The sequence below is a fragment of the Variovorax boronicumulans genome, assembly GCF_009811375.1.
GTDB lineage: Bacteria > Pseudomonadota > Gammaproteobacteria > Burkholderiales > Burkholderiaceae_C > Variovorax > Variovorax boronicumulans.
Map to the genome: position 1 here is coordinate 282806 of NZ_BKDH01000003.1, position 112216 is coordinate 395021.

Genomic DNA, 112216 nt, shown 5'->3' on the forward strand with positions numbered 1-112216 from the left:
GGCCGCCACCGCCGCCGCGGCCAAGCCGATCATGGAAGCGCTGCTCGAGGCGCGCGGGCTGCGCCGCGTGGTGCTGCTGCTGTCGCTGTTCGAACTGCTGGTGGCCAGCGACGACCGCCAGCGGCTGGCCAGCCCCGCGTTCACGCCCGACCCCAAGGCCTTCATGTCGCACGCGATCAACAACGTGCTGGCCCACATCGCCGCCAACCTGGGCGACGAGCTGCGCGAGCCGATGCTGGCCGAGTTGGTGGGCCAGAGCCCGAGCGCGTTCTCCCGCTCGTTCCGCAAGCACACCGGCCAGTCGTTCGTGCGCTACGTGAACCGGCTGCGCATCGGCCGCGCCTGCGAACTGCTCGCCAACAGCGACAAGCCCGTGCTCGACGTCTGCATGGACGTGGGCTTCAACAACGTGTCGAACTTCAACCGGCAGTTCCTGCTGCACAAGCGCATGCCGCCGACCAAGTTCCGCCATTTCCATCGCATGCAGCTCGCTGCATCGCGCGCCGCCAACAGCCCGCCGTAGCGCGCCCCCCCGTGTTCCCCGCGTCGTTCCTGGCGCGGCGCACTCCGCGCCGCGCAGGGCGCCCCTTTGCCCGCGTTTTTTGCAGACCGTCACACAACCAACCTCAAGGAGACAACCCAATGAAGAGCCTTCTCAAAACCACCGCCCTCGTCGCCGCCCTGGCCTGCGGCACCACCGCCGCACTGGCCCAGGCGCCCAAGCAGCCGCTGCGCATCGGCATGACCTTCCAGGAATTGAACAACCCCTACTTCGTGACGATGAAGCAGGCCCTGGAAGAAGCCGCCGCCAGCATCGGCGCCACCGTGGTCACCACCGATGCGCGCCATGACGTGGCCAAGCAGATCGGCGACGTGGAAGACATGATCCAGAAGAAGATCGACATCCTGCTGCTGAACCCGACCGACTCGGCCGGCGTGCAGTCGGCGGTGCGCTCGGCCAAGAAGGCCGGCGTGATCGTGGTGGCGGTCGACGCCAACGCGCAAGGCCCGGTCGATTCGTTCGTGGGCTCCAAGAACCTCGACGCCGGCCGCCTGGCCTGCGAGTACCTGGCGAAGAACATCGGCGAGAAGGGCGACGTGGCCATCCTCGACGGCATCCCGGTCGTGCCGATCCTGGAGCGCGTGAAGGGCTGCCGCGAAGCGCTGGCCAAGTACCCCGGCATCAAGGTCGTGAGCACGCAGAACGGCAAGCAGGAGCGCGCCACCGCGCTCACCGTGACCGAGAACATCCTGCAGGCGAACAAGAACCTCAAGGGCGTGTTCAGCGTGAACGACGGCGGCTCGATGGGCGCGCTCGCGGCCATCGAAGCCAGCGGCAAGGACGTGAAGCTCACCAGCGTGGACGGCGCACCCGAGGCCATCAAGGCGATGCAGAAGGCGGGCTCGAAGTTCATCGCCACCACCGCGCAGTACCCGCGCGACCAGATCCGCCTGGCCATCGGCATCGCGCTGGCCAAGAAGTGGGGCGCCAACGTGCCCGCGGCCGTGCCGGTCGATGTGAAGCTCATCGACGCCGAAGGCGCCAAGACCTTCAGCTGGTAAGCCACCGCAGGCACCGCCCGTGACGCTCACGTACGAACCACCCCGGGAGATGCTGCGGCTCGAGGGCGTGTCCAAGCGCTTCCCGGGCGTGAAGGCCCTGTCGAACATCGACCTCTCGGTGCGCCAGGGCGAGGTGCACGCGCTGCTCGGCGAGAACGGTGCGGGCAAGTCGACGCTGATGAAGATCCTCGGCGGCATCCACCAGGCCGACGAGGGCCGCATCGTCATCGACGGCACCGAGTGCCACTTCGCCGGCTACGGCGACGCCATCGCGGCGGGCATCGGCATCATCTTCCAGGAGTTCAGCCTGGTGCCGTACCTGAACGCGGTGGAGAACATCTTCCTGGGCCGCTACCTCACGAACCGGTTCGGCCTCATGGACCAGGCGGCGATGCAGCGCGAAGCCCGCGCGGTGTTCGACGAACTGGGCGTGCAGATCGACCTCGGCGTGCCGATCTGCCAGCTCTCGGTGGCGCAGCAGCAGTTCGTCGAGATCGGCAAGGCGCTGTCGCTGAAGGCGCGGCTGCTGGTGCTCGATGAACCCACCGCCACGCTCACGCCCAACGAGGCCGAGCACCTGTTCAAGGTGATGCGCGCACTGCGCGCCAAGGGCGTGGCGATGATCTTCATCTCGCACCATCTCGATGAAATCTTCGAGGTGTGCGACCGCATCAGCGTGCTGCGCGACGGCGCCAACGCCGGGCATGTCGACGTGGCCGCCACGACCGTCGACGCGCTGGTCGAGATGATGGTGGGCCGGCGCATCGAACAGAGCTTTCCGCCCAAGCCGCAGCCCGCACCGAACGGCCGCAAGGTGCTCGAGGTGCCCGAGATCCAGCTCGTGAAGGAAGGCCCGGTCAACCGCTTCGACCTGCACGCGGGCGAGATCCTCGGCTTCGCGGGGCTGGTGGGCTCGGGGCGCACCGAGCTCGCGCTGGGCATGATGGGCGCCGACCGCACGCACCGCAAGACGGTGCTGCGCAACGGCCAGCCCGTGCGCCTGGACGACCCGACGCAGGCGCTCGCGCACGGCATCGGCCTGCTGCCCGAAAGCCGCAAGGTCGAAGGGCTGATCACCGACTTCACGATCCGCTTCAACATCTCGCTGAACAACCTCGGGCGGCACCGCCGCGCGGGCGTGGTCGACACAGCGTCTGAAAAGCGCGCGGCCGGCGAACTCTCGCGCCGCGTGGGCGTGAAGGCGCCGGGCATCGACACCCGCGTGGCCACGCTGTCGGGCGGCAACCAGCAGAAGGTGGTGATCGCGCGCTGGCTCGGCCACGACTGCGACGTGCTGATCTTCGACGAGCCCACGCGCGGCATCGACGTGGGCGCCAAGGCCGAGATCTACCAGCTGATGCGCGAACTCACGCGCCAGGGCAAGTCGATCCTGATGATCTCCAGCGAGCTGCCCGAGATCGTCGGCCTGTGCGACCGCGTCGCGGTGTTCTCGGGCGGCGCCATCGTGGCGACGCTCACGGGCGACGCGATCAACGCGGGCGAAATCATGCGCCACGCGACGTCGTCCTCTCCCTCCCTTCCCTCTTCCTCCGGGAGCCCCCCATGACTGCCACCGCCACCCATCCCACGCCGCCGGCACCCGCGGGCGGGTTCTTCACGCAGCTGCGCCGCTCCACGGCCTTCCTGCCGCTGGTCGGCCTGGTCGCGATCTCGGTCTTCATGATCGTGGCGACCGACAACTTCCTTTCGGTGAGCAACCTGCAGAACATCGCGCTGCAGTCGTCCATCAACGCGATCATCGCGGTGGGCATGACGGCCGCGATCCTCACGGGCGGCATCGACCTCTCGGTGGGCGCGGTGGTGGCGCTGTCGGGCACGCTGGCCTCGGGGCTGATGGTGCACTTCGGCCTGCCGCCCGTGCTCGCCGTGCCGCTCGGGCTCGGCGTGGGCGCGGTGATCGGCCTGTTCAACGGCTACTGCGTGGCCTACCTGCGCATGCCGCCGATCATCGTGACGCTGGCCACCATGGGTATCGCGCGCGGCATCGCCCTGATCTACACCGGCGGCTACCCGATCGACGGGCTGCCCGAGTCGTTCGCCTTCCTGGGCAGCGGCACGCTCGCGGGCCTGAAGGTGCCGATCCTCATCATGCTGGCCACCTACCTCGTGGCCTACGTGCTGCTCAACATGGCGCCCTTCGGCCGCTACGTGTACGCCATCGGCGGCAACGAGGAAGCCACGCGGCTGTCGGGCGTGCGCGTGTCGCGCTACAAGCTGCTGGTGTATGTGCTCAGCGGCCTCACCGCCTCCATCGCGGGCATCGTGCAGGCCGCGCGCGTCACCAGCGGCCAGCCCGGCGTGGGCGTGGGCTTCGAGCTCGACGCCATCGCGGCGGTGGTGATGGGCGGCACGTCCATCGCGGGCGGCCGCGGCGCGATCGTGGGCACGCTGGTCGGCGCGCTGCTGCTGGCGGTGCTCAACAACGGTCTCAACATGATCGGCGTGTCGCCGTACCTGCAACTGATCATCAAGGGCGGCATCGTGCTGCTCGCCATCTTCATCAGCCGCGAAGCCCGCCGCTGACCTCTTCTCCTCCGCTTCTTCGCACCCCTCCTGATCTCAAGGAATCCATGTCGTATCAAAAGCTCCAACCCGGCGCCACGGGCGCCATCGGCGAACTCGCCGCCATGCAGGCCGTCGTGTGCCACGGCCCGAAGGACTACCGGCTCGAGACCGTCGCGATGCCCGTCATCGGCCCGAACGAACTGCTCATTTCCATCGCGGCCTGCGGCATCTGCGCCTCCGACTGCAAGTGCCACTCAGGCGCGAAGATGTTCTGGGGCGGCGACGGCCAGCCCTCGTGGGTCAAGGCGCCGGTCATCCCCGGCCACGAGTTCTTCGGCTACGTCGAGGCGCTGGGCGAGGGCGCGGCGGAGCACTTCGGCGTGGAGAAAGGCGACCGCGTGATCGCCGAGCAGATCGTGCCCTGCGGCAAGTGCCGTTTCTGCACCTCGGGCAAATACTGGATGTGCGAGGTCCACAACATCTTCGGCTTCCAGCGCATCGTGGCCGACGGCGGCATGGCCGACTACATGCGCCTGCCGCCGACCTCGCGCGTGCACAAGATCCCCGACGGCATCTCACTGGAAGACGCGGCCATCATCGAGCCGCTGGCCTGTGCGATCCACACCGTGAACCGCGGCGAGCTCCAGCTCGACGACGTGGTGGTGATCGCCGGCGCCGGCCCGCTGGGACTGATGATGACGCAGGTGGCAGCACTCAAGACGCCCAAGAAGCTGATCGTGATCGACCTCGTGCCCGAGCGCCTGGCACTCGCGAAGCAGTACGGCGCCGACGTCGTCATCAACCCGAAGACCGAAAACGCCGATGCCATCGTCAAGGGCCTCACCGAAGGCTACGGCTGCGACGTGTACATCGAGACCACCGGCGCGCCCATCGGCGTGACGCAGGGCCTGGACATGATCCGCAAGCTCGGCCGCTTCGTCGAGTTCAGCGTGTTCGGTTCGGAGACGAGCGCCGACTGGTCGATCATCGGCGACCGCAAGGAACTCGACGTGCGCGGCGCGCACCTGGGCCCGTACTGCTACCCGGTCGCCATCGACCTGCTGGCGCGCGGGCTTGTCACCTCGAAGGGCATCGTGACGCACGACTTCCCGCTGACCGAATGGGAGCACGCCTTCGCGCTGGCCAACTCGCTCGACTCGATCAAGGTGCTGCTCAAGCCTGCACCGCAGGCGTCGGGCAGCGCGGCATGACGTACGTGATCGGCGTCGACATCGGCACGCAAAGCACCAAGTGCCTGTTGGTCGGCATCGACGGCAAGGTCCACGCGCAAGCCAGCGTGGCCTACCAGCCCGAGACGCCGAAGCCGCTGTGGGCGCAGCAGGACTGCGAGGTCTGGTTCGACGCCGTGTGCGAGAGCGTGCGCGCCTGCGTGGCGCAAGGCGGCGTCGCCGCGACAGACATCGCCGCGATGTGCGTGAGCAGCCTCTACGGCGGCGCGGGCATCCCGGTCGACGAGGCCATGCGTCCGCTGCACCCTTGCCTCATCTGGATGGACCGCCGCGCCACCGCCGAGGTCGACGCGGTGAACGCGACGGTCGACGTGGCGCGGCTGCAGGCCATCACGGGCAACGGCGTCGACAGCTACTACGGCTTCACCAAGATGCTGTGGCTGCGCGAGCACCGCCCCGAGGTGTGGGCAAAGACGCACCACTTCCTGCCGCCCAACAGCTACATCAACTGGCGGCTGACGGGCCAGCTCGCGGTCGACCACAGCTCGGCCGGCAACATCGGCGGCGTGTACGACGCGGCGCGGCGGCGCTGGTCGGCGCAGGCGCTCGACATGCTCGGCATTCCGGCGCGCATGATGCCGCCGCGGCTCGTCGAATCGAGCGAGGTGGTGGGCCACCTGAGCGCCGAGTGCGCCACGCAGCTGGGCCTGCGCGAAGGCATACCGCTGATGGCCGGCGGCGTCGATGCGGCGGTGGCCACCTTCTGCGCGGGCGTCACCGGCAGCGGCGACCACGTCGCGATGATCGGCACCAGCATGTGCTGGGGCTTCGTGAGCCCGACCGTGGACGCGCGCCACCAGCTCATCACCATGCCGCACGTGTACCGCGGCGCGGACCGCAGCTACGTGTTCGGCGGCGCGATCACGGCCGGCGCGGCCGTCACCTGGTTTCGCGAAGCCTTCTGCCAGGCCGAGGTGGCCGAGGCCGCGCGCACCGGTGAAGACGCGCACGCCCTCATCGAACGCCGCGCGGTCGAGGTGCCGCCCGGCGCCGACGGCCTGGTCTTCCTGCCTTACCTGATGGGCGAGCGCAGCCCGATCTGGGACGCGCAAGCCAAGGGCGCCTTCCTCGGCCTCTCGCTCGCGCACAGCCGCGCCCACCTGTACCGCGCCGTGCTCGAAGGCGTGAGCTTCGCGCTGCAGCACAACATCGAGGCCGGCCGGCGCAGCGGGCAGCCGCTGGACGACCGCCTGATCGTGGTCGGCGGCGCCGCGCATTCCGACCTGTGGATGCAGATCGTGGCGGACGTCACGGGCTACCGCGTGTTCACGATCGAGGAAGAGGTCGAGGCCGCCCTCGGCGCGGCGATGCTCGCGGCGCTCGGTGCCGGGCTGGTCGATGCAGCTACCGCCGAACGCGGCTGGGTCACGCTGGTGGAACGCGCGCGGCCCGAGCCTGCGGCGCAAGCGGTCTACCGGGAGCGCTTCGAGATCTACACCTCGCTGTACCCGGCGTTGCGTGATGCGATGCATCGGTTGGGATGACGCACGCACTGTCCAGGGCGACGCTCCCGCCGACGCGGTACCTTGCTCCGCGAATGTCCCCCGGGCTTCGCCCTCCTCCTTGATTTCGCTGCGCAAGGCACCGCATCGACGTGAGCGTGGGCAGTGCGGTCGTTGATCGGCTGCACACCAGCGCCGCTTCCCGTGCACAGGACACTGGGTGCTTCCCGCAGCGAAATCAAGGAGGAGGCCGCAGGCCGGGGGACATTCGCGGAGGGAAGTACCCGGTGGCCTGTGCACTCGCCCTGAACCACCACCTTTGATGAGCAGAACACCATGACACCCACCTTCGACTTCTCAGGCAAGCGCGCCCTCGTGACCGGCGCCAGCAGCGGCATCGGCCGCGCAGTGGCCGCACAGCTCGCCCAATCAGGCGCACAGGTCACCGCCGTGGGCCGCAACGCCGACGCGCTGGAGGCATTGCAGGCCGAGTCCGGTTGCCAGCCCTTGGCCCTGGACGTGGCCGACGTCCCCGCGCTGGAAAAGGCACTCGCCCCGCTGCCCGCGTTCGACCTCGTGGTGAACTGCGCCGGCACCACGCGCATCGAGCGCGCCATCGACCTGCAGGCCGGGAGCTTCGACGCCGTGATGGCCGTCAACGCACGCGCCGCCGCGCTCGTGGCCGCGCGCTGCGGCCGGGCCATGATCGCGGCCGGCGTGCGCGGCAGCATCGTCAACGTGTCGAGCCAGGCCTCGCTGGTCGCGCTCGACGCGCACCTTTGCTACAGCGCCTCGAAGGCGGCGATGGACGCCGTCACGCGTGCGCTGTGCCTCGAATTCGGGCCGCACGGCATCCGCGTGAACAGCGTGAACCCGACCGTCACGCTCACGCCCATGGCCGAGCAGGCGTGGTCCGATCTGGCCAAGAGCGCGGCAGCGCTCCAGAACATTCCGTTGGGACGTTTCGCGCAGGTCGAGGAAGTGGTCGCGCCGATCCTGTTCCTGCTGTCCGACGGTGCGGCGATGGTCAGCGGCGTGGCGCTGCCGGTCGACGGTGGCTACACGATCGTCTAGACCGTCGCGCCTCAGGCGAAGCGGGTGCCGCCCTGCGGCGCGTCGAGCAGTGCATCGAGGTTGCGCGAGATCTTCTGCTCGATCTGGTCGCTGAAGCTGCTGAACAGGAAACCCAGTGTCGCCTCGAGCCGGAAGGTGTCGGCCGTGACCTCCACCGTGCCGTCGATGCCCGCGCGGCTGAACTGGGCCCGGTCGCAGTCGGTGCCCTCGGTGTAGGTGCATTCCAGACCGTAGTCCTGCTCGACCTGATGCACCCATTGGCGCGCGACTTCGCGAGCGCCGGCAATGCCCAGCGTGTGGTTGCGTTCGATTTGGATGTCAGGCACCGTCGTCTCCGTTGTTGTCGTGTGTGCGGCCGTGGCGCGCATGGGTGTGCAGGATACCCGTGGCGGCCTGCAGGGCGCTGCGGCGCTCCTCCGTCGTGGACAGCGCGGCGATGCGCCGCACCGCAGTGTAAAAGCGCGGCCAGTCGCGGCCCTCGCGTTCGAACAGCGCTTCGAAGCCCGGCACCAAGTCGTCGTAGGCGCCCTGCGCACCGAAGGCCGCGTTGTTGGCGCGCGCCACCCAGCCGTCATAGGCGTTCTGGCGCGGACCGGTCCACGCCGCCTTCAGCGCGGTGTAGCGCTCGCGGAAGTCGGCCATGGCGGCCTGCTTCTGCGCTTCGACCTTCGCCCAGTCCTTCGCCTTGGCTTCGGGCGACTCGTACACCTGCGTGAGCGCGCGGCGCGTGTTGAGCGCCAGCGCGCGGAAGTCCTGCCGCTGTGCATTGAACTGCGCGTACTCGGCACGCGCCGCCTCACCGGCTTCGCGCTGCAGCCACATCGCGCCGCCGATGCGCTCGACAGCCGTGGCGTACGACTCGTTGAACACCGTGTCGCCCGGCACATAGAGCACCTGGTGCGCCAGCTCGTGGAACACGATGCGCGCCAGCTCGCCCTCGGGGTAGCCGATGAAGGTGGACAGCAGCGGATCGCCGCCGGCCCAGTTCATCCAGCCCAGCGTGGAGTAGGCCGGCACGGGGTACACGGCCACTTCGAGGCCATTCGTCTTCTGCGCCTCGGCCTCGGTTTTCGCGGCGGCCTCGTCGTAGTAGCCGCGGTAGCCCACGCAGCCCGCGACCGGGAAGCACCAGCTCTTGAGCGTGAGCGAGTACGGCGGCGCGGCCACCACGTTCCACACGGCGGCGGGGCGGTGCAGGTCGGCATACGAGGTGTAGCTGGCGTTGTCGGGCAGGCCGAGTTCGCTCGATGCGAAACGGCGGATGCGCTGGGCAAGCTCAAGCTTGGCCTTGAGCGGCGCGCCCACGGCCGGGTCGGCCAGCCACTCGGGCACGGGCTTGGCCGCGCGCAGGATGTCGAGGTGGCCGTTGGCCGATTGCCAGTAGTAGCCGAGGTCGGCGCAGCCCGTCAGGAAAAGCGCGCCGGCCAATGCCAGCGCGGGCGCGCGCAGCCGTCGCATCACGCCTTTTCGACCTGCACCAGGCAGTCGTAGAAGGTCGGGCCCCGACCGATGTCGGTCAGGCGCTGGCTGGTCAGTTCGTTGACGTTGGTGCCGTCCATGCCGAGCTTGCGCCACCAGATGCCCATGCCGTGCACCACGCCCTGGCGCGCGCGGCGCGACACCTCGGCGCGGCAGCGGTGCTCGCCGCGCTGGTTGAACACGCGCACCGTCGCGCCGTCCTCGATGCCGCGCGCGGCGGCATCGTCGGCGTGGATCTCGAGCAGCGGCTCGACCTCGATGGCGCGCAGGCTGGTCACGTTGACGAAAGTCGAGTTGAGGAAGTTGCGCGCCGGCGGCGAGATCATGGCCAGCGGGAATTCGGTCGAGCTGCCGGCTGGCTCCCAGTTGGGCACGTGGTCGGGCAGGCCGTCCATGCCCATGGCCTGCAGGCGCTCGCTGAAGAACTCGCAGCGGCCCGACGGCGTGGGGAACCTGCCTTCGGCGAACGGCGCCTCGGCCAGCTTCAGGCTGGTGAAGCCTTGCGCGCGCAGCTGCTCGAAGTCGATCGCCTTCTCGGCGAAGGCGGTGCGGCACAGCGACTCGTCGCTCTCCGAAAAGCAGGGCTCGTCGAAACCCAGGCGGCGTGCCAGTTCGCGGAACACCCAGGCATTGCTGCGGGCCTCGCCGCGCGGCGCCACGGCCGGGCGGTTCAGCAGCACGTCGGTGTGGCCGTAGCTGCAGTGGATGTCCCAGTGCTCAAGCTGCGTGGTGGCGGGCAGCAGGTAGTCGGCGTAGTCGGCGGTGTCGGTGCGGAACTGCTCGAGCACCACGGTGAAGAGGTCCTCGCGCGCGAAGCCCGCCACCACCTTGGCCGACTCGGGCGCCACCGCGACCGGGTTGCTGTTGTAGACCACGAGGGCCTTCACGGGCTTGGTGGTGTCGAGCAGCGCATCGCCGATGGTGCTCATGTTGATCGTGCGCGGCTTGCGCCCGGCCAGCAGGTCGGGGCGCTGCAGTGCGGCGCGGTCGACCGGGTAGTGGCCCGAGCTGCTGAGCAGCAGGCCGCCCGCGCGGTCGCGCCAGGCGCCGACCAGCGACGGCAGGCAGGCGATGGCGCGCGCCGCGTTGCCGCCGCCGCGCACGCGCTGCATGCCGTAGTTCAGGCGGATCGCGGCCGGCTTGGTCGTGCCGTAGGCCTGGGCCAGCGCGACGATCTGTGCCTCGGGAATGCCGCAGACCTCGGCCGCGCGCGACGGCGGCCATTGCAGCGCGCGCTCGCGCAGCTGCTCCCAGCCCAGCGTGTGGTTGGCGATGTAGTCGTGGTCGAGCCAGTCGTGCACGATGAGTTCGTGCATGAGCGCCAGCGCCAGCGCGGCGTCGGTGCCGGGCAGCAGCGCGATGTGCTCGTCGCACTTGTCGGCGGTTTCGGTCTTGCGCGGGTCGATGCACACCAGCCGCGCGCCGGCGCGCTTGGCGGCCTGGGCGTGGCGCCAGAAGTGCAGGTTGCTGGCGATGGAGTTGCTGCCCCAGATAAGGATGAGCTTGGCCTCGGCGAAGAACTCGATGCGCATGCCGACCTTGGCGCCCAGCGTGTAGACCATGGCCTCGCCGCCCGCCATCGAGCAGATGGTGCGGTCCAGCAGCGAGGCGCCCAGCTTGTGGAAGAAGCGCCGGTCCATCGATTCGCCCTGCACGAGGCCCATGGTGCCCGCATAGCTGTAGGGGAGAATTGCTTCCGGTTCAGTCTGCAATCCCCGAAGATGCGCGGCGATGTCGTCCAATGCCGTCTCCCACGAGACGGGCTCGAAGTGGCCGCTGCCCTTGGGACCGACGCGTTTCAGGGGCTGCACGAGCCGCTCGGCATGGTCATTGCGTTCGATGTACCGCGACACCTTGGTGCACAGCACGCCGCCGGTGTGCGAGTGGGCGGGGTTGCCTTGCAGCTTCACCGCCACGCCGTCCTTGACGGTGGTGACGAGCGCACAGGTGTCGGGGCAATCGTGCGGGCAGGCGCCCAGCACCGTGGAAGGTGCGGAGGCGTCGGGCGTGTCGAGGAGGGAATCCGTTGCGTGGGCCATCGGACAAGTCTAATTTGAGTATCAACACACAGGGCAGAGGGAGGATTTCACCATGACGATGCAATTGAATCGCAGGCATTTTTCGATCGCCACGGCGGCCGCCGCCACGCTGGGCGGCTTCGGCATCGCCCGGGCGCAGGGCGACACGCCGCTGGTGCTGGGCCAGTCGGCGCCGTTCACCGGGCCGGCCGCGCAGCTGGGCATCCAGTTCCACCAGGGCGCCAAGCTGTTCCTGGACCAGTACAACGCCCAGCCGGGCCAGCGCGACGTGGTCATCAAGAACCTGGACGACGGCTACGAGCCCGACCGCTGCGCGGCCAACACGCAGAAGCTGATCGGCGAGGACGTGTTCGCGCTGTTTGGCTACATCGGCACACCGACCAGCCTGGCCGCGCTGCCGCTGGCGGTGAAGGACAAGGTGCCGTTCATCGCGCCGTTCACGGGCGCGATGTCGCTGCGCGAGCCTTTTCACCGCAACGTGTTCCATCTGCGCGCTTCGTACAACGACGAGACGGCATTGATGGTGAAACAGCTCACCCACCTGGGCATGAAGAAGATCGCGGTCTTCTACCAGAACGACGCCTACGGCAAGGCCGGCCTGGACGGCGTGACGCTGGCGCTGGCCCAGCAGGAACTCAAGCCGGTGGCGCTGGCCACGGTGGAGCGCAACTCGGCCGACGTGGCCGCGGCGGTGAAGACGATCATGGCGAGCCAGCCGGCGGCGGTGGTCCAGGTCGGTGCCTACAAGGCCTGCGCGGCGTTCATCCGAGAGATGCGCAAGGCGGGCTACGGCGGCGTGTTCTTCAACCTCTCGTTCGTGGGCACGCAGGCGCTGGCGGACGAGCTGGGCAAGGAAGCCGCAGGCGTGATGGTCACGCAGGTGGTGCCCTCGCCCTACAACCAGGCCAACGCGCTGGCCCGCGAGTTCACCGAAGCGGTGCGCAAGGCGGGCGGCGGCGCGAGCGCCAATTTCTCGAGCATGGAAGGCTACCTGGCCGCCAAGGTGCTGACCGAGGGCCTGCGCCGCGCGCCGGGCGGCAAGGGCACGCGCGACGGGCTGATCGCGGGGCTGGAAAGCATCGAGCGGCAGCAGTTCGGCGGCTTCGAGGTGTCGTTCTCTTCGAAGAGCCATGTGGCTTCGAAGTTTGTCGAGCTGTCGATGCTGACTGCGGACGGGCGGGTGCGGACGTAGTTTTTTCGCGCTCTGGTTCGGGGCGCGTGCCCAGGCCACCGGGTACTTCCCTCCGCGAATGTCCTCCGGCCTGCGGCCTCCCCCTTGATTTCGCTGCGGGAAGCACCCAGTGTCCTGCGCACTGGACGCGCTGCTGGTGCTCGCCGATCAACGGCCGCACTGCCCAACGCTCACTTCGATGGGGTGCCTTGCGCAGCGAAATCAAGGAGGAGGGGCGAAGCCCCAGGGGACATTCGCGGAGCAAGGCTCCCCGTCGGCGTGAGCACGCCAGAGCGCTCGCCCAGGCCGTTCCGGCTCAGCTGCTGAGCCCGTCCACCGCCTGGAACATCGCCTGCCGCGCCTGGCTCACGATCTGGCCGCGCCAGGCGTCGCTGTCCGTGTAGAACGCCTCCACCATGCGCGCGCGGATGCCATCGGCCAGGTCGACCGGTGCGTCCGGGTGCTTGTGCAGCCAGTGGTCGGCGCGCAGGGCGCCGGTCACTTCGAGCATCGGCAGCGTGCCGTATTCGAGCGCGATGCCGGTGTACTCGGCCTGTGGGCACTCTTCGTACACGGCGTCCCACATCAGGCCGCGCAGCAGCGCCGAGGTCGAGGAGCCGTCGTAGATCGAGGTGACGGGCGCCGCCGGCGTGCCCCACCACGCGTTGGCGCGGGCGTAGGCGACCTTGTCGTCGCGGCAGGCAAAGATGCGCTCGCCCAGGCCGTTGGGGCCGAGGCCCGTGTGCAGGTCGATCCAGGCCAGGCGCTTCGCGCTGCCTGCATGGCGACGCAGCACGCTGCGGATCGTCTTGTTGCTCCAGGTCGGCGCCTTGCCGCCGAAGAACAGGCCGTCGTCGAACTGGTACTGGCCGCTGGTGACAGCCGCCTGGTAGGCCGTGGCGCCGTGCTTCTCGATCCACTTCTCGATCGCGGCCTGGTTGTCCGGCGTCGGCGGCCAGGTGTCGGGCAGCAGCAGCGGATGCAGCTTCGCGTAGGGCTCGTTCACCGGCACGGGCTTCGAGAAGTCGAGGAAGTTGCGGTTCAGGTCGACGTTCTCGTGCGTCACGCGGCGGCCGTACGAAAAGCCGTGCGGGTTCAGCGCATGCACGTACAGCACCGCCACGCCCTGCGCCTTGGCCTTCTCGCGCCATTCGGCGTCGTGCAGCGCGAACACCTGCACGCCGCTGCCGCAGTGGCCCTCGACGCCGTGACAGGCGCTGGTGACGACAAGCAGCCGCTCGGCGTTGGCGTCGCCGTCGAGCGCCACGTCCATCGACAGCTCTTCGCCGTCGCGGCCCTTGAGCGGGTGCGCGTGCGGCTCGACCGTGAGGCCGGCGCTGACGCAGCCCTGCAGGAACTTCTGGCGCGCCTGGGCGTAGCGCGGCGAAAAGGCTTCGCCGATGCCGATCATGCCGCTGCGCCGCCAGGCTGGAGGAACTGCTCGGCGATCTGCACCCAGCAGGTCGCGCCCAGCGGGATGAGGTCGTCGTTGAAGTCGTAGCTGGCGTTGTGCAGCGTGCACGGGCCTTCGCCGTGGTGCACGTCGCGGTGCGCGCCGTCGCCGTTGCCGATGAAGGCGTAGGCGCCGGGCTTGGCCTGCAGCATGAAGGCGAAATCTTCCGAGGTCATGGCGGCCTCCTGCTTGAGCACGTTCTCGGGGCCGACGATGCCGCCCATCACGCGGCGCGCGAAGTCGGCCTCGGCCTCGGTGTTGATGGTGGGCGGGTAATAGCGCTCGAAGCGGAACTCGCAGGTGGCGTCGTGCGCGGCGCAGATGTGCTCGCTGATCTGCTTCATCTTGGCCTCGATCATGTCGAGCACCTCGAGCGAGAAGGTGCGCACGGTGCCCGACAGCTCGCAGTTGTCGGGGATCACGTTGTTGGTCTCGCCGGCGTGGATGGTGGTGACCGAGATCACCGCCGAGTCGGTCGGCTTCATCTTGCGCGTGAGGATGGTCTGGAAGGCCTGCACGATCTCGCAGGCAATCGGCACCGGGTCGATGCCGGTCTGCGGCAGCGCGGCGTGGCCGCCCTTGCCGACCACGTTCACATGGAACTTGTTGCCCGAGGCCATGACCGGGCCGGGGCTCACGGCGAACTGGCCGGCCTTCATGCCGGGCCAGTTGTGCATGCCGAACACGGCGTCCATGGGGAACTGCTCGAACAGCCCTTCCTTGATCATCTCGCGCGCGCCGCCGCCGCCTTCTTCGGCCGGCTGGAAGATCAGGTAGACGGTGCCGTCGAAGTTGCGGTGCTTGGCCAGGTGCTGGGCCGCCGCGAGCAGCATCGCCGTGTGGCCGTCGTGGCCGCAGGCGTGCATCTTGCCGTGGTGCTGGCTGGCGTGGGCGAAGGTGTTGAGCTCGGTGACGGGCAGCGCGTCCATGTCGGCGCGCAGGCCGACGGCGCGGGTGCTGGTGCCGTTCTTGACGATGCCGACCACGCCGGTGGTGCCCAGGCCGCGGTGGATGGGAATGCCCCATTCGGTGAGCTTGCCTGCCACCACGTCGGCGGTGCGGACTTCTTCGAAACAGAGTTCAGGGTGGGCATGAAGGTCACGCCGGACGGCCGCGATGCCGGCCGCCTGCGTGACGAGCGAGTCGATGAGTTTCATAGGACACAGTCTAGGCTTTGCGATCAGCGCCGCAAAGACCGTGCCGGGCAAACCCTCAGCGGCCGATGCTCTTCAGGTACTCGGCGCGCGCGGCCAGCGCGGTGTCGGTGAAGTCGGTGAACACGCCATCGACGCCGAGCTTGTAATAGACCGCGTATTCGTTCTTGCCGTCCTTGTTGTAGTCGGACGCGAGCCGGCGCGACTCGTTACGGAACGTGAAGGGGTGCACGAACAGGCCCGCCTTGTGGGCGTCGGCGATCAGCGTGGTGGGGGCCGTCGAGGTGGCGTCGGCGTCGTTGATCTTGCCGTCCTTGTTGACGTCCACCACCTTGCCGTCGGCGCCCACGGTGCCCTTGACGCTCACGATGTAGCGCTTCCAGGGGCCGATGCCGTCGGCGTAGGTCTTGATCTCGGCCAGCCCGGCGGGCGTGACCATGACGTCGAAGTTGCGCTTGTCGCCGGCCTTGGTCCACTCGTAGGGGCGGTCGACCGGCACGGCGTAGGTCATGGCGCCGGTCTTCATGTCGATGCCGTCGCCGTCGATCAGCTGGATGAGCCGGGTGTTCAGGCCCTTGCTCTTCATGTACTTGAGGCTGCCGGGCTCGAAGGACTGCACGTAGATGGGCGCGGTCTTGCTGTTCCAGCCGGCGGCGTTGATGGCGGCGATGACCTTGTCTTCCATGGGCATGCCCAGATCGCGGAAGTAGGTCGGGTTCTTGGTTTCCGGGTAGATCGCGATGGTGCGGCCGGTTTCCTTCGACTTGGCCTTGGCGAAATCGATGATCTCCTGGAAGGTCACGACCTTGAACTTGCCGTTGAATTCCTGCGGGCGCTCGGCGTCGGTCGAGATGCCGCCCAGGGTCTTGATCTCGGCCAGCGTGAAGTCGTTGCTGAACCAGCCGGTCTGGGTCTCGCCGTCGACCTGGATGGTCTTCTTGCGCGAGGCGAAGCGCGCGTGCTTGGCCACGTCGGTGCTGATGGCCAGGTTGGGGTCGTGGCGGGCGATGAGCACGCCGTCCTTGGTGGAGACCAGGTCCATCTCGATGACGTCGGCGCCCAGCTCGATGGCGCGGGCGTACGACTCCAGCGTCTGTTCCGGCAGGTAGCCCGAGGCGCCGCGGTGGGCGATGACCAGCGGCGGGTTGCCATCCAGCGTGAGCAGCTTGTTCGCCGCCGGGCCGGTGGTGCCACAGGCGGCCAGGCTCAGGGCGGCCGCGGCGGTCAGGGTGATCTGCAGGGACATGCGCATGTTGTCTTCTCCATCCAAACAAAGAAAAAAGAGGAGGCAGGCTACCCGCTGCGCGTGACAACGCCGATACCCATCTGCGCGGGCGTTCAACTTCCCGGACAATCTGTTGCATGCAGCACACGCTTTCTCCCCAGAGCCTCTTGATGGCGCAAACCTTGGTTCGCATGAACACGGTGAGCGCAAACAGCAACCTCGAGCTGATCGACTTCGCCCAGGCGCACCTCGCCGCCCTCGGCGTGAAGAGCCGCATCACCTACAACGCCGAGCGCACCAAGGCGAACCTGTTCGCCACGCTGGGCGAGGGCAAGCCGGCCGGCGTGATCCTCTCGGGCCACACCGACACGGTGCCCTGGGACGGCCAAGCCTGGAGCGTGGACCCGCTGTCGGCCGTGGTGCAGAACGAGCGCCTGTACGGGCGCGGCTCGGCCGACATGAAGAGCTACATCGCGATCGCGCTGGCCAATGCCCAGCGCTTCCTCGAGGGCGACGCGCCCTTCGCCGTGCACTTCGCCTTCACGTATGAAGAAGAGATCGGCTGCTTCGGCGTGCGCGAACTCATCGCCGACATGCGCGACGCCGGCATCAAGCCGCTGGCCTGCATCGTGGGCGAGCCCACCAGCATGGTGCCGGCCATCGCCCACAAGGGCGTGTACCGCTACAAGTGCTGCGTGCGCGGCAAGGAGGCGCATTCGTCGCTCACGCCGAAGTCGGTCAACGCCATCGAGATGGCCGCGCGCGTGATCGGCAAGGTGCGCGACATGGCCGAGGACTTCGAGCGCAGCGAGCCGCGCTACGACGGCTTCGACGTGCCCTTCAGCACCGCCAGCGTGGGCCAGTTCCACGGCGGCATCGCCGACAACGTGGTGCCGCGCGACGCCGAGTTCCGCTACGAATTCCGCGACCTGCCCACGGCCGACGCCAAGCGCATGCAGTCCGACGTGCTGGCGTACGCCGCGAGCATCGAGCCCGCCATGAAGAAAGTGGCGCCCGACGCGGGCTTCAAGTTCGAGACCATCTGCGAGATCCCGAGCTTCCTGGGCGCCGCTGGCGATCCGGTCACGCTGCTCGCGCAGCGCCTGGCCAGCGAAGACCGCACCACGCTGGTGGCCTTCGGCACCGAAGCGGGCCTGTTCAAGAACGCCGGCATCCCCACCGTGGTGTGCGGCCCCGGCAGCATCGAGCAGGCGCACCAGCCCGACGAGTTCGTGAGTCTTGAGCAGCTCGCGCGCTGCGAGCTGTTCATGGAGCGCCTCGCGACCTCGCACACCATTGGCTGAAGACCACGGCAGCGGCGCACTGCAACGCATGAAACGCGTCGCGCTCGGCCTGCTGTGCGCGGCGGCGGCGCTGTATGCGCTGGCCAGCGCGCTGCACGGCCAGCACCCGGCCTGGGGCTACGTGGCGGCCTTCGCCGAGGCCGCGATGGTCGGCGCCATTGCCGACTGGTTCGCGGTGGTGGCGCTGTTTCGCCACCCGCTGGGCCTGCCGATCCCGCACACGGCGATCATCCCGAGCAACAAGGACCGCATCGGCGCCAAGCTCGCGGGCTTCATCTGCGACAACTTCCTGAGCACCGCCCAGGTGCTGGCCAAGCTGCGCCAGTTCGATGCGGCGGGGCGCATCGCCGAGTGGCTGGCCCGGCCCGCCAGCGGCGAGCGGCTCGGCGAATGGGGCGTGGCCGCCACGCGCTACGGCCTGGCCGCCTTCGACGACGAACGGGTGCGCGACTTCATGGGCCGCGCCGCGGCGGCCGGGCTGGCGAAGATCGACCTCTCTCGCCTCACCGGCCAGGCGCTCGATGCGCTCACGGCCGGCGGGCGCCACCAGGCGCTGCTCGACGACGTGCTGCAGCAGGTGGCCGAGCTGCTCGACGGCGACGAGGTGCAGGCGCACATCACCGAGGCCATCGCGCGCGAGATCAAGACGCTGCGCTATGTCGGCCTGGACCAGGTGGCGGCCAAGCTCGCCACGCGCAAGATCGTGGCCGCCATCGCGCGCACGCTGGCCGAACTGGCGGCCGAGCCCGAGCACCCGATGCGCCGGCGCTTCGACCATTTCGTGGACGACTTCGTGGTGCGCCTGAAGCTCGATCCCGAGTTCCAGCAGCGCGGCGAGCAGATCCGCGCCGAACTCATCGCGCACCCCGCGCTGGGCGACTACCTGCACGGCCTGTGGGGCGAACTGCTGGGCTGGCTGCACGACGACCTCGGGCGCCCCGACTCGACCATCCGCCAGCGCATCGCCACCATGGCCGGCGCGCTGGGCCAGCGGCTGCAGAACGACGCGGCGATCCGCGCCTGGATCAACGAGCAGCTCGAAGCCGCCGCGCCGGCGGCCATCGAGCGCTACCGCGAGGACATCCGCCGCTACATCGAGGAGCGCGTGGGCGAGTGGAACGCGCACGAGATGACCGACGAGCTCGAGCGCCACATCGGGCGCGACCTGCAGTTCATCCGCATCAACGGCACGCTGGTGGGCGGGCTGGTGGGGCTGCTGATCCACACGGCGACGCAGCTGCTGCGCGGCTGAACAATCACCGGGCGCTGCGGGTTATCCGCAGCGGACGAAAGTCCACGTCTTGTCCCGCGAGCGACTGCGCGGCCTCCTCCGGCTCCTAGACTGCGGGCGCACTGCCGCATCCACCAAGCCAACCCAGAGGAGATCGCCATGCCCCGTCGCACGATCCGCGCTGCCGCGCTGACCGCCGCCCTCGCCCTGCTCGCCGCCTGCAGCTCGCTGTCGCCGCCACCCAAGCGCCCCGCCGCGTGGGCCGCGCCCGAAGTGCTCGTGGCCCCGTCGGCCTTCGCGGGCGTGCACGGCCTGGCCATCGATGCGAAGGGCCGGCTGCTGGCGGGCTCCGTGCTCGGCAACACGCTGTGGGAGGTCGACCGCCAGACCGGCGCCGCCAAGGTGCTGATCGATGCGCCCGAGGGCCAGGCCGACGACATCGCGGTCGGCCCGAAGGGCGAACTGGCCTGGACCAACTACCTCATGGGCATGCTGCGCTACCGCGAGAGCGACAGCGCGCCGCTGCGCGTGCTCGCCAAGGACCTGCCCGGCCTGAACTCGCTCGACTTCGATCGCAAGAACGGCAAGCTCTACGCCTCGCAGGTGTTCCTGGGCGACGCGCTGTGGGAAATCGACCGCGACGGCAAGCAGCCGCCCCGGCTCATCAAGAAGGACATGGGCGGCTTCAACGGCTTCGAGGTCGGGCCCGACGGGCTGCTCTACGGCCCGCTGTGGTTCAAGGGCCAGGTCGTGAAGATCGACCCGGCGAACGGCAATCTGACCGTGATCGCCGACGGCTTCAAGATCCCCGCCGCCGCCAACCTCGACGGCAAGGGCAACCTCTGGGTGGTCGACGCGCGCAGCGGCGAGCTGGTGAAGGTCGATCTTGCGAGCGGCAAGAAGACCGTGGCCAAGCAGCTGCGCCCCTCGCTCGACAACCTCGCCATCGCGCCCGACGGGACGATCTACGTCTCGAACATGGCCAACAACGAGGTGCAGGCCTTCAACCCCGCCACCGGCGAGCTGCGCACGCTCACCAGCGGCAAGGTGGCAGTGCCCGCGGGCCTGAAGATCGACGGCAACGACCTGTGGGTGGCCGACGTCTTCGGCTTCCGGCAGGTCGACGTGCGCACCGGCGAGGTGCGCGACGTGTTCCGCATGCAGCGCGACCCCGAGCTCGACTACCCCTTCGCAGTCGGCCTGTCGCCCAAGCTGTTCGCGCTGACCTCGTGGTTCACGGGCTCGGTGCAGCTGGTCGACCGCCAGACGCTGAAGACGGTCGAGACGATCCACGGCCTGAAGGCGCCGTTCGACGCGCTGCCCATGCCCGACGGCAGCGTGATCTACGCCGAACTCGCCACCGGCAGCATCACGCGCGCCAGCGGGCCGAAGTTTGCAGAGAAGTCAGTGCTGGCTAGCGGCCTGAACGGCCCGGTGCAACTGGTGGTCGGCCAGGACGGCGCGCTCTACGTGACCGAGGCGGCCGGCAAGCTGCTGCGCATTCCGCTGGACGCCAGCGCGCCGCTGCGCACCGTGGCCGACGGGCTGGCGCTGCCCGAGGGCCTGGCCCAGACGCCGTGGGGCAGCTTCATCGTGGCCGAGAGCGCAGCACGCCGGCTGGTCGAGATCGACCCGGCCACCGGCACCCGCCGCACCGTCGCCGAGAACCTGCCCATCGGCCTGGCCGCCGGGCCCGGCCTGCCCCCGCCGTACGTGGTGACGGGCGTGGCCGTGGGCCGCGACGGCACGGTCTACGTGGCGGCCGACAGGAACAATTCGATCTATCGAATTCGTCCTGTTATTCAGGGTAACAATTAGTACAAGTTTCTGTTTACTTTTATAAACACATATTACAAACTGGTCGGGACGCGTCGCAGCGTTCCGATCGCATAGGGCAGTCGGGGTCTGCGAAGCGCTCTTTCCGAAGGGACATCGCATGACTCCACTCGTCGTAGGCCAAGTGCTATCGCCCGAATACTCCCTGGGGCTGGTCGCGCTTTCGTTCGTCATTTCCTTCTTCGGCTCGCTGGTGGCCCTGATCTGTGCCGGGCGCATGGTCGGTGCCGACGGCAAACCCAACCTGGCCATCGTGGCCTGCGCCGCGGTGGCGCTGGGGGGCATCGGCATCTGGTCGATGCATTTCATCGGCATGCTGGCCTACCGGCTGCCCTTCGGCATCGCCTACAACATGCCGCTGACCATCGTGTCGCTGGTGGCGGCCATCCTGATCTCGGGCATTGCGCTGTACCTGGCGGGCGGGCGCGCCAAGTTCAGCCGCTCGGGCTGGCTGGCGGGCAGCCTGCTGGCGGGCCTGGGCGTGTGCGTGATGCACTACATGGGCATGTTCGCGATGAACATGCGGGCCACGATGAGCTTCGACTTCAGCATGGTCGCGCTGTCGGTGGTCATCGCCATCACGGCCGCCGCCGCGGCGCTGTGGCTGGCCTTCAACCTGCGCAAGCTGAGCCACCAAGTGGCCGCCGCCGCCGTGATGGGCGTGGCGGTGTGCACCATGCACTACGTGGGCATGAGCGCGGCCAGCATGATCTGCACGGCGGCCGCCCCGGTCGACGCGCTCTCGCTGGGCGGCAGCTACATGGGCCTCACGGTGTTCGGCACGGCCGGCGCGGTGCTGATCTTCATCTACTGGGTGGTCACGGGCAGCAGCCTCGACGCCGCGCCCGCTGCACAACGGCGCGTGCGCCCCAGCTAGTTGGCGCAAGCGGGCCGGGGGCCCGCCTCCTAAAGTCTGTGCGAAACGACACGCGCGCACCGCACAGACCCCCATGCCCTTCCTCGAATCCCGGCTGCACACCGCCGGAGACGCCTACCAGGCCAACCGCGCCAGCATGCTCTCGCTGCTGGAGCAGGTCCGGTCCCACGAAGCCCGCGCCGTGGCCGCCTCCAGCGCCTCGGCCGAGCGCTTCGCCAAGCGCGGCCAGCTGCTGCCGCGCGAACGCCTCGCGCTGCTGCTGGACACCGGCGCGCCCTTCCTGCCGCTGGCCACGCTGGCGGGCCTGGGCCAGGACAATTCCGACCTTTCGAAAAGCGTGCCCGGCGGCGGCCTGATCGCCGGCATCGGGCGCGTGGCGGGCGTGCGCTGCATGATCAGCGCCTCCGACTCCGGCATCGACGCCGGCGCGCTGCAGCCCATGGGCCTGGACAAGCAGCTGCGCCTGCACGAGATCGCGCTGGAGAACAAGCTGCCCTTCATCCAGCTGGTGGAAAGCGCGGGCGCCAACCTCATGCAGTACCGCGTGCAGGACTTCGTGCGCGGCGGCAACATCTTCCGCAACCTCGCGCGGCTCTCGGCCGCGGGGCTGCCGGTGGTGACCGTGACGCACGGTTCGTCGACCGCGGGCGGCGCCTACCAGACGGGCCTGTCGGACTACATCGTGATGGTGCGCGACCGCACGCGGGCCTTCCTGGCCGGGCCGCCGCTGCTGAAGGCCGCCACCGGCGAGATCGCCACCGAGGAAGAACTGGGCGGCGCCGTCATGCACACCCACATCTCGGGCCTGGGCGACTACCTGGCCGAGGACGACCGCGACGCGCTGCGCATCGCGCGCGCCATCCTCGGCGGCATCGACTGGGCGCGCGACGAGGCGCCGCGCACCTTCGCACCGCCGCGCCACGACGCCGAGGAGCTGATGGGCCTGATGCCCGCCGACGGCCGCCGGCCGGTGGACATGCGCGAGGTCATCGCGCGCATCGCCGACGGCTCCGAGTTCCTGGCCTTCAGCGAGCACTACGGCAGCGCCACGGTCTGCGGCCACATCCGGCTCGAAGGCCACGCGGTGGGCATCATCACCAACAACGGCCCCATCGATTCCGACGGCGCCACCAAGGCCACGCACTTCATCCAGGCCTGCTGCCAGTCGCGCACGCCCATCGTCTACCTGCAGAACATCACGGGCTACATGGTGGGCCGCGCGCACGAGGAGGCCGGCATCATCAAGCACGGCGCCAAGATGATCCAGGCCGTGACCAGCGCCAACGTGCCGCAGATCACGCTGCACTGCGGCGCCTCGTACGGCGCGGGCAACTACGGCATGTGCGGGCGCGGCTTTGCGCCGCGCTTCTGCTTCAGCTGGCCCAACGCGCGCACCGCCGTGATGGGCGGCGAGCAGGCCGCGCAGACCATGGCCATCGTGATGGAGGCAGGCATGGCCCGCAAGGGCGCTGTCGACCGCGACAAGATCGACGCGATGCAGCGCCAGATCGTCGAGCGCTTCGAGCGCCAGATGAGCGTCTTCACCACCAGCGCGCTGCTGCTGGACGACGGCGTGATCGACCCGCGCGACACGCGCGCCGTGCTGGCCGAGGCGCTGTCGATCTGCCGCGACGCCGAGGCGCGCGCCCCGCAACCCATGCAGTTTTCGGTGGCACGGCCATGAGTTCTTTCGAAAAGATCCTGATCGCCAACCGCGGCGAGATCGCCGTGCGCGTGATGCGCACCGCGCGCGCCATGGGCTACCGCACGGTCGCCGTGTACTCCCGCGCCGATGCAGACGCCGAGCACGTGCGCCAGGCCGACGAGGCCGTGTGCATCGGCGAGCCGCTGCCCGCGCAGAGCTACCTGAACATCGACGCGATCGTTGCCGCGGCCCGCGCCAGCGGCGCCGACGCGGTGCATCCGGGCTACGGTTTCCTCGCCGAGAACGCGGCCTTCGCGCAGGCCTGCCGCGACGCAGGGCTGGTCTTCATCGGTCCGTCGCCCGAGGCCATCGTCGCGATGGGCGACAAGGCCGGCGCCAAGCGGCTCATGCAGGCGGCCGGCGTGCCCTGCATTCCCGGCTACCAGGGCGACGATCAAAGCACCGCCACGCTGGCCGCCGAGGCCGAGCGCATCGGCTGGCCCGTGATGATCAAGGCCACGGCCGGCGGCGGCGGGCGCGGCATGCGGCTCGTGGCCTCGGCCGGCGCCTTCGCCGAGCAATTGCAGAGCGCGCAGTCCGAGGCGCTGCATGCCTTCGGCGACGCCACCGTGATCCTGGAGCGCGCCATCGTCGCGCCGCGCCACATCGAGATCCAGGTGTTTGCCGACCGCCACGGCCATGCGATCCACCTCGGCGAGCGCGACTGCTCGGTACAGCGGCGCCACCAGAAGGTGATCGAGGAAGCGCCCTCGCCGGCCGTCGATGCCGCGCTGCGCGCGCGCATGGGCGCCACCGCCGTGGCCGCCGCCAAGGCCATCGCCTACGAAGGCGCGGGCACGCTCGAGTTTCTGCTCGACGCGCAGGGCCAGTACTGGTTCATGGAAATGAACACGCGGCTGCAGGTGGAGCACCCCGTGACCGAAGCGGTGACGGGGCTAGACCTCGTCGAGCTGCAGCTGCGCGTGGCGGCCGGCGAGCCGCTGCCGCTGACGCAGGACGACGTGCGCATCACCGGCCATGCGATCGAGGTGCGCCTGTGCGCCGAAGACCCGCAGCAGGGATTCCTCCCGCAGAGCGGCACGCTCACGGCGTGGCGCCCATCGCCCGCGCTGCGCACCGAACACGCATTGCGCGACGGCGCCGAGGTGCCGCCCTTCTACGACTCGATGATCGCCAAGCTCATTGCGTCGGGCCGCACGCGCGACGAGGCCCGCCAGCGGCTGCTGGCCGGCCTGCGCGACACGGTGGCGCTCGGCCTGCCGACCAACCAGGCGCTGCTGCAGCGCGCGCTCGCGCACCCCGTGTTCGCAGGCGGCGGGGCGACCACCGCCTTCATCGGCGACCACCTCGACGCGCTGCTCGCCGCCGACACCGCGAGCGACACGCGCGCCGCCCTGCTCGCGGCCCTGCTGCTGCAGACCGGCGCACGCGGCTGGCCCTCGCCGCTGGCACACACGCTGCCCAACGCCCTGCGCTTTGCGCTCGACGGCACCGTGCACACGGCGCGCGTGACGCCGCGCGGCGCGGCGCACTTCGAGGTCGTGCTGGACGACGCCGCACCGGCCACGCTCGCGCTGCTGGCGTTGCCGGACGACGGCCCGGTGCGCTTCGCCTGCAACGGCGTGGCCGCGCAGGCGCAGGTCGTGCGGTGCGCCGAACGCGTCGACTTCCACTTCGACGGCCGTGCCCACCGCCTCGACGACCTCACGCACGTGGCCGTTCCGCGCGCCGACGCGGGCGGCGGCGACGGCCTGCTGCGCGCGTCGATGAACGGCCGCGTGGTCGCGCTGCTGGCCGCCGAGGGCGACACCGTCGCCGCCGGCCAGCCACTGGTCACGCTCGAAGCCATGAAGATGGAACACGTGCACTGCGCACCGCGCGCGGGCCGCGTCGCGGCGCTGCATGTGGCCGTGGGCACGCAGGTGGCCGCGCGCCACATCGTGGCCGAGATCGCCGAGGCCTGAAGGCCCCTCCCCCTTTTTCGAGAACCTGTCGAATGAACGCACCCCACTACCGCTCCGTCTTCGCGCCCGGCCTGTTCGCCGAGCAATGCATCGTCGTCACCGGCGGCGGCTCCGGCATCGGCCGCTGCACCGCGCATGAACTGGCCTCGCTCGGCGCCCACGTCGTGCTGGTGGGCCGCAAGCCCGAGAAGCTCGACGCGGTGCGCGCCGAGATCGAAGCGGCCGGCGGCAACGCCAGCACGCAGGCCTTCGACATCCGCCAGGAAGACGCCGTGCGCGAGGCCGTGAAGGCCATCGTCGCGGCACACGGGCGCATCGACGGGCTGGTCAACAACGCGGGCGGCCAGTACATCACGCCGCTGGCGGCCATCTCGGCCAAGGGCTGGGAGGCGGTGATCCACACCAACCTCACGGGCGGCTTCCTGGTGGCGCGCGAGTGCTACCTGCAGAGCATGCAGGCGAACGGCGGCGCCATCGTCAACATCGTGGCCGACATCTGGGGGTCGATGCCGAACATGGGCCACAGCGGCGCCGCGCGCGCCGGCATGGTGAGCTTCACCGAGACCGCTGCCGCCGAATGGGCCGTGAGCGGCGTGCGCGTGAACGCCGTGGCGCCGGGCTACATCGCCTCCAGCGGCATGGACCACTACCCGCCCGAGGCCGGCGACATGCTGCGCGCCATGCGCAAGACCGTGCCCGCGGGCCGCTTCGGCAACGAGGCCGAGACCTCCGCCGCCATCGCCTTCCTGCTGGGCCCGGCCGCCGCCTTCATCAGCGGCACCGTGCTGCGCGTGGACGGCGCGCGCCCGCAGGCGCGCATGGGCTGGCCGATGGAACTGCCCGACGCGCAGGCGCAGCAGCGCCCCGCGGTGCGGCCCTACGACGGCTTTCACCTCGCGCAGACACCGCGCGTGTTCCAGGACAAGTAACGAGCGAACGAACGAACGGAGACCAGTGATGCAGTACACCCATGAACACCTCGAGATGCAGAACACCCTGCGCCGGTTCATCGACGAGGAGATCAACCCCCACGTCGACGAATGGGAAGAGGCCGAGATCTTTCCCGCGCACGAGGTCTTCAAGAAGCTCGGCAACCTCGGCCTGCTGGGCCTGAACAAGCCCGAGGCCTTCGGCGGCGCCGGGCTCGACTATTCGTTCGCGATGGCCTTCGCCGAGGGCCTGGGCCACATCAGCTGCGGCGGCGTGCCGATGGCCATCGGCGTGCAGACCGACATGTGCACGCCCGCACTCGCGCGCTTCGGCAGCGACGAGCTGCGCCGCGAGTTCCTGGTGCCCGCTATCGCGGGCGACACGGTCGGCTGCATCGGCGTGAGCGAGCCCGGCGCGGGCAGCGACGTGGCGGGCCTGAAGACCTATGCGAAGAAGGACGGCGACGACTACCTCATCACCGGCCAGAAGATGTGGATCACCAACAGCCTGCAGGCCGACTGGATGTGCATGCTGGTGAACACCAGCGAGGGCCCGGTGCACCGCAACAAGTCGCTCGTGATGGTGCCGATGAACCTGCCGGGCATCGAGAAGGCCAAGAAGATCCGCAAGATCGGCATGGACTCGAGCGACACCGGCCTCATCTACTTCGACAACGTGCGCGTGCCGCAGCGCTACCGCATTGGCGAGGAGGGCCAGGGCTTCGTCTACCAGATGCAGCAGTTCCAGGAAGAGCGCCTGTGGTGCGCGGCCAGCTCGCTCGCACCGATGGACGACTGCATCACGCAGACCATCGAATGGGCGCAGCAGCGCCAGATGTTCGGCGCCACGCTGGCCGACCAGCAGTGGGTGCAGTTCAAGCTGGCCGAGCTCAAGACCGAGGTGGAGGCGCTGCGCGCCCTCACCTACCGCGCCTGCGACCTGCACGTGAAGGGCGAGGACGTGCTCGAGCTCGCGTCGATGGCCAAGCTCAAGACCGGCCGCCTCACGCGCCAGGTGGCCGACACCTGCCTGCAGTTCTGGGGCGGCATGGGCTTCACGCTGGAGAACCGCGTCTCGCGCCTGTACCGCGACGGCCGCCTGGGCTCGATCGGCGGCGGCGCCGACGAGGTGATGCTCGGCATCCTCGCCAAGACCATGGGCATCGCCAAGCGCCCGCCGCGCGGCTGAGCGACATGGACGCGGAACTGCAGGCCGACCGTGCGGCGCTCGCCGACACGGTGCGCCGCTTCGCCCAGACCGAGATCGCACCGAACGTGCAGGCCTGGGACGAAGCCGGCGAATTCCCGCGCGCGCTGTACACCCGCGCGGCCGAACTGGGCCTGCTGGGCCTGGGCTATCCGGAAGCACTCGGCGGCACGCCCGCCTCGTATGCGCTGAAGCTGCCGGCGTGGGTCGCGCTCGCGCGCCACGGCCAGAGCGGCGGCGTGCTCGCGAGCCTGTTCTCGCACAACATCGGCCTGCCGCCCGTGGTGCTGCACGCGAGCGACGCGGTACAGCGAGAGGTCGTGCCGGGCGTGCTGCGCGGCGAGCAGATCGCCGCGCTTGCGATCACCGAACCCGGCGGCGGCTCCGACGTGGCCGCGGTGCGCACGACGGCCAAGCGCGACGGCGATCACTACGTGCTGAACGGCGAGAAGACCTTCATCACCTCGGGCATGCGCGCCGACTGGATCACCGTGGCCGTGCGCACCGGCGAAGGCCGCGGCGCGGGCGGGCTCTCGATGCTGCTCGTGCCGGGCGACGCGCCCGGCCTTTCGCGCACGCGGCTCGCGAAGATGGGCTGGTTGTGCTCCGACACCGCGACGCTGCACTTCGACAACGTGCGCGTGCCCGCGCGCTACCTGCTCGGCGACGAGGGCGCGGGTTTTCGCATGGTCATGGGCAACTTCAACGGCGAGCGCGTCGGGCTCGCGGCCGGCGCGCTGGGCTTCGCGCAGGCCTGCCTCGACGAGGCGCTGGCCTGGTCGCGCGAGCGCAAGACCTTCGGCGCCGCGCTCATCGAACACCAGGCCGTGCGCCACAAGCTGGTCGACATGCAGATGCGCATCGCCTCGACCGAGGCCTGGCTCGAGGCCGTGTCCGCCGAGGGCGACGCGCACGAGACGGCGGGCCGCATCAACGCGCCCGAGTGGGTGGCGCAGGTCTGCCTGCTCAAGAACCACGCCACGCAGACCATGCAGTTCTGCGCCGACCAGGCGGTGCAGATCCTCGGCGGCATGGGCTTCATGCGCGGCACCGTGAGCGAGCGCGTCTACCGCGAGGTCAAGGTGATGATGATCGGCGGCGGGGCCGAGGAGATCATGAAGGAGCTGGCGGCGCGCCAACTCGGGTGGGTGTAGCGGCGGCGCCAACCTTTCTTCCGGCCCGGCCGGAACGCCGCTGCGCAGCGGGTGTCCAACCGTTCAGCACCTTTGCTGAGTCGCGGGAGATCACCATGCTCTCTTTCACTTATGGCATCGGCGCCGTCGCTCTGGTCCTGCTGGCGGCGCTGCTCTTTTCGGCGATATGGATCTTCCGGGAGTACGAGCGCGGCATCGTGTTCACCCTGGGGCGCTTCTCGAAGGTGGCGGGGCCCGGACTGGTGTTCGTGATCCCGGCCATCCAGCAGGTGGTGCGCGTCGACCTGCGCACCGTGGTGCTCGAAGTGCCGACGCAGGATGTGATCTCGCGCGACAACGTGTCGGTGAAGGTCAGCGCGGTCGTCTACTTCCGCATCGTCGATGCGGCCAAGGCCATCATCGAGGTCAAGGACTTCTTCAACGCGACCAGCCAGCTGGCCCAGACCACGCTGCGCTCGGTGCTCGGCAAGCACCAGCTGGACGACATGCTGGCCGAGCGCGAGAAGCTCAACCTGGATGTGCGCGAGTCGCTGGACGTGCAGACGGCGTCATGGGGCATCAAGGTGTCGAACGTCGAGATCAAGCAGATCGACCTCACCGAATCCATGATCCGCGCCATCGCACGGCAGGCCGAGGCGGAACGCGAACGCCGCGCCAAGGTGATCCATGCCGAGGGCGAACTGCAGGCATCCGAGAAGCTGTTCCAGGCCGCGCGCGTGCTGGCGCAGGAGCCGCAGGCCATCCAGTTGCGCTACCTGGAAACGCTCACGGTGATCGGCGCAGACAAGAACACGACCATCGTGTTTCCGCTGCCGGTGGACCTGATGGCGAGCTTTCTCGGCAAGCAGCACGCATAGCCTGCAACGGCGGTGGTCCCGGCGCCGGTTCGAATCGCTGCGCGGGCAGATCAGGTCGATGGCGCCGCGGATGGATCGGCACCGGCCTGCGCGAGCCCGACGCAGAAATCGCGCACCAACCGCAGCGCAGGGGCCTCGGTGCGGCCTTCGAGTGTGACGAAGGCGAACTGCGCACTGAGCCCCGCCGCGGGCGCCACCGTCAACTCGGCCAGTTCGCCGCTGTCCTGCAGCGCGCGGGTGGCCGCGAGCACGCCCAGGAAGATCGCGTCGGTGTTGCGCACGGCATCGATCAGCGCGCCGATGTCTTCCGACGACACATGCAGCCAGCGCTGCGGGCTCGCGTCGCTGCCGTAACGCTCGACCAGGATGCGCGCCACGTCGTCGCTGACCATCGTCGAGACCACCGGGTAGCGCACGAGGTCGTCGAAGCCCACCGGCGTGCCGCGGCCCTTCGCGAGCAGCGGATGGCCGCGTCGGCAGACGAAGCCGGAGCGCAGCGTGGGCAGCACGTCGATGTGCAGGTCTTCCCGCGGTGACACCGCGCGGTAGGTGAGCACCAGCGCATCGAGCGTGCGCGCGCGCAGTGCCGCCAGTTGCAGGTCGGGCCCGCCGCCGTGCAGCTGCAGGCCCACGCGCGGATGGTGGCGCAGCATGTGGATCAGCAACGGCGACGAGAACAGGGCGCCCGGTGCGGCACCGAGCCCCAGCCGCACCGAGCCGGCCTGCCCGTCGGCCAGCAGCGCGGCGGCGCGCTTGAGTTCATGCGTCTCCATCGAGATGCGCTTGGCGCGCGCCAGCACCATGGCGCCGAACGGCGTGAGTTCGTTGCGCTTGCCGATGCGGTCGACGAGCTGCATGCCGAGCTCCTGCTCGAGCATCTGGATGCTGCGGCTGAGCGCCGGCTGCGTCAGGTGCACCTTCTCGGACGCGCGGCTGAAGGAGCCGGTTTCGGCGAGCGCGAGCAGGTGGTCGAGTTGCTGGAGGTTCATGGCGGGCCGCTCTTTGTCATACGCATGAGGCGCACTCATGGTAATGACAAAAACAATGCATTGGACAGATATTCATGCGATTCCTAGCATCCATCGCGTACTACTTTGGACCAAGGAATTTCCCCATGAAGCGGTTCGGTCAATGGCTTTGCGCGCTGGCTTTTCTAGGCTGCGGCACGGCGGCGATGGCGCAGCCACAAGCGCAGGGGCCCTACCCCTCGAAGGTCGTCACGATGATGGTTCCCTACCCGGCGGGCGCGGCCAGCGACTTCACCGCGCGGGCCCTGAACGACCTGGTCGGCAAGGCGCTCGGCGGGCAGGTGATCGTCGAGAACCTCGGTGGCGCGAGCGGCGCCATCGCCGCGGGCAAGGTGCTGGCGGCGCCGGCCGACGGCCACTTTCTGTTCCAGGGCTCGCCCAACGAGCTGATCCTGTCGGGGCTGGTGAACAAGAGCACGCGCTACAAGCCCGAGGACTTCCAATGGATCGCGCCGGTGGCCACCTCGCCCCTGGTGCTGATGGTCAACAGCCAGCTGCCGGCGCACTCGCTCGATGAGTTCGTGGCGCTGGCGCGCTCGCGCAAGGACGCACCGCTGAGCTACGGCACGCCGGGCGCCGGCACGCTGTATCACCTGCTCGGCGAGCTCTTCACGAAACGCACCGGCGCGCCCGCCACGCACGTGCCCTACAAGGGCGGCGTGCCCCTCCTGCAGGACCTGATCGGCGGGCAGATCGACTTCGCGTTCATGCCTTACCAGGCCTTCTATGCCGACTACGTGAAGCAGGGCCGCCTGCGCGTGATCGGCTCGCTGTCGCCCGGCAAGCGCCTGCCCACGCCGTTCGACACGGTGCAGACCAGCGCGCAGAGCAAGGACATGAAGGACTTCGACTTCAGCATCTGGACCTCGTACGTGGTGCGCAAGGGCACGCCGCGGCCGGTGGCCGAGCGGCTCAACGCCGCGATCGCCGCCGCGCTGAAGAACCCGCAGGCGCGCGCACAGCTGGAGTCACAGGCCAAGACCGTCTTCGAGCCGATGAGCCTGGAGGCCGGAGAGCAGTTCTACGCCGCCGAGATCGCGCGCTACCGCGACCTCGTCAAGGCCATCGGCTACGAGTCGCCCTGAGTTCCCGGTCCACGCAAGAACAAGAGGTGCATTCATGAAGACGAGACACATCAACGGCCTGGCGCTGACGATCGCGCTGTCGCTCTCGGCGTGTGGCGGCGGTGGCGGCAGCACCGGTTTCGGCGGCATCGCGCTGCCGCCGGCCGCGAGCCCCGCACCGGTGGCACCCGCGCCAGCACCGGACGACCTCACGGTCGCGGTTACCACCGAGGGCAAGGTCGCGGGCAGCGCCGGCTCGGACATGGTGTCGTTCCTCGGCATTCCCTACGCGCAGCCGCCGGTGGGCGCCTTGCGCTGGGCACCGCCGCAACCGCCGGCCGCACACGCGGCCACGCTGCAGGCCAGGGCCTTCGGCAATGCGTGCCCGCAAGCCCCCGGCGCGGTGTCGTCACCGATCGCCGAAGACTGCCTCTATCTCAACGTGTGGAAGCCCGCAGGCACGAAGCCCGGCGACAAGCTGCCGGTGATCTTCTACATCCACGGCGGCGCGTTCACGCTGGGTTCGGGCGAGATGGGCCCGAGCCCGCTGGCGAGCCGCGGCGTGGTCGTCGTCAGCCTCAACTACCGGCTCGGCGCGCTCGGCTACCTCGCGAACAAGGCACTGCGCGCGGCCAACAAGGACGGCAGCCTCGGCAACTTCGCGGTGATGGACCAACTGGCCGCGCTCGGCTGGGTGCAGAAGAACATCGCGGCCTTCGGCGGCGATGCGGGCAACGTCACGCTGTGGGGCACCTCGGCAGGCGCGACGCAGAGCTTCTCGCTGCTGCAGTCGCCGAAGGCCAAGGGGCTGTTCCAGCGCGCGGTGATGCAAAGCGGCGGCGCGGCCGAGTACTCGAACCCGAGCATGGACACCTCGCTGGCCGTCGGCGACACCGCCGTGCAGAACCTCGGATGCAGCGGCGCCGCCGACGTGGTCGCCTGCCTGCGCGCGCTGCCGGTGTCGGCGCTGCTCGCCCAGGGCGGGCTCAAGTGGCGGCCCACCGTGGACGCGCAGGTCCTCACGCAGGTGCCCGCACGCGCCTTCGCGACCGGCAACTTCAACCAGGTGCCCGTGATGATCGGCGGCGTGCACGACGAGGGCACGCTGTTCGTCGACACGAAGCTGGGCGCCGCCTACTACCCGCTGTACCTGCGCGGGCTCGCACCGGCCGGCTACGACACCACGGCCATCGAGGCGGCCTACCCGATCGGCAACTACGCCGTGCCGGCGCAAGGCATCGCGCGCGCCATGGGCGACGCGATGTACGCCTGCGGCAACAGCGCGCGGCGCGATGCGCTCGCGGCCTGGGTGCCGGTGTACGGCTGGGAGATGACCGATCCGCAGCTGTCGTTTCCGACGAGCCCCACGGCCTTCTTCTACGGCACGGCGCACGGCATGGACAGCTACTACCTGACCGGCACGGTCGACGCGCTGCCCACGTACCCGTACTTCGACCCGGGCAGCGCCACGCCCGACGCAACCACCACCGCACAGCGCAAGGCGCTGTCGGCGCAGATGGTGGCGTACCTCCTCAACTTCGCGAAGCACGGCGACCCGAACGGCGACGGCCGCAACGTCGCGACGCACTGGCCGCGCTCCATGGGGCCGTCGGGCCGCGCGCTGATGGAGTTCACCTACCCCGCCGTCAAGACATCGAGCAACGCGTTCGAGCACACGCACAAGTGCGACACGCTGTGGGGGCCGGACGTGTTCCCGCCGCTGTACTGACGAACCCACCGCGTTCACTCCTCCCTCCATGAACGAACAACACCTCATCGACCACCTCGACGCCCGCCAGCCGCAGATCGTGGCCTGGCTCAAGGACTTCCTGCGCATCCCGAGCGTGAGCGCCGACCCGGCCTCCGCGCCCGGCATGCACGAGGCGCGGCGCTTCCTCGTCGAGCGGCTGCAGCAGATCGGCCTGACCGGCGTGCGCCTGCTCGACGGCGACGGCGAGCCCGCCGTGTACGGCGAATGGAACGGCGCGCCCGGCCAACCCACGCTGATGGTCTACGGCCACTACGACGTGCAGCCGGCCGATCCCGTCGCGCAATGGCGCACGCCGCCGTTCGAGCCCACGGAGGTGGACGGCAGGCTGTACGGCCGAGGCACCTCCGACGTGAAGGGCTCGACCACCATCGCACTCGAGGTGATCGCCTCGTTCCTCGCGGTGCAGGGCCGGTGCCCGGTGAACATCAAGGTGTTCCTCGAAGGCGAGGAGGAAACGGGCAGCCCCTCGCTGCGAACCCTCGTCGAGCGCCACCGGGCGCTGCTGCAGGCCGATGCGGTGCTGTCAGCCGACGGCGGGCGCGCGAGCGCGCAGGTGCCGACGATCAACACCGGTGCGCGCGGCAACTCGCAGCTCGAGGTGCGGTTGCGCACCGCGCACAAGGACCTGCATTCAGGCCGCTACGGCGGCGGCGTGCGCAACGCGCTGCACGAGATGGCGCGGCTGGTCGCATCGCTGCACCACGCGGATGGCGGCGTGGCGGTCGAAGGCTTCTACGAGGGCGTGCTGCCACTCAGCGCCAGGCAGCGTGCCGATACCGCAGCGTTCCCCTACGACGAAGCCGCGTTCTTTTCTGATGTCGGCGCCAGCGCGCACGGCGAGCCCGAATACACCGCCCGCGAGCGCATCACGCTGCGGCCCGCGCTCGACGTCAACGGCCTGTGGGGCGGCTACACGGGCGGCGGCGGCAAGACCATCGTGCCCTGCGAGGCGCAGGCCAAGCTCACCACGCGCGTGGTCGCGGGGCAGGACCCGCGCGCCGTGATCCACGCGGTGCTGCGCCACCTGCAGCGGCACTGCCCGCCCGGCTGCACGCTCGACGTGGTGGCCCTGAACGACGGCTCGCCCGCCTCCACCCTCGCGCCGGACCACCCGCTGGTGCGCGCAGCCGAAGCGGTGCTCGAACGCGAGAGCGGCCGGCGCCCCGTTCACGTGCGGCTCGGCGCGAGCGTGCCGGTCACGTCGATCTTCAAGGAAATGCTGGGCATCGACACGTTGATGTTCGGCTTCAACCTGCCCGATGAAGACGTGCATGCGCCGAATGAGTTCTTCCGGCTGGCCTCGATCCAGCAAGGGACGCGGGCCTGGACGTTGCTGCTTGCGGAACTGGCGAAGCACCCGCCGGCATCCTTTCATGCCGGCTGACGCCTGACGCGCGTCAGTCCGCGTCTTCCCCACCGCCCGCCTGTGCGGCCAGCGCCGCCGCCGCGCGCAGCTTGTCCTTCTTGCTCGGCCGCGCGCCCTTGATGCCGCCGTTGCCCGAGGTGTCGACCAGCACCGGCGCTGCCTCGGTCGGCTCGAAGCCCGCGATGCGCTCGCGCGGCACGCGCTGGCCCTGGCGCTTCTCGATCAGGCGGAAGTGCGCCTCGGTGGTGGGGCTCACGAAACTGATCGCCAGCCCGCTCGCGCCCGCGCGGCCGGTGCGGCCGATGCGGTGGATGTAGTCGGTGGGCGAACGCGGCAGGTCGTAGTTGATGACCACGGGCAGCTGCGCGATGTCCAGGCCGCGCGCCGCCAGGTCGGTGGCGATCACCACGTCCCAGCGGCTCTGCTTGAACTGCGCCAGGATGTCGCGGCGCGTGCCCTGGGCGATGTCGCCATGGAAGGGCACGGCGTAGATGCCGTTGCGGTACAGCTTCTCGGCCACGGTCTGTGCGGCGTGCTGCGTGGCGACGAACACCAGCACGCGGTCCCAGGTGCCTTCGTTGTCCTTCAGCAGCTGGCGCAGCAGCTGGGTGCGGCGGGCGGCATCGACCTCGATGGCGCGCTGCACGATGTCGGGCCGGGTGCCGGGCTCGCCCTGCACGTCGACCAGGGCCGGGTCGTGCAGCATGTCGTCGGCCAGCGCCTGGATGGCGATCGGGAAGGTGGCCGAAAAGAGCAGGTTCTGGCGCCGCGCCGGCAGCAGCGCCAGGATGCGCTGCAGTTCCTCGGCAAAGCCCAGGTCGAACAGGCGGTCGGCCTCGTCGAGCACGAGCGTCGACACAGCGTCGAGCGCGAGCGCGTTGTGCTCGACCAGGTCGAGCAGCCGGCCGGGCGTGGCGACCACGATGTCGGCGCCGCCGCGCAGCCGCATCATCTGCGGGTTGATCGAGACGCCGCCGACCGCGACGACGATCTTCAGGCGCTCGGGCAGGTGCCGTGCGAAGTCTTCCAGCGTCTCGCCGACCTGGGCCGCGAGTTCGCGCGTGGGCACGAGCACCAGCGCGCGCAGCCGGCGCGACGCCGACGAGGCAGGCTCGGCGGCCAGGCGCTGCAGCAGCGGCAGGGAAAATGCGGCCGTCTTGCCGGAGCCGGTCTGTGCCGAGCCCCGCAGGTCGCGGCCCTGCAAAATGGCAGGGATGGCCGCCGCCTGGATGGCGGTCGGCGCGGCAAAGCCGCTCGCGGCGGCCGCTTGCGCGAGCGCGGGGGTCAGGCCCAGGGTATCGAATGGCATGGAACGGGCACCGGGAAAAAAAGAGAGAGATCGAAAGAAAGACGGATCGAATGGGAACGATGAAGAACAGCCGCACCGGCAGCACGCTGGTGTACTCCACCGAGGCGGGCGGGCGCATGTGCCCCGACTGCGGCGCCCCGATGGCGCAATGCCGCTGCAAGGAACTCGCGAAGGCCCGCACGGCGGCCACGGACGGCATTGTCCGCGTATCGCACGAGACCAAGGGCCGAAAGGGCAAGGGCGTGACCGTGGTCAAGGGCCTGCCGCTCGACGCGGCGGCGCTGGCGGCCGTGGGCAAGCAGCTCAAAGCGGCCTGCGGCACGGGCGGCACGGTGAAGGATGGCACCGTGGAGATCCAGGGCGATCACCGCGAGGTGGTCATCGCCGCCCTCGTGAAGCAGGGCCACACGGTCAAGCGCGCGGGCGGCTGAACAGCGCATGAACCCCGAAGACCTGCAGCGCCTGGTGACGCTCGAAATGCCTTTTGGCAAGCACAAGGGCACGCTGATCGCCGATTTGCCCGGAAATTACCTGACCTGGTTCGCGCGCGAGGGTTTTCCCGCGGGAGAAATTGGCCGGCTGCTCGCTTTGATGCATGAAATAGACCACAACGGCCTGTCCGACCTGCTCAAACCGTTGCGAAACCGCCCGTCGGGTCGGAATGTTTCTCGATAACACAAGATTTCCCCCCTTTTTTAGGAAATCGGGCCGGATAATCCGGCTCACGTGTCTGCGAGCCTCGGCTCCCGTGCACGTAATTTGGTGATCGGTCAGTTTCGCGCCACAGCGCATTAGTTTGTTGTGATTCTGGGACTCCATCGCTTTGTGTTTTTTTGGTTTGAATTAGGAGTCCCTCCATGGGCAAGAAACTTTACGTGGGCAACCTCGCCTACTCCGTGCGTGACAACGACCTGGAACAAGCTTTCGGCGAATTCGGTTCGATCGTCAGCGCCAAGGTCATGATGGAACGTGACACCGGCCGTTCGAAGGGCTTCGGCTTTGTCGAAATGGGCACCGACGCTGAAGCACTCGCTGCAGTCGAAGGCATGAACGGCGCATCGCTGCAGGGCCGCGCCCTGACGGTGAACGAAGCCCGTCCGATGGAAGCACGTCCCCCCCGCACCGGCGGTGGTGGCGGCTACGGCGGTGGTGGCGGCGGCGGCTACGGTGGTGGCGGCGGCGGCGGTTACGGCGGCGGCGGTGGTGGCCGCAGCGGTGGCGGCGGCGGTGGTTACGGCGGCGGCGGCGGTGGCCGCGGCGGCTACTAAGCCCTCCCCCACACACTCATGAGCGCCCCGGCGCTCTGAATGAATAAAAAGCTCCTTCGGGAGCTTTTTTCGTTTCCGGCCCCCACACGATCCCTGCCCCTTCGTGGAACACCGCGGAACCGGCTTTGCCGGGCCGCTGGTGTTGCCCCCGGAGGGGGGTTGGCGTAGCGACACGAAGTGCGCGAAGCCTGGGGGAGAGCCACGCCCACCGGGCCGTTGGCGTTGCCCCCGGAAGGGGGTTGGCGCAGCGACACGAAGTGCGCGAAGCCTGGGGGAGAGCCAAGCCTGGGCTTACCCTGTAAGCATTAGTGCGTACCGCGCTGGTCAGCCCATGGTCAGCCGCTGGCGACGACCCTCGTCCCTTCGAAAACAGAGGGTCGAGACAATGAAAATCAAGAGACAGGCGGACTTCTTCTCAGGAGTCATGTTCGCCGCCGTCGGTGGCGCGTTCGCCATCGGCGCCACCACCTACACCATCGGCGACGGCGCCCGCATGGGGCCGGGGTACTTTCCGCTGATGCTGGGCATCCTGCTGGCGCTGCTGGGCGCGCTGATCATGTTCCAGGCCATGGTGGTCGAGAGCGCCGACGGCGACAAGATCGGCAAATGGGCCTGGAAGCCGCTGGCCTTCGTGCTCGGCGCCAACCTGGCCTTCGGCGTGCTGCTGGGCGGCCTGCCCAGCGTCGGGCTGCCGGCGATGGGCATGATCATCGCGATCTACGCGCTGACGATCATCTCGAGCATGGCCGGCGAGCACTTCAAGCTGCGCGACGTGCTGGTGCTCTCCACCATCCTGGCGGCCGGCAGCTATGTGGCCTTCATCTGGGCGCTCAAGCTCCAGATCCAGGTCTGGCCCACCTTCATTTCGGGTTGAGGAGCACACCGCCATGGAACTGTTCCACAACCTGGCGACCGGCTTCGGCGTCGCCTTCACCTTCACCAACCTGCTGTACTGCCTGGTCGGTTGCATCCTGGGCACGCTGATCGGCGTGCTGCCGGGTATCGGCCCGGTCGCGACGATCGCGATGCTGCTGCCCGCCACGTACGCGCTGCCGCCCGTGTCGGCGCTGATCATGCTGGCCGGCATCTACTACGGCGCCCAGTACGGCGGCTCGACCACGGCCATCCTGGTGAACCTGCCCGGGGAGTCGTCCTCGGTGGTCACCTGTATCGACGGCTACCAGATGGCAAGGCAGGGCCGCGCAGGCCCTGCGCTGGCCGCGGCGGGCCTGGGCTCGTTCTTCGCAGGCTGCGTCGGCACGCTGATCCTGGCCGCCTTCGCGCCGCCGCTGACCGAGCTGGCCTTCAAGTTCGGCCCCGCCGAGTACTTCTCGCTGATGGTGCTGGGCCTGATCGGCGCGGTGGTGCTGGCCTCGGGCTCGCTGCTCAAGGCGGTGGCGATGATCGTGCTGGGCCTGCTGCTGGGCATCGTGGGCACCGACGTGAACTCGGGCGTCGCGCGCTTCAGCTTCGACATTCCCGAGCTCACCGACGGCATCGGCTTCGTGGTGATCGCCATGGGCGTGTTCGGTTACGGCGAAATCATCGGCAACCTCTCGCAGCCCGATGACGAGCGCGAGGTGTTCACGCACAAGGTGAAGGGCCTGTGGCCCACCAAGGACGACTTCAAGCGCATGACGCCGGCCGTGCTGCGCGGCACGGCGCTGGGCTCGGCCCTGGGCATCCTGCCCGGCGGCGGCGCGCTGCTGGCGGCCTTTGCGGCCTATGCGCTGGAGAAGAAGATCAAGATGCGCCCGGGCGAAGTGCCCTTCGGCAAGGGCAACATCCGCGGCGTGGCCTCGCCCGAGTCGGCCAACAACGCCGGCGCGCAGACCTCCTTCATTCCGCTCTTGACGCTGGGCATTCCGCCCAACGCGGTGATGGCGCTGATGGTGGGCGCGATGACGATCCACAACATCCAGCCCGGTCCGCAGGTGATGACCAGCAACCCCGAGCTGTTCTGGGGCCTGATCGCCTCGATGTGGATCGGCAACGCGATGCTGATCATCCTGAACCTGCCGCTGATCGGCATGTGGATCAAGCTGCTGACGGTGCCCTACAAGTTCCTGTTCCCGGCCATCGTGCTGTTCTGCGCGATCGGCGTGTACTCGACCAACAACAACACCTTCGACGTGTGGATGGTGGCGATCTTCGGCTTCATCGGCTACCTGTTCCTGAAGCTGCGCACCGAGCCGGCCCCGCTGCTGCTGGGCTTCATCCTCGGGCCGATGATGGAAGAGAACCTGCGACGCGCGCTGCTGCTGTCGCGCGGTGCGTGGAGCGTGTTCGTCACGCGGCCGCTGTCGGCGGGCCTGCTGATCGCCGCGGCGCTGCTGCTGGCCATCGTGCTGCTGCCGGCGATCAAGGCGAAGCGCGAAGAAGCGTTCGTCGAAGACTGACCTCGGCGCCCCGAGAAAAAGCCCCTGGCCGAACGCCAGGGGCTTTTTCATTTCAGGAACGCGTCGTAAGCCGTCTTCAGGATCAGTGCACTCACCACCACGATGAACACGATCCGCACGAAACCCGCCCCGTGCTTCAGTGCCACGCGCGTACCGACCAGGCTGCCGGCCACGTTGGCCACGGCCATCACCAACCCGTAGTGCCACCAGACGTGGCCCTTGGCGGCCAGCAGGATCAGCGCGGCGGCGTTGGTCAGCGTGTTGATGACCTTGGCCGAGGCCGAGGCGTTGAGGAAGTCGTAGCCCATCCAGCGCACGAACAGGAACACCAGGAAGCTGCCCGTGCCCGGCCCGAAGAAGCCGTCGTAGAAACCGATGGTCAGGCCGATGGTGCTGGCCGCCAGCGTCTCGGCGCGGCCGCTGAAGCGCGGCGCGTGCAGCCGGCCCATGTCCTTGCGCGCCAGCGTGTAGACCAGCACGCCCAGCAGGATGACCGGCAGCGCCCGGCGCAGGAAGTCGCCCGGGAAGACCGTGACGGTCCAGGCGCCGAGCATCGAGCCGCCGAAACCCAGCAGCGCGGCCGGCCACATCGCGCCCCAGCGCATCTGCACCCGCTGGCTGAACTGGGCCGCCGAGGCCGCCGTGCCCCAGATGGACGCGCTCTTGTTGGTGCCCAGCAGCGTGGCGGGCGGCGCGCCCGGAAACACCGCAAAGAGGGCTGGCACCAGGATCAACCCGCCGCCGCCCACGATCGCATCGATAAAACCCGCGAGCAGTGAGGCGCCCGTGACCACCAGCATTTCCATGCGGGCGATTGTCTCACCGGAATCGCTATCGAAACGATAGCTGTGGTGGCCGATACCGGCTGGCCAGGAGGCTTGTTTGGCTTGGAAGAAAGCGCCTGCATTCGCGCTGCGAACAGGCAAAAAAAAAGCGCCGACCAGCGGCGCTTTTCAAATATCAGACAGGCATCTCGTACGGAGCCTTTGAAGAATGTTCTTGTTGATCGATCGGAAGCTTGTCTCCTCGGACCCTCGGCAGTACGAGCAGGGCCCGTCGCGAGTGCGCAGATTGTGCAAGCGCGCACCCGCCCGGTGCATTAGGAATTACCCGCTTCGTGTTACTTCGACCCTCCGGTTGGGAAACCAAAGTGTTTCAGTCAGTTAACAAGATGGCATGACTCGTGCACACAGGCCTCTTGTCCACCACTCCAAGAAGAAACGGTCATGGCCCTGCTGGCACCCCAAGCCTCCCTGAACGCGGCCGACACCGCCTGGATGATGACCTCGACCGCGCTGGTGCTGCTGATGACGCTGCCCGGCATCGCGCTCTTCTATGCCGGCATGGTGCGGCGCAAGAACGTGCTGGCCACCATGGCCGGGGTGGTGGCGATCGCCGCGGTGGTCTCGCTGACCTGGTTCGCGCTCGGCTACTCGCTGGCCTTCACGCCCGGCTGGCCCTGGCTGGGCAAGCTCTCGCGCATCGGCTTCTCGGGCTTCGAGTACCTGAAGGAGGCCGGCCAGGTGGCCGTGAGCCACGTGGCGCCGAACGTGCCGGAGTCGGTCTACGCGATGTTCCAGCTGAGCTTCGCGATCATCACCACCGCGCTGGTGCTCGGCGCCTTTGTCGAGCGCATGCGCTTCTCGGCGCTGCTGTGGTTCGCGCTGCTGTGGAGCCTGCTCGTGTACGCGCCGGTCGCGCACTGGGTGTGGGAGCCGGGCGGCTGGCTCGCGCAGATGGGCGCGCTCGACTTCGCGGGCGGCTCGGTGGTGCACGTCAACGCGGGCATCGCGGGGCTGGTGTGCGCCTATGCGCTCGGGCCGCGCCGGGGCTACGGGCGCGAGGCCTTCGAGCCCTACAGCCTGGCGCTCACCATGACGGGCGCGGGCCTGCTGTGGGTGGGCTGGTTCGGCTTCAATGCCGGCTCGGCGGTGGCGGCCGACGGGCGCGCCGGCCTGGCCATGTTGGTGACGCACATCGCAGCGGCGGCCGGCGCCATGAGCTGGATGATCGGCGAGTGGATCGTGCGCCGCAGCCCGTCGCTCTTGGGCCTGTGCTCCGGCCTCGTGGCCGGGCTGGTGGCGATCACGCCGGCGGCCGGCTTCGTCACGCCGCTGTCGGCGCTGGCCATCGGCGCCATCGCCGGGCTGGCCTGCTACTGGGGCGCCACGGGCCTGAAGCACCTGCTCGGTGCGGACGACTCGCTCGACGTGTTCGGCGTGCACGGCATCGGCGGCATCGTGGGCGCGCTGCTCACGGGCGTGTTCGCCGACCTGCGCATCTCGGGCGCGGCGGGCAATGTGCTGACGCAGGCGATCGCGGTCGCCAGCGTGGCGATCTACAGCGCGGCGGGCACGGCCATCGTGCTGTTCCTGGTGCATGTGCTGGTCGGATTGCGCGTCGACCCCGAGAGTGAACTGGTGGGCCTCGATCTTGCTCAGCATCGTGAACACCTGGGAGCCTGACCACCCGAGGGAGACGCCATGCCATCCATGTCCGAAAGCGAACGCATCGCGCTTGCAGCACGCCTTCACGTGGCACTGCGGCGAAAGCACGGGCGCGTGACCGACACCGAATGGATGGCCACCAACGCCGAGTACGCCGCCGAGATCGTGCGCATGACGCGCCAGCACGCCGCCGAGACGAAGGACGACGAACTCGACCAGCTCGCCACGCGGCTCGAGCAGGCCATGGAACCGCTGGCCCGCGCCGCGCGGCTGGCGGCGCGCCAGCCCGACGGCCTGCCGCCCACACCGCCGCCGCGCTATGTCGGCGGGCTGCGCTGACGATGCCTCAGTTCGCGGCCAGCGCTGCCTTGCGGATCGACGCCAGCGTGCTCGCGGGCGTGATCGCCTCCGGGTCCAGCAGGCAATGCAGGATCGCCGGCTTGCCGCTGGCACGGGCACGCGCCAGTGCGGGGCCGAATTCTTCCGTCGTGGTCACGCGTTCGCCGTGGCCGCCGAACACCTCGGCATAGCCACGGAAGTCGGGGTTCTTCAGCTGCGTGGCGCTGATGCGGCCGGGGTAGTGCTTTTCCTGGTGCATGCGGATCGTGCCGTACATGCCGTTGTCCAGCAGCACCACGAGGATCGGCAGGCCGTACTGCACGGCGGTCGCGAACTCCTGGCCGTGCATCATGAAATCGCCATCGCCCGCGAACACGACCACCTCGCGTTCGGGCCACAGCCGCTTGGCACCGACGCCGGCCGGCAGGCCGTAGCCCATCGAGCCGCTGGTCGGCGCGAGCTGGCTCGCGAACGCGCGAAACGGCCAGAAGCGATGCACCCAGGTCGCGAAGTTGCCCGCGCCGTTGCAGAAGATGGTGTCGGCCGGCAGCACCTCGCGCAGGTGCTGCATGACCTCGCCCATCTGCAGCGGGCCGGGAATGCGGATCGGCACCGGATCGCTCCAGCGCAGAAAGTCTTCGCGCGCGGTCTTCGTCTCGGCCTGCCACACGGGCGGTGACGCCGGACGCAACGCGGACACCGCTTCGGCAAACGCCTGCGGCGTGGCGTGGATGCCCTGCGTCGGGCGATAGAGCTTGCCGAGCTCGTCGGCATCGGCGTGCACATGGACCAGCGCCTGCTTCGGCTGCGGGATCGCGAACAGCTCATAGCCTTGCGACGGCACTTCCGACAGACGCCCGCCCACCAGCAGCACGAGGTCCGCATCGCGGATGCGCGCCAGCATGCGCGGGTTCGCGCCGAGCCCCAGGTCGCCCGCATAGCTGGGGTGCTCGGCGGACATCAGCATCTGGCGGCGGAAGGAGCAGTACACGGGCAGCGCGTAGGCCTCGGCGAACTTCGCGAACTGCTGCGTCGCGGCTTCGGACCAGCGGCTGCCGCCCAGGATGACGACCGGTCGCTGCGCCTGCGACAGGCGCTGCTGCAGCTCGGCGATCTGCGCCGCGCCCGGATGCGTTTCGGTGACGGCATACGGCAGCGCATCGGCCACCACGGCGGCTTCGGTCAACATGTCTTCGGGCAGCGCGATCACCACCGGCCCAGGCCGGCCCGAGGTCGCGACATGGAAGGCGCGCGACACGAGTTCGGGCACGCGCGCCGGATCGTCGATCTGCACGACCCACTTGGCCATCGTGCCGAAGACCGCGCCGTAGTCCAGCTCCTGGAAGGCTTCGCGGCCCATCGCGTCGCGTGCGACCTGGCCGACGAACAGCAGAAGCGGCGTCGAATCCTGGTGCGCGATGTGCACGCCTGCCGCCGCATTGGTGGCGCCGGGGCCGCGCGTGACGAAGCAGATGCCGGGCTGGCCCGTGAGCTTGCCTTGCGCCTCGGCCATCATCGTGGCGCCGCCTTCCTGCCGGCACACCGTCACGTCGATCGATGCGTCGTGCAGCGCGTCGAGCACGGCCAGGAAGCTTTCGCCGGGCACGCAGAAGAGCTGCTTGACGCCGTGGGTGATGAGCTGGTCGACCAGGATCTGGCCGCCGGTGCGGGAGGAAGTCATGAGGGTTCCAGTGGAATGAAGAGGAAAGGTCAGGAAAGCGCGGCGCAGGCGGCGGCGATGCGCGCGCACGCCTCTTCGAGTTGCGCCATCGACGTCGCATACGAGATGCGGAAATACGGCGCGAGCCCGAACACGCTGCCCGGCACCACCGCCACCTCGAAGTCCTGCAGCAGGTAGCGGCAGAAGTCGCTGTCGGTCTGCAGCAGCGCGCCTGCGGCGGTGCGCTTGCCGAGCACGCCCGCGCAGCTCGCGAAGGTGTAGAAGGCGCCTTCGGGCACGCGGCAGTGCAGGCCTGGCGTGCGGTTGAGCGCGGCCACGACGACATCGCGGCGCTGTTGAAAGGATACGCAGCGCTCGGCCACGATGCCCTGCGGGCCGGTGAGCGCCTCGATCGCCGCGGCCTGGCTCACCGACGAGGGGCACGAGGTCGACTGGCTCTGCACCACGGCCATCGCCGCGATCAGCGCGCGCGGTCCCGCGCCGTAGCCGACGCGCCAGCCAGTCATCGCATAGGCCTTCGACACGCCGTTCACCGTCAGCGTGCGTTCGCGCAGCCGCGGCTCCACGGCCACCGGCGTTGCGAACGCGAGGCCGTCGTAGAGGATGTGTTCGTAGATGTCGTCCGCCAGCACCCAGACGTGAGGGTGATCGAGCAGCACGTCGGTGATCGGCTTCAGTTGGGCCGCGCTGTAGGCCGCGCCGCTCGGGTTCGACGGCGAGTTGAGAAACAGCCAGCGCGTGCGCGGCGTGATGACCGCCTGCAGCTGCGTCGCGGTCAGGCGAAAGCCGTTCTCCTCGCCGCACGCCACCGACACCGGCACGCCGCCGCAGATCTGCACGATGTCCGCGTACGAAGTCCAGTACGGCGCGGGCAGGATCACTTCATCGCCCGGGTTCAGGCTCGCCATCAGCGCATTGAAGATCACCTGCTTGGCGCCCGCGCTCACGCTGATCTCGTCGAGCGCGAAGTCCAGCGCGTTGTCGCGCTTGAACTTCAGCTGCACCGCCGCCTTCATCGCCGGGCTGCCGTCGAGCACCGTGTAGCGCGTGTCGCCGCGCGCAATGGCCTGCGAGGCCGCATGCCGGATGTTCTCGGGCGTGTCGAAGTCGGGCTCGCCCGCGCCCAGCACGATCACCGGGCGGCCGGCGCGCTTGAGCGCCTGCGCATGGTCGGTGATGCGCAGGATCTCCGAGACCTGGATGGCGCGCACACGTTGCGCCGGCGAGAACACGGCGGCGTCTGTCACTTGGCGTAGGCTTCCAGCGGCTTGTCGTTGGGTTCGAGCACGAGCTGCTTGAGCGCGGGGCTCATCGGCAGGTTGAGGCTGGTGTTCTTCGGCGGGATCGCGGCCACGAACCACTTGGTGTAGATCTTCTCGAGCTCGCCGCTCTTCATGAGCTTGCGCAGCGAGTCGTCGACCGCCGCCTTGAAGGCCGGGTCGTCCTTGCGGAACAGCAGCGCGATCGGCTCGGAGCCCAGCGCCTCGCCGGTGATGCGGTAGGCCGTGGGGTTCTTCGAGTTCGCGATGATGCCGGCGAGCAGGTTGTCGTCGAGCACGAAGGCATCGGCGCGGCCCGACTCCATGAGCAGGAAGCTCTCCAGGTGGTCCTTGCCGAGCATGGTGTTGTACGAGACGTTCTGCGCGCGCTCGCGCTTGCGCAGCAGCTGCACGGCGGTCGTGCCGGTCGAGGCCGACACGTTGCGGCCCGCGAGCTGGTCGAGCGTGGTGATGCCCGAGTCGACCTTGGTCGCCATGCGCACTTCGCTCACGTACGTGGTGAGCGCGAAGGCCACCTGCTGCTGGCGCGCGGTGTTGTTGGTGGTGGGGCCGCAGCCGATGTCCAGCGTGCCGTTCTGCACGAGCGGGATGGTGTTCTGCGCGGTCACGGCCATGTACTCGAGCTTGGCGTTTGGCGTGATGTCCTTGAGCACGCGCTCGCAGAGCTCGACGTGGTAGCCCACGTACTTCTCGCCCGCGCCCAGCATGTAGGCCATGGGCGGCGAGGCTTCACGCACGCCGAGCACGACCTTGCCGCTCGCCTTGATCTTGTCGAGCGTGCCGCCCGTGGGCGCCTGCTGCGCGGTGGCGGTGGTGCCGAAAGCGAGCGCAAGCAGCGCGGCGGTGGCGAGGGTCTTCAGTTGCATCTTCATCTTCTCTGTCTCCTGGTAGTTCTAGGGGGATATGCGCGACCGCTGCCCTGCCGCTGCAGCGAAGTGCTGCGCGGCGAGAACAACAGGCCGGGGTGGGTCAGTCGCCGATGTCGAAGGTCACGCCTTGAGCCAAGGGCAATGCCGTCGAGTAGTTGATGGTGTTGGTCGCGCGGCGCATGTAGGCCTTCCAGCTGTCCGAGCCCGCTTCGCGCCCGCCGCCGGTTTCCTTCTCGCCACCGAAGGCGCCGCCGATCTCGGCGCCGCTCGGGCCGATGTTGACGTTGGCGATGCCGCAGTCCGAACCCGCGCTGGACATGAAGCGCTCGGCCTCGCGCACATTGAGCGTGAAGATCGACGACGACAGGCCCGCGCCCACCGCGTTGTGCCATTCGATGGCTTCGTCGAGCGAGCTGTAGCGCACCACATAGAGGATGGGCGCGAAGGTCTCGCGCAGCACCGGGCCGGCGTGCGACTTCAGTTCGACCAGCGCGGGGCGCACATAGAACGCGTCCTGCGTGCCGATGCCCTCGACGCGCTGGCCCCCGTGCACCGTGGCGCCGGTCTCGCAGCTTTCGTTCAGGGCCTTCTGCATGCCGTCGAAGGCGGCGCGGTCGATCAGCGGACCGACCAGCGTGCCGGCCTCGCGCGGGTCGCCCACCTGCACGTTGCCGTAGACCTTCACGAGCTTGGGCACCAGCTGGTCGTACACGCTCTCGTGCACGAACAGGCGCCGCAGCGTGGTGCAGCGCTGGCCCGCCGTGCCCATGGCCGCGAAGGCGATGCCGCGCAGCGTGAGGTCCAGGTCGGCCGAGGGCGTGACGATGGCGGCGTTGTTGCCGCCCAGTTCGAGGATGGCGCGGGCGAAGCGCGCCGCCAGCTTCGGGCCGACCTGCCGGCCCATCGCCGTGGAGCCGGTGGCCGAGAGGATCGGCACGCGGGGGTCGTCGACCAGCACTTCGCCGATGTCGCGCGGGCCCAGCAGCAGGCCGAGCAGGCCTTCGGGCGCGTCGCCGAAGCGTTCGATGGCGCGCTGCGCGATGGCGTGCACGGCCAGCGCGGTGAGCGGCGTTTTCTCTGAAGGCTTCCACACCACCGGATCGCCGCACACCAGCGCGAGCGCCGCATTCCACGACCACACGGCCACGGGAAAGTTGAAGGCCGAGATCACGCCGCACACGCCCAGCGGGTGCCAGGTTTCCATCATCCGGTGCTCGGCACGCTCGGTGGCCAGCGTGAGGCCGTAGAGCTGGCGCGAGAGGCCGACCGCGAAGTCGCAGATGTCGATCATTTCCTGCACCTCGCCCGCGCCTTCGGACGGAATCTTGCCGGCCTCCAGCGTGACGAGGCGGCCCAGGTCGCGCTTGGCGGCGCGCAGCTCTTCGCCCAGCAGGCGCACCAGCTCGCCGCGGCGCGGCGCCGGCACCAGGCGCCAGGCCTTGAAGGCCTCGTGCGCGCGGCCGATGGCGCCGGTGGCTTCCACGGCCGTGGTCTGCGGCACCTGCGCGATCACCTCGCCGCTGACCGGCGAGCGCACCGTGAGGTCGCCGCGGGTGTGGGCGGTGCGGGGCACGCCCAGGCGATGCAGCAGTTGGTCGACCTCGGCGGGGAGGGACACGGGGGTCTGGGCTTCTGGCATGGACGCTCCAGGGAGAAGGAAGGACAGAAGAAGAAATGCGACAGCAGGAACGGGCCAATATGTGCGAAACCCGCGCCCTTGCCTAGCGAAAAATTGGAAGGACTTGGTGCGTTTTGCGAATGAACTTCATGGTGACACCTTCCTTCAACGCACGATAAGCGCCTGCCCGCACAATGCGCGCGTGCCCCGAAAACCGCCCGATCCCTCGCCGCCCCCACCCTATTGGCTCTACCTGCTGGAATGCGAAGGCGGCGTGTACTACGCGGGCATCGCGCTCGACGTGGAGCAGCGCTTCTTCCAGCATGTCTTCGGGCTGGGCGCCAAGTTCACGCGCGCGCGTCCGCCCCAGCGCGTGCTGGCGGCGCGCCAGTACCCCGACAAGGGCGCCGCGCTGCGGGCGGAGATCGCGCTCAAGGCGCTGCCCCGCGCGCGCAAGCTGGCGTTCTTCGAGAGCTAGCCCTCCGCCGCAGGCGACCTGCACAGCATCACCGGCAGGCACAGCAGATAGCGCACGGCGCCGGCCAGCCCTGCGCCGTGGGCTGGAGGAGCAGGCGGCACCGCCCGATGCGGAAATCCGGCAGCAGGCGCTCAATGCCGCCGCGGCCTCGCGCCCGCTGCTGGCCGAGGCCTTCGCCAGCTACCGCAAGGCCGGCCCCGATGCGATGTTCGAGGTCGGCGTGGACCTCATGCTCGAAGGCGCGAAGGCGCGCCTGGCGGCTGACACCCAGCGCGGCGCCAAGCCGCGCCGCTGAGCCACCTCAGCGGTTGCGGTTGTCTTCCAGGATCCAGCCCGCCGCCTTCTCCGCCATCATCAACGTCGGGCTGTTGGTGTTGCCGCTCGTGATGGTGGGCATCGCGCCCGCATCGACCACGCGCAGGCCGTGCACGCCGCGCACGCGCAGGCGCGCATCGAGCACCGCCATCGGGTCGCCGTCGGCGCCCATCTTGGTGGTGCCGACCGGGTGGAAGATGGTGGTGGCGATGTCGCCGGCCAACCGCGCGAGGTCTTCGTCGGTCTGGTACTGCACGCCGGGCTTCCACTCCTGCGGCTTGTACTTGGCGAGCGCGGGCTGCTGCGCGATGCGGCGCGTCACGCGCAGCGAATCGGCCGCCACCTTGCGGTCTTCCTCGGTGCTCAGGTAGTTCGGCGCGATGGCGGGCGCGTCTTCGAAACGCGGGCTCTTGATGCGCACCGAGCCCCGGCTCGTCGGGTTCAGGTTGCACACGCTCGCGGTGAAGGCCGGGAAGCTGTGCAGCGGCTCGCCGAAGGCATCGAGCGACAGCGGCTGCACGTGGTACTGGATGTTGGGCCACGCGCGGTCGGGCGAGCTGCGCGTGAAGGCGCCGAGTTGCGACGGCGCCATGCTCATCGGGCCGCTGCGCTTGAGCAGGTATTCGAGGCCGATCTTCGCCTTGCCGACCAGCGACGAGGCCAGCACGTTGAGCGTGGGCGCGCCCTCGATCTTGTAGACCGCGCGGATCTGCAGGTGGTCCTGCAGGTTGGCGCCGACGCCGGGTGCGTCCAGCGCCACGTCGATGCCGTGCTGGCGCAGCAGCTCGGCCGGACCGACGCCCGACAGCTGCAGGATCTGCGGCGAGCCGATGGCGCCCGCGCTCAGGATCACTTCGCACTCGGCGTGCGCCGTGGTCATCTCGGAGCCGTCCCACACCTGCGCCCCGGTGCAGCGCTTGGTGCCGTCGGGCAGCGTCTCGAACAGCAGGCGCGACACCTGCGCGCCGGTCCACAGCTCGAAGTTAGGGCGGCCGTAGCAGGTGGGCCGCAGGAAGGCCTTGGCGGTGTTCCAGCGCCAGCCGTTCTTCTGGTTGACCTGGAAGTAGCCCACGCCTTCGTTGCTGCCGCGGTTGAAGTCGGCGGTGTGCGGCACGCCGGCCTGCACGGCCGCGTCGGCAAACGCATCGAGGATGTCCCAGCGCAGCCGCTGCTTCTCGACGCGCCATTCGCCGCCCGCGCCGTGCATCTCGTCGGCGCCGAGGTAGAAGTCCTCGTGCTTGCGAAAGGCCGGCAGCACGTTCTCCCAGCGCCAGCCTTCGTCGCCCGTGAGCTCAGCCCAGTGCTCGTAGTCGCGCGACTGGCCACGCATGTAGATCATGCCGTTGATGCTCGAGCAGCCGCCCAGCGTCTTGCCGCGCGGATAACGCAGCGTGCGGCCGTTCAGGCCCGCGTCGGGCTCGGTGTTGTAAAGCCAGTCGGTGCGCGGGTTGCCGATGCAGTACAGGTAGCCCACCGGAATGTGGATCCAGTGGTAGTCGTCCTTGCGGCCGGCCTCGATGAGCAGCACGCGCTTGGTCTTGTCGGCGCTCAGGCGGTTGGCGATGAGCGAGCCGGCGGTGCCGGCGCCGATGATGATGTAGTCGAAGGTGGTGTCGCTCATGGCGGCTGGCTTTTTGTCTCTCGTTGTTCTTCGGATGCGAAGCGCCGCGCGTGCGGCGCCCCCTTTTACCTTTACTTCGCTGTCGGCATCACGAACTCTGCGCCCTTGCCGATGCTTTCGGGCCAGCGCTGCATGATCGACTTCTGCTTCGTATAGAAGCGCACGCCCTCTTCGCCATACGCGTGCATGTCGCCGAACAGGCTCTTCTTCCAGCCGCCGAAGCCGTGCCAGGCCATCGGCACCGGGATCGGCACGTTGATGCCGACCATGCCGACCTGGATGCGGCGGCCGAACTCGCGCGCCACGTTGCCGTCGCGCGTGAAGCAGCTCACGCCATTGCCGAACTCGTGCGCGTTGATGAGGTCGACGGCTTCCTTGAAGGTCGCGACGCGCACACAGCCCAGCACGGGGCCGAAGATCTCTTCCTTGTAGATGCGCATCTCGGGCGTGACGTGGTCGAACAGCGTGCCGCCCATCCAGAAGCCGTCGCCGCAGCCTTCGCCAGCCTTGTTGCCGTCGAAGCTGCGGCCGTCGACCAGCAGCTTCGCGCCTTCCTTCTCGCCCTGCGCGATGTAGCCGGTGATGCGCTCGTGCGCGGCGCGCGTGACGATCGGGCCCATCTCGGCCGCGAGGTTTTCGCCATCGAGCACCTTCAGCGTCTTGGTGCGCTCGATGAGCTTGGGCAGCAGCCGGTCGGCCACGTCGCCCACCAGCACCGCGACGCTGATCGCCATGCAGCGCTCGCCGGCCGAGCCGTAGCCGGCGCCGATGAGCGCGTCCACGGCCTGGTCGATGTCGGCGTCGGGCATGACGACCATGTGGTTCTTCGCACCGCCCAGCGCCTGCACGCGCTTGCCGTGGCGTGCGCCGGTTTCGTAGATGTAGTTGGCGATGGGCGTGGAGCCCACGAAGCTCACGGCCTTGACGTCGGGGTGCTCCAGCAGCGCGTCGACCGCGGCCTTGTCGCCCTGCACCACGTTGAACACGCCGTCGGGCAGGCCGGCCTTCTTGAGCAGCTCGGCCATCAGCAGCGACGGGCTCGGGTCGGTCGGGCTGGGCTTGAGCACGAAGGTGTTGCCCGCGGCGATGGCCACCGGGAACATCCACATCGGCACCATCACCGGGAAGTTGAAGGGCGTGATGCCGGCCACGACGCCCAGCGGCTGGCGCAGCGTCCAGTTGTCGATGCCGGTGCTCACCTGGTCGGTGAAGTCGCCCTTGAGCAGCTGCGGAATGCCGCAGGCGAACTCGACGATGTCGATGCCGCGGCTCACCTCGCCCTGTGCGTCGGTGAAGACCTTGCCGTGCTCGGCGGTGATGAGGTGGGCGAGTTCGTCCTTGTGCTGGTTGAGCAGCTCCAGGAACTTGAACATCACGCGCGCCCGGCGAATGGGCGGCGTGTCGGCCCAGGCCGGGAACGCGGCCTGCGCGGCGGCCACGGCGGCCCCCACCTGGGCGGCGTCGGCCAGGCCGACCTTGCCGGTGACGGCGCCGGTGGCGGGGTTGGTCACGTCCTGCGTGCGGCCGGAGGTGTTGGCGGCGGGGGCGCCGGCGATGTGGTGGTCGATATTTCGGGTGCTGATGGACATGTGCGGGTCTCCTGAAGGCAATTTGGCCCAATCCACGAAGAGAAAGCCAATGAATTCGCGTCGATGACGCTATAAACCAGTCTTATATGACTACGTCATCGATGGACCTCCAGATTCTGCGCGCCTTCATCCTGGCGGCGCGCGAGGGCAACGTCTCGCGCGCCGCCGAGAAGCTGCACCTGACGCAGCCCGCGGTGAGCCTGCAGCTCAAGCGTTTCGCGGAAGAAACCGGGCTGGTGCTGTTCACCCGCACGCCGCACGGGCTGGCGCTCACGGCCGACGGCGCGGCCATGCTGCCGCAGGCCGAGCGCGTGCTGGCGGCCGTGGGCGACCTGCAGCAGGCCGCGCGCAAATTGCAGGGCACGGTGCGCGGGGCGCTGCGCATCGGCACCATCCTCGACCCCGAGTTCACGCGGCTGGGCGTGTTCCTGCGCGAGCTGGTCGAGGCCGCGCCGCAGATCGAGACCGAACTGCGCCACGGCATGAGCGGCAGCGTGCTGGCGCAGGTGCTGCGCGGCGAGCTCGACGTGGGCTTTCACCTCGACCCGGGCAATCCGGACGACGCACCCGACGCCGCCGCCCCGGCGCCGCTGGCGGTGCGCACCCTCACCCGCTTCAGCTACCGCGTGGTCGCGCCGGCCGGCTGGGGCCCGCAGGTGCTGGGGCGCGACTGGAAGGCGCTGGCCGCCCTGCCCTGGCTGGCCACGCCGCCCGAGTCGGCGCACCACCGTTTGCTGGAACGCGTGTTCGGCCCGCTCGGCCTGGCACCCCGGCGCGTGGCGCTGGTCGACCAGGAGGCCTCGATGCTCGACCTGCTGAAGTCGGGCGTCGGCCTGAGCCTGGTGCGCGACTCGATCGCCATCCGCGAAAGCCAGGCGCACGGCCTCGTGCTGGCCGACCGCGTGCGGCTGGATTGCGCGCTGCGTTTCGTCTCGCTGGCCGCGCGGCGCGACGAGCCCGTGATCGCCAGCGCCTGGGATGCGCTGGCCCGGGCCTGGAGCTGAAGATTGGCTGAAAAAAACGGCGTCTGGCCCTACGCAAACGAAGGGCCAGACGCACACAAGCCCCGGATGCACGCGGTTACGATGCGCGCTCTCGCTTGGACCTTTGTTTACGTTTTGTCCCGCACCTTTGCCCATGTCGCCCACCCCGTCGCCCGCTGACGCCCCCGCCACCGACGACGCCTTCGCGCCGCCGCGCGCGCAGACGCAGGACGTGGACGGCCGCACCTGGGCCGTGGCCAGCGGTTGCTGGACCACGCTGGCGATGTCGACGCGCCCGGCCTGGGAGGCGCTGGCCAAAGACCTCGCGGCGCTGCCGCCCGCGGACGACCGGGCCTGGGACCTGCGCCCCATCGGCCAGCTCGACCACATCGGCGCCCAGCTGCTGTGGGAGCACTGGCGCCAGGCCTGGCCGGCCACGATCGAGCTGTCGCCGCAGCACCAGGCGGTGCTCGACCAGGTGGCGAAGTTCACGGTGGCCACGCCCGACGAGCCGCCCAAATCGCTGAGCGACCGGCTGCACGCACTGGCCCACCACGGCCCGCGCGCGATGGTCGTGCTGCGCGACTTCGTGGGCCTCATCGGCCAGCTCGCGCTCGACCTGTGCACGCTGGCGCGCGCGCCGCATCGCGCGCCGTGGCGCGACTTCTCGGGCCACCTCTATCAGTTCGGCGCCACGGCGCTGCACATCACGGCGCTGGTCGGCCTGCTGATCGGCGTGGTGCTGGCGTACCTGATCTCCCAGCAGCTGCGCAACTACGGCGCCGAGGCCTTCGTGGTGAACATCCTCGGGCTGTCGCTGATCCGCGAGCTCGGGCCGGTGCTGGCCGCCGTGCTGATCGCGGGCCGCTCGGGCTCGGCGATCACGGCGCAGATCGGCGTGATGCGCGTCACCGAAGAGCTCGACGCGATGCGCGTGATGGGCATCCCGCACGGCTTCCGTCTCGTGATGCCGCGCGTGCTGGCGCTGGCCATCGCGATGCCGCTGATCAGCCTGTGGACCTCGATGGCGGCGCTGGCCGGCGGCATGCTCGCGGCCGATGCGGCGCTGGGCATCTCGCCGTCGTATTTCCTGTCGGCCTTGCCGCGCGCGGTGCCCATCTCCAACCTCTGGCTGGCCCTGGCCAAGTCGGCGGTGTTCGGCGTGCTGATCGCGCTGATCGGCTGCTACTTCGGCATGAAGGTCAAGCCCAACACCGAGAGCCTGGGGCGCGGCACCACGTCGTCGGTCGTGACCTCGATCACCGCCGTGATCCTGGTCGACGCGCTCTTCGCAGTGCTGTTCAAGGGCATAGGATTCCGCGGATGAACGCCGCCATGACGTCCCCGTCGAACACCGTGGTCGACATCCGCAAGCTCTGGACCGTGTTCAAGAGCCCCGATGGCGAACAGGTGGTGCACCGCGACCTCGACCTGCACCTCGACCGCGGCGAGGTGCTGTCGCTGGTCGGCGGCTCGGGCACCGGCAAGACGGTGCTGCTGCGGCAGATCCTCGGGCTGCAGAAACCCACGAAGGGCGCAGTCGAGGTGCTGGGTCGGGCGCCGGGCGAACTCAGCGCGGCCGGCGCGGCCAACGTGGGCATGCTGTTCCAGCACGGGGCGCTGTTCTCGGCCTTCAGCGTGCTGGAGAACATCGCCTTTCCGCTGCGCGAACTCAAGCTGCTGCCCGACGAGCTGATCCGCAACGCCGCGCTCGTGAAGCTGCAGATGGTGGGGCTGGAGCCGCAGCATGCGAACAAGAGCCCGTCGGACCTGTCGGGCGGCATGATCAAGCGCGTGGCGCTGGCGCGCGCGCTCATCATGGACCCGCCGCTGCTGCTGCTCGACGAACCCACGGCCGGCCTCGACCCCGAAGCCTCCGACAGTTTCTGCGACCTGCTGCGCGGCCTGCACCGCGAGCTGGGCCTGACGGTCGTGATGGTCACGCACGACCTGGACACCCTGTTCGACCTGAGCACCCGCATCGCGGTGCTGGCCGACCAGAAGGTGATCGTGAGCGGCACGGCGCGCGAAGTCATCGCCTACCCGCATCCCTTCATCCACGAATACTTTCTCGGCGGGCGCGGCCAGCGCGCCCTGGAGGCGCTGCACGACAAGCCCGCCGCCGGCAAAGCACCACCCGCGCCGCAGCCCGAGGCCGCGCGCGCTGAAGAAAGGTAGGTCCCCTCATGGAAAACAAGGCCCATGCCCTCGCCGCCGGTGCCTTCGTGCTCGGCCTGATCGCCGCGCTCGTCGCGCTGGTGGTCTGGTTCACGCGCGACAACACCGTGCGCAACGTGTACGAGCTCTCCACCCGCGACGCCGTGAGCGGCCTGCAGCCGCAGGCCCAGGTGCGCTACCGCGGCATCTCGGTCGGCAAGGTGACCTCGATCGACTTCGACCCCAAGACCAAGGGCAACGTGCGCGTGCGCATCACGGTCGACGAGCGCGTGCCGCTCACCACCTCCAGCTTTGCCACGCTGAGCTACCAGGGCGTGACCGGCCTGGCCTTCATCGCGCTGGACGACGAAGGCGAATCGACCGTCGCGCTCAAGCCGAACAACGACAACCCGCCGCGCATTCCGCTCAAGCCCTCGATGCTCGCGAAGCTGCAGGACCGCGGCGAGGAGATCATCGACCAGGTGGAAGAAGTGACCAAGCGCGCCAACGCGCTGCTGGCCGACGCCAACCAGAAGCGCGTGGCCGACGCGCTGGAGAACATCGCGGCCGCCTCGGCCAGCGCCAACACGCTGCTCAAGCAGCTCGACAACACCGTCAAGACCGGCCTGAACCCGACGCTGGCCGCCATGCCCGAGACGCTGTCGACGGTGAAGAAAGCCGCCGGCGACGTCTCGCGCGTGGCCAACAACTTCAACTCCACCGTGGGCAAGCTCAACGCACCCGACGGCCCGGTCGAGCGCCTGAGCGAGGGCACCAAGGCGCTGGCGCAGGCGGTCGACTCATTCAACGCCGCCACCCTGCCGCGCGTGAACCGCGTGGCCGACGACACCGCCCACGCGGTGCGCCGCCTGGGCCGCGCGGCCGACAGCATCAACGACAACCCGCAATCGCTGCTGTTCGGCAACGGCGGCGCGGCCGCGGGCCCGGGCGAGCCCGGCTTCGTTGCACCCGCCGCACGCCACTGACCGGGAGCAGACCAACCATGCGCATGAAGAACACCCTCCCCGCCCTCGCCAGCCTCGGCTGTGTGCTGCTGGTCGCCGGCTGCGGCATGCTGCCCGACAAGCCGGCGCGCGCCACGCTGTACGACTTCGGCCCCGGCCTTTCGGCCGCCGCACCTGCCGCAGCTGCCGCGCCGGCCACCGCGCTGCCGGCGCTGTCCCTCGCGGAGTTCGACAGCAACACGCGCCTGGACGGCACGCAGATCCTGTACCGCCTGGGCTACGCCGACGCCAACGAGCTGCGCCCCTACGGCCAGTCGCGCTGGAGCCTGCCGCCCGCGCAACTGCTGCGCCAGCGGCTGCGCGACACGCTGGCCGAGCGCCGCACCGTGCTCGGCCCCGAAGAAAGCGCGACGCTCGCGCGCACCGAAGGCATCGTGCCCGACACGCTGCGCATCTCGCTCGACGAGTTCAGCCACTACTTCGACGCGCCGGCCAGCAGCACGGGCCTCGTGCGCCTGCGCGCCACGCTGGTCCGCACCGCCACCGGCGGCGACCGCGTGATGGGCCAGCGGACCTTCACCGTGCGCCGCCCCGCCGCCAGCGCCGACGCGCCCGGCGGCGTGAAGGCGCTCATCGCGGCGAGCGACGCGGCCATGGCCGAGGTCGTGCAGTGGGTCGACCAGCTGCAGCAGCAGGAGCCGCCGCAGCCGCGCACGGCGGCGCCGCGGCGCTGAACGACTTTTCATTCCAACCAACCCTGAGGAGACCCGTCCCATGAACGCAACGCGCATCGTCGGCATCCTGCTGGTCGTCGCCGGCATCGCCGGGCTCGGCCTGGGCGGCTTCAGCTTCACCAAGGAAACCCACCAGGCCAAGCTGGGCCCGCTGGAGTTCTCGGTGAAGGAAAAACAGACCGTCAACATCCCGGCCTGGGCCGGCGTGGCGGCGATCGTGGTGGGCGGCGCGCTGGTGCTGCTGGGTGGCAAGAAAGGCTGAGCGCCCGCCGACCACCGCCATGGCCGACGCCTTCGTGCCGCTGGAAGGCGGCTGCACCTGCCGGCAGGTGCGCTACCGCCTGAACGCCTCGCCGCTCTTCGTGCACTGCTGCCACTGCCGCTGGTGCCAGCGCGAGACGGGCTCGTCCTTCGCGCTCAATGCGCTCATCGAACCCGAGCACGTGCAGGTGCTGCAGGGCGCGGTCGATCTCGTGCTCACGCCCTCGGCCAGCGGACGCGGCCAGAAATACGCGCGCTGCCCCGCCTGCCATGTCGCGTTGTGGAGCCACTACGCAGGCGCCGGCGACGCCCTGAGCTTCATCCGCGTGGGCACGCTCGACACGCCCGACCGGCTGCCGCCGGACCTGCACATCTTCACGATGTCCAAGCAGCCGTGGGTGGTGTTGCCGCCCGGCGCAGCGGCCGTGCACGAGTACTACGACCGCAAGGACTACTGGCCCGCCGGGAGCCTCGCGCGCTGGCGCGTGCTGCGCGAGAAGATGCGGGCCGGCTAGCGCTTCAGTCGCCGGCCATCCCGGCGACCAACTTCGGCAGCAGGTCTTCCGACGCCCCCCGCAACACCACCGCTGCCGCATCGTCCAGGTGCGGCAATGGCTCGATGTTCAGCGTGACCAGCCGCGCACCACGCGCCATCGCCAGCTTGGGCAGCTCGGCCGCCGGGTAGACGATGGTGGTGCTGCCGACCACCAGGAACAGGTCGGACTCCTGCGCCGCCACCTGGGCGTCGAGCAGCACGCCGGCGTTCAGCATCTCGCCGAACATGACCACGTCGGGCCGCGCGTGCGAGCCGCAGCGCAGGCAGCGGTGAAAGGGCCACGGGCCGCTGCGGTTGCCGCAGTGGTCGCAGCGCCAGCGGCGCAGCGAGCCGTGCAACTCCAGCACGTCCTGCCCGCCGGCCTTGCCGAGCAGGCCGTCGACGTTCTGCGTGATGAGCCGGGTCGCGGGGCGCAGCCGCTGCAGCTGTGCGAGCGCGAGGTGGCCGGGGTTGGGCGACGCGGCCTCGATCAGCGCCAGGCGCTGGGCCCAGAACTTCGTGAAGCCGCCCGGGTCGCGCGCGAGGTCATCGGCATGCGAGAACTTGAGCGCGTTCTGGCTCATCCACAGGCCGTCGGCGTCGCGGTAGGTCGGAATGCCCGAGGCCTTGGACAGCCCCGCGCCCGAGAAGACCACGATGCGCCGCGCGCCGCGCAGCAGCGCCACGGTGCGGTCGATGCGCAGCGCGAGGTCGTCGGAGGAAGAAGAAGACGTGGAAGACAAGGCGGAAGAAAACAGGGTCATCGATCGGAAACGGAGGGCACCACGGCGCCGGTGGCGCTCGCCCCCAGGCGCTGCGACACCGTGCCCGCGCAGGCCTTGAGCGCGCGCGCGATCTCGCCGTCCCAGGCGGTGTGGAAGATGCCGGCCGGGCCGATGGCGGTCACGGCCAGCACGATGGCCCCAGTGTGGTCGAACACCGGCGCGGCCATGGCGCTCACGCCCTCGATCACCTCGCCGTCGGAGCGGCTGATGCCGTGGTCGCGCACTTCCTGGCACTGGCGCTCGAAGTCGCTCCACGAGGGCAGCGGCTGCACCGGCGGCATGCCGGCCGGCGGCGCGGGCTCGGCGGCGCCCTTGCGCTGCTTCTGGCGCTGGCGCTCGTCCTCGAGCTGCGCGCGCACCACCGCCGGGTCGAGGTAGGCGGCAAAGACGCGGCCCGAGGCCGTGTTGGTGAGCGAGAACACCGTGCCGTGGCGCATGTTCACGTGCACCGGCGAGGGCGACTCGGCCGTGCGCACGATGGTCGCGCCGCGCGCGCCCCACACGGCCAGCGCCACGGTGTGGCCGATCTGCTGCGCGAGCTGGCCGATCAGCGGCGTGGCAATGTGCACCGGGTCGGCCTGCTGCAGGCTGATCAGCCCCAGTTGCAAGGCCAGCGGGCCGAGCAGATAGTGGCCGCTGGCGCGGTCCTGCTCGATGAGGCCCAGCCGGCCGAAGCTCACCATGTAGGGGTGGGCCTTGGCGGCCGTCATGTCCGCTTCGCGGGCAAGGTCTTTGAGCGCCATCGGGCGGCCGTGGTGCACCAGCGCGCGCAGCAGCTGCCCGCCGACTTCGATGCTCTGGATGCCGCGCTGGGCGCGGTCGGTGTCAGTCGCTGCCATGGCCGCCTTGCCGTCTGGTTGTTCGTTCATGAAGAAGGCATTAGACATGAACTGATCTCGGGCTTACACTCCGCGCATTCGTTATCTGCAAACTCGTTCGCCTTAAACGAATCAGGCGAATCCCAAAACCACCCCACCGGAGACACACGATGAGCCAAGCCAAGAAATTCGCCAGCCAGGCCGACCTGGAAGAAAAGAAGATCACCTTCAGCCAGATCTCGGAGCACGCCTGGGCCTACACGGCCGAGGGCGACCCCAACACCGGGATCATCATCGGCGACGACTGCGTGCTGGTGGCCGACACCCAGGCCACGCCCGCCATGGCCGCCGACGTGGTGCGCCGCATCCGCGAAGTGACCGACAAGCCCATCAAGTACGTGGTGCTCACCCACTACCACGCGGTGCGCGTGCTGGGCGCGGCGGGCTACGGCGCCGAACACATCCTGGCCAGCCAGGACACGCGCGACCTGATCGTGGAGCGCGGCGAGGAAGACAAGGCCAGCGAAATCGGCCGCTTCCCGCGCCTGTTCCAGAACGTCGAGACCGTGCCCCCGGGCCTGACCTGGCCCACCATGACCTTCACCGGCAAGATGACGCTGTGGCTGGGCAAGCTCGAAGTGCAGCTGCTGCAGCTGGGCCGCGGCCACACCAAGGGCGACACGGTCGTCTGGCTGCCCCAGGAGCGCGCGCTGCTGTCGGGCGACCTGGTCGAGTTCGGCGCCACGCCGTACGCGGGCGACGCCTACTTCCAGGACTGGCCGCAGACGCTGGACAACATCGCCGCCCTGAAGCCCCTCGCGCTGGTGCCCGGCCGCGGCGCCGCGCTGACCACGCCCGAAGCCGTGGCCGAGGGCCTGAACGGCACGCGCGCCTTCATCTCCGACGTGTACGCCAGCGTGCAGGAAGGCGTGAAGGCCGGGCGCGACCTGAACGCGGTCTACAAGGAAACCTACGCGAAGCTGCAGCCCAAATACAAGCAGTGGGTCATCTTCGACCACTGCATGCCCTTCGACGTGAGCCGCGCCTACGACGAGGCCTCGGGCCACGCCGACCCGCGCGTGTGGACGGCACAGCGCGACATCGACATGTGGAAGGCCCTGGAAGGCTGATCGCGCCGCGACCTTCCCCCGCGCGGGGAAGGCGACGGAAACGACAAGGACACGGAGACATCACGTGATCGACTATCAAAGCCTGCGCTTCGACTACACCCGCCACGCCGACCAGGACGCCGCCGCGCCCGCCCGCCACCCCGTGGTGGTCGTGGGCGCCGGCCCGGTGGGCCTCACGCTCGCCATCGACCTCGCCCTGCGCCAGGTGCCTGTGGTGCTGCTCGACAACGACAACAGCCTGTCCAGCGGATCGCGCGCGATCTGCTTCGCCAAGCGCACGCTCGAGGTGTTCGACCGCCTCGGCTGCGGCGACCGCATGGTGGACAAGGGCGTGTCGTGGAACGTCGGCAAGGTGTTCTTCCATGACGAGCAGGTCTACCGCTTCGACCTGCTGCCCGAGCCCGGCCACGAGCGCCCGGCCTTCATCAACCTGCAGCAGTACTACGTCGAGGGCTACCTCGTCGAGCGCGCCGCGGCCTTGCCGCTGATCGACCTGCGCTGGAACAACAAGGTCACCGGCATCGCGCAAGGCGAGGATGGCGCAGTGCTCACGGTCGAAACGCCCGAGGGCGAGTACCGCCTGCAGGCCGGCTACGTGGCCGCCTGCGACGGCTCGCGCTCCAACCTGCGCCAGATGCTGGGGCAGGAAGCCAAGGGCCGCGTGTTCCGCGACCGCTTCCTGATCGCCGACATCACGATGGACGCGCAGCTGCCGACCGAGCGCCGCTTCTGGTTCGACCCCTCGTTCCACCCCGGCCAGAGCGTGCTGCTGCACAAGCAGGCCGACGGCATGTGGCGTGTCGACTTCCAGCTCGGCTGGGACGCCGACCCGGTGGAAGAGCGCAAGCCCGAGCGCATCACGCCGCGCGTGCGCGCGCTGCTGGACAGCATCGGCTTCGAAGGCGTGCAGTTCCAGATCGGCTGGGCCAGCGTCTACACCTTCGCCTGCCAGCGCATGGAGCGCTTCCGCCACGGCCGCGTGCTGTTCGCGGGCGACTCGGCGCACGGCGTGTCGCCCTTCGGCGCGCGCGGCGCCAACTCGGGCGTGCAGGACGCCGACAACCTCGCCTGGAAGCTCGCGGCCGTGCTGGCCGGCGACGCGCCCGACGCGCTGCTCGACAGCTACGCCAGCGAACGCGAATACGCAGCCGACGAGAACATCCGCAATTCGACGCGCGCCACCGACTTCATCACGCCCAAGAGCGAGGTGAGCCGGCTGTTCCGCGACGCGGTGCTCGAGCTCACCAAGCGCCACGCCTTCGCGCGCTCGCTGGTCAACAGCGGGCGGCTGTCGGTGGCCACGGTGCTGCGCGACTCGCCGCTCAACACGCCCGACGCCGACACCTTCGCCGGCGCGATGGTGCCCGGCGCGGCAGCGGCCGATGCGCCTGTGCGGCGCGCCGACGGCAGCACCGGCTGGCTGCTGCGCGAATGCCATGTGGCGCGCTTCACCGCGCTGGTGTTCGGCACCGGCGACGCCGCCGAGCGCAGCCTGCAGGCGCTGAAGAGTAGCGACCTCGCGCTGCATGTGGTGCGCGTGGAAGGCACCGGCGCCGACGCCGAACTCGCCACGCAGCGCTACGACGCGCAGCCCGGCACCGTCTACCTGCTGCGGCCCGACCAGCACGTGTGCGCGCGCTGGCGCCACCCCACGGCAGCGAAGCTTCGCGCGGCCCTCGACCACGCACTGGCAAAGGCATGACCCCGATGCAACAACAGCTGATCACCACGCCGAACCTCGAAGCGCCCGACGATTTCTACGAGGCGCTCATCGAGGCCCACCAGGGGCTTTCCACCGAGGAAAGCCACGCCTTCAACGCACGGCTCGTGCTCGTGCTGGCCAACCACGTCGGCTCGCTGGCCGTGCTGCGCGAAGCCTTCGACGCGGCGCGCGCCGGCTGAACGGCCGCACGTTCCCACCTCATCGCGACTTTCGAAAGACAAGCCCATGACCCAAGCAACACCCGCCGCCGAACGGCGCTACCAGAGCGGCTTCGGCAACGAATACGCCTCCGAGGCCGTGCCCGGTGCGCTGCCGCAAGGCCGCAACAACCCGCAGCGCGGCCCCTTCGACCTGTACACCGAGCTGCTCTCGGGCACCGCCTTCACGGCGCCGCGCCACGAGAACCGCCGCACCTGGCTGTACCGCCGCCAGCCCTCGGTGGTGTCGGGCCGCTACCAGCCCTACGCACAGGCGCACTGGACCACCGGCGCCGACCGCGAGATCGCGCTGCCGCCCGAACCGATGCGCTGGGGCCCGCTGCCGCTGGACGGCGCGGCCGACGTCGACTTCATCGACGGCATGCACACGCTGGCCGCCAACGGCGACGCCGAGTCGCAGGTCGGCATCGGCTCGCTGATGTACCTCGCGGGCCGTTCGATGGAACAGCGCGCCTTCGTCAACGCCGACGGCGAGATGCTGGTGATGCCCCAACAAGGCCGCCTCGTCGTCACGACCGAACTCGGCGTGCTCGACGTCAAGCCCGGCGAAATCGTGGTGCTGCCGCGCGGCATGGCCTTCAAGGTCGCATTGCCCGACGGCCTCTCGCGCGGCTACGTGTGCGAGAACTACGGCGCGCACTTCCGCCTGCCCGAGCTCGGCCCGATCGGCTCGAACGGCCTGGCCAACGCACGCGACTTCCAGGCGCCCGTCGCAGCCTTCGAGGCAGACGGCGGCGCCTACGAGCTGGTGAAGAAATTCGGCGGCCGCTTCTGGACCGCGCCGACGAAACAGTCGCCCTTCAACGTGGTCGCCTGGCACGGCAACCTCGCGCCGGTGAAGTACGACACGGCCAACTTCATGGTCATCGGCTCGATCAGCTTCGACCATCCCGATCCGTCGATCTTCACCGTGCTGACCTCGCCCAGCGACACGCCCGGCACCGCCAACTGCGACTTCGTGATCTTCCCGCCGCGCTGGATGGTGATGGAAAACACCTTCCGTCCGCCGTGGTTCCACCGCAACCTCATGAGCGAGTTCATGGGCCTGGTGCTGGGCGAGTACGACGCCAAGCCGGGCGGCTTCAAGCCCGGCGGCGCGAGCCTGCACAACTGCATGGTGCCGCACGGACCGGACGAGGAAGCCTTCGACAAGGCCACGCACGCCGACCTCAAGCCGCACAAGCTGGACAACACGCTGGCCTTCATGTTCGAGAGCCGCTACCGTTTCATTCCGACGAACTTCGCGCTGCAAAGCCCGGCGCTCGACACCGACTACACCGACTGCTGGGCCGGTCTCAAGGACCAATTCAAGCCATGAAGATGAAGAAGAGCGCTTTCGCCCTCACCCGCCGCGCGGCGGCCGTCGCACTGCTCGCGGCGCCGTTCCTGCTGGCGCACGCGGCCGACTTTCCGTCCAAGCCCATCAAGTTCATCGTGCCCTACACGGCCGGCGGCACCACCGACCTCGTGGCGCGCACCGTGGGCCAGAAGGTGTCGGAGAAGCTGGGCCAGCCCGTGCTCATCGACAACCGCGGCGGCGCGGGCGGCAACATCGGCATGGACGCCGTGGCCAAGGCCGCGCCCGACGGCTACACGATCGGCTTCGGCGCCATCTCGACCAATGCGCTGAACCCGCACATCTACAAGTCGATGGCCTTCGACCCGCGCAAGGACTTCACGGCCATCAGCCTGCTGGGCATGTCGACCATCGTGCTCGAAGTGCCCGCAAGTTCGGCCATCAAGACCGTGCCCGAGCTCATCGCCGCCGCAAAGAAGAACCCCGGCCTGCCCTACGCCACCGCGGGCGCCGGCACCTCGATGAACCTGGCCGGCGTGATGTTCGCGCAGATGACCGGCACCGAGCTCACGCACGTGGCCTACAAGGGCAGCGGCCCGGCCATCACCGACATGCTGGGCAACACCACCATCGGCGTGATGTTCGACAACCTGCCGGCCTCGCTGCCGCACATCCAGGCCGGCAAGCTGCGCGCGCTGGCCGTGGCGGGTTCCACGCGCTCGCCCTCGCTGCCCGACGTGCCGACGATGGCCGAAGCGGGCCTCAAGGGCTATGCGCTGGAGCCGTGGTTCGGCGTGTACGGACCGGCGAAGCTGCCGGCGCCGATCGTGAAGGCGCTGAACGAAGCGTTCGTCGAAGCACTCGCGATGCCCGACGTGAAGGCCAAGCTGCAGCAGGCCGGCTTCTCGCCGCGCGGCTCGAGCGCGCAGGAGCTCACCACGCTCACCGACACCGAATACAAGCGCCTGGGCGACGTCGCCAAAAGAGCGGGCATGACCGCAGACTGATCCGATTCAAAGAAAGACCTCCATGACCGCACTCAACGCCACCCACGACCCGAAGCTGCGCAGCTGGGTCGCCGCCGCCAACGTGGCCGGCACCGACTTCCCGATCCAGAACCTGCCCTTCGGCCGCTTCCGCGCCGCCGGCAGCAGCGAGGCCTTCCGCATCGGCGTGGCCATCGGCGACCAGATCCTCGACCTGCGCGCCACCGGCCTCATCGACACCGACGACATGAACGTGCTGATGAACGCCTCGGTGAAAGACCGCCAGGCGCTGCGCGCCGCGATCTCTGCGGGCCTGGCCGAAGGCAGCGGCCAGCAGGCTGCATGGTCGAAGGCCCTGCTGGCGCAAGCCCAGGCCGAGATGACCGTGCCCTGCCGCATCGGCGACTACACCGACTTCTACACGGGCATCCACCACGCCACCACCATCGGCAAGCTGTTCCGTCCCGACCAGCCGCTGATGCCCAACTACAAGTGGGTGCCCATCGGCTACCACGGCCGCGCCTCGTCGATCGGCGTGAGCGGCCAGGTCTTCAAGCGCCCGCAAGGCCAGACCAAGGCACCCGATGCGGTGGTGCCGAGCTTCGGCCCCTCGAAGCGGCTGGACTACGAACTGGAGCTGGGCTTCCTCGTGGGCCGCGGCAATGCGCTGGGCGAACCCATCGCCATCGCCGACGCCGAAGACCACCTGTTCGGCGTGACCCTGCTCAACGACTGGTCGGCGCGCGACCTGCAGGCCTGGGAATACCAGCCGCTGGGCCCGTTCCTCGCGAAGAACTTCGCCAGCACGCTGTCGCCCTGGATCGTGACGACCGAAGCGCTGGCGCCGTTCCGCGCCAAGTTCGAGCGCCCCGCCGAAGACCCGCAGCCGCTGCCCTACCTCGATGCGCCGTCGAACCGCGCCAGCGGCGCGCTCGACATCACGCTCGAAGTGCTGCTGCAGACCGCGAAGATGCGCGCCGACGGCGTGGCGCCCGTGCGCCTCACGCTCGGCAACACCACCGAGGCCGCCTACTGGACCGCCGCGCAGCTCATCACGCACCACACGGTGAACGGCTGCAACCTGCAGCCCGGCGACCTGCTGGGCTCGGGCACGCTGTCGGGCCCGCAGCCCGACCAGGCCGGCTCGCTGATGGAACTCACGCTGGGCGGCAAGCAGCCGATCACGCTGCCGAACGGCGAGAAGCGCACCTTCCTGGAAGACGGCGACACGCTGGTGATGCGCGGCTGGTGCGAGCGCGATGGCGCGGTGCGCATCGGGCTGGGTGAAGTCACCGGGACGGTGGTCTGACCCTGGTCTGAGCGACGGTGCGCCCCGAGGGGCGCATCTTTCAGGGCGTCGGCGCCGCCGACGATGCCGCGCCCGCCGGTGCCGGCACCGCGGCCGCCGCGGGCCAGGCCACCTCGCTGGCCACGCGCGGCTTGCCCATCGGCGCGCCCGCGCGGCCGATGCGCACGGCGGCCATGTCGGCCTCGCTCGGGTACTGGTCCATGAGCCAGTAGTCGAACACGCGGCGCGCCAGCGGCGCCGCGGCGCCCGCACCCCAGCCGGCGTTCTCGACGATGACGGCGAGCGCGATCTTCGGGTTGTTGGCCGGTGCGTAGGCCATGAACAGCGCGTGGTCGCGCTGGTGTTCTTCGAGCGCGCGCGCGTTGTACTTGGTGTTCTTGGCCTGCGTCACGGCCTGCGCCGTGCCGGTCTTGCCGGCCGCCTGGTAGCCCGCTCCCGCGAACACGCCGCGCGCCGTGCCGCTGGTGACCACGCTGGTCAGGCCCTCGCGGATCACCGCCACGTTGGCCGCCGTGTAGCCCAGGTTCTCGGCCGGCGGCTGGGGCAGCGGCACGACCTGCCCGCTGACCGTGTTGCGCATCGCCAGCGCCAGGTGCGGCCGGTGCTTCATGCCGCCGTCGGCCACGATGGCCGTGGCCTGCGCCAGCTGCAGCATGGTGAAGGCGTTGTAGCCCTGGCCGATGCCCAGCGAGATGGTCTCGCCCGCGTACCACTTCTTCTGCTCGGGCCGCTTGTAGGCGTTGCGCTTCCACTCGGTGCTGGGCAGCACGCCGCGCACCTCGCCGCCCAGGTCGATGCCGGTGATCTGGCCGAAGCCCATCGGCTTCATGAAGTCGTGGATCAGGTCCACGCCCATCTCGTTGGCCAGCGAGTAGTAGTAGATGTTGCTCGACACCTGGATCGAGCGGCGCATGTCGACGCCGCCCAGGTAGCCCTCGGGGCTGCCGAAGCGGTGGCCGCCGAAGTTGAAGTAGCCGGGGTCGTTCACCACCACGCTCGCGGCGCGCTTGCCGGTCTGCAGCGCCGCCAGCGCCATGAAGGGCTTGTAGGTGGAGCCCGGCGGGTAGGTGCCGCGCAGCGCGCGGTTGAGCAGCGGCTTGTCGATCGATTCGGTGAGCGCCTGCCAGCTCTCGGTGTCGATGCCTTCGACGAAGAGGTTCGGGTCGAATGTGGGCTTGCTCACGAAGGCCAGCACCTCGCCGGTCTTGGGGTCGATGGCCACGAGCGCGCCGCGCCGGTCGCCGTACATGTCTTCCACCAGCTTCTGCAGCTTGATGTCCAGCGACAGCATGACGGTGTTGCCCGGCGTGGCCGGGTGGCTCGCGAGCCGGCGCACGGCGCGTCCGCCGGCCGAGGTTTCCATCTGCTCGACGCCGGTCTGGCCGTGCAGCATCTTCTCGTAGCTCTGCTCGATGCCCAGCTTGCCGATGTAGTCGGTGCCCTTGTAGTTGGCCTGGTCTTCCTCGTCCCAGTCTTCCATCGCGGTTTTTTCGCGCTGGTTGATGCGGCCGATGTAGCCCAGCACGTGCGAGGCCAACTCGCCTTGCGGGTAGTTGCGGAACAGGCGCGCCTTGATCTCCACGCCCGGGAAGCGGTAGCGCTGTGCCGCGAAGCGCGCCACCTCTTCGTCGCTCAGGCGGGTGCGGATCGGAATGGAGTCGAAGCTGCGCGAGTCTTCGCGCAGGCGCTTGAAGCGGCGGCGGTCGCGCGGCGACACCTCGAGCACGCTGGTCAGGCTGTTGATGGTCTCCTCGACGTCGCCGACCTTGGAGGGCGTGATCTCCAGCGTGTAGGCCGAGTAGTTGGAGGCCAGCACGATGCCGTTGCGATCGAGGATGAGCCCCCGGTTCGGCACCACCGGCACCACGGCCGTGCGGTTGCTCTCGGCCTGCTCGGCCAGGTCGGCATGGCGCACGACCTGCAGGTAGACCAGCCGCGAGCCCAGCAGGCTGAAGGCGAACAGCACCGCCAGGCCGATGACGATCACGCGGCGCTTGAAGCGCGCCAGGTCGGCGGCAACGTTGCGGATTTCGGTCATGGCGTCAGGAAGCTTAGGCGTGCGCAGGTGCGATGGCAAATGCGACGGGCGGCCGCCGCCGGGCCGCCCCAAGGCGGGCCGCGCCTCCCCCTTGGGGGGTGGAGTTACACGCAGCGAAGCGAAGTGAAAAGCCGGGGGGCACCATGACTAGAGGGGGCGGTTCTCGTCGGGTTCGGGCGTGCGGCGCTGGGGCGCCAGCAGCAGCGCGGTGGCCAGCGGCCACAGCGCCGCCTCGAGCGCCGGCGAGACCAGCACGCCCCAGCCCGGGAACACGCCGCCGCCGATCATGCGCGTGATCACCTCGATGAACTGCGACAGCGCAAACAGCGGCAGCACCTGCAGCGCCTGCGAGAGCACCGGGTACCACAGCAGGCGCCGGTGGATCATGATCGCGAAGAAGCCCAGCGTGGTGTAGGACAGCGCATGCTGGCCCAGCATCGACGACTGGTGCACGTCCATGAGCAGGCCGAACATGAAGGCCGCGCCGATGCCCACGCGCGCGGGCTGGTGCACGCCCCAGAACACGATCACCAGCGCCAGCAGGTCGGGCATCCAGGCGGCGCGGCCGATGGGGATCATGTTGACCAGCAGCGCCACGAGCAGGCTGGTCCACATGAAGACGGGGCTGACGGGCAGCAAGAGCTGCTGCTGGCCGGGGCGCTTGATCATCGCGTGGCTCCCGCCGGTTTCTTCTCGTTCTTGCCGGCGCCGGGCTTGCCTTCGGGGCGCTTGCGCTGGGTGGACGCGGCCTCGACGTGCGGCGGTGCCACCGGCGCGCCGGAGGGCTCGAGCACCAGCACGTAGCGCGCCGCGGTCACGCGGGCCAGCGGCACGCAGTAGATGCGCGCAAAGGCCGAATCGGCGCGGCGCTCGATGCGTTCGATCTTCGCCACCGGCAGGCCGGCCGGGTAGATGCCGTCGACGCCGCTGGTGGACAGCAGGTCGCCCTCCTGCAGGTCGGCGTTGGCGGCCATGAAGCGCAGCTCCATGCCGCCGCCGTGCGCCGAGGCGTCGCCGAAGGCCACGCTGCGCACGCCGGTGCGGGTGTTCTGCACGGGAATGGCCAGGTCGCGGTCGATCACCAGCGTGACCTCGCTCGTGAAGGGCAGCACCTGCGTCACCTGGCCCAGCACGCCGCGCGCGTCGATCACCGGCGAGCCGGCGGCCACGCCCTGCGCGAGGCCCTGGTCGATGACGATCTTGCGCGTGTAGGGGTCGGCCGCGTCGTACAGCACCTCGGCCGGGCGGCCCGGCGTGGTGGTGGTCTGGCGCAGCTCGAGCAGCTCGCGCAGGCGGGCGTTGTCTTGCGCGAGCGTGTCGGCGCGGCTGGCGGTCTCGGCCTGCAGCATCAGGGCCTTGCGGGCTTCGTCTTCGTTGCGCTGCGCGGTCTGCAGCTCTTCGAAGTAGCGGCTGCCGCCCATCACCAGCATGACCGGCTTGAGCGCCGCCATCTGCACCGGGTAGAGCACCGCGCCGATGGCCGAGCGGATCGGCTTCACGAGGTGAAAGCGTGCGTCGGCGACCATGAGGAAGAGCGAGAGCGCGCCGAAGAAGATCAGCTTGCTGAGTGCCGATTGCCCCTGGTTGAACAGGGGTGGCGCTGTGCGATCGAGCGTGCCCAGAGGCATGTAGTCAGACCCGGCGGTGGTGCGGCATCAAATAACAAAAAGCCGGCCTGCGCAAGCAGAGGCCGGCCGATGATGGCTTTCGCCTTTTACTCGCTCGTGAAGATGCTGCCCAGACGGTCCATGCGCTCCAGGGCGATGCCGCAGCCGCGCACCACGCAGGTCAGCGGGTCTTCGGCCACGAGCACCGGCAGGCCGGTTTCCTCGGCGAGCAGGCGGTCGAGGTCGCGCAGCAGCGCGCCGCCGCCGGTGAGCATCATGCCGCGCTCGGCGATGTCGGCGCCCAGTTCGGGAGGCGTCTGTTCCAGCGCGTTCTTCACGGCCGAGACGATGTTGTTCAGGGGGTCGGTCAGGGCTTCCAGCACTTCGTTGCTGCTGATGGTGAAGCTGCGCGGCACGCCTTCGGAAAGGTTGCGGCCCTTGACTTCCATTTCCTTGACTTCGGAGCCCGGGAAGGCCGAGCCGATGTTCTTCTTGATGACTTCGGCCGTCGGCTCGCCGATCAGCATGCCGTAGTTGCGGCGGATGTAGTTGATGATGGCTTCGTCAAAGCGGTCGCCGCCCACGCGGACCGAGCCCTTGTAGACCATGCCGCCCAGCGAGATCACGCCCACTTCGGTGGTGCCGCCGCCGATGTCCACCACCATCGAGCCCGAGGCTTCGCTGACGGGCAGGCCGGCGCCGATGGCCGCGGCCATGGGTTCTTCGATGAGGTAGACGGCGGTGGCGCCGGCGGCTTCGGCCGCGTCCTTGATGGCGCGGCGCTCGACCTGGGTCGAGCCGCAGGGCACGCAGATGATGATGCGCGGGCTCGGCGTGAGGAGCGTGCGCGGGTGCACCATCTTGATGAACTGCTTGATCATCTGCTCGGTGATCACGAAGTCGGCAATGACGCCGTCCTTCATCGGGCGGATGGCCTCGATGTTGCCGGGCACCTTGCCCAGCATGGCCTTGGCTTCGCGGCCAACGGCCTGGATCACCTTCTTGCCATGGGGGCCGCCTTCGTGGCGGATCGCGACCACGGAGGGCTCGTCCAGCACGATGCCCTTGTTGCGGGCGAAGATCAGGGTGTTGGCGGTGCCGAGGTCGATCGCCAGGTCGGTGGAGAAGTACCGACGGAAAGCTCCAAACATGTGCGGAATCCTCTGAGCACGGCCTGCGCATCGGCAGGTCGTCGCTCTATTTTTGGGTCGTTTGACGGGGTGAATTGATCGTTTTTGGCGCAAAAGCCGGCGCGTTCGCGGGGGTTGCGGCAAAGGCGGGATAATAACCGAATCCCCTCTGAATCCCGTGTCGGCACCCTCTTCGGCGTGCGATTGCCTCCGGTTTTTTCGACCCGTCAGCCATCTATGTCTCTTTCCGCTTCCGATATTGCACGCATCGCCTCGCTGGCGCGGCTGCAGCTTGCCCCAGATGAAAGCGAGCGCATGCTCACTCAAATCAACGGCTTCTTCGATCTGGTCGAACGCATGCGCGCGGTCGACACCACCGGCGTCGAGCCGCTGGCGCACCCCGTGGCCGCGCTCGAAGACGTGACGCTGCGCCTGCGCGACGACGTCGTGAGCGAGCCGAACAACCGCGAAGCCAACCAGAAGAGCGCCCCGGCCGTCGAAGCCGGCCTGTTCCTCGTGCCCAAGGTGATCGAATAATGAGCAGCGGTGAACTGCACCAATTGAGCGTGGTCGCGCTGGCGAAGGCCTTGGCCGACCGCAAGGTTTCGGCCGTCGAAGCCTCGCAGGCGTTTCTCGGCCGCATGAAGGCCCACGAGTCGCTCGGCACCTTCGTCGACGTCAACGAAGAAGTCACGCTGGCCCAGGCCCGCGCGGCCGACGCGCTCATCGCCACCGGCAACGCGCCCGCGCTGGCCGGCGTGCCGATCGCGCACAAGGACATCTTCGTCACCACCGATTTCGCCACCACCGCCGGCTCGAAGATGCTCGCGGGCTACCGCTCGCCCTTCGACGCGACCGTGGTGCGCCGCCTCGCCGAAGCCGGCGCGGTCACACTGGGCAAGCTCAGCTGCGACGAGTTCGCAATGGGCTCGGCCAACGAGAACGTCGCCGTGCCCGCTGTGGGTCACGACCAAGCCGTGCCGGTGCGCAACCCCTGGAACCTGGAACGCATTCCGGGCGGCTCGTCGGGCGCCAGCGCGGCGGCCGTCGCGGCACGCCTGGCCCCCGCGGCCACCGGCACCGACACCGGCGGCTCGATCCGCCAGCCCGCTTCGTTCTGCGGCATCACCGGCATCAAGCCCACGTATGGCCGCGCCTCGCGCTACGGCATGGTGGCCTTCGCATCGAGCCTCGACCAGGCCGGCCCGATGGCCCGCTCGGCCGAAGACTGCGCGCTGCTGCTGTCGGCCTTCTGCGGCCCCGACCTCGACCGCGACTCGACCTCGCTCGACAAGCCTGCCGAAGACTTCGGCCGCTCGCTGAACGACTCGCTCGAGGGCCTGCGCATCGGCGTGCCCAAGGAGTTCTTCGGCGACGGCGTGGCACCCGGCGTGCGCGCCGCCATCGATGCGGCGCTCGCGCAGTACGAGAAGCTCGGCGCGAAGCGCGTCGAGGTCTCGCTGCCGCGCACCGAGCTGTCGATTCCCGTGTACTACATCCTGGCCGCGGCCGAAGCCTCGAGCAACCTGAGCCGCTTCGACGGCGTCAAGTTCGGCCACCGCGCCAGGCAGTACAAGGACCTGGCCGAGATGTACGAACGTACGCGCGCCGAAGGCTTCGGCGACGAAGTGAAGCGCCGCATCATGATCGGCACCTACGTGCTCTCGCACGGCTACTACGACGCCTACTACCTGCAGGCGCAGAAGGTGCGCCGCATGATCGCGGACGACTTCCAGCAGGCGCTGACGCAATGCGACGTGATCGCCGGCCCCGCCGCGCCGACCACCGCCTGGAAGATAGGCGAACACGGCGACGACCCCGTGGCCGACTACCTCGCCGACATCTTCACGCTGCCCGCCTCGCTGGCCGGCCTGCCCGGCATGAGCGTGCCTGCGGGCTTCGATGCGGGCATGCCCGTGGGCCTGCAGCTGATCGGCAACTACTTCGGCGAAGCGAAGCTGCTCAACGCAGCGCACCGCTTCCAGCAAGCCACCGACTGGCACACGCGCACGCCGGAGGGCTTCTGACATGAGCGAGACCGTGAACACATTCGAAGCACAACAACAAGGCCGCCCGACCGGCCCGCTGGTGCGCGGCTATGAAGTCATCATCGGCTTCGAGACGCATGCCCAACTCTCGACCGCGAGCAAGATCTTCAGCCGCGCCTCCACCGCCTTCGGCGCCGAGCCCAACACGCAGGCCTGCGCGGTCGACCTGGCGCTGCCGGGCACGCTGCCCGTGATGAACAAGGGCGCGGTCGAGCGCGCCATCAAGCTGGGCCTGGCGCTGGGCTCGCACATCGCGCCGCGCAGCGTGTTCGCGCGCAAGAACTACTTCTATCCCGACCTGCCCAAGGGCTACCAGATCAGCCAGTTCGAGATCCCGGTGGTGCAAGGCGGCGCGGTGTCGTTCTTCCTCGGCGAAGAGAAGAAGACCGTGCGCCTCGTGCGCGCCCACCTCGAGGAAGACGCGGGCAAGTCGCTGCACGAAGACTTCATCGGCCAGAGCGGCATCGACCTGAACCGCGCCGGCACGCCGCTGCTGGAGATCGTGACCGAGCCCGATATGCGCTCCACCGCCGAGGCCGTGGCCTATGCGAAGGAACTGCACAAGATCGTCACCTGGATCGGCATCTGCGACGGCAACATGCAGGAAGGGAGCTTCCGCTGCGACGCCAACGTGTCGGTGCGCAAGCCCGGCGAGAAGCTCGGCACGCGCCGCGAGATCAAGAACCTGAACAGCTTCAAGTTCATGCAGCAGGCGATCGACTACGAGATCAACTCGCAGATCGACGAACTCGAAGAGGGCCGCGCCATCGAGCAGGCGACCGTGCTGTTCGACCCCGCCACCGGCGAGACGCGCACCATGCGCACCAAGGAAGACGCGGCCGACTACCGCTACTTCCCCGATCCCGATCTGCCGCCCCTGGTGGTGGCCGCCGAGTGGATCGAGCGCGTGCGCGCCACCATGCCCGAGCTGCCGCGTGCCACGGCCGAGCGCTATGTGCGCGACCACGGCCTGTCGGAATACGACGCCGCGCAGCTCACGCAGAGCACGGCACTCGCACGCTACTTCGATGATGCCGTGGCAGCTGGCGCCACGCCGAAACTCGCGAGCAACTGGATCACCGGCGAAATGGCGCGCCGCCTGAACGCCAGTGGGGCAAGTGTCAGTGATTCACCGGTTCAAGCGGTTGCGCTCGCTGGTCTTATCAGGCACATCTCTTCTGGTGCCATAAGCAATAGCGCGGCGCGCCAAGTCTTTGATGCACTTTGGAATCGCGAGTTGAACCCAACCTTGGTCGGGGGAAGCTTTGAGCAGATGGATGCGATGTTTACGGCGTACTTCGAGGCCAAAGGTCTGACGCAAATGAACGACGCCAGCGCGCTCGACAAGATCCTCGACGAGGTGATTGCCAAGAACGCGAAGAACGTCGAGGAATACCGCGGCGGCAAAGAGAAGGCGCTCAACGGCCTCGTGGGCCAGGTCATGAAGGCCAGCGGGGGCAAGGCCAACCCCGCGCAGGTCACCGAGCTGCTGAAAGCCAAGCTGGGCTGATCGCGAACGAGCCCCGGGACCTTGCGCCAGGCCCCGGCGGGTTCGTTCAGCGCGGGTTGCCGCCGTTCTGCGGCGACCAGAGCGTCTTCAGGCGCCCGCGCTCTTCGTCGAAGCGCGCATTCACGCGCTTCTTCTCTTCTTCCTGCTCCGAGATGAAGCGGTTCTGCACGGCCACGCTCTGCGTGTTGTCCTCGATGCGACGGCGCACGGCGCCGGGCGCCTTGCTCGTGTCCTGCTTGTAGAACTCGAGCTCCTCGTCGATCTTCTTGCGGTCGTCGGCGAGCTCGACGAGGCGCTTCTTCGCGGCCTGGATCACGGCGTCGATCTGCGACAGGGCCTCGACGCGCTCGCGGTCGTGCGTGGTGGCGTTGGGGTAGCGCACCAGCAGCGCGCGCTCGCGGCGGCGCTCGTCGATGAGCCGTGCGGCCTGGATGGCGGCTTCGCGCGCGCGGTCCTCGCGCTCCTGCTGCTCGCGCGCCGTGTAGGTCGGCTCCAGCTTGCGGCGCACCGTGCCGCTCGGGCCCAGTTCGCGCTGCTCGCGGTCGCTGCACTCGGCGATCGGCCGGTCGGCCGTGAGCGTGCGCCCGCGCGCGTCGACGCAGGTGTAGATGCCGACACCGGGCCCGTCCGTCTTGGCGGGCTGGGCCAGCGCCATGCCGCACGACGACAGGGCCGCCAGGCCCAGCCACAGCGACGCCACGGCGGCAGCAGAAGAGGGATCGCGCGCGGGGCGTCGCATCGGCGCTGCGTCTCAGGCGCCGTAGCGCGTGCGGTAGGCCAGCACGCGCTCGCGGTGCGCGCCGAGGTCGGCGGCGGCGTTGCCCGAGAGGTAGCTCAGCAGGTCGTCCAGCGTGGCGATGGGCACCACCGCGAGGCCGAGCTGGTTGCGCACGTACTGCACGGCGCTGTGGTCCACGTCGACGCCGTTCTCGGTGGCTTTTTCCTGCCGGTCCAGGGCGATGGCCACGGCATGCGGCGTGGCGCCCGCGGCCTGGATCGCGGCGATCGATTCGCGCACCGCGGTGCCGGCCGACATCACGTCGTCGACGATCAGCACGCGGCCCTTGAGCGGCGCGCCCACCAGATTGCCGCCTTCGCCGTGCGCCTTGGCTTCCTTGCGGTTGTAGGCGAAGGGGTAGTTGCGCCCGCGGCGGGCCAGCTCGGCGGCCACGGTGGCGCCCAGCGGGATGCCCTTGTAGGCGGGGCCGAAGATCATGTCGAACTCGAGGCCGCTTTCGACCAGGCGGTCTGCATAGAATCCGGCGAGCCGCGCGATCTTGGCGCCGTCGTCGAAGAGGCCCGAATTGAAGAAATACGGGCTCATGCGACCGGCCTTGGTCTTGAATTCGCCGAAGCGAAGCACGCCGGCGTCGAGCGCGAACTGGACGAAGTCCTGTGCCACCGCGCTGCTTGTCTGACCGTCTACAGCCATTGGAAATTCCTTGTGTTCAAACTGACCAGTCTCAATCTCAATGGCCTGCGCTCGGCGGCCACCAAGGGCGTCGCCGACTGGGTGGCCGAACTCGCGCCGGATTGTATTTGCATGCAGGAGATCCGCGTCCAGGCCAGCGATGTCGAAGGCCGCTTCGAGCAGATGGCGGGCCTGCAGGGCCACTTCCACTTTGCCGAGAAAAAAGGCTACGCGGGCACCGCCATCTACACGAAGCATGCGCCCAGCGCCGTGGTGGTGGGCTGGGGTGATCCCGAATTCGACGCCGAAGGCCGCTACCTCGAGCTGCGCTTCGACACGCCCAAGCGCAAGTTCTCGGTGATCAGCTGCTACTTCCCGAGCGGCAGCTCGGGCGAGGAGCGCCAGGCCGCCAAGTTCCGCTTCCTGAAGGGCTTCTTCCCACACCTGCTGGCGCTGAAGAAGGAGCGCGAGTTCATCCTGTGCGGCGACATCAACATCGCACACCAGGAAATCGACCTGAAGAACTGGCGCGGCAACCAGAAGAACAGCGGCTTCCTGCCCGAGGAACGCGCCTGGATGACGCGCCTGCTCGACGCCGGCACCGAAGGCGCCGGCCTGGTGGACGTGTACCGCCGCCTCAAGCCCGACACCACAGGCGACGCCTACACCTGGTGGAGCAACCGCGGCCAGGCCTACGCGAACAACGTGGGATGGCGGCTGGACTACCACCTGGCCACGCCGGCGATGGGCGCGCTGGCGCGCACCGAGGCGATCTACAAGACGGTCAAGTTCAGCGACCACGCGCCGATCACGGTGGAGTACGACTTCACGCTGTAAGTCGCCCGCCCGTCGATGCCCATCCCGACTCCGTCTCCGTCCACGACCCCGTCCTCGCCGCCCACGGCCGCGGCGACGGCGGTGTACCTGCCGCGCGACGTGGTGAACGCGCCCGAGGTCAAGGCCGCGATCGCGCGCCGCAGCGCCGAGCGCGGCGACGACGCCGACATGGCGGCCTGGCTGCTGAACCACTTCTTCCGCTGGGCCATCGGCAGCTTCGGCAACGTGCTGCCGGTGCAGTCGCCCGCCGACTACCTGGCCGCGGCCGGGCCCGACAAGCCGCTGCCCGAGTGGCTGGCCAAGCAGCTGCAGCCGCGCGCCCCCGTCGCGGTGAACGCGGCGTCCGTGCAGGACAAGGAAAAGTCCAAGGGCAACAAGGGCAACACGGCCGAGTCGCCCGCCGCCGAAGCCGCCCCGAAAACTTTCTACTACCTCGACCCCGATCACCTCCTGCTGGTCGACCGCGAACGCATGCTGGTCGAGTTTTTGCGTTCGCGGCGCGGCACGCGGCTCGAGCAGAAGCTGCAGCGCATCACCTGCTTCATGGCCATGGCCCTGTGGGAGCAGGAGCACCAGCGCATGCAGGCCAAGCGCAACAAGGGCTGGGTGCCCAGCAGCGGCCTGGCGCTGAAGGAAGTGCTGCGCACGCCCAACGGCGTGATCTTCGAGTTCATCGGCAGCCACGCCGCCTTGCGCGAGGAGATGGCCTACGAGTCGTTCCACATGCAGCACTGCCTGGGCCAGTTCGCCAACATCAAGAAGCTCAATGGCGGCTACGGCGAGCAGTACGCGAGCGCCGCGCAGAGCGGCCGGCTGCGCCTGTTCACGCTGCGCAGCGCGGGCAACCTGCCGCACGTGACCATCAGCCTCGAAGTGCATCCCGACGGGCTGCGCGTCGACCAGATCAAGGGCAAGCAGAACCGCCACCCGATCCGCAAGTACGCCGACGACGTGCTGCAGTTCCTGCGCACGCTGCCGCCGCGCGGCGAGCGCCACAGCGACTGCGAGGGCATGGGCCTGGTGTTCGAGCCCGAGGCCTCGGACGCCGCCCGGGGCGAATGGAAGTTCGTCACCGACGTGCAAAGCCCCGACTTTCTGCTCAGCGTGATGAGCGGCAACTTCCACCTGATCGAGCACTTCGAGCAGCCGCCGCCTGCCCTGCAATGGCTGCTGCTGCGCATCGCGCCGCACGAGCTGGCGCGGCTGCGCCAGATGGACGTGGCGGTGGCCGCCGCCGCCCGGCTGACGCTGCCCGCGAACCGGCTGCCGCCGTCGCTGCAGGCGGCCCCCACGCCGACGCCCGCCGCGATGCTGGAAATCGAAGGCATCTCGCTGAGCGCCGCCGTGTGCGCGCCGCCGCTGGGAGCCGCATTGCCATGACGCAGGCCATCGTCATCGTTGTGTTCCTGGGCCTGCTGTACCTCGGGGTGCGCATCGCGTGGTTCGTCGTGCGCACCGCATTTCGTATCGTCGTGCGCGGCTCGGGCACGGCGATCGGCCACATGGAAAAGGCCAACGCCGACCTCGCGGTGCGCACCGCACAGGCCCGGGCCGATGCCGGCAAGGTGGTGCCCAACCGCCGCCGCTGGGCGCTGGCGCTCGGCGACATCCTGCTGCTGCGCAACGGCCTGCGCTGCGACAGCGAAACGCTGGCGCTCGACGTGCCCGCCGAGCAGCGCCAGCGGCTGGCCAAACAGGTGCTGCGCGAAATGAACATGGCCGCCGACCTGCCCGAGCGCGACATCGCCACGCAGATGCAGGCCGCGCTCGTCGGCTGGGTCGGCGGGCTCGGCCGCACCCACGCCAATTTCTACGAACAGCTCGCGGCCGAAGGCCAGGTGCGCGACGCGCTGGCCTTCGACTGCGCGCGCACCGCCTTCCTGGTGCGTTGCATCGCGCTGCTGGGCTGGGTGCCCGAGTCGCAGGCCTGGCTGGTGCTGTTCCTCAACGCGCAGCGCGCGCAGGACAGCTTCGAAAGCTGGGAAGACTTCGGCCACGCCTATGCACGGGCGCGGCTGCACTGGCTGCGCATCAGCAGCCAGGACGGCCCCGCCTCGTCGCGCGCCACGCTGGAAGTGCAGGAGCACCTGCAGAACAGCCAGGGCAACTGGCTCACGCTGCCCTGGAAGCGCTACCGCATCTTCGATCCCCAACCCGTCACTCTCGCCCCCACCGCGTCGGCCTGACGCGCGAGCCCCGCCCATGACCACCCACACGTCCCCCGCCGCAGCGACCGTGATTCCCCCCGCGCCCGCGCGCTGGAAGCTCTGCGACATCGACGCCCTGCTGCGCGCCGGCGACTACGCCGCACTCGACCAGCGGCTCGACGACGCGCTGGCCGCCAGCTTTCAAGACCGCGACGAGGAAGAGCGCTACTACGGCGCCTTGCCCGACGACCTGGCCGGCTGCACCGCCGACGGCGCCGAAGGGCTGGCCCGCCTGGCGGCATGGCAGGCCGCCAACCCGCAGTCGGCCCACGCCTGGCTCTGCGAAGCGCACTACTGGTACCACTGGGCCTACGAGTACCGCGGTTCGGGCTGGGCCAGCACGGTCACCGCGCTCGGCTGGGAATGCGCCCATGCCTGCGCCACGCGCTGCGCCGTGGCCGCCCTGCGCGCACTGACGCTCGCGCCCACGATGTGGACCGCCTGCGCCCTGCTGCTGCAGAGCACCTCGGCCTTCAATGAGCCCGACTGGCTGACCGAGCTGGTGCGCAGCGGCCGCTGGCCCGACAAGCCGTTGCAGCACGACTTTTCGCTGGACGACGACGAGGCCACCCGCGAAGAGCTGCTGGCACAGCTCGCGCGCTCCGGCCTGTCGCACGACGAGCGCATCGCCTGCCCCGAGGCCGTGCCCACCGCCCTGCCCTCGCCCGTGCAGGGCCGCAAGGTGATCAGCGGCACGTCCTACTGGATCCACGCCACGCTGCACGTGCACCCGCGGCTGTTCTTCTTCATGCGCCAGTGCGTCTGGTTCCAGCAGCCGCGCTGGGGCGGCAGCCACGAGCGCGTGCGCGCCTTCATCGCCTCGCCCGCCTGCGCCCACCTGAGCGAGGTCGAGAAAGACCGGCTGCGCCACGAGATCTGGCGCGACGACTACCAGGGCAACAGCGTCGACAAGGACGAAGACCCGGCCGAAGCCCAGCAGCGCATGGCCGCCACGCGCCAACGCGCCCAGGAGGCGCTCTACCCCTACCACCGCTGGGAAACCCTGCGCTGGCTGGCCGTGAGCCACTACATGCTCGACCAGCATGCGCAGGCGCTGGCCTGCCTGCGCGAGGCCGAGAGCCACCATCCCATCGACGACGACTACGCCATGAACATGGCGGTGCACGTCGCCCTGGAGCAGGACCCCGGCGGCCACTGGCTGGGCCAGGCCATCTGCAACAGCGCCAACGCCTACGAATGCAACACCGCGCTGATCCTGCACGGCTACTGCAGCCTGAAGGGCGCCTTCGGCTTCGTGCCCAACGCGACGACCGGCAACGCCTGGCTGGCGGCCGCGCGCGAACGCAGCGCCGGCACCGAGAACTGGGACGACCTGGCGCGCGCACTGTGGCGCGTGCCGCGCAACCAGGAAGCCTTCGAGATCCTGGAGATGGGGCTGGCCGCCGGCGACAAATCGTGCCTGCTCACGCTCGGCATCTTCCACGCGGGCGGCGAGCACGGCACCAAGGACCGGCAACAGGCGATGCACTGCTACGGCCAGGCGGCACAGGCCGGCAACAGCGTCGCGGCCTACAAGCTGGGCTACCTCTGCCACGACATGGCCTGGGAAGACGCCACGCCCGCGGCGCAGCGCCCCGCGCTGCAGGCGCAGGCGGTCGAGGCCATGCTGAAGGCCCGCGAGCTGGGCCACGACGACGCCACCGAGGGCGCATTGATGTTCATCAGCGACCTGTCCGAGATCCCCGTGCGCCACCGCCACCTGGACTTCGTGCGCGAGCACGCGACCCACGGCGACGCCATCGCCATGGCCACGCTGTCGACCCTGCTGGCCGACGCCAACGACAAGGTGCTCTACAACTACCGCGAGAGCGTGCGCTGGATCATGGGCGCGCAGGCCGTGGCGCCCGAGGACGAGTTCGTGGTGAACGTCACCAAGAACACCCACCAGGACGGCTTCCTGTCGTCCACGCTCTACAAGCTCACGCGCCGGCAGATCAAGGCGCACGAGATCCCCGGCGGCGACAACGCGATGGTCTGACGGCTAACGTGACAGCGCCGGCAAGGCCTTCGCCAGCGTCTCGCTGAAGGCGCGCATCGCCTCGGTCTCGTGCGTGCCGCGCTTGGTCAGGCGAAAGAAGTCCATGCCCACGCGCGGCTTCAGCAGCACCTCGGTCTTCACGCGGTGACGGCGGCAGGCCGCGAGCGCGAAGGTGGGCATCACGGCGGTGCCGAAGCCGGCCTCGACCATCGAGATCAGCGTGCCGAAGAAGTTGAAGGCGGGCCGCTGCGCGTCGGCCAGGCCGATCTCGCCGAGCTGGCGCTCGATCACCTTCTGGATCGGGTTGCCGGGCGGCAGGCCGATCAGCGTGGCGCCGCGCAGCGCGGACCAGGGCGCGGTGCCGACCGGTTCGCCGTTGGCCACGGCCTGCGTGACGCGCATCAGCTCGAAGCGCCCCACGGGCGTGCGGTCGAGCCCCGCCGCCGCCTTGAAGAAAAAGCCCAGGCCGAGGTCGGCCTCGCCCGCGGCCACCATCGCTTCCACATCGCGCAGGTCGGCGTCGAAGAGGCGCAGCACGACCTGCGGATGCGCGGCGCGAAAACTCGCGAACACCCAGGGCAGCAGGTGCGAGGACACCAGCGGCGTGGCCGCGATGCGCAGCGTCTGGCGCGCCGCATCGCCCTCGGCGCCGAGTTCGGCGGCCACGTCATCGAGGTCGGTGACGAGCCGCTCCACCACCGGCAGCAGCCGGCGCCCGGCCGGCGTGAGGCTCACCATGCGCGTGGTGCGGTCGAACAGGCGGCAGCCGAGCTGCTTCTCCATCTCGCGGATCAGGATGCTCAGGCCGGCCTGGGTGATGTGCGCCTGCTCCGCCGCGCGGGTGAAGTTGCCGATGCGCGCCACCTGCAGGAAGGCGCGCATCTGGCGCGTGGTCAAGTTCATAAGGATTCATGATAAATCCATATCACATCTAAATTTCCCATATGCCTCGTTTGCGGTCCCAATACGGACCCCATGAGCACCGCACCTAACGAAGTCATCATCCTCGGCGCCGGCATCGGCGGCCTGACCCTCGCCCTGAGCCTGCACCAGGCCGGCATCGCCTGCCGCGTGTACGAGGCCGTGCCCGAGCTGCGCCCGCTCGGCGTGGGCATCAACCTGCTGCCCCATGCGGTGCGCGAACTGTCCGAGCTGGGCCTGCTCGACGCGCTCGACGCCGTGGGCGTGCGCACGCAGGAGGCGGTCTTCTTCACCGAGCACGGCCAGCTGGTGTTCCGCGAGCCCGCCGGGCAGCACGCGGGCTACGACTGGCCGCAATACTCGATCCACCGCGGCGACCTGCAGACCGTGCTGCTGAACGAAACCTTGAAGCGCCTGGGCCCCGACAGCGTGCAGTGCGGCCACCGCTGCACCGGCGTCGAACAGGATGCCGACGGCGTGACGGTGCACTTTGCCGACGGCCGCGCGCCGGTGCGCGGCGCGGTCGCGGTGGGCTGCGACGGCATCCACTCGGCGCTGCGCAAGCAGCTGTATCCGGACGAGGGCGCGCCGCGCTATTCGGGCATCAACATGTGGCGCGGCACCGCGGCCTGGAAGCCCTTTCTCTCGGGCGGCAGCATGGTGCGCGCAGGCTGGCTCACCGTCGGCAAGATGGTGATCTACCCGATCCGCAATGACATCGACGACCAGGGCCGCCAGCTCGTGAACTGGGTGGCCGAGATCCACGCGCCCCAGCCCGCGATGCGCGACTGGAGCCGCGCCGGCCGCCTCGAGGACTTCCTGCCCGCCTTCGCCGACTGGCACTTCGACTGGCTCGACGTGCCCGCGCTGATCCTGGCCTCGGACACCATCCTGGAGTACCCGATGGTCGACCAGGACCCGCTGCCGCGCTGGAGCCACGGCCGCCTCACGCTGCTGGGCGACGCCGCGCACCCGATGGTGCCGCGCGGCTCCAACGGCGCGGGCCAGGCGATCATCGACGCACGCTTCCTGGCGGGCGCGATGAAGCGCGAAGGCGTGGGCATCGCGGCGCTCGAGACCTACGACCGCGTGCGCGTGAAGGCCACCACCGACGTGGTGCTGACCAACCGCAGCAACCCGCCCGACACCATCCTGCGCGAGGTGTTCGAGCGCTCGGGCGGCCAGCGCGTCGAGAACCTCGACGCGATCGTCACGCAGCAGGAACTGCAGGCGATCTCCGACCACTACAAGCGCGTGGCCGGCTACGACCCGGCGGCGCTGAAGGCGCGCGCGTCATACCTCTGAGCACCGGCACATTCACAGATCAAGACGGAGACAAGACCCCATGAGATTTCTGACCCGGACCTTCGCCACCCTGCTGGTCGCGGCCAGCGCCGCCGCGGCCCATGCCTGGCCCGACCAGCCGGTGACGCTGGTGGTGCCCTACACGCCCGGCACCGGCATCGACCTGATCGCACGCCAGCTCTCGGCCCGCCTGCCCGCCGTGCTCGGCCAGCCGGTGATCGTGGAGAACCTGGCCGGCGCCAGCGGCAACATCGGCAGCGAGAAGGTGGCGCGCGCCAAGCCCGACGGCTACACGCTGCTGGTGCAGGTCAACACGCTGGTGATGAACAAGGGCCTGTACAAGTCGCTCGCCTACGACCCCGTGGCCGACTTCACGCCGGTGTCGCAGACCTCGTGGGGCACGCTGCTGCTGGTGACCAACCCGTCCACCCAGAAGGCGGGTTCGCTCGCGCAGCTGGTGGCCACCGCCAAGGCCAACCCCGGCAAGCTGACCTACGCCACGCCCGGCGTCGGCACGCCGCACCACCTGTCGATGGCGCTGCTGATGCAGGGCACCGGCACCGACCTGCTGCACGTGCCCTACAAGGGCACGGCCGGTGCCGTCACCGACCTGCTCGGCGGGCGCATCGATGCGATGTTCCTGCCGGTGCACGTGGCGCTGCAGCACATCCAGGCCGGCAAGCTCAAGGCGCTCGCCACCGGCAGCGGCCACCGCCTGCCGCAGTTGCCCGACGTGCCCACCCTGGCCGAGGCCGGCGTGACCGCCGACAACGTCGACATGTGGTACGGCGTGCTCGCGCCCAAGGGCACGCCGGCCCACGTGGTGGCGCGGCTGAACACGGAGATCGCCGCGGTGCTGAAGTCGCCCGAGGTGGCGAAGTCCTTCGAGTCGCAGGGCATGGTGCCCGCCAGCTCGACGCCGGCGGCGTTCGGCGCGCTGATCCAGAAGGACGCGCAGCGCTGGGCGACGGTGGTGAAGAAGGGGAACATCACCGCCGACTGAGCGCGGCAGGAAGCGCAGCTACTTGCGCGCAGCCGCCCGGTACAGGTTCTCGACCTTCGGCACGTTCGCCTCGAGCTTGGCGATGCGGTCCGGCCCGCTCGGGTGGGTCGACAAGAAGCTCAGGCCGCCCTGGTTCTTGGAGGCGGTGGCCATCTTCTTCCACAGCGACACCGAGGCCTGCGGGTCATAGCCCGCGCGCGCGGCGAGTTCGAGGCCCACGAGGTCGGCGTCGGTTTCGTCGCTGCGGCTGAACTTCAGGGTGATGAGCTGCGTGCCGGCGCGCGCCGCGAGGTCGCCGACCTGGCCGAGCCCCAGCAGCTGCGCGCCGATGGACAGCGCCGCGCCGGTGCCGACGCTCTTGGCCATGCGGGCGCGGGCGTGTTCGCGCAGCGCGTGCGCCATTTCATGGCCCATGACCATCGCGACCTCGTCGTCGCTCAGCTTGAGCTGCTCGAGGATGCCGGTGAAGAAGGCGATCTTGCCGCCGGGCATGCAGAAGGCGTTGATCTGCTTGCTGCCGATCAGGTTCACCTCCCACTTCCACTCGCGCGCGCGGGTGTTCCACGGCAGGGCGAAGGGAATGAGCCGCTGCGCGATGGTGCGCAGGCGCTGCAGTTGCGCGTTGCCGTCACCGGCCAGCGCGCCCTTGGCGCGCGCCTGTGCGAGCAGCTGGCCGTACTGCTGCACGCCGGCCGCCTCGATCTGGTCGGCGGGCACGAGGTTGCGCGCCACCGAGGCATTGCCGACGTTGACCTGCGCCAGCGCCGGCGCGCTCAGCGCCGCACCGGCGGCGGCCAGCAGGAAGGCGCGGCGCGGGTTCCATGCCGAGGCTTCGGAGAGGGCGGAAAGGGGGCGTTCGCATCGTGTGCACATAGGTGCCCGGATGATAGGAACAAATGGAGACGAGCGGGCGCGCCGATGTCCTCCATAGCTCATGGACAATCCCCCACTCATGTCCGCACCGCCCGCCGAACCCACCCAAGCCCCCGCGAGCGCCGCGCTGCCCTGGCGCGACGCGCTCAAGGTCTACCTCGAACCCGCCACCCTGCGCATGCTCGCGCTGGGCTTCTCGGCCGGCCTGCCGCTGCTGCTGGTGCTGGGCACGCTGAGTTTCCGGCTGCGCGAGGCGGGCATCGACCGCACCACCATCGGCTACCTGAGCTGGGTCGGGCTGGCCTATGGCTTCAAGTGGGTCTGGGCGCCGCTGGTCGACCGGCTGCCGCTGCCGCCCTTGACCACACTGCTCGGGCGCCGGCGCGGCTGGCTGCTGCTGGCGCAGGGCATGGTGATCGTCGGGCTCGTCGGCATGGCGATGAACGACCCGCGCCTGGGGCTGCAGCCGCTGATCTGGTGCGCGCTGCTGGTGGCCTTCGGCTCGGCCACGCAGGACATCGCGCTGGACGCCTTCCGCATCGAATCGGCCGAGACGCGCAAGCAGGCCGCGCTGGCCGCCGCCTATCAAACGGGCTACCGGCTCGCGATGATCTGGGCCGGCGCCGGCGTGCTGTGGGTCGCGGCCTGGGCCGAGGTGGCGCCCGCCGTGGCGGTCACCGGCGCGGCGGCCTACCAGAACGGCGCCTGGAAGACGGCCTACCTCGTCATGGCGGCCTCGATGGCGGTGGGCGTGCTCACGGTGCTGCTGTCGCCCGAGCCGGTGCGGCGCGTGCTGCCGAAGGCGAAGAACGCAGGCGAATGGCTGCGAAGCGTGCTGATCGAGCCTTTTGCCGACTTCATCCGCCGCTACAAGTGGCAGGCGGCGCTGATCCTGGCGCTGATCGCCATCTACCGCATCAGCGACGTGGTGATGGGCATCATGGCCAACCCCTTCTATGTGGACATGGGCTTCACCAAGGACCAGGTGGCAACGGTCAGCAAGATCTACGGCGTGATCATGACGCTGGTGGGCGCCTTCGTGGGCGGCGTGCTGTCGATGCGCCTGGGCGTGATGCGGGTGCTGATGCTGGGCGCCGTGCTGAGCGCCGCGAGCAACCTGCTGTTCGCCTGGCTGGCCACGCGCGGGCACGACCTGACGGCGCTGATCGCGGTGGTCTCGGCCGACAACCTGGCCGGCGGCATCGCCTCGGCGGCCTTCATCGCCTACCTGTCGAGCCTGACCAACATCAGCTACTCGGCCACGCAGTACGCGCTGTTCAGCTCGCTGATGCTGCTGCTGCCGAAGTTCATCGCCGGTTATTCGGGCGCGTTTGTCGACGCCTACGGCTACAGCACCTTCTTCACCGCCACCGCGCTGCTGGGCGTGCCGGTGCTGCTGCTGGTGGCGCTGGCCTCGCGCATGGCGGCCCGCACAGGCGACGGCGAGCGTCAATAGGGCCTGCGCCGGAGCTGTCATCTATAGGAAACAGCCGACGCAACCTGATACGCAACGCTGGTAGGCTGCGACATTCATTGCGTGAAAATTGCGCTTTCCCGCTTTTTCTTCTGTCGCCGACGCCCTTTCGCCTGTCGCCTGCCCCCACATCCATCGTGCCGTCCCGAATTTCTCCCCTTCAAATCAGTGCCTACACGGCCACCTCGGCCGTCGGTGTCGGCAAGGAAGCGCACGCCGACGCACTCGCGCACTCGCGCAGCGGCCTGCGCGCCAACGATTTCGGCGAAGCACCGCTGCCGACCTGGATCGGCCGCGTCGACGGCCTGGAAGACGTCCGCCTGCCCGAATCGGCCGCGTTCTGGGACTGCCGCAACAACCGGCTGGCCTGGCTGGGCCTGCAGGCCGACGGCTTCCTCGAGGCGGTCGCGGCCGCGCGCCAGAAGTACGGTGCCACGCGCATCGCGCTGGTGCTCGGCACCTCCACGGCCAGCATCGGCGAGACCGAGCTGGCCTACACGCAGCTCGACGCCGACGGCAACTTTCCGCCGGACCAGCGCCGCGCGGCCGTCCACACGCCGCATTCGCTGGCCATGTTCGTGCAGCAGGTGCTGGGCATCGACGGCCCGAGCGAGACGATTTCGACCGCCTGCTCGTCCAGCGCCAAGGTGTTCGCCTCGGCCGAGCGCCTGATCCGCCTGGGCCTGGCCGACGCGGCCGTGGTCGGCGGCGCCGACACGCTGTGCGGCAGCGTGCTGTTCGGTTTCAACTCGCTGGAGCTGGTCTCCACCGAGCCCTGCCGCCCCTTCGACGCCGACCGCAAGGGCATCAGCCTGGGCGAGGCGGCCGGCTTCGCGCTGGTCGAGCGCGTGCAGGCGGGCGAGAGCGCCACGCAGCTGCTGGGCTACGGCGAAGCGAGCGACGCGCATCACATGTCGACGCCACACCCCGAGGGCCTGGGCGCCGAGCGCGCGCTCGACGACGCGCTGGCGCGCGCGGGCCTGGCCGCCGACGCCATCGACTACATCAACATGCACGGCACGGCGAGCCAGAAGAACGACGAGGTCGAGGGCGCGCTGGTAGCGCGCCGCTTCCCGGCGCGCACGCACGCCAGCTCGACCAAGGGCTTCATGGGCCACACGCTGGGCGCCGCGGGCATCGTCGAGGCCGTCGTCTGCCTCCTGGCGATCGAGCGCGGCCTGATGCCGGGCACGGTCAACACGCGCACGCTGGACGAAGGCTTCGGCCCGCAGATCAAGCTCGAACCCGCCACGGGCGAGGTGCGCTACGCGCTGTCCAATTCCTTCGGCTTCGGCGGCAACAACTGCGCGCTGGTCTTCGGCAAGGCGGTGGCCGCATGAACACGCCTCCGACGCTCTACATCGAAGGCCCCGCCTTCTGGACCCCCACGCTGCCCGGCTGGGACGCCGCGCGCGCGGCCTTCCGCGGCGAAGGCGCGCTGGCCGATCCGCCCGCCAAGCGGCCCTCGCCGCAGGTGCTGGCCCCGGCCGAGCGCCGCCGCGCGCCCGACACCGTGGCGCTGGCGCTCGAAGTGGCCGCCGCGGCCATCGCGGGCGCCGACCGGCCCGCGGCCGACGTGCCCTGCGTGTTCACCTCGGCGCACGGCGACCTGTCGATCAACGACTACATGTGCAGCACGCTCGCGGGCGACCCGAAGATGCTGTCGCCCACCAAGTTCCACAACTCGGTGCACAACGCGGCCGTGGGCTACTGGACCATCGGCACCGGCTGCATGGCGGCCAGCAACGCCGTCTCGGCCTACGGCCACAGCTTTGCCGCCGGCCTGCTCGAAGCGGCCGTGCAGTGCGCGGCCGACCAGACGCCGGTGCTGCTGGTGGGCTACGACGCCCCCACGGTCGGCGCGCTGGCCTCGGTGACCGACAGCCGCGGCCTGCTGGCCGTGGCGCTGGTGATCGCGCCCGAGCGCACGGCCCGCACGGTGGCCAGCCTCGACTGGTCGCTGGTCGGCGACGGTGCGGCGACCGCGCCGCGCTCGGCCGCCGCCGCCACGCTGAAGGACATCAACCCGATGGCCGACGCCCTGCCCCTGTTCGAGGCGCTGGCCCAGGCCCCGGGCAGCGCCGACGCGCCCATCGACCTGCCGCTGTCGGCCGCGCTGGCCCTGCGGCTGCGCCTGCAGGCCGCGGGCTGACCGGCCCCCGCCGGGGTCGGCGGTGCGTGTTGACACACACGAACCGCGCGAGTCGCGCCCCGGTAGGTCATCATTGCCGCATGGCGCCCACGCAACCTGGGCGAGGCGCTATGTTTTTCGCAGCAATCCAGGTTGACAGGGCGATGCTGCGTTTACCCAACTTTACGGAGCGTTCAAGCCCGCTTGCTCCCGGTGAACGACCATGAAGCGCATGAGCACCCCCCAACTCCTGATGATCGAAGACGACGCCCGCCTGGCGCAGATGGTGGGCGAGTACCTGACGCAATCGGGTTTCGCCTTCAACCACGCCGGCGACGGCGCCACCGGCCTGGAGCAGTTGCAGCAGCACGCGCCCGACCTGGTGATCCTCGACCTGATGCTGCCCGACACCGACGGGCTCGAGGTCTGCCGCCGCATCCGCGCCCTGCCCGGCCCGCTGGCCAAGGTGTCGGTGCTGATGCTCACGGCCAAAGGCGACCCCATGGACCGCATCATCGGCCTGGAGATCGGCGCCGACGACTACCTGCCCAAGCCCTTCGAGCCGCGCGAGCTGCTGGCGCGCATCCGCGCCGTGCTGCGCCGGCGTAGCGAGAACGCCACCGAGGCCGAAGCCTCCACGGTGATGCGCTTCGGCACGCTGGAGATCGACCGCAACGCGCGCACCGTGTCGGTGGCCGGCGCGCTGGCCGACCTCACCTCCTACCAGTTCGACCTGCTGGTCGCGATGGCCGAGCGCGCGGGCCGCGTGCTCACGCGCGACCAGATCATGGAAGCCGTGCGCGGCCGCGAGCTCGAGGCCTTCGACCGCTCGATCGACGTGCACATGGGCCGCATCCGCGCGGCCATCGAGGTCGACGCGAAGAACCCGAAGCGCATCCTGACGGTGCGCGGCGTGGGCTACGTCTTCGCCAAGCAGCAAGACTGACCTGACAGGACCGCCCCGCGATGCTGCGCAGCCTCTACCGCCGCCACCTCTACGTCCGCATCTGGCTCGCGGTGGTCGGCGGCGTGGTCATCCTCACGCTGATGGCCAACTGGATCGTGCGCGTGGCCGCCGAGGCCGAGCGCGAGCGCCTGGCGCCCGTGCCGCGCGAGGTGGTCGTGCTCGACAGCCAGGACCGCACCATCGGCACCGGCAAGGCCATGCGCGTGCCCGGCCAGGGCCTGGAGTTCGACGTGCAGCTGAGCGACGGCCGCGACATGACGCTGCGCGTGGCGCCGCGCGAACGCCCCACCGGCACCGGCGGCTTCGCGCCCTGGCGCACCCCGTTCGGGCTGGGCTGGATGATTGCGCTCGTGGGCGTGGCGGTGGCGCTGGGCGTCTACCCGATCGTGCGGCGCATCACCCAGCGGCTCGAGACCCTGCAGCGCGGCGTGCAGCGCTGGGGTGAGGGCGACCTCTCGGCGCGCGTGATCGAGGAAGGACAAGACGAAGTGGCCGATCTCTCCAAGCGATTCAATGCCTCCGCCGAACGCATCGAGCAGCTCGTGCGTTCCCACAAGTCGCTGCTGGCGAACGCCTCGCACGAGCTGCGCTCGCCGCTCACCCGCATCCGCATGGGTCTGGAGCTCATGGGCGACCAGCCCAGCCCGGCGGCGCGCGAGGAAATCTCGCGCAACATCGGCGAGCTCGACCAGCTCATCGACGAGATCCTGCTGGCCAGCCGGCTCGACGCCAGCGAGGCCGACATGGGCACCATCGAAGCCGTCGACCTGACCGGCCTGGCCGCCGAAGAGTGCGCGCAGGTGAACGCCGAACTCGACCTGGCCGAAGGCACCGACAACGCCACGCTCACCGTGCCGGGCGTGTCGCGCCTGCTGCGCCGCGCGATCCGCAACCTGCTGGAAAACGCCCGCCGCTACGGTGCCGGCGAGATCAGCGTCGAACTCGGCAGCGCCGGCGGCTACGCCACGGTGCGCGTCAACGACCGCGGGCCGGGCGTGCCGGCGACGCTGCGCGAACGCATCTTCGAGCCCTTCTACCGCCTGCCGGGCGCCAGCGAGCGCAACGGCGGCGTCGGCCTGGGGCTGGCGCTCGTGAAGTCGATCGCCGAGCGCCACGGCGGATCGGTGCGCTGCGAAGACCGGCCGGGTGGCGGCGCGAGCTTCGTGATCTGCCTGCCGGCCGAAGCCATCGCCGCCGCAGCGCACTGAGCGCCAGCGGGCGCACAGGGGCAAGTCAGGTTCGGCCGAGGGGCCGCACCTAAAATCCCGGCCCTATGCAGAGATCGCACATCGTTCGGCCCGCGGCCATGTTCTGGGGGCTGGTGGTGTTCATGCCGGTCGGCGTCACCTACCTGTCGGCCATCGTGCTGCTGCTTGCCCTGCTGGTGGGCGGCGGCTTGCGCGAGCGCTGTGCGCGGCTGCGCGCCAACCCGCTGTGGTGGCCAGTGGTCGCCTACGTGGCGTGGACCTTCATCGTGCTGGCCGTGCGGCCGCACTACCCCGAGACCCCCTCCAACCTGTTCCACGGGCTGCGCATCGCCTTCACCTTCCTGATGGCGATGGCGCTCACGCGCGAGGAGGCGCTGTGGGCGCTGCGCGGCTTCCTCTTGATCGCGGCGCTCAACATCGTGCTCATCGTGCTGCACTACACCCTGGGCCTTCCGGTGCCGGGCGCGCTGCGCGGCGTGGTGATGGAAGTGGGCAACAAGTCGATCAGCAACGCGCTGCTGTTCAGCATCGTCGCGGCCAGCGCCGCGGTCTACGGGCTGTCGCAGATCACGGGGCACCGGCCCCTGCGCGCACTGGCGGCCTTCGCGCTCGTGCTCGGGTTGGGCGCCGTCGTCGCGCTACCGCTCACGTCGCGCACCTCGGTGCTCGCGCTGCTGCTGGTGATTCCGGTGGTCTGCCTGCACCAGTGGAAGAACCACCTGAAGGCGCTGTCGGCGGCGCTGATCCTGGGCGCGGTGGTGATCGGCGCAAGCCTGTACCAGCTGCCGCAGCTGCAGCAGAAGGTCGAGACCGGCATCGAGGAGCTCGAGAAGGCGCAGACCGGCGCCGTGTTCCACGGCAGCTGGATCATCCGCTACTACATGTACCGCGACACCGGCGCCATGATCGCCGACCAGCCCGTCGCGGGCTGGGGCATCGGCGGCTGGACCGACCAGTGGCACAAGCGCGGCCCGGCGCTGTTCGCCGACTCCAACATGCCGCACAACGACTTCCTCTGGGTGGGCGCGCAAAGCGGCATCCCGGGCATCCTGAGCCTGCTGGCGATCATGCTCGTCGCCGTCTGGCAGGCCTGGCGCCGGCCCGACATCGCCGGTCGCTACGCACTGGCCGCCACGCTCATCGCGCTCATCGCGTCGAGCGTGAACTCTGCCATGCGCGATGCGCAGATCGGGCTGGCCGTGCTGTGGATCGCGATGGTCTACCTGCGGCTGGCGCAGGAATCGCAGGACCCCGATCCGTGGCGCGGCCTGTGGCCGAGGGCCCAGCCAAGCTGAAACGAAAAAACCGGCCGCGAGGGCCGGTTTTTTTCTTTCCGCCTGGCCGCTCAGTGGCGGCTGGACACGGTCTCGCCCGCCTTCAGGCGGTACACCGTGCCGCAGTACGGGCACTTGGCTTCGCCGGTGCGCGCCACGTCGAGGTAGACCTTCGGGTGGCTGTTCCAGAGCTTCATGTCGGCCTTGGGGCTGGGGCAGAACACGCCGCCCTGGTGGTTGAGCTCCTTCGCGAGGAGTTCGACGACTGCATTGGTGGACATGTTGTTCCTCAGACCTTCGTGAGCCAGTGGGCGTACTTGGGATTCTTGCCGTTCACGATGTCGAAGAAGGCCGACTGGATCTTCTCGGTGACCGGGCCGCGCGCGCCGCCGTCGCCACGGTTGCCGATCTCGATGCGGTCGAGTTCGCGGATGGGCGTCACTTCAGCGGCCGTGCCGGTGAAGAAGGCCTCGTCGGCCACGTACACCTCGTCGCGCGTGATGCGCTTTTGCACGAGTTCGATCCCCAGGTCCTTGCAGATGTGCAGGATGGTGTTGCGCGTGATGCCGTTCAGGGCGCCGGCCGACAGGTCGGGCGTGTAGACCACGCCGCCCTTGACCACGAACACGTTCTCGCCCGCGCCTTCGGACACGAAACCGCTCGCGTCGAGCAGCAGTGCTTCGTCGTAGCCGTCGTCCAGCGCTTCCATGTTGGCGAGGATCGAGTTGGTGTAGTTGCTCACCGTCTTGGCCTGCGTCATCGTGATGTTCACGTGGTGGCGCGTGTAGCTCGAGGTCTTCACGCGGATGCCGCGGCGCATGCCTTCTTCGCCGAGGTAGGCGCCCCACGACCAGGCCGCGACCATGGCGTGGATCTTGTTGCCCTTGGGGCTCACGCCCAGCTTCTCGGAGCCGATCCAGATGAGGGGGCGCAGGTAGCAGCTTTCGAGCTTGTTCTCGCGCACGACCTGCTTCTGGGCTTCGTTCAGCTGTTCCTGCGAGAACGGGATCTTCATGCGCAGGATCTTGGCGCTGTTGAACAGGCGCTCGGTGTGCTCGGCCAGGCGGAAGATGGCGGTGGCGCCGTCGGCCGTCTTGTAGGCGCGCACGCCCTCGAAGGCGCCGCAGCCGTAGTGCAGCGTGTGGCTCAGCACGTGGATCTTGGCGTCGCGCCAGTCCACGAGTTCGCCGTCCATCCAGATCTTGCCGTCACGGTCGTCCAGCGAGGGGGGGATCGAGCTCATTTCCTGATTCCTTTGGGAGCGGTGTGGGGGTGCGACCCACTGGGAAGTCGCAAAAGCTTTCGATTTTACGGCCGAGCCCGGAACCGGGTGCCCGACAATGGCCGGTTGTGCCAACCAGTGGAAAAAGGGTTCCCGTGTCCGTATTCAAGAACGTCATCGTCTATCGCATCGAACCTGCCTGGTCCCAATCACTGACCGAGGCAGAAGAAGGGCTGGCCAAGCAACGCTTCGTGCCTTGCGGCCCCTCGCAGGAAAAGTCCGCCGGCTGGGTCGAGCCGCGCGGCGAGGCCAATGGCCCGCTGGTGGAGTCCATCGACGGCCAGTGGCTGGTCGAGTACATGATCGAAAGCAAGCAGGTCCCCGGCTCCGTGGTGCGCCGCAAGCTCGACGAGCGCTGCGCCCACATCGAGACCACCACCGGCCGCAAGCCCGGCAAGAAGGAAAAGAAGGAGCTCAAGGAAGACATCACCCTCGAGCTGCTGCCCATGGCCTTCACGCGCAGCGCGCGCGTGACGGTGTGGATCGACAAGGCCGAGAACCGCCTCGTGATCAACTGCGGCAATGCCGCGCGCGCCGACGAAGTGGTCACCAGCCTCGTGAAGTCGCTCGACGGCTTTGCCGTGGCGCTGATCAACACGCAGATCGAGCCGGCCGCCGCCATGGCCAACTGGCTGCTGACGCAGGAGCCGCCGGCCGGCTTCAGCATCGACCGCGAGTGCGAGCTCAAGGCCTCCGACGACTCCAAGGCCGTGGTGCGCTACGCCAAGCACGCGCTGGACATCGACGAGGTCAAGCAGCACATCACCGACGGCAAGCGCCCGACGCGCCTGGCGCTCACCTGGGACGACCGCGTGTCCTTCGAGCTGACGCACGGCCTGCTGATCCGCAAGATCACCTTCCTCGAAGGCACGGGCGACGGCGCGGCGGGCGGCAAGAAGGAAGACAACTTCGACGCCGACGTGGCCATTGCCACCGGCGAACTCGGCCAGCTGGTGCCGGCGCTGCTCGATGCGTTGGGCGGTGAAGCGGCGTTCTCGGCGGCACCGCCGGACGAGGCACCCAAGGCTGCGGCTACTGCCACCGCGCCGGCGGCGCAGGCCGACACGCCCGAAGAAGAAGACGCGCCGTTCTGAGGTTTTGAGTGAAGCGAAGCGCCCGCGCCGCCTTCAGGCCGCGGGCGTTTCTTCGTCGGCCGGCGTCTCGGGCCGCGTGAGCGTCCAGCTCTGCAGCTTGCCGCCGTTGAACACGGCATCGACGTAGGAACCGCCGGCATCGGTCCAGCGGTACAGCTCGGGCTGCTCGTTCTCGGGCGAGCGCTGCTCGCCGAGCGCGCGCGTCATCGCGATGACGTGCATCAGCGTCACGCCGGGCTTGAGCTTGGCATTCAGCATCACCGAACTCGCCACCGTGCCGATGGGCCGGTCGGCGGCCCGCTTGAGCACCTGCATCGTGCGGTTGAAGTGCATCAGCAGGAACATCACGATCGCACCGCCGGCGAACGCCACGCCGGCCCAGCCGTATTGGTGCCAGGACAGGCCGAGGAGAACGACGGCCCCCACGGGCACCAGCAATTTCTGGAAATTCATGGGGCGCATTGTCGCCGCCCGGTGGAAGGCCCTCGCAGGCCGATGCAGTTGCCCCAGGGGTCGCGCACCTGCGCCATGTGCTCGTCGCCCTCGAGCCGCAAGGGGCCGCGGTACAGCGGCGCGCCGCAGGCCTCGAGGTGGGCCAGTGCCGCATCGAAGTCGGCGACGTTCCAGTACACGACCGAGCCGCAAGCACCGGCGCCGACCTTCGCATCGGCCGGCACGAGCTCCAGCAGCACGCCGTGGACCGACAGGCACTCGAAGGCCGGCGAGCCGATCGACATCGGCACCGCATCGGGGAAGGCGTCGGCGTACCAGCGCAGTGCCGCGTTCACATCGGTGACGTGGACCATGACGGCGGCAATGGGCGGTGTGGTGGATTTCATTCGGCGACAGCGGGAAACGGCCCGCGATTGTGCGGCCCCGACCCCGCCGCAGTAGCCGCCGTGGCTACCGCCGGGCGCAGAAAGCGGTACTCCCGGCGAAAGGCACGCGGTGCCGGGGCGGGTGCGGGCACATTTCGCCGCACGGGCATCTGCCCGGGCCACCGAGAAACGCATGAACATCCCGCGTTCCGTCACCTTCGTTCGACTCACCCTTGCCGCCGCACTCGCGGGCACCGTCCTCAGCGGTTGCTACGTGGTGCCGCTCGGACAACCCGCTCCCGTCGCGCCGTCGCAGCAAAGCTACGCCGTGGCACCGGGGCCGGTGTCGCAGACCTTCAGCGCGCGGCTGTATCCGTCGAACGCCGAAGCCGCGCGCTACGGCGCCGTCGGGGGCACGGTGACCAACGACATGAACGGCCGCGGCCACTTCAGTGCACAGATCGGTGCCGAACAGTTTCAGGGAGAGGCGACCCGCGTGGCCGGCTCGCGCACCACCGGCGTGGCGAACGCCACCGGCAGTCGCGGCGGCAACCTGAGTTGCCAGTACACGATGAACTCCGCCACCTTGGGCAGCGGCCAGTGCGTGCTCAACAACGGGCCGGCGTTCACGATGCACATCGGAAGCTAAGCAACGAATCAGAGAAGGCCAGGGAGGCCAGGGAAGGTAGGGAGGGTCTGCCCGGCGCGTCCACCACGCGCCGGGCATTTTTTTCTTCGGTTTGCCAGTTACCAGTTCACGAGCTGCCGCATCTTGCGCCGCAGCTCGCGTTCGCGTTTCTGCTCGGCGTTCCAGTCGTCGCGGATGGCCAGCGTGACCGACAGCGCCATCAGCAGGATCACGAACGCAAAGGGCAGCGCGAACACGATGGTCGCCGTCTGTATGGCCTTGATGCCGCCTGCGAACAGCAGGCTCAGCGCAATCGCCGCCACCAGCACGCCCCAGGTGATCTTGACGCGGGCAGGCGGGTTCGGATTGCCCTTCGTGCTCATGATGCCCAGCACCAGCGTCGCGGAATCGCCCGAGGTCACGAAGAACACGAACACCAGCAGCGTGGCCACGATCGACAGCAGCCCGCCCATGGGCATCGCCTTGAACATCACGAACATGGTGGTCGACACGTCGGCCTTCACCGACTCGACCAGCGGCACGCCCTGGAAGATCTCGAAGTTGAGCGCCGCGCCGCCGAACACCGAGAACCACGCGAAGCCCACCAGCGTGGGCGCGATCACCGTGCCCAGGATGAACTGGCGGATCGTGCGCCCGCGCGACACGCGCGCAATGAACAGGCCCACGAACGGCGACCACGCCAGCCACCAGGCCCAATAGAAGAGCGTCCAGTCGGCCACCCACGAGCTGTTGCGGAACGGGTTCATGCGCAGGCTCATGCGCACGAACTCGGCGAGGTACGAGCCCAGCGTGTTGGTGAAGGTCTCGACGATGGCAATGGTCGGCCCGACGATCAGCACCGTGAGCGCCAGCAGCGCCGCCAGCACCAGGTTGCCCATCGACAGCCACTTCACGCCGCGCTCGACGCCCGTGACCGCCGAGGTGATGAACAGCACCGTCGTCACCACGATGATCACCGCCTGCGTCCAGCGGCCGATGTCCGTGCCGAAGGCCGCGTGCAGCCCGCTGTTGATCTGCGTCGCGCCCATGCCCAGCGAGGCCGCCACGCCGAAGGCCGTGGCCACCACGGCCAGCACATTGAAGGCCGGCGACAGCCGCTGCACGAAGCGCCAGGGCAGCGCCTCGGTGGCCGAGCTGACCAGCGGCAGCGCCTTGCGGCGGAAGCTGAAGAAGGCAATCGACAGGCCGACGATGCCGTAAATCGCCCAGGGGTGCAGCCCCCAGTGGAAGAAGGCGTAGCGCATCGCCACGCCTGCCGCATCGGGCGTGCCGGGAATCACGCCGGGCGGCGGGTTCGCGTAGTGCGAGATCGGCTCGGCCACGCCCCAGAACACCAGGCCGATGCCCATGCCGGCCGCGAACAGCATCGCGAACCAGGCGCCGATGGAGAACTCGGGCTCGTCGTCCTCATCGCCCAGCTTCAGGTCGCCGAAGCGGCTGAACGCCAGGAAGAAGGCCAGCACCACCAGCCCGAGCACCACCCACAGGTAGAACCAGCCGAAGTTGCGCGTGATGTCGGTAAGCGCGGTGCTGAACACGCGGTCGAGCGACGCGGGAGACACCAGCCCCCACAGCACGACCACGGCGATCAGCCCGGCGGAGACGATGAGTTGCATGGGGGGTCTCCTGGTGGGGGTGTTGTCGTGCGGGTACGCGTCAGTCGAGCCGTCGCACCACGTCCATCGCTTCTTCGATGCGGTCGACCGGGTGGATGGTCAGGCCCTCGATCTCCTTCGTGCCCTTGCGCGGCGCGTTGGCTTTCGGCACCACGGCCACGCTGAAGCCCAGCTTGGCCGCTTCGCGCAGGCGCTCCTGGCCGCGCGGCGCGGGCCGCACCTCGCCGGCCAGGCCCACTTCGCCAAAGGCGATGAAGCCCTTGGGCAGCGGCTTGCCGCGCAGGCTGGAGGTGATGGCCAGCATCACGGCCAGGTCGGCCGCGGGCTCGCTGATGCGCACGCCGCCCACCGCGTTGACGAACACGTCCTGGTCCATGCAGGCCACGCCCGCGTGGCGGTGCAGCACGGCCAGCAGCATCGCGAGGCGGTCGCGGTCCAGGCCCACCGACAGCCGGCGCGGGCTCGGCCCGCCGTTGTCGACCAGCGCCTGGATTTCCACCAGCATCGGCCGCGTGCCTTCGAGCGTGACCAGCACCACGCTGCCGGGCACCGGCTCGGCATGCTGGCTCAGGAAGATCGCGCTCGGGTTGGTCACGCCCTTCAGGCCGCGCTCGGTCATGGCGAACACGCCAATCTCGTTCACGGCGCCGAAGCGGTTCTTGATGGCGCGCACGAGGCGAAAGCTCGAGTGCGTGTCGCCTTCGAAGTACAGCACCGTGTCGACCATGTGCTCGAGCACGCGCGGGCCCGCGAGCGCGCCCTCTTTCGTGACGTGGCCCACCAACACCACGGCCGTGCCGCTGGTCTTGGCAAAGCGCGTGAGGTGCGCCGCGCACTCGCGCACCTGCGCCACCGAGCCGGGCGCGGAGGTGAGCTGATCGGAGTACACGGTCTGGATGGAGTCGATCACCGCGATGGCCGGGCGCGTGGCGTCGAGCGTGGCGATGATTTTTTCGAGCTGGATCTCGGCCAGCACCTGCACCTGCGAGTGGTCGAGCCCGAGCCGCTTGGAGCGCAGCGCCACCTGCGAGCCGCTTTCCTCGCCGGTGACGTACAGCGCGTTCTGCCCCGCGCGCTGCAGCGCATCGACCGCCTGCAGCAGCAGCGTCGACTTGCCGATGCCCGGGTCGCCGCCGATCAGCGTGACGCCGCCCGACACGATACCGCCGCCGAGCACGCGGTCGAGCTCGTCGAGCCCGGTGGGCGTGCGCGCGACATCGGTCGCTTCGATTTCCGAGAGCGTGGCGAGTTCGGACGCGCCCGCGAGCGACGCGAACTGCGTGCCGAAGCGGTTGTTGGCCGGTCCGTTGGCCGCGCCGGCGACCTGTTCGATGAGTGTGTTCCATGCCCCGCAGCTCGGGCATTTGCCGAGCCACTTGGGGCTGGTGCCGCCGCATTCGCTGCAGACGAAAGTTGTTTTGTCCTTGGCCATGCAGCGAGTTTAGGGGGCGCGGTTCAGGCGATGGCGAATTCGCGCACCAGCAGGTCCGCGAACGCTGCGGCGGCCGGCGACAGCGATCGGCCCTGCCGCGCCACGACCGCGATGTTGCGCGCCACCGTCGGGCGCATGAGCCGTCGCGCCACCAGCCGCGTGTGGTCGGCGTGCGCGAGGATCGACGCCGGCAGCAGCGCCGGGCCGAGCCCGCTGGCCGCCATCGCGAGCGCCGTGGTCAACAGCGTCACCTCGTAGGCGATGTCCAGCCGCACGCCGGCGGTTGCGGCGGCGATGTCGATGCTGCTGCGCACGCCGTACCCCGGCTTGACCGTGATCAGCGGATGGCCCGCGAGCTGCCGCCAGGTGATGCGGTCGGTGCCGGGCAGGCGCAGGTCGCGGTCGGCAATCACCGCGAGATGGTCGTGCACGAACACGCGCTGGTCCAGCCCCGGCGTGCGCGCCTGCAGCGTGCCCACGCCGAAGTCGACCTGCTCGCCGAGCACCTTCTCCACGAACTGCCCGGGCGCGCAGTCTTCGATGGCCACCTTCACGTCGGGATGCAGGTCGAGGTAGCGGCGCAGGGCCTTGGGCATCAGCGTCTGCGCGATGGTGGACGTGGCCGCGATGCGCACGCGCCCGCGCCGGCCCGCCGCCAGCTCGGCCATGCCGGTGCCCAGCGCATCGAGTTCGGCCAGCACGCGCTCGGCATAGGCGATGGCCTCGTTCGCGGCCTCGGTGCGTTGCAGTGAACGCGTGGTGCGATCGAACAGGCGCACGCCGAGCCGCGCCTCGAGCTCGCGCAGCAGCACGCTGACGGCCGGTTGCGTCAGCGACAACGCAGCCGCCGCGCTCGACAGCTGGCCGCTGTGGTACACGGCCGCGAACGCACGCAGTTGCCGCACAGAAGGCACGCCGCGCATTGATAGTGGTTTTTTATGAATGGCCATGAAAGTTTCACTTTTTCCGCGAGCCGGTTCGGCACTGTAATGGCGCCTCGCAAGAATCTGGAGACAAGCAACCCATGACCGAGCAACTGCAAGCCCAGGTGCTGATCGTCGGCGCCGGCCCCGTGGGGCTGACGCTGGCGATCGACCTGGCGCAACGCGGCATCGACGTGCTGATGACCGAGATCCGCCATCGCGGCGAACCACCCAACGTGAAGTGCAACCACGTGGCGGCGCGTTCGATGGAGGTGTTCCGCCGCCTGGGCGTGGCGCAGGCGCTGCGCGATGCGGGCCTGCCGGCCGACTACCCGAACGACGTGGCCTACCGCACGGCCGTGACGGGCATGGAGCTGTCGCGCATTCCGATCCCCGCGCGCCGCGAGCGCTACACCGCCACCAGCGGCCCCGACACCTGGTGGCCCACGGCAGAGCCGCCGCACCGCATCAACCAGATCTTTCTCGAGCCGGTGCTGTTCGCGCATGCCGAGGGCACGCCCGGCCTGCGCATCCGCAACCGCACGCGCATCGACGACTTCGAACAGGATGACGAGGGCGTGTGGGCCACGGGCGTGGACCTGGACGACGGCCGCGCGGTGCGCATCCGCTGCCAGTACCTCGTCGGTTGCGACGGCAGCCGCTCGACGGTGCGCAAGAAGATCGGCGCCAGCCTGCACGGCACCGACATGGTGGGCCGCGTGCAGTCGACGTACTTCCGTGCGCCTGCGCTGCTGGGCCTGCTGAAGCACCCGCCGGCCTGGGCCACCTTCGCGCTGAACCCGCGCCGCTGCGGCAACGTGTACGCCATCGACGGGCGCGAGACCTGGCTGCTGCACAACTACCTGCTGCCCGAGGAGACCGACTTCGACTCAATCGACCGCGACTGGGCGATCCGCCAGATCCTCGGCGTGGGCGACGACTTCGAGTACGAAGTGATCTCCAACGAAGACTGGGTCGGGCGCCGGCTCGTGGCCGACCGCTTCCGCGACCGCCGCGTGTTCATCTGCGGCGACGCGGCGCACCTGTGGATTCCGATGGCGGGCTATGGCATGAACGCCGGCATCGCCGATGCGATGAACCTCTCGTGGCTGCTCGCGGGCCGGCTGCACGGCTGGCTGGCCGAAGGCGCGCTCGCGGCGCACGAGGCCGAGCGCCAGCCGATCACCGAGCAGGTGTCGCGGTTTGCGATGAACCACGCGCTCGCGCTCCAGCGCCAGCGCGAAGGCGTGCCCGAGAACATCGAGGCGCCCGGGCCCGAGGGCGACGCGCTGCGCGCCGCGCGCGGCCAGGCGCTGTACGACCTGAACGTGCAGCAGTACTGCTGCGGCGGGCTCAACTTCGGCTACTTCTACGACGGCTCGCCGCTCATCGCCTACGACGGCGAGGCCGCGCCCGCCTACACGATGTACGAGTTCACGCCCTCGACCGTGCCGGGCTGCCGCACGCCGCACCTGTGGCTGGACGACGGCCGCTCGCTGTACGACGCGATGGCGATGCCCGGCGAGGGCTACACGCTGCTGCGCTTGGACCCCGCGATCGATGTCGCGCCGCTCGAAGCCGCCGCCGCGGCGCGCGGCCTGCCGCTGCGCACGCTGGACATCCGCGCCTCGGCCGCCACCGCCGTGTACGACCGGCCGCTCGTCATCTCGCGCCCCGACCAGCACGTGGCCTGGCGCGGGCATGCCGTGCCGGCCGACGCGCTCGCGCTGGTCGACCTGCTGCGCGGCGCCACTGCAGTGGCCGCACCGACACCCGAAAAAGAAAGAGAGACAAGCCAATGAACCGTCGCCATGCCTTGCGCCATCTGGGCGCGCTGTCCGCCGCCGCCTGCGCCGCAGGCCCCGCCCTCGTGCGGGCGCAAAGCGACAAGCCCATCACCCTCGTCGTGCCCTACGCGCCCGGCGGCACGACCGACATGCTCGGGCGGCTGATCGCGCAGCAGCTGGGCTCCGCGCTGGGCCGCACCGTGATCGTCGACAACCGGCCCGGCGCCGGCACCGCCATCGGCGCCTCGCAGGTGGCACGCGCGGCACCCGACGGCACGACGCTGCTGGTCGCGACCAGCACCACGCTCGCCATCAACCCCTGGCTCTACAAGAAGCTCTCGTACGACCCCGCGAAGGACTTCGCGCCGGTCGGCCTCATCGGCGCCGTGCCGCTGATGGTGGTGGTGCATCCGTCGGTGCCGGCGACCACGCTGTCCGAGCTGGTGGCGCTCGCCAAGTCGCGCCCCGATGCGCTGAGCTACGGCTCCGCCGGCAACGGCAGCCCGCAGCACCTGGGCGCGGAGATGTTCAAGGTCGCGACCGCGGCGAACATGGTGCACGTGCCCTACAAGGGCAGCGCGCTCGCGCTGACCGATCTGCTCGGCGGCCAGCTGCAGCTCATGTTCACCGACATCGCACCGGCCCTGCAGCACGTGCGCAGCGGCAAGCTGCGCGCGCTGGCCGTGACCTCGCGCAAGCGCCAGCCGACCTTCCCCGCCGTGCCGACCGTGGCCGAGTCGGGCGTGGCGGGCACCGCCGATTTCGAGGCGGTGGCGTGGCAGAGCGTGGTCGCGCCCGCGGGCACGCCCAAGGCCTTCATCGACCGCTGCAGCCAGGAGATCGCCCGCCTCGTCGCGCAGCCCGCGCTGCGCCAGAAGCTCGAGAACGAAGGCTTCGAACCGGCCGCCCCTGGGGCGCATGGCGCGGGCGCGCCGGAGCAGCTGGCCGCCTACATCCGCAGCGAAACCGAACGCTGGGGGCGGGTGATCCGCGCCTCCGGCACCACGATCGACTGAGCGTCCGACGGCCCGCAAGGGTTATCCCGCAGGCGTGTTTTCTCGGCATTCATTTAACATGTTAAATAATTCTGAGAGGCACAGCTTTTGAGCACCACCTTCACGCACCGCAATTTGCCGCGCCTGCTGCTGCAGGCCCGCGAAGCCGTGATGGCCCACACGCGGCCCAGCCTGCGCGAGCACGCGCTGTCCGACCAGCAATGGCGCGTGCTGCGCGTGCTCGGCGAGCACGGCGCGGTCGACACCGGCCGCGTCGCGCGCGAGGCCTTCATCCTCGGCCCCAGCCTCACGGGCGTGCTGGCGCGCATGGAGCGCGACAACCTCATCACCCGCGCCCGCGACCCGGCCGACCAGCGCCGCACCGTGGTCGAGGCCACACCGCACGGCATGAAGCTCGTGAAGCGCCTGGGCACCAGCATCGAGGCGCACTACGACTGGATGGAGCAGTCGCTGGGCAAGGCCAAGCTGACGCAGCTCTACGGCCTGCTGGACGAACTGATCGCGCTGGAGCAACCCGAACCATGACCACCTCATTTCTCCCCACCGGCACCGTGTACGGCACGCTGCTGAACTTCCGCGCCGAGGCCGCGGCGCTCGCGCCGCAGATGACCGAGGCGCCCTACAAGGCACCGCCGAAGGCGCCCGTGCTCTACGTGAAGACGGCCAACACCTGGAGCCCGCACGGCAGCACGGTCACCGTGCCCGCCGCGGTGACCGACGTGGAAGTCGGCGCCAGCATCGGCATGGTGATCGGCGCCGAGGGCGACATCGAAGGCTTCGTGCTGCTGAACGACCTGTCGATCCCGCATGCGAGCTTTTTCCGCCCGCCGGTGAAGTTCAAGTGCGTCGACGGCTTCCTGGGCATCGGCCCGGCGCTGCGCGATGCGCAGGAGGTGGCCGACCCGGCGCAGTTCCGCGTCGAGGTGCGCATCAACGGCGAACTGAAGCAGTCGATCGACTTCTCGCAGCTCGTGCGCCCCGCGCCGCAGCTGCTGGCCGACGTGGGCGAGTTCATGACGCTGGCGCACGGTGACGTGCTGATGCTCGGCTGCGACCTGGGCCGTCCGCTGGCCCGCGCGGGCGACCGCATCGACATCTCTGCACCGGGGTTCGAAACCCTGAGCAACACGCTGGTGAAGGAAGCAACGGCATGAAGCACGCACGCGTCATCTTCGAAGGCCGCGAGCACACCGGCACCGCGCACGAATTCAACGGCCAGGTCGACGCCGCCGTGCGGCTCCAAGATGGCCGCGTCGTGCCGCAGGAGCAGCTCGTGTGGCTGCCGCCGCTCGCGCCCACGGCGCGCCCGCGCACCATCCTCGCGCTCGGCCTGAACTACGCCGACCACGCGAAAGAACTCGAGTTCAAGGCGCCCGAGGAACCGCTGGTGTTCGTCAAGGGCCAGAGCACGCTCATCGGCCACCGCCAGCTCACGCACCGCCCGGCCGACGTGAAGTTCATGCACTACGAGTGCGAGCTCGCCATCGTGGTCGGCAAGACCGCGAAGCACGTGAAGCGCGACGACGCGTACGACTTCATCGGCGGCTACACGGTGGCCAACGACTACGCGATTCGCGACTACCTCGAGAACTGGTACCGCCCCAACCTGCGCGTGAAGAACCGCGACACCTGCACGCCGCTGGGCCCGTGGTTCGTCGATGCGGCCGACGTGGCCGACCCGATGACGCTCGCGCTGCGCACCACGGTGAACGGCACCGTCACGCAGCAGGGCAACACGCGCGACATGATCTTCGACGCGCCCTTCCTCATCGAGTACTTCAGCCGCTTCATGACGCTGTCGCCGGGCGACCTGATCCTCACCGGCACGCCCGACGGCGTGGTCGATTGCCAGCCGGGCGACGTGGTCGTGACCGAGATCGACGGCATCGGCGCGCTGGTCAACACCATCGCCGCACGCTGACCGCATCCTTTAAAAAAACGGAGACACACCGCCATGACGACCGCCAGAACCCGGACCTTCCGCCTTGCTGCCGCCTTCGTGGCGGCCAGCGCCGCCACGCTGCTGCTCGCACCCGCCGCGACCGCGCAGACCGCCTCGGCCTACCCGACCAAGCCCGTGCGCTGGGTCGTGGGCTACCCGGCCGGCGGCGGCACCGACTACCTCGCGCGCACGGCCGGCGCGCAGCTCTCGCAGCAGCTCGCACAGCCCGTCACGGTCGACAACCGCCCCGGCGCGGGCGCGATCATCGCGTCGGAAAACGTGGCGCGTTCGCCGGGCGACGGCTACACCGTGTTCTCGGCCGACAACGGCGTGCTGGTCTACAACCCCGCGCTCTACAAGAAGCTGCCCTACGACGCCGAGAAAGACTTCGCGCTGCTCGGCATGATGGGCCGCTCGCCACTGATCATCACGGCCGCGCCGGGCGCGGGCTTCAGCGACGCCAAGGCGCTCATCGCGGCGCTCAAGGCCTCGCCGGGCAAGTACAGCATCGCCACGCCGGGCACCGGCAGCCCGCACCACCTGGCCTACGAGCTGTTCCAGCGCGAGGCCGGCGTGTCGCTGCTGCACATTCCCTACAAGGGCGGCGCGCCCGCGCTGCAGGACCTCATGGGCAACCAGGTGCCGCTCATGATGCTCGACCTGCCCAGCGGCATCAGCGCCGTGAAGGCCGGCAAGGTGATCCCGCTGCTGGCCATGTCCACCGAGCGCGTGCCGCAGCTGCCCCAGTTGCCGACGGCCAAGGAGCTCGGCTACGCCGTCGAGGCCTACACCTGGCAGGGGCTGGTGGCGCCGGCCGCCACGCCGAAAGACATCCAGGCGCGCCTCGGCGCCGACCTGCTCAAAAGCATGAACGACCCCGGCGTGAAGCAGAAGCTCTACGACGCCGGCTGGGAAGCCCGCCCCACGGACGCCGCCGAGATGGCCCGCTTCGTGGACACCGAACGCAAGAAGTGGCACGCGCTGATCAAGGCGCGCGACATCAAGCTCGACTGACGACACACCGCCGCAAGGCCGCAACACCTTCACGCCCATGCAACAGATCCATCACCTCATCGACGGCAAGCCGGTCCAAGGCGCCGACTACTTCGAAACCGTCAACCCCGCCACGCAGGACGTGCTGGCCGAAGTCGCCTCGGGCGGCGAGGCCGAAGTGAACGCCGCCGTGGCCGCCGCCAAGGCCGCCTTCCCCAAGTGGGCCGGCCTGCCCGCGCCCGAGCGCGCCAAGCTGATCCGCAAGCTCGGCGACCTCATCGCCAAGCACGTGCCCGAGATCGCGCAGACCGAGACCAACGACTGCGGCCAGGTGATCGCGCAGACCGGCAAGCAACTCATTCCGCGCGCGGCCGACAACTTCTACTACTTCGCCGAGATGTGCACGCGCGTCGACGGCCACACCTACCCGACGCCCACGCACCTGAACTACACGCTGTTCCATCCGGTGGGCGTGTGCGCGCTCATCAGCCCGTGGAACGTGCCCTTCATGACCGCCACCTGGAAGGTCGCGCCCTGCCTGGCCTTCGGCAACACGGCGGTACTGAAGATGAGCGAGCTGTCGCCGCTCACGGCCGCGCGCCTGGGCGAGCTGGCGCTCGAAGCCGGCATTCCGGCCGGCGTGCTGAACCTCGTGCACGGCTACGGCAAGGAAGCCGGCGAGCCGCTGGTGGCGCACCCCGACGTGCGCGCGATTTCGTTCACCGGCTCCACCGCCACGGGCAACCGCATCGTGAAGAGCGCGGGCCTGAAGAAGTTCAGCATGGAACTGGGCGGCAAGAGCCCCTTCGTGATCTTCGAGGACGCCGACCTCGACCGCGCGCTCGACGCGGCCGTGTTCATGATCTTCAGCAACAACGGCGAGCGCTGCACGGCCGGCTCGCGCATCCTGGTGCAGCAGTCGATCTACGCCGACTTCGCCGCCAAGTTCGCCGAGCGCGCCAGGCGCATCACCGTGGGCGACCCGCTCGACGAGAAGACCATCGTCGGCCCGATGATTTCGCAGGCCCACCTGGCCAAGGTGCGCAGCTACATCGAGCTGGGCCCGAAGGAAGGCGCGACACTGCTGTGCGGCGGCCTCGAAGCGCCCGCCAACCTGCCCGACCGCGTGAAGAAGGGCAACTACGTGATGCCCACCGTGTTCGCCGACGTCGACAACCGCATGAAGATCGCACAGGACGAGATCTTCGGCCCGGTCGCCTGCCTGATCCCGTTCAAGGACGAGGCGCACGCCATCGAACTGGCCAACGACATCGCCTACGGCCTGAGCAGCTACGTGTGGACCGAGAACATCGGCAAGGCGCACCGCGTGGCCGCCGCCGTGGAAGCCGGCATGTGCTTCGTCAACAGCCAGAACGTGCGTGACCTGCGCCAGCCTTTCGGCGGCACCAAGGCCTCGGGCACGGGCCGCGAAGGCGGCACCTGGAGCTACGAAGTGTTCTGCGAGCCGAAGAACATCGCGGTGTCGATGGGCTCGCACCACATCCCCCACTGGGGCGTGGCATGACGCTGCAGCGCCGCGCGCTCATGCAGGGCGCGGCCGCACTCGCGGCCCTGCCCGCACTGGCACGCGCGCAAGCGGCCTGGCCCGCCAAGCCGGTGCGCATCGTCGTGCCCTTCACGCCCGGCGGCACCACCGACTTCGTCGCGCGCCTGGTCGGACTCGAACTCGGCAAGGCGCTGGGCCAGCCGGTGATCGTCGAGAACAAGCCCGGCGCCGGCACGGTGATCGGCGTCGACGCGGTCGCCAAGTCGGCGCCCGACGGCCACAGCTTCGTGTGCGTGGCCAACAGCTTCACGGCCAACCCCACGCTGGTGCGCAAGCTGCCCTACGACACGCTGAAAGACCTGCGCCCTGTCGCGCTCATGGGCATGTCGGAGCACGTGCTCGCCACGCACCCGGGCAGCGGCCTGAAGACGCTGGCCGACCTGCGCAACCAGGCCAAGGCCAAGCCCGGCACGCTGAGCTTCGCCTCCTTCGGCAACGGCACCTCGGCGCATCTGTCGGGCGAGATGCTCAAGCTGCAGATGGGCCTGGACATCGTGCACGTGCCCTACAAGGGCCAGGGCCCGGCGCTGGCCGACCTGCTCGGCGGCCAGGTGACCGTCATGTTCGGCAACTGGCCCGAGTTCCGCGGCCATGTGCAGGCCGGCAAGCTGGTCGCGCTGGGCATGGCGACCGCGCAGCGCTCGCAGTACGCGCCCGCGATACCCACACTGGCCGAACAGGGCGTGGCCATCGAGTCCAATTCGTGGAACGGCCTGCTGGCCCCGGCCGGCACGCCCGACGCCATCGTGCAACGCGTGAACGCCGAAGTGAACCGCGCGCTCGCCTCTCCGACCGTGACCGAGGCTTTCCACAAGGGCGGCATCGCGTCGCTGTCGGGCACGCCCGAGCGCTTTGCCGAGTTCATCCGCAGCGAGATCGCGAAGTACGGCGACGTGATCCGCAAGGCCAACATCCAGATCGAGGGCTGACCCATGAGCCTCTATGCGATGCAGAAATTCCTGTTCGCGCTGAACCGCGACGCCGACGTGCAGCGCCGCTTCGGCGAAGGCGGCGACACGCGCGCCACACTGCTGGCCGGCTACGACCTGAACGACGAAGAGCGCGAAGCCATCGGCACCGGTGACATCGGCAAGCTCTACGTGCTCGGGTGCAACGGCCAGTTGCTGATGCACTTCGCGCCGTTGCTGGGCATCGCATGGGCGGACTATCTGGAAGCCATGCGCGAAGGCGTGCGCAAGTACGGGCCCGTGCGCGCTGGCATCTACGCAATGACAACCGGAACCGACGAGAAAGTGGCAGGCGTATGAGTCTCGTATTCGCAGGCGTGTGCAGCCACGCCCCCGGCATCACCGGCCGCGCGCACCTGGCCGACCCGGCGGTGAAGGATGAGTTCCACGCGCAGTTCCATCGCTTCGGCGAGGCGATGCGCGCCACGAAGCCCGACGCGGTGATCGTCATCGCGGCCGAGCACTTCGCGAACTTCTTCATGAACAACATGCCGGCCTATGCGATCGGCATGGCCGACAGCTACGAGGGCCCGATCGAAGACCCGAAGTGGCTGGGCATCGAGAAGCACACCATCCCCGGCGACGCCGCGCTGTCGCAGCGCCTGATCCGCGAAGTGATGCAGACGGTGGACGTGGCCTACGCGGAAGAATGGAAGTTCGACCACGGCATCATGGTGCCGCTGAACTTCCTCACGCCGAACTTCGACACCAAGGTCATCCCCGTGAACATCAACTGCCAGGGCCCGCCGCTCACGCCGCTGCACCGCGCGTGGGCCTTCGGCGAGGCCTTGCGCCGCGCCTGCGACAAGGTGCCCGAGCGCATCGCGCTGGTGGGCACGGGCGGCATCTCGCACTGGCCGGCCACGCCCGACTCGGGCAAGGTCAATGCCGAGTGGGACGCCGAGTTCATGCGCCGCTGGTGCGCCAACGACCGCGAGGCGCTGCTGTCGCAGGCCGACTACGGCGACGAGGCCACCTACCGCGAAGCGGGCCAGGGCGGCTTCGAGATCCGCACCTTCCTGAGCGTGGCCGCGGCCGCGCGCGGCAAGGGCGAGATCTTCCACATGAAGGCCATCCCGATCTTCGCGGTGACCTGCACGGCCGCGACGATGTCGGTGGTTTGAACGGAGCACGACCATGCCGCACCTGGTGATCCTGTACACGCCCAACATCGAGGCCGAGACCGACGTGTCGGCGCTGTGCCGCACGCTGGCCGACACCATGCTCGAGCAGCGCGACGAGGCCGGCAAGCCGGTGTTCCCCACCGGCGGCACGCGCGTGCTGGCCTACCCGGCCACGCACTACGCGGTGGCCGACGGCCGGGCCGACTACGCCTTCGTGTACCTGAACCTGCGCATGGCCTCGGGCCGCTCCGAGGCGGTGAAAAAGAAAGCCGGCGACGAGCTGCTGGCCGCCGTGCGCGCGCATTTCGAGCCCGTCTTCACGCAGCGCCACATCGGCATCACGCTGCAGATCGACGAAGCGCCGGGGCAGGTGTACGACGGCAAGCACAGCAACCTGCATCCCCTGTTCAACAAGCCATAAAGAAGAAGCGAGCCCGCATGCTCTCCACCGCCACCATCGCCCAACTGGCCGCCGAATTGCACGAGAGCGAGAAGTCGCGCGTGCAGGTCGAGCATTTCTCCAAGCGCTTTCCCGAGATGACCATCGAGGACGGCTACGCCATCTCGCGCGAATGGGTGAAGCACAAGATCGCCGAAGGCCGCATCGTGAAGGGCCACAAGATCGGCCTCACCTCGCGCGCCATGCAGCAGGCCAGCCAGATCACCGAGCCCGACTACGGCACGCTGCTGGACGACATGTTCTTCGAGCAGGGCGGCGACATCCCGTTCACGCGCTTCATCGCGCCGCGCATCGAGGTCGAGCTGGCCTTCGTGCTCGGCAAGAAGCTGCAGGGGCCCAACGTGACCATCTTCGACGTGCTGGCCGCCACCGACTACGTGGTGCCCGCCATCGAGATCATCGACGCGCGCATCGAGCAGTTCGATCGCCACACCAAGGCCATGCGCAAGGTGTTCGACACCATCGCCGACAACGCGGCCAATGCCGGCATCGTGCTCGGCGGCCGGCCGGTGAAGCCCGATGCGGTCGACCTGCGCTGGGTGAGCGCGCTGCTCTACAAGAACGGCGTGATCGAGGAGTCGGGCGTGGCCGCGGCCGTGCTCAACCACCCGGCCACCGGCGTGGCCTGGCTCGCGAACAAGCTCGCGCCGTGGGACGAATGCCTCGAGGCCGGCGAGATCGTGCTGGGCGGTTCGTTCACGCGCCCGACCAATGCCGTGCCGGGCGACACCTTCCACGCGGACTACGGCCCGCTCGGCTCCATCGCTTTTCGCTTCGTCTGACGAGTTTTTTCATGCACACCCCACTCAACACCTTCAAGCAGGCCCTGCAAGCCGGCCAACCCCAGATCGGCCTGTGGGTCGGCCTGGGCGACGGCTACGTGGCCGAGCTGCTGGCCGGCACCGGCTACGACTGGCTGCTGGTCGACGGCGAGCACGCACCCAACGACGTGCGCTCGGTGCTCGCGCAGTTGCAGGGCATCTCCAGCGCGTGGTCAGCGCAGCCCGACGCGCAGCGCTCGCATCCCGTCGTGCGCATTCCGGTCGGCGACACCACGCTGATCAAGCAGTACCTGGACATCGGCGCGCAGACGCTGCTGGTGCCGATGGTCGACACCGCCGAGCAGGCCGCGCAACTGGTGCAAGGCATGCGCTACCCGCCCGAAGGCATCCGCGGCATGGGCAGCGCATTGGCGCGCGCCTCGCGCTGGCAGGCCTACCCCAACTACCTGCATGAAGCCAACGCGCAGACCTGCCTGCTGGTGCAGGCCGAGACGGTCGAGGCGATGAAGAACCTCGACGCCATCGCGGCCACGCCCGGCGTGGACGGCGTGTTCATCGGCCCGGCCGACCTGTCGGCCTCGATGGGTTTCGTGGGCCAACCCAACCACCCCGAGGTGCAGGCCGCGATCGCCGACGCCATCGCGCGCATCCGCAAGGCCGGCAAGGCGGCCGGCATCCTGTCGACCACCGAGGAGCAGGCGCGCAAGTGGCTCGCGGCCGGCGCGCTGTTCGTGGCCGTGGGTGTGGACACCATCCTGCTCGCAGCCGCGGCCAAGCAGCTGCTCGCGAAGTACAAGGCCGCGCCGGGCGCCACCACGCCCAACGGCTACTGACCCCCTTTCAAGGACATTTCGATGCGACGCACCACCCTCGCGGCCTTCGCCGCTGCCGCCGCCCTGTTCCTTGGCGCCTGCGCCCAGACGGGCCCGGCCTCGACCGCGCAGGCCCGGCAGGAAGCCAACCGCCAGACCGTGCTCGCCTTCTACGAGAAAGGCCTGAACCAGAAGGACGCCGACGCGGCATTGCAGTACGTGGGCAACCGCTACGTGCAGCACAACCCCACGGCGGCCGACGGGCCCGAGGGCTTTCGCAAGTTCATCGCCTTCCTGCGCGAGAAGTTTCCGAACTCGAAGAGCGAGATCAAGCGCAGCTTCGTCGACGGCGACTACGTGATCCTGCACGTGAACGCGGTGCGCGAACCCGGCACGCGCGGCAGCGCCATCGTCGACATCTTCAAGCTCGAGAACGGCAAGATCGTCGAGCACTGGGACGTGGTGCAACCCGTGCCCGAGACCGCCGCGAACAAGAACGGCATGTTCTGACGCCCCGCCCTTCCACGAGCCAGCCTTCGCCAGCCGCATGACCACGCCCACCGACCCCACGAAACGCTTCCGCTCCGCGACCATCCGCGAGGGCACGATCCGCGCGACCACGCGCAGCTTCCTGCACGCGCTGGGCCAGGACGACGAGGACATCGCGCGCCCGCACGTCGGCGTGTTCCACACGGGCGGCGAGATGAGCCCGTGCAACCTCAACCTGCGCGAGCAGGCGCAGCACGCCAAGACCGGCATCTACGCTGGCGGCGGCACGCCGCACGAATGCCCCGTGGTGTCGGTGAGCGACGGCCTGACGATGGCGCACTCGGGCATGCGCTTCTCGCTGATCTCGCGCGAGCTCATCGCCGACAGCGTGGAAGCGTCCACGCGCGGCCACCAGTGGGACGGCATCTTCGCCATCGGCGCCTGCGACAAGAACCTGCCGGGCCTGATGATGGGCATGGTGCGCTGCAACGTGCCCAGCGTGTTCGTGCATGGCGGCTCGGCCCTGCCGGGCCAGATGCCCGGGCCCGACGGACGCGACCTCAACGTGGTCGACACCTACGAGACCATCGGCAAGGTGCTGGCCGGCACCGCCACGCACGACGAGCTCGACGCGATGAGCCGCGCCTGCCTGCCCACGGCCGGCGCCTGCGCGGGGCAGTTCACGGCCAACACCATGGGCATGGTGTCGGAAGCGCTGGGCCTGGCGCCCATCGGCTCGAGCATGGTGCCCGCGGTGTTCAGTGAACGCGCGCCG

Annotated in this window: 106 protein-coding genes (2 of these 106 cut by a window edge); 74 read left to right on the forward strand and 32 right to left on the reverse strand. The window is 69.3% G+C overall.

The features are described from left to right. From VHAB30_RS23990 to VHAB30_RS24020, 7 genes are all read left to right on the forward strand, one after another. On the forward strand, positions 1-523 hold the 3' portion of the coding sequence (locus VHAB30_RS23990) for a helix-turn-helix domain-containing protein (protein ID WP_062476111.1). It extends 371 nt beyond the left edge of the window; the window shows 523 of its 894 coding nt (coding positions 372-894); its start codon lies beyond the left edge, outside the window; the stop codon is at positions 521-523. 119 nt (positions 524-642) lie between these two features. Further along, positions 643-1563 (forward strand): ABC transporter substrate-binding protein, encoded by a 921-nt coding sequence (locus VHAB30_RS23995; protein WP_159278823.1) that lies wholly within the window; start codon positions 643-645, stop codon positions 1561-1563. Positions 1564-1612: 49 nt separating this feature from the next. Beyond that, complete coding sequence (locus tag VHAB30_RS24000; protein WP_159278942.1) at positions 1613-3130, forward strand: sugar ABC transporter ATP-binding protein; 1518 nt, start codon at positions 1613-1615, stop codon at positions 3128-3130. Beyond that, positions 3127-4107 carry an ABC transporter permease gene (locus tag VHAB30_RS24005; RefSeq protein ID WP_159278824.1) on the forward strand — a complete coding sequence of 327 codons (981 nt, stop codon included), beginning with the start codon at positions 3127-3129 and terminating at the stop codon, positions 4105-4107. Before VHAB30_RS24000 ends, VHAB30_RS24005 begins: the two co-directional genes overlap by 4 nt. Before the next feature lie 47 nt (positions 4108-4154). Then, positions 4155-5300: an alcohol dehydrogenase catalytic domain-containing protein gene (locus tag VHAB30_RS24010; RefSeq protein WP_159278825.1), complete on the forward strand. Its 1146-nt coding sequence runs from the start codon at positions 4155-4157 to the stop codon at positions 5298-5300. Continuing rightward, on the forward strand, positions 5297-6823 hold the full coding sequence (locus VHAB30_RS24015) for an FGGY-family carbohydrate kinase (RefSeq protein ID WP_159278826.1): 1527 nt from the start codon (positions 5297-5299) through the stop codon (positions 6821-6823). Before VHAB30_RS24010 ends, VHAB30_RS24015 begins: the two co-directional genes overlap by 4 nt. Before the next feature lie 294 nt (positions 6824-7117). After that, entirely contained in the window at positions 7118-7855 is a 738-nt protein-coding gene (locus VHAB30_RS24020) for an SDR family oxidoreductase (RefSeq protein ID WP_159278827.1), read from the forward strand. 11 nt (positions 7856-7866) lie between these two features. Here VHAB30_RS24020 and VHAB30_RS24025 read toward each other — a convergent pair whose 3' ends face one another. From VHAB30_RS24025 to VHAB30_RS24035, 3 genes are read right to left on the reverse strand one after another with little or no spacing between them, the layout of a single operon-like run. Then, positions 7867-8181 (reverse strand): polyhydroxyalkanoic acid system family protein, encoded by a 315-nt coding sequence (locus tag VHAB30_RS24025; RefSeq protein ID WP_062476134.1) that lies wholly within the window; start codon positions 8179-8181, stop codon positions 7867-7869. After that, entirely contained in the window at positions 8174-9313 is a 1140-nt protein-coding gene (locus tag VHAB30_RS24030) for an aminopeptidase (RefSeq protein ID WP_159278828.1), read from the reverse strand. The genes VHAB30_RS24025 and VHAB30_RS24030 overlap by 8 nt, the downstream gene beginning before the upstream one ends. Beyond that, the gene (locus tag VHAB30_RS24035; RefSeq protein WP_159278829.1) at positions 9313-11373 is read right to left on the reverse strand and encodes a molybdopterin-containing oxidoreductase family protein; all 2061 of its coding nucleotides are present in this window, start codon (positions 11371-11373) and stop codon (positions 9313-9315) included. The genes VHAB30_RS24030 and VHAB30_RS24035 overlap by 1 nt, the downstream gene beginning before the upstream one ends. Positions 11374-11431: 58 nt before the next feature. On the opposite strand from VHAB30_RS24035, the gene VHAB30_RS24040 reads away from it, so the two are divergent. Next, the gene (locus tag VHAB30_RS24040; RefSeq protein WP_082818036.1) at positions 11432-12565 is read left to right on the forward strand and encodes an ABC transporter substrate-binding protein; all 1134 of its coding nucleotides are present in this window, start codon (positions 11432-11434) and stop codon (positions 12563-12565) included. Positions 12566-12860: 295 nt separating this feature from the next. Here VHAB30_RS24040 and VHAB30_RS24045 read toward each other — a convergent pair whose 3' ends face one another. The 3 genes from VHAB30_RS24045 to VHAB30_RS24055 are packed head-to-tail and all read right to left on the reverse strand — an operon-like array spanning position 12861 to position 16403. Then, complete coding sequence (locus VHAB30_RS24045; RefSeq protein ID WP_159278830.1) at positions 12861-13955, reverse strand: M14 family metallopeptidase; 1095 nt, start codon at positions 13953-13955, stop codon at positions 12861-12863. Further along, complete coding sequence (locus VHAB30_RS24050; protein ID WP_159278831.1) at positions 13952-15154, reverse strand: M20 aminoacylase family protein; 1203 nt, start codon at positions 15152-15154, stop codon at positions 13952-13954. The genes VHAB30_RS24045 and VHAB30_RS24050 overlap by 4 nt, the downstream gene beginning before the upstream one ends. 55 nt (positions 15155-15209) lie before the next feature. Next, positions 15210-16403 carry a glycerophosphodiester phosphodiesterase gene (locus tag VHAB30_RS24055; RefSeq protein WP_159278832.1) on the reverse strand — a complete coding sequence of 398 codons (1194 nt, stop codon included), beginning with the start codon at positions 16401-16403 and terminating at the stop codon, positions 15210-15212. Positions 16404-16513: 110 nt separating this feature from the next. Here VHAB30_RS24055 and argE point away from each other — a divergent pair, with 110 nt between their 5' ends. The 10 genes from argE to VHAB30_RS24105 all read left to right on the forward strand — a co-directional run bounded on the left by argE (position 16514) and on the right by VHAB30_RS24105 (position 29401). Then, positions 16514-17680 carry an acetylornithine deacetylase gene (gene argE, locus VHAB30_RS24060; protein WP_095950723.1) on the forward strand — a complete coding sequence of 389 codons (1167 nt, stop codon included), beginning with the start codon at positions 16514-16516 and terminating at the stop codon, positions 17678-17680. A gap of 28 nt (positions 17681-17708) precedes the next feature. Then, positions 17709-18932: a DUF445 domain-containing protein gene (locus tag VHAB30_RS24065; RefSeq protein ID WP_095950738.1), complete on the forward strand. Its 1224-nt coding sequence runs from the start codon at positions 17709-17711 to the stop codon at positions 18930-18932. A 138-nt stretch (positions 18933-19070) separates the two neighbouring features. Further along, positions 19071-20729, forward strand: a complete 1659-nt coding sequence (locus VHAB30_RS24070; RefSeq protein WP_159278833.1) for an NHL repeat-containing protein — start codon at positions 19071-19073, stop codon at positions 20727-20729. Between the two features lie 118 nt (positions 20730-20847). After that, positions 20848-21624 (forward strand): MHYT domain-containing protein, encoded by a 777-nt coding sequence (locus VHAB30_RS24075; protein WP_062472795.1) that lies wholly within the window; start codon positions 20848-20850, stop codon positions 21622-21624. A gap of 73 nt (positions 21625-21697) precedes the next feature. Next, a complete protein-coding gene (locus VHAB30_RS24080; protein WP_159278834.1) occupies positions 21698-23308 on the forward strand; it encodes an acyl-CoA carboxylase subunit beta in 1611 nt (536 codons plus the stop codon). Then, positions 23305-25254: an acetyl/propionyl/methylcrotonyl-CoA carboxylase subunit alpha gene (locus VHAB30_RS24085; RefSeq protein ID WP_159278835.1), complete on the forward strand. Its 1950-nt coding sequence runs from the start codon at positions 23305-23307 to the stop codon at positions 25252-25254. The genes VHAB30_RS24080 and VHAB30_RS24085 overlap by 4 nt, the downstream gene beginning before the upstream one ends. A 32-nt stretch (positions 25255-25286) precedes the next feature. Further along, the gene (locus VHAB30_RS24090; protein WP_159278836.1) at positions 25287-26183 is read left to right on the forward strand and encodes an SDR family oxidoreductase; all 897 of its coding nucleotides are present in this window, start codon (positions 25287-25289) and stop codon (positions 26181-26183) included. Positions 26184-26211: 28 nt separating this feature from the next. After that, on the forward strand, positions 26212-27372 hold the full coding sequence (locus VHAB30_RS24095; RefSeq protein ID WP_095747399.1) for an acyl-CoA dehydrogenase family protein: 1161 nt from the start codon (positions 26212-26214) through the stop codon (positions 27370-27372). Positions 27373-27377: 5 nt separating this feature from the next. After that, positions 27378-28544, forward strand: coding sequence for an acyl-CoA dehydrogenase family protein (locus tag VHAB30_RS24100; protein WP_159278837.1), 1167 nt, complete (start codon positions 27378-27380; stop codon positions 28542-28544). A gap of 95 nt (positions 28545-28639) precedes the next feature. Beyond that, a complete protein-coding gene (locus VHAB30_RS24105; protein WP_062472784.1) occupies positions 28640-29401 on the forward strand; it encodes a slipin family protein in 762 nt (253 codons plus the stop codon). 50 nt (positions 29402-29451) lie between these two features. On the opposite strand, the gene VHAB30_RS24110 is transcribed toward VHAB30_RS24105, so the two are convergent. Continuing rightward, on the reverse strand, positions 29452-30390 hold the full coding sequence (locus VHAB30_RS24110; protein ID WP_159278838.1) for a LysR family transcriptional regulator: 939 nt from the start codon (positions 30388-30390) through the stop codon (positions 29452-29454). A 125-nt stretch (positions 30391-30515) separates the two neighbouring features. On the opposite strand from VHAB30_RS24110, the gene VHAB30_RS24115 reads away from it, so the two are divergent. Genes VHAB30_RS24115 through VHAB30_RS24125 form a run of 3 tightly spaced genes read left to right on the forward strand, consistent with a single transcriptional unit; the run spans position 30516 to position 34648 of the window. Next, on the forward strand, positions 30516-31514 hold the full coding sequence (locus VHAB30_RS24115; RefSeq protein ID WP_159278839.1) for a Bug family tripartite tricarboxylate transporter substrate binding protein: 999 nt from the start codon (positions 30516-30518) through the stop codon (positions 31512-31514). A gap of 34 nt (positions 31515-31548) precedes the next feature. Continuing rightward, the gene (locus VHAB30_RS24120; RefSeq protein ID WP_159278840.1) at positions 31549-33222 is read left to right on the forward strand and encodes a carboxylesterase/lipase family protein; all 1674 of its coding nucleotides are present in this window, start codon (positions 31549-31551) and stop codon (positions 33220-33222) included. Positions 33223-33250: 28 nt separating this feature from the next. Next, on the forward strand, positions 33251-34648 hold the full coding sequence (locus VHAB30_RS24125) for a dipeptidase (RefSeq protein ID WP_159278841.1): 1398 nt from the start codon (positions 33251-33253) through the stop codon (positions 34646-34648). 13 nt (positions 34649-34661) lie between these two features. Here the strand turns inward: VHAB30_RS24125 and VHAB30_RS24130 are convergent, their stop codons facing one another. Beyond that, positions 34662-35939: a DEAD/DEAH box helicase gene (locus VHAB30_RS24130; protein ID WP_159278842.1), complete on the reverse strand. Its 1278-nt coding sequence runs from the start codon at positions 35937-35939 to the stop codon at positions 34662-34664. Positions 35940-35989: 50 nt separating this feature from the next. Here VHAB30_RS24130 and VHAB30_RS24135 point away from each other — a divergent pair, with 50 nt between their 5' ends. The 5 genes from VHAB30_RS24135 (at position 35990) to VHAB30_RS24155 (ending at position 39606) form a co-directional block, all read left to right on the forward strand. Continuing rightward, entirely contained in the window at positions 35990-36370 is a 381-nt protein-coding gene (locus VHAB30_RS24135; protein ID WP_062472780.1) for a translation initiation factor Sui1, read from the forward strand. Between the two features lie 7 nt (positions 36371-36377). Then, positions 36378-36614, forward strand: coding sequence for a DUF3820 family protein (locus VHAB30_RS24140; RefSeq protein ID WP_056584018.1), 237 nt, complete (start codon positions 36378-36380; stop codon positions 36612-36614). Positions 36615-36796: 182 nt separating this feature from the next. After that, the gene (locus VHAB30_RS24145; protein ID WP_159278843.1) at positions 36797-37207 is read left to right on the forward strand and encodes an RNA recognition motif domain-containing protein; all 411 of its coding nucleotides are present in this window, start codon (positions 36797-36799) and stop codon (positions 37205-37207) included. 385 nt (positions 37208-37592) lie between these two features. Continuing rightward, positions 37593-38081 carry a tripartite tricarboxylate transporter TctB family protein gene (locus VHAB30_RS24150; RefSeq protein ID WP_070063464.1) on the forward strand — a complete coding sequence of 163 codons (489 nt, stop codon included), beginning with the start codon at positions 37593-37595 and terminating at the stop codon, positions 38079-38081. 13 nt (positions 38082-38094) lie between these two features. Beyond that, the gene (locus VHAB30_RS24155; RefSeq protein WP_062472774.1) at positions 38095-39606 is read left to right on the forward strand and encodes a tripartite tricarboxylate transporter permease; all 1512 of its coding nucleotides are present in this window, start codon (positions 38095-38097) and stop codon (positions 39604-39606) included. Between the two features lie 47 nt (positions 39607-39653). Here the strand turns inward: VHAB30_RS24155 and VHAB30_RS24160 are convergent, their stop codons facing one another. Further along, positions 39654-40412: a sulfite exporter TauE/SafE family protein gene (locus VHAB30_RS24160; protein ID WP_070063465.1), complete on the reverse strand. Its 759-nt coding sequence runs from the start codon at positions 40410-40412 to the stop codon at positions 39654-39656. A 420-nt stretch (positions 40413-40832) separates the two neighbouring features. Here VHAB30_RS24160 and VHAB30_RS24165 point away from each other — a divergent pair, with 420 nt between their 5' ends. Continuing rightward, positions 40833-42071: an ammonium transporter gene (locus VHAB30_RS24165; protein WP_159278844.1), complete on the forward strand. Its 1239-nt coding sequence runs from the start codon at positions 40833-40835 to the stop codon at positions 42069-42071. 18 nt (positions 42072-42089) lie between these two features. Continuing rightward, positions 42090-42392: a hypothetical protein gene (locus VHAB30_RS24170; protein WP_082818034.1), complete on the forward strand. Its 303-nt coding sequence runs from the start codon at positions 42090-42092 to the stop codon at positions 42390-42392. Positions 42393-42399: 7 nt separating this feature from the next. Here VHAB30_RS24170 and VHAB30_RS24175 read toward each other — a convergent pair whose 3' ends face one another. The 4 genes from VHAB30_RS24175 to amaB form a co-directional block, all read right to left on the reverse strand. Further along, positions 42400-44073, reverse strand: coding sequence for a thiamine pyrophosphate-binding protein (locus tag VHAB30_RS24175; protein ID WP_159278845.1), 1674 nt, complete (start codon positions 44071-44073; stop codon positions 42400-42402). A gap of 29 nt (positions 44074-44102) precedes the next feature. Beyond that, positions 44103-45320, reverse strand: a complete 1218-nt coding sequence (locus VHAB30_RS24180; protein WP_159278846.1) for a pyridoxal phosphate-dependent aminotransferase — start codon at positions 45318-45320, stop codon at positions 44103-44105. Beyond that, on the reverse strand, positions 45317-46225 hold the full coding sequence (locus tag VHAB30_RS24185; protein ID WP_062472764.1) for an amino acid ABC transporter substrate-binding protein: 909 nt from the start codon (positions 46223-46225) through the stop codon (positions 45317-45319). Before VHAB30_RS24185 ends, VHAB30_RS24180 begins: the two co-directional genes overlap by 4 nt. 97 nt (positions 46226-46322) lie before the next feature. Then, positions 46323-47861, reverse strand: coding sequence for an L-piperidine-6-carboxylate dehydrogenase (amaB, locus tag VHAB30_RS24190; protein WP_159278847.1), 1539 nt, complete (start codon positions 47859-47861; stop codon positions 46323-46325). Between the two features lie 181 nt (positions 47862-48042). Between amaB and VHAB30_RS24195 the strand changes: the two genes are divergently transcribed. Beyond that, positions 48043-48318 carry a GIY-YIG nuclease family protein gene (locus VHAB30_RS24195; protein ID WP_159273524.1) on the forward strand — a complete coding sequence of 92 codons (276 nt, stop codon included), beginning with the start codon at positions 48043-48045 and terminating at the stop codon, positions 48316-48318. 301 nt (positions 48319-48619) lie between these two features. Here VHAB30_RS24195 and VHAB30_RS24205 read toward each other — a convergent pair whose 3' ends face one another. After that, positions 48620-50254, reverse strand: a complete 1635-nt coding sequence (locus VHAB30_RS24205) for a GMC family oxidoreductase (protein WP_159278848.1) — start codon at positions 50252-50254, stop codon at positions 48620-48622. A gap of 71 nt (positions 50255-50325) precedes the next feature. Next, positions 50326-51843 carry a CoA-acylating methylmalonate-semialdehyde dehydrogenase gene (locus tag VHAB30_RS24210; protein WP_159278849.1) on the reverse strand — a complete coding sequence of 506 codons (1518 nt, stop codon included), beginning with the start codon at positions 51841-51843 and terminating at the stop codon, positions 50326-50328. A gap of 86 nt (positions 51844-51929) precedes the next feature. Between VHAB30_RS24210 and VHAB30_RS24215 the strand changes: the two genes are divergently transcribed. The 7 genes from VHAB30_RS24215 to VHAB30_RS24245 all read left to right on the forward strand — a co-directional run bounded on the left by VHAB30_RS24215 (position 51930) and on the right by VHAB30_RS24245 (position 57458). Continuing rightward, positions 51930-52847: a LysR family transcriptional regulator gene (locus VHAB30_RS24215; RefSeq protein ID WP_159278850.1), complete on the forward strand. Its 918-nt coding sequence runs from the start codon at positions 51930-51932 to the stop codon at positions 52845-52847. Positions 52848-52980: 133 nt separating this feature from the next. Beyond that, positions 52981-54153 carry an MlaE family ABC transporter permease gene (locus tag VHAB30_RS24220; RefSeq protein WP_070063474.1) on the forward strand — a complete coding sequence of 391 codons (1173 nt, stop codon included), beginning with the start codon at positions 52981-52983 and terminating at the stop codon, positions 54151-54153. A gap of 8 nt (positions 54154-54161) precedes the next feature. Beyond that, on the forward strand, positions 54162-55004 hold the full coding sequence (locus VHAB30_RS24225) for an ABC transporter ATP-binding protein (protein ID WP_159278851.1): 843 nt from the start codon (positions 54162-54164) through the stop codon (positions 55002-55004). A gap of 8 nt (positions 55005-55012) precedes the next feature. Beyond that, positions 55013-55969 (forward strand): MlaD family protein, encoded by a 957-nt coding sequence (locus VHAB30_RS24230; RefSeq protein WP_159278852.1) that lies wholly within the window; start codon positions 55013-55015, stop codon positions 55967-55969. A 23-nt stretch (positions 55970-55992) separates the two neighbouring features. After that, positions 55993-56682 carry an ABC-type transport auxiliary lipoprotein family protein gene (locus tag VHAB30_RS24235; protein ID WP_235926907.1) on the forward strand — a complete coding sequence of 230 codons (690 nt, stop codon included), beginning with the start codon at positions 55993-55995 and terminating at the stop codon, positions 56680-56682. A gap of 40 nt (positions 56683-56722) precedes the next feature. Next, the gene (locus VHAB30_RS24240) at positions 56723-56944 is read left to right on the forward strand and encodes a hypothetical protein (RefSeq protein WP_062472741.1); all 222 of its coding nucleotides are present in this window, start codon (positions 56723-56725) and stop codon (positions 56942-56944) included. Between the two features lie 19 nt (positions 56945-56963). Continuing rightward, entirely contained in the window at positions 56964-57458 is a 495-nt protein-coding gene (locus VHAB30_RS24245; protein ID WP_159278854.1) for a GFA family protein, read from the forward strand. 4 nt (positions 57459-57462) lie between these two features. On the opposite strand, the gene VHAB30_RS24250 is transcribed toward VHAB30_RS24245, so the two are convergent. Continuing rightward, positions 57463-58242 (reverse strand): SIR2 family NAD-dependent protein deacylase, encoded by a 780-nt coding sequence (locus tag VHAB30_RS24250; RefSeq protein ID WP_159278855.1) that lies wholly within the window; start codon positions 58240-58242, stop codon positions 57463-57465. Beyond that, positions 58239-59102 (reverse strand): IclR family transcriptional regulator, encoded by an 864-nt coding sequence (locus VHAB30_RS24255; RefSeq protein WP_062472735.1) that lies wholly within the window; start codon positions 59100-59102, stop codon positions 58239-58241. The genes VHAB30_RS24250 and VHAB30_RS24255 overlap by 4 nt, the downstream gene beginning before the upstream one ends. Positions 59103-59251: 149 nt before the next feature. Between VHAB30_RS24255 and VHAB30_RS24260 the strand changes: the two genes are divergently transcribed. The 6 genes from VHAB30_RS24260 to fahA all read left to right on the forward strand — a co-directional run bounded on the left by VHAB30_RS24260 (position 59252) and on the right by fahA (position 65744). Beyond that, complete coding sequence (locus VHAB30_RS24260) at positions 59252-60211, forward strand: MBL fold metallo-hydrolase (RefSeq protein ID WP_159278856.1); 960 nt, start codon at positions 59252-59254, stop codon at positions 60209-60211. A 64-nt stretch (positions 60212-60275) separates the two neighbouring features. Then, entirely contained in the window at positions 60276-61913 is a 1638-nt protein-coding gene (locus VHAB30_RS24265; RefSeq protein ID WP_159278857.1) for an FAD-dependent oxidoreductase, read from the forward strand. Positions 61914-61918: 5 nt separating this feature from the next. Next, positions 61919-62113 (forward strand): DUF2783 domain-containing protein, encoded by a 195-nt coding sequence (locus tag VHAB30_RS24270; protein WP_070063480.1) that lies wholly within the window; start codon positions 61919-61921, stop codon positions 62111-62113. A 46-nt stretch (positions 62114-62159) separates the two neighbouring features. Further along, a complete protein-coding gene (gene hmgA / locus VHAB30_RS24275) occupies positions 62160-63470 on the forward strand; it encodes a homogentisate 1,2-dioxygenase (protein WP_070063481.1) in 1311 nt (436 codons plus the stop codon). Positions 63471-63472: 2 nt separating this feature from the next. Next, a complete protein-coding gene (locus tag VHAB30_RS24280; protein WP_159278943.1) occupies positions 63473-64456 on the forward strand; it encodes a Bug family tripartite tricarboxylate transporter substrate binding protein in 984 nt (327 codons plus the stop codon). A 22-nt stretch (positions 64457-64478) separates the two neighbouring features. Next, a complete protein-coding gene (gene fahA, locus VHAB30_RS24285; RefSeq protein ID WP_159278858.1) occupies positions 64479-65744 on the forward strand; it encodes a fumarylacetoacetase in 1266 nt (421 codons plus the stop codon). A 40-nt stretch (positions 65745-65784) separates the two neighbouring features. Here the strand turns inward: fahA and mrdA are convergent, their stop codons facing one another. The 4 genes from mrdA to VHAB30_RS24305 form a co-directional block, all read right to left on the reverse strand. Next, positions 65785-67782: a penicillin-binding protein 2 gene (mrdA, locus tag VHAB30_RS24290; protein WP_062472723.1), complete on the reverse strand. Its 1998-nt coding sequence runs from the start codon at positions 67780-67782 to the stop codon at positions 65785-65787. Between the two features lie 147 nt (positions 67783-67929). Beyond that, complete coding sequence (mreD, locus tag VHAB30_RS24295; RefSeq protein ID WP_062472721.1) at positions 67930-68451, reverse strand: rod shape-determining protein MreD; 522 nt, start codon at positions 68449-68451, stop codon at positions 67930-67932. Beyond that, entirely contained in the window at positions 68448-69410 is a 963-nt protein-coding gene (gene mreC, locus VHAB30_RS24300; RefSeq protein ID WP_095743224.1) for a rod shape-determining protein MreC, read from the reverse strand. Before mreC ends, mreD begins: the two co-directional genes overlap by 4 nt. An 86-nt stretch (positions 69411-69496) precedes the next feature. After that, entirely contained in the window at positions 69497-70540 is a 1044-nt protein-coding gene (locus VHAB30_RS24305) for a rod shape-determining protein (protein ID WP_056583929.1), read from the reverse strand. Positions 70541-70756: 216 nt separating this feature from the next. On the opposite strand from VHAB30_RS24305, the gene gatC reads away from it, so the two are divergent. From gatC to gatB, 3 genes are read left to right on the forward strand one after another with little or no spacing between them, the layout of a single operon-like run. Next, positions 70757-71056, forward strand: coding sequence for an Asp-tRNA(Asn)/Glu-tRNA(Gln) amidotransferase subunit GatC (gene gatC, locus VHAB30_RS24310; RefSeq protein WP_056583926.1), 300 nt, complete (start codon positions 70757-70759; stop codon positions 71054-71056). Beyond that, entirely contained in the window at positions 71056-72546 is a 1491-nt protein-coding gene (gene gatA / locus VHAB30_RS24315) for an Asp-tRNA(Asn)/Glu-tRNA(Gln) amidotransferase subunit GatA (RefSeq protein ID WP_159278859.1), read from the forward strand. Before gatC ends, gatA begins: the two co-directional genes overlap by 1 nt. Before the next feature lies 1 nt (position 72547). Next, positions 72548-74077: an Asp-tRNA(Asn)/Glu-tRNA(Gln) amidotransferase subunit GatB gene (gene gatB / locus VHAB30_RS24320; protein ID WP_159278860.1), complete on the forward strand. Its 1530-nt coding sequence runs from the start codon at positions 72548-72550 to the stop codon at positions 74075-74077. 46 nt (positions 74078-74123) lie between these two features. Here gatB and VHAB30_RS24325 read toward each other — a convergent pair whose 3' ends face one another. Together VHAB30_RS24325 and pyrE are read right to left on the reverse strand one after the other, a co-directional pair. Continuing rightward, positions 74124-74816 (reverse strand): DUF4124 domain-containing protein, encoded by a 693-nt coding sequence (locus VHAB30_RS24325; protein WP_159278861.1) that lies wholly within the window; start codon positions 74814-74816, stop codon positions 74124-74126. Between the two features lie 12 nt (positions 74817-74828). Next, entirely contained in the window at positions 74829-75509 is a 681-nt protein-coding gene (gene pyrE / locus VHAB30_RS24330) for an orotate phosphoribosyltransferase (RefSeq protein WP_056583914.1), read from the reverse strand. A gap of 12 nt (positions 75510-75521) precedes the next feature. Between pyrE and VHAB30_RS24335 the strand changes: the two genes are divergently transcribed. The 4 genes from VHAB30_RS24335 to VHAB30_RS24350 are packed head-to-tail and all read left to right on the forward strand — an operon-like array spanning position 75522 to position 80531. Beyond that, entirely contained in the window at positions 75522-76325 is an 804-nt protein-coding gene (locus tag VHAB30_RS24335; RefSeq protein ID WP_062472711.1) for an exodeoxyribonuclease III, read from the forward strand. A gap of 15 nt (positions 76326-76340) precedes the next feature. After that, positions 76341-77705: a PcfJ domain-containing protein gene (locus VHAB30_RS24340; protein ID WP_159278862.1), complete on the forward strand. Its 1365-nt coding sequence runs from the start codon at positions 76341-76343 to the stop codon at positions 77703-77705. Further along, positions 77702-78511, forward strand: a complete 810-nt coding sequence (locus tag VHAB30_RS24345; protein ID WP_159278863.1) for a DUF1266 domain-containing protein — start codon at positions 77702-77704, stop codon at positions 78509-78511. Before VHAB30_RS24340 ends, VHAB30_RS24345 begins: the two co-directional genes overlap by 4 nt. Before the next feature lie 16 nt (positions 78512-78527). Then, positions 78528-80531, forward strand: coding sequence for a DUF4034 domain-containing protein (locus tag VHAB30_RS24350; protein WP_159278864.1), 2004 nt, complete (start codon positions 78528-78530; stop codon positions 80529-80531). Positions 80532-80534: 3 nt separating this feature from the next. Here VHAB30_RS24350 and VHAB30_RS24355 read toward each other — a convergent pair whose 3' ends face one another. Continuing rightward, a complete protein-coding gene (locus VHAB30_RS24355) occupies positions 80535-81434 on the reverse strand; it encodes a LysR family transcriptional regulator (RefSeq protein ID WP_159278865.1) in 900 nt (299 codons plus the stop codon). A gap of 72 nt (positions 81435-81506) precedes the next feature. Between VHAB30_RS24355 and VHAB30_RS24360 the strand changes: the two genes are divergently transcribed. Continuing rightward, positions 81507-82757 (forward strand): flavin-dependent oxidoreductase, encoded by a 1251-nt coding sequence (locus VHAB30_RS24360; RefSeq protein WP_159278866.1) that lies wholly within the window; start codon positions 81507-81509, stop codon positions 82755-82757. 40 nt (positions 82758-82797) lie between these two features. After that, positions 82798-83760 carry a tripartite tricarboxylate transporter substrate binding protein gene (locus tag VHAB30_RS24365; protein WP_159278867.1) on the forward strand — a complete coding sequence of 321 codons (963 nt, stop codon included), beginning with the start codon at positions 82798-82800 and terminating at the stop codon, positions 83758-83760. 18 nt (positions 83761-83778) lie between these two features. On the opposite strand, the gene VHAB30_RS24370 is transcribed toward VHAB30_RS24365, so the two are convergent. Then, complete coding sequence (locus tag VHAB30_RS24370) at positions 83779-84633, reverse strand: M48 family metallopeptidase (RefSeq protein ID WP_159278868.1); 855 nt, start codon at positions 84631-84633, stop codon at positions 83779-83781. A gap of 61 nt (positions 84634-84694) precedes the next feature. Here VHAB30_RS24370 and VHAB30_RS24375 point away from each other — a divergent pair, with 61 nt between their 5' ends. The 6 genes from VHAB30_RS24375 (at position 84695) to VHAB30_RS24400 (ending at position 91708) form a co-directional block, all read left to right on the forward strand. After that, positions 84695-86089 carry an AmpG family muropeptide MFS transporter gene (locus tag VHAB30_RS24375; RefSeq protein ID WP_070063493.1) on the forward strand — a complete coding sequence of 465 codons (1395 nt, stop codon included), beginning with the start codon at positions 84695-84697 and terminating at the stop codon, positions 86087-86089. 155 nt (positions 86090-86244) lie between these two features. Further along, entirely contained in the window at positions 86245-87447 is a 1203-nt protein-coding gene (locus tag VHAB30_RS24380) for a beta-ketoacyl-[acyl-carrier-protein] synthase family protein (protein ID WP_174250280.1), read from the forward strand. Continuing rightward, a complete protein-coding gene (locus tag VHAB30_RS24385; RefSeq protein WP_159278869.1) occupies positions 87444-88259 on the forward strand; it encodes a beta-ketoacyl synthase chain length factor in 816 nt (271 codons plus the stop codon). The genes VHAB30_RS24380 and VHAB30_RS24385 overlap by 4 nt, the downstream gene beginning before the upstream one ends. A gap of 202 nt (positions 88260-88461) precedes the next feature. Next, positions 88462-89184, forward strand: coding sequence for a response regulator transcription factor (locus tag VHAB30_RS24390; RefSeq protein ID WP_062476797.1), 723 nt, complete (start codon positions 88462-88464; stop codon positions 89182-89184). 20 nt (positions 89185-89204) lie between these two features. After that, the gene (locus VHAB30_RS24395) at positions 89205-90413 is read left to right on the forward strand and encodes an ATP-binding protein (protein ID WP_159278870.1); all 1209 of its coding nucleotides are present in this window, start codon (positions 89205-89207) and stop codon (positions 90411-90413) included. Between the two features lie 65 nt (positions 90414-90478). Further along, positions 90479-91708 carry an O-antigen ligase family protein gene (locus tag VHAB30_RS24400; RefSeq protein ID WP_159278871.1) on the forward strand — a complete coding sequence of 410 codons (1230 nt, stop codon included), beginning with the start codon at positions 90479-90481 and terminating at the stop codon, positions 91706-91708. Positions 91709-91758: 50 nt separating this feature from the next. On the opposite strand, the gene VHAB30_RS24405 is transcribed toward VHAB30_RS24400, so the two are convergent. Both VHAB30_RS24405 and VHAB30_RS24410 read right to left on the reverse strand, forming a co-directional pair. After that, entirely contained in the window at positions 91759-91968 is a 210-nt protein-coding gene (locus VHAB30_RS24405) for a zinc-finger domain-containing protein (protein WP_007836801.1), read from the reverse strand. A gap of 8 nt (positions 91969-91976) precedes the next feature. Continuing rightward, the gene (locus tag VHAB30_RS24410; RefSeq protein WP_095949799.1) at positions 91977-92930 is read right to left on the reverse strand and encodes a branched-chain amino acid transaminase; all 954 of its coding nucleotides are present in this window, start codon (positions 92928-92930) and stop codon (positions 91977-91979) included. A gap of 134 nt (positions 92931-93064) precedes the next feature. Here VHAB30_RS24410 and VHAB30_RS24415 point away from each other — a divergent pair, with 134 nt between their 5' ends. Continuing rightward, complete coding sequence (locus VHAB30_RS24415; RefSeq protein WP_159278872.1) at positions 93065-94063, forward strand: recombination-associated protein RdgC; 999 nt, start codon at positions 93065-93067, stop codon at positions 94061-94063. Positions 94064-94096: 33 nt separating this feature from the next. Here VHAB30_RS24415 and VHAB30_RS24420 read toward each other — a convergent pair whose 3' ends face one another. Together VHAB30_RS24420 and VHAB30_RS24425 are read right to left on the reverse strand one after the other, a co-directional pair. Continuing rightward, on the reverse strand, positions 94097-94525 hold the full coding sequence (locus VHAB30_RS24420) for a glycerate kinase (RefSeq protein ID WP_159278873.1): 429 nt from the start codon (positions 94523-94525) through the stop codon (positions 94097-94099). Beyond that, a complete protein-coding gene (locus tag VHAB30_RS24425) occupies positions 94513-94902 on the reverse strand; it encodes a VOC family protein (RefSeq protein WP_216850751.1) in 390 nt (129 codons plus the stop codon). The genes VHAB30_RS24420 and VHAB30_RS24425 overlap by 13 nt, the downstream gene beginning before the upstream one ends. A 172-nt stretch (positions 94903-95074) precedes the next feature. Here VHAB30_RS24425 and VHAB30_RS24430 point away from each other — a divergent pair, with 172 nt between their 5' ends. After that, positions 95075-95530, forward strand: coding sequence for a hypothetical protein (locus tag VHAB30_RS24430; RefSeq protein WP_095743210.1), 456 nt, complete (start codon positions 95075-95077; stop codon positions 95528-95530). Between the two features lie 98 nt (positions 95531-95628). On the opposite strand, the gene VHAB30_RS24435 is transcribed toward VHAB30_RS24430, so the two are convergent. Genes VHAB30_RS24435 through VHAB30_RS24445 form a run of 3 tightly spaced genes read right to left on the reverse strand, consistent with a single transcriptional unit; the run spans position 95629 to position 99501 of the window. After that, a complete protein-coding gene (locus tag VHAB30_RS24435; RefSeq protein WP_159278874.1) occupies positions 95629-97146 on the reverse strand; it encodes a BCCT family transporter in 1518 nt (505 codons plus the stop codon). 40 nt (positions 97147-97186) lie between these two features. Then, the gene (radA, locus tag VHAB30_RS24440) at positions 97187-98578 is read right to left on the reverse strand and encodes a DNA repair protein RadA (protein WP_070063503.1); all 1392 of its coding nucleotides are present in this window, start codon (positions 98576-98578) and stop codon (positions 97187-97189) included. 23 nt (positions 98579-98601) lie between these two features. After that, positions 98602-99501 carry a LysR family transcriptional regulator gene (locus tag VHAB30_RS24445; protein ID WP_235926915.1) on the reverse strand — a complete coding sequence of 300 codons (900 nt, stop codon included), beginning with the start codon at positions 99499-99501 and terminating at the stop codon, positions 98602-98604. 101 nt (positions 99502-99602) lie between these two features. Between VHAB30_RS24445 and VHAB30_RS24450 the strand changes: the two genes are divergently transcribed. The 15 genes from VHAB30_RS24450 to ilvD all read left to right on the forward strand — a co-directional run. Then, complete coding sequence (locus VHAB30_RS24450) at positions 99603-101303, forward strand: FAD-dependent oxidoreductase (protein ID WP_159278876.1); 1701 nt, start codon at positions 99603-99605, stop codon at positions 101301-101303. After that, a complete protein-coding gene (locus VHAB30_RS24455) occupies positions 101300-102304 on the forward strand; it encodes a tripartite tricarboxylate transporter substrate binding protein (protein WP_062476832.1) in 1005 nt (334 codons plus the stop codon). Before VHAB30_RS24450 ends, VHAB30_RS24455 begins: the two co-directional genes overlap by 4 nt. Before the next feature lie 87 nt (positions 102305-102391). Continuing rightward, positions 102392-102829 carry a homoprotocatechuate degradation operon regulator HpaR gene (gene hpaR / locus VHAB30_RS24460; protein ID WP_056583837.1) on the forward strand — a complete coding sequence of 146 codons (438 nt, stop codon included), beginning with the start codon at positions 102392-102394 and terminating at the stop codon, positions 102827-102829. Continuing rightward, positions 102826-103458: a fumarylacetoacetate hydrolase family protein gene (locus tag VHAB30_RS24465; RefSeq protein ID WP_159278877.1), complete on the forward strand. Its 633-nt coding sequence runs from the start codon at positions 102826-102828 to the stop codon at positions 103456-103458. Before hpaR ends, VHAB30_RS24465 begins: the two co-directional genes overlap by 4 nt. Then, positions 103455-104225, forward strand: a complete 771-nt coding sequence (locus tag VHAB30_RS24470; protein WP_159278878.1) for a fumarylacetoacetate hydrolase family protein — start codon at positions 103455-103457, stop codon at positions 104223-104225. Before VHAB30_RS24465 ends, VHAB30_RS24470 begins: the two co-directional genes overlap by 4 nt. Positions 104226-104258: 33 nt before the next feature. Next, positions 104259-105260 carry a Bug family tripartite tricarboxylate transporter substrate binding protein gene (locus VHAB30_RS24475; RefSeq protein ID WP_159278879.1) on the forward strand — a complete coding sequence of 334 codons (1002 nt, stop codon included), beginning with the start codon at positions 104259-104261 and terminating at the stop codon, positions 105258-105260. A 37-nt stretch (positions 105261-105297) separates the two neighbouring features. Then, positions 105298-106764 (forward strand): 5-carboxymethyl-2-hydroxymuconate semialdehyde dehydrogenase, encoded by a 1467-nt coding sequence (hpaE, locus tag VHAB30_RS24480; protein WP_159278880.1) that lies wholly within the window; start codon positions 105298-105300, stop codon positions 106762-106764. After that, on the forward strand, positions 106761-107735 hold the full coding sequence (locus VHAB30_RS24485; RefSeq protein WP_159278881.1) for a tripartite tricarboxylate transporter substrate binding protein: 975 nt from the start codon (positions 106761-106763) through the stop codon (positions 107733-107735). The genes hpaE and VHAB30_RS24485 overlap by 4 nt, the downstream gene beginning before the upstream one ends. A gap of 3 nt (positions 107736-107738) precedes the next feature. After that, positions 107739-108074: an aromatic ring-opening dioxygenase subunit LigA gene (locus VHAB30_RS24490; RefSeq protein ID WP_159278882.1), complete on the forward strand. Its 336-nt coding sequence runs from the start codon at positions 107739-107741 to the stop codon at positions 108072-108074. Beyond that, on the forward strand, positions 108071-108898 hold the full coding sequence (locus VHAB30_RS24495) for a DODA-type extradiol aromatic ring-opening family dioxygenase (protein ID WP_062476853.1): 828 nt from the start codon (positions 108071-108073) through the stop codon (positions 108896-108898). Before VHAB30_RS24490 ends, VHAB30_RS24495 begins: the two co-directional genes overlap by 4 nt. 13 nt (positions 108899-108911) lie before the next feature. After that, the gene (locus VHAB30_RS24500; protein WP_159278883.1) at positions 108912-109319 is read left to right on the forward strand and encodes a 5-carboxymethyl-2-hydroxymuconate Delta-isomerase; all 408 of its coding nucleotides are present in this window, start codon (positions 108912-108914) and stop codon (positions 109317-109319) included. 17 nt (positions 109320-109336) lie between these two features. Continuing rightward, entirely contained in the window at positions 109337-110140 is an 804-nt protein-coding gene (hpaH, locus tag VHAB30_RS24505) for a 2-oxo-hept-4-ene-1,7-dioate hydratase (RefSeq protein ID WP_062476860.1), read from the forward strand. 11 nt (positions 110141-110151) lie between these two features. Continuing rightward, a complete protein-coding gene (hpaI, locus tag VHAB30_RS24510) occupies positions 110152-110973 on the forward strand; it encodes a 4-hydroxy-2-oxoheptanedioate aldolase (RefSeq protein ID WP_159278884.1) in 822 nt (273 codons plus the stop codon). A gap of 21 nt (positions 110974-110994) precedes the next feature. Next, entirely contained in the window at positions 110995-111462 is a 468-nt protein-coding gene (locus tag VHAB30_RS24515) for a nuclear transport factor 2 family protein (RefSeq protein ID WP_139704058.1), read from the forward strand. Positions 111463-111499: 37 nt separating this feature from the next. Beyond that, positions 111500-112216 carry the start of a dihydroxy-acid dehydratase gene (ilvD, locus tag VHAB30_RS24520; RefSeq protein WP_159278885.1) on the forward strand. 1017 nt of this gene lie beyond the right edge of the window, so only the first 717 of its 1734 coding nucleotides appear in the window; the start codon lies at positions 111500-111502; its stop codon lies off the right edge, out of view.

Coding starts and splice junctions, on each gene's coding strand:
- VHAB30_RS24065 (WP_095950738.1), top strand. CDS start 17,709: ATGAAACGCGTCGCGCTCGGCCTGCTGTGCGCGGCGGCGGCGCTGTAT.
- VHAB30_RS24425 (WP_216850751.1), bottom strand. CDS start 94,902: ATGAAATCCACCACACCGCCCATTGCCGCCGTCATGGTCCACGTCACC.
- VHAB30_RS24305 (WP_056583929.1), bottom strand. CDS start 70,540: ATGTTTGGAGCTTTCCGTCGGTACTTCTCCACCGACCTGGCGATCGAC.
- radA (WP_070063503.1), bottom strand. CDS start 98,578: ATGGCCAAGGACAAAACAACTTTCGTCTGCAGCGAATGCGGCGGCACC.
- argE (WP_095950723.1), top strand. CDS start 16,514: ATGCAGCACACGCTTTCTCCCCAGAGCCTCTTGATGGCGCAAACCTTG.
- VHAB30_RS24140 (WP_056584018.1), top strand. CDS start 36,378: ATGAACCCCGAAGACCTGCAGCGCCTGGTGACGCTCGAAATGCCTTTT.
- VHAB30_RS24220 (WP_070063474.1), top strand. CDS start 52,981: ATGTCGCCCACCCCGTCGCCCGCTGACGCCCCCGCCACCGACGACGCC.
- VHAB30_RS24270 (WP_070063480.1), top strand. CDS start 61,919: ATGCAACAACAGCTGATCACCACGCCGAACCTCGAAGCGCCCGACGAT.
- VHAB30_RS24470 (WP_159278878.1), top strand. CDS start 103,455: ATGAAGCACGCACGCGTCATCTTCGAAGGCCGCGAGCACACCGGCACC.
- VHAB30_RS24100 (WP_159278837.1), top strand. CDS start 27,378: ATGGACGCGGAACTGCAGGCCGACCGTGCGGCGCTCGCCGACACGGTG.
- VHAB30_RS24020 (WP_159278827.1), top strand. CDS start 7,118: ATGACACCCACCTTCGACTTCTCAGGCAAGCGCGCCCTCGTGACCGGC.
- VHAB30_RS24250 (WP_159278855.1), bottom strand. CDS start 58,242: ATGACCCTGTTTTCTTCCGCCTTGTCTTCCACGTCTTCTTCTTCCTCC.
- VHAB30_RS24210 (WP_159278849.1), bottom strand. CDS start 51,843: ATGTCCATCAGCACCCGAAATATCGACCACCACATCGCCGGCGCCCCC.
- VHAB30_RS24430 (WP_095743210.1), top strand. CDS start 95,075: ATGAACATCCCGCGTTCCGTCACCTTCGTTCGACTCACCCTTGCCGCC.
- VHAB30_RS24390 (WP_062476797.1), top strand. CDS start 88,462: ATGAAGCGCATGAGCACCCCCCAACTCCTGATGATCGAAGACGACGCC.
- VHAB30_RS24050 (WP_159278831.1), bottom strand. CDS start 15,154: ATGAAACTCATCGACTCGCTCGTCACGCAGGCGGCCGGCATCGCGGCC.
- VHAB30_RS24185 (WP_062472764.1), bottom strand. CDS start 46,225: ATGAAGATGCAACTGAAGACCCTCGCCACCGCCGCGCTGCTTGCGCTC.
- VHAB30_RS24445 (WP_235926915.1), bottom strand. CDS start 99,501: ATGCGCGGCGTGCCTTCTGTGCGGCAACTGCGTGCGTTCGCGGCCGTG.
- VHAB30_RS24145 (WP_159278843.1), top strand. CDS start 36,797: ATGGGCAAGAAACTTTACGTGGGCAACCTCGCCTACTCCGTGCGTGAC.
- VHAB30_RS24055 (WP_159278832.1), bottom strand. CDS start 16,403: ATGCGCATGTCCCTGCAGATCACCCTGACCGCCGCGGCCGCCCTGAGC.
- VHAB30_RS24095 (WP_095747399.1), top strand. CDS start 26,212: ATGCAGTACACCCATGAACACCTCGAGATGCAGAACACCCTGCGCCGG.
- VHAB30_RS24165 (WP_159278844.1), top strand. CDS start 40,833: ATGGCCCTGCTGGCACCCCAAGCCTCCCTGAACGCGGCCGACACCGCC.
- VHAB30_RS24260 (WP_159278856.1), top strand. CDS start 59,252: ATGAGCCAAGCCAAGAAATTCGCCAGCCAGGCCGACCTGGAAGAAAAG.
- VHAB30_RS24375 (WP_070063493.1), top strand. CDS start 84,695: ATGGACAATCCCCCACTCATGTCCGCACCGCCCGCCGAACCCACCCAA.
- amaB (WP_159278847.1), bottom strand. CDS start 47,861: ATGCCAGAAGCCCAGACCCCCGTGTCCCTCCCCGCCGAGGTCGACCAA.
- VHAB30_RS24175 (WP_159278845.1), bottom strand. CDS start 44,073: ATGACTTCCTCCCGCACCGGCGGCCAGATCCTGGTCGACCAGCTCATC.
- VHAB30_RS24365 (WP_159278867.1), top strand. CDS start 82,798: ATGAGATTTCTGACCCGGACCTTCGCCACCCTGCTGGTCGCGGCCAGC.
- VHAB30_RS24075 (WP_062472795.1), top strand. CDS start 20,848: ATGACTCCACTCGTCGTAGGCCAAGTGCTATCGCCCGAATACTCCCTG.
- VHAB30_RS24090 (WP_159278836.1), top strand. CDS start 25,287: ATGAACGCACCCCACTACCGCTCCGTCTTCGCGCCCGGCCTGTTCGCC.
- VHAB30_RS24215 (WP_159278850.1), top strand. CDS start 51,930: ATGACTACGTCATCGATGGACCTCCAGATTCTGCGCGCCTTCATCCTG.
- mreC (WP_095743224.1), bottom strand. CDS start 69,410: ATGCCTCTGGGCACGCTCGATCGCACAGCGCCACCCCTGTTCAACCAG.
- VHAB30_RS24370 (WP_159278868.1), bottom strand. CDS start 84,633: ATGTGCACACGATGCGAACGCCCCCTTTCCGCCCTCTCCGAAGCCTCG.
- VHAB30_RS24000 (WP_159278942.1), top strand. CDS start 1,613: ATGCTGCGGCTCGAGGGCGTGTCCAAGCGCTTCCCGGGCGTGAAGGCC.
- VHAB30_RS24465 (WP_159278877.1), top strand. CDS start 102,826: ATGACCACCTCATTTCTCCCCACCGGCACCGTGTACGGCACGCTGCTG.
- hmgA (WP_070063481.1), top strand. CDS start 62,160: ATGACCCAAGCAACACCCGCCGCCGAACGGCGCTACCAGAGCGGCTTC.
- VHAB30_RS24080 (WP_159278834.1), top strand. CDS start 21,698: ATGCCCTTCCTCGAATCCCGGCTGCACACCGCCGGAGACGCCTACCAG.
- VHAB30_RS24135 (WP_062472780.1), top strand. CDS start 35,990: ATGGGAACGATGAAGAACAGCCGCACCGGCAGCACGCTGGTGTACTCC.
- VHAB30_RS24005 (WP_159278824.1), top strand. CDS start 3,127: ATGACTGCCACCGCCACCCATCCCACGCCGCCGGCACCCGCGGGCGGG.
- VHAB30_RS24070 (WP_159278833.1), top strand. CDS start 19,071: ATGCCCCGTCGCACGATCCGCGCTGCCGCGCTGACCGCCGCCCTCGCC.
- VHAB30_RS24205 (WP_159278848.1), bottom strand. CDS start 50,254: ATGAGCGACACCACCTTCGACTACATCATCATCGGCGCCGGCACCGCC.
- VHAB30_RS24495 (WP_062476853.1), top strand. CDS start 108,071: ATGAGTCTCGTATTCGCAGGCGTGTGCAGCCACGCCCCCGGCATCACC.
- mrdA (WP_062472723.1), bottom strand. CDS start 67,782: ATGACCGAAATCCGCAACGTTGCCGCCGACCTGGCGCGCTTCAAGCGC.
- hpaE (WP_159278880.1), top strand. CDS start 105,298: ATGCAACAGATCCATCACCTCATCGACGGCAAGCCGGTCCAAGGCGCC.
- pyrE (WP_056583914.1), bottom strand. CDS start 75,509: ATGGCTGTAGACGGTCAGACAAGCAGCGCGGTGGCACAGGACTTCGTC.
- hpaH (WP_062476860.1), top strand. CDS start 109,337: ATGCTCTCCACCGCCACCATCGCCCAACTGGCCGCCGAATTGCACGAG.
- VHAB30_RS24485 (WP_159278881.1), top strand. CDS start 106,761: ATGACGCTGCAGCGCCGCGCGCTCATGCAGGGCGCGGCCGCACTCGCG.
- VHAB30_RS24035 (WP_159278829.1), bottom strand. CDS start 11,373: ATGGCCCACGCAACGGATTCCCTCCTCGACACGCCCGACGCCTCCGCA.
- VHAB30_RS24240 (WP_062472741.1), top strand. CDS start 56,723: ATGAACGCAACGCGCATCGTCGGCATCCTGCTGGTCGTCGCCGGCATC.
- VHAB30_RS24160 (WP_070063465.1), bottom strand. CDS start 40,412: ATGGAAATGCTGGTGGTCACGGGCGCCTCACTGCTCGCGGGTTTTATC.
- VHAB30_RS24345 (WP_159278863.1), top strand. CDS start 77,702: ATGACGCAGGCCATCGTCATCGTTGTGTTCCTGGGCCTGCTGTACCTC.
- VHAB30_RS24395 (WP_159278870.1), top strand. CDS start 89,205: ATGCTGCGCAGCCTCTACCGCCGCCACCTCTACGTCCGCATCTGGCTC.
- VHAB30_RS24150 (WP_070063464.1), top strand. CDS start 37,593: ATGAAAATCAAGAGACAGGCGGACTTCTTCTCAGGAGTCATGTTCGCC.
- VHAB30_RS24170 (WP_082818034.1), top strand. CDS start 42,090: ATGCCATCCATGTCCGAAAGCGAACGCATCGCGCTTGCAGCACGCCTT.
- VHAB30_RS24500 (WP_159278883.1), top strand. CDS start 108,912: ATGCCGCACCTGGTGATCCTGTACACGCCCAACATCGAGGCCGAGACC.
- VHAB30_RS24490 (WP_159278882.1), top strand. CDS start 107,739: ATGAGCCTCTATGCGATGCAGAAATTCCTGTTCGCGCTGAACCGCGAC.
- VHAB30_RS24040 (WP_082818036.1), top strand. CDS start 11,432: ATGCAATTGAATCGCAGGCATTTTTCGATCGCCACGGCGGCCGCCGCC.
- VHAB30_RS24515 (WP_139704058.1), top strand. CDS start 110,995: ATGCGACGCACCACCCTCGCGGCCTTCGCCGCTGCCGCCGCCCTGTTC.
- VHAB30_RS24280 (WP_159278943.1), top strand. CDS start 63,473: ATGAAGAAGAGCGCTTTCGCCCTCACCCGCCGCGCGGCGGCCGTCGCA.
- VHAB30_RS24450 (WP_159278876.1), top strand. CDS start 99,603: ATGACCGAGCAACTGCAAGCCCAGGTGCTGATCGTCGGCGCCGGCCCC.
- VHAB30_RS24015 (WP_159278826.1), top strand. CDS start 5,297: ATGACGTACGTGATCGGCGTCGACATCGGCACGCAAAGCACCAAGTGC.
- VHAB30_RS24435 (WP_159278874.1), bottom strand. CDS start 97,146: ATGCAACTCATCGTCTCCGCCGGGCTGATCGCCGTGGTCGTGCTGTGG.
- VHAB30_RS24110 (WP_159278838.1), bottom strand. CDS start 30,390: ATGAACCTCCAGCAACTCGACCACCTGCTCGCGCTCGCCGAAACCGGC.
- VHAB30_RS24355 (WP_159278865.1), bottom strand. CDS start 81,434: ATGAACTTGACCACGCGCCAGATGCGCGCCTTCCTGCAGGTGGCGCGC.
- VHAB30_RS24385 (WP_159278869.1), top strand. CDS start 87,444: ATGAACACGCCTCCGACGCTCTACATCGAAGGCCCCGCCTTCTGGACC.
- VHAB30_RS24455 (WP_062476832.1), top strand. CDS start 101,300: ATGAACCGTCGCCATGCCTTGCGCCATCTGGGCGCGCTGTCCGCCGCC.
- VHAB30_RS24230 (WP_159278852.1), top strand. CDS start 55,013: ATGGAAAACAAGGCCCATGCCCTCGCCGCCGGTGCCTTCGTGCTCGGC.
- VHAB30_RS24400 (WP_159278871.1), top strand. CDS start 90,479: ATGCAGAGATCGCACATCGTTCGGCCCGCGGCCATGTTCTGGGGGCTG.
- VHAB30_RS24010 (WP_159278825.1), top strand. CDS start 4,155: ATGTCGTATCAAAAGCTCCAACCCGGCGCCACGGGCGCCATCGGCGAA.
- VHAB30_RS24350 (WP_159278864.1), top strand. CDS start 78,528: ATGACCACCCACACGTCCCCCGCCGCAGCGACCGTGATTCCCCCCGCG.
- VHAB30_RS24085 (WP_159278835.1), top strand. CDS start 23,305: ATGAGTTCTTTCGAAAAGATCCTGATCGCCAACCGCGGCGAGATCGCC.
- VHAB30_RS24340 (WP_159278862.1), top strand. CDS start 76,341: ATGCCCATCCCGACTCCGTCTCCGTCCACGACCCCGTCCTCGCCGCCC.
- gatC (WP_056583926.1), top strand. CDS start 70,757: ATGTCTCTTTCCGCTTCCGATATTGCACGCATCGCCTCGCTGGCGCGG.
- VHAB30_RS24420 (WP_159278873.1), bottom strand. CDS start 94,525: ATGCGCCCCATGAATTTCCAGAAATTGCTGGTGCCCGTGGGGGCCGTC.
- mreD (WP_062472721.1), bottom strand. CDS start 68,451: ATGATCAAGCGCCCCGGCCAGCAGCAGCTCTTGCTGCCCGTCAGCCCC.
- gatB (WP_159278860.1), top strand. CDS start 72,548: ATGAGCGAGACCGTGAACACATTCGAAGCACAACAACAAGGCCGCCCG.
- VHAB30_RS24245 (WP_159278854.1), top strand. CDS start 56,964: ATGGCCGACGCCTTCGTGCCGCTGGAAGGCGGCTGCACCTGCCGGCAG.
- fahA (WP_159278858.1), top strand. CDS start 64,479: ATGACCGCACTCAACGCCACCCACGACCCGAAGCTGCGCAGCTGGGTC.
- VHAB30_RS24045 (WP_159278830.1), bottom strand. CDS start 13,955: ATGATCGGCATCGGCGAAGCCTTTTCGCCGCGCTACGCCCAGGCGCGC.
- VHAB30_RS24130 (WP_159278842.1), bottom strand. CDS start 35,939: ATGCCATTCGATACCCTGGGCCTGACCCCCGCGCTCGCGCAAGCGGCC.
- VHAB30_RS24325 (WP_159278861.1), bottom strand. CDS start 74,816: ATGCGACGCCCCGCGCGCGATCCCTCTTCTGCTGCCGCCGTGGCGTCG.
- VHAB30_RS24030 (WP_159278828.1), bottom strand. CDS start 9,313: ATGCGACGGCTGCGCGCGCCCGCGCTGGCATTGGCCGGCGCGCTTTTC.
- VHAB30_RS24125 (WP_159278841.1), top strand. CDS start 33,251: ATGAACGAACAACACCTCATCGACCACCTCGACGCCCGCCAGCCGCAG.
- VHAB30_RS24410 (WP_095949799.1), bottom strand. CDS start 92,930: ATGAGCTCGATCCCCCCCTCGCTGGACGACCGTGACGGCAAGATCTGG.
- VHAB30_RS24155 (WP_062472774.1), top strand. CDS start 38,095: ATGGAACTGTTCCACAACCTGGCGACCGGCTTCGGCGTCGCCTTCACC.
- VHAB30_RS24255 (WP_062472735.1), bottom strand. CDS start 59,102: ATGGCAGCGACTGACACCGACCGCGCCCAGCGCGGCATCCAGAGCATC.
- hpaI (WP_159278884.1), top strand. CDS start 110,152: ATGCACACCCCACTCAACACCTTCAAGCAGGCCCTGCAAGCCGGCCAA.
- VHAB30_RS24115 (WP_159278839.1), top strand. CDS start 30,516: ATGAAGCGGTTCGGTCAATGGCTTTGCGCGCTGGCTTTTCTAGGCTGC.
- VHAB30_RS24475 (WP_159278879.1), top strand. CDS start 104,259: ATGACGACCGCCAGAACCCGGACCTTCCGCCTTGCTGCCGCCTTCGTG.
- VHAB30_RS23995 (WP_159278823.1), top strand. CDS start 643: ATGAAGAGCCTTCTCAAAACCACCGCCCTCGTCGCCGCCCTGGCCTGC.
- VHAB30_RS24225 (WP_159278851.1), top strand. CDS start 54,162: ATGACGTCCCCGTCGAACACCGTGGTCGACATCCGCAAGCTCTGGACC.
- VHAB30_RS24405 (WP_007836801.1), bottom strand. CDS start 91,968: ATGTCCACCAATGCAGTCGTCGAACTCCTCGCGAAGGAGCTCAACCAC.
- VHAB30_RS24360 (WP_159278866.1), top strand. CDS start 81,507: ATGAGCACCGCACCTAACGAAGTCATCATCCTCGGCGCCGGCATCGGC.
- VHAB30_RS24105 (WP_062472784.1), top strand. CDS start 28,640: ATGCTCTCTTTCACTTATGGCATCGGCGCCGTCGCTCTGGTCCTGCTG.
- VHAB30_RS24120 (WP_159278840.1), top strand. CDS start 31,549: ATGAAGACGAGACACATCAACGGCCTGGCGCTGACGATCGCGCTGTCG.
- VHAB30_RS24235 (WP_235926907.1), top strand. CDS start 55,993: ATGAAGAACACCCTCCCCGCCCTCGCCAGCCTCGGCTGTGTGCTGCTG.
- gatA (WP_159278859.1), top strand. CDS start 71,056: ATGAGCAGCGGTGAACTGCACCAATTGAGCGTGGTCGCGCTGGCGAAG.